Source organism: Xanthomonas sp. DAR 80977 (assembly GCF_041240605.1).
Classification (GTDB): domain Bacteria; phylum Pseudomonadota; class Gammaproteobacteria; order Xanthomonadales; family Xanthomonadaceae; genus Xanthomonas_A; species Xanthomonas_A bundabergensis.
This window is the reverse complement of the sequence record NZ_CP162487.1, coordinates 281,593-392,277: the sequence shown is the minus strand read 5'-3', so window position 1 is coordinate 392,277 and position 110,685 is coordinate 281,593. Positions and strand designations below refer to the sequence as shown.

At 69.7% G+C, this 110,685-nt stretch carries 106 protein-coding genes, 1 tRNA gene and 4 pseudogenes (2 of these 111 cut by a window edge); 57 read left to right on the top strand and 54 right to left on the bottom strand.

Annotation, left to right across the window (positions count from 1 at the left end; translation table 11 throughout):
* Both AB3X10_RS01795 and AB3X10_RS01790 read left to right on the top strand, forming a co-directional pair.
* Positions 1-222, top strand: partial view of a TIGR00645 family protein gene (locus tag AB3X10_RS01795; protein WP_369978537.1) — the final stretch only. It extends 393 nt beyond the left edge of the window; 222 of the gene's 615 nt are visible here — the last part of the coding sequence; its start codon lies beyond the left edge, outside the window; its stop codon occupies positions 220-222.
* 165 nt (positions 223-387) lie between these two features.
* Positions 388-1,404 (top strand): energy transducer TonB, encoded by a 1,017-nt coding sequence (locus AB3X10_RS01790; protein WP_369978535.1) that lies wholly within the window; start codon positions 388-390, stop codon positions 1,402-1,404.
* A 103-nt stretch (positions 1,405-1,507) separates the two neighbouring features.
* Here the strand turns inward: AB3X10_RS01790 and AB3X10_RS01785 are convergent, their stop codons facing one another.
* From AB3X10_RS01785 to AB3X10_RS01755, 7 genes are all read right to left on the bottom strand, one after another.
* Positions 1,508-2,440, bottom strand: a complete 933-nt coding sequence (locus AB3X10_RS01785; RefSeq protein WP_369978533.1) for a CPBP family intramembrane glutamic endopeptidase — start codon at positions 2,438-2,440, stop codon at positions 1,508-1,510.
* 98 nt (positions 2,441-2,538) lie between these two features.
* Positions 2,539-3,720 (bottom strand): ABC transporter permease, encoded by a 1,182-nt coding sequence (locus AB3X10_RS01780; RefSeq protein ID WP_369978531.1) that lies wholly within the window; start codon positions 3,718-3,720, stop codon positions 2,539-2,541.
* Positions 3,717-4,463, bottom strand: coding sequence for an ATP-binding cassette domain-containing protein (locus AB3X10_RS01775; protein ID WP_369978528.1), 747 nt, complete (start codon positions 4,461-4,463; stop codon positions 3,717-3,719). Before AB3X10_RS01775 ends, AB3X10_RS01780 begins: the two co-directional genes overlap by 4 nt.
* A gap of 31 nt (positions 4,464-4,494) precedes the next feature.
* Entirely contained in the window at positions 4,495-6,012 is a 1,518-nt protein-coding gene (locus AB3X10_RS01770; RefSeq protein WP_369978526.1) for an alpha/beta fold hydrolase, read from the bottom strand.
* An 82-nt stretch (positions 6,013-6,094) separates the two neighbouring features.
* Positions 6,095-6,295 (bottom strand): helix-turn-helix transcriptional regulator, encoded by a 201-nt coding sequence (locus AB3X10_RS01765; protein ID WP_145706917.1) that lies wholly within the window; start codon positions 6,293-6,295, stop codon positions 6,095-6,097.
* The gene (locus AB3X10_RS01760; protein WP_369978524.1) at positions 6,292-6,870 is read right to left on the bottom strand and encodes a hypothetical protein; all 579 of its coding nucleotides are present in this window, start codon (positions 6,868-6,870) and stop codon (positions 6,292-6,294) included. Before AB3X10_RS01760 ends, AB3X10_RS01765 begins: the two co-directional genes overlap by 4 nt.
* A gap of 299 nt (positions 6,871-7,169) precedes the next feature.
* Positions 7,170-7,880 (bottom strand): FAD-binding oxidoreductase, encoded by a 711-nt coding sequence (locus tag AB3X10_RS01755; RefSeq protein WP_369981600.1) that lies wholly within the window; start codon positions 7,878-7,880, stop codon positions 7,170-7,172.
* A 138-nt stretch (positions 7,881-8,018) separates the two neighbouring features.
* Between AB3X10_RS01755 and AB3X10_RS01750 the strand changes: the two genes are divergently transcribed.
* From AB3X10_RS01750 to AB3X10_RS01655, 20 genes are all read left to right on the top strand, one after another.
* A complete protein-coding gene (locus AB3X10_RS01750; protein ID WP_369978522.1) occupies positions 8,019-9,047 on the top strand; it encodes an ABC transporter ATP-binding protein in 1,029 nt (342 codons plus the stop codon).
* Positions 9,048-9,068: 21 nt separating this feature from the next.
* The gene (locus tag AB3X10_RS01745; RefSeq protein WP_369978520.1) at positions 9,069-9,884 is read left to right on the top strand and encodes an ABC transporter permease; all 816 of its coding nucleotides are present in this window, start codon (positions 9,069-9,071) and stop codon (positions 9,882-9,884) included.
* 366 nt (positions 9,885-10,250) lie between these two features.
* A complete protein-coding gene (locus AB3X10_RS01740) occupies positions 10,251-10,586 on the top strand; it encodes a hypothetical protein (RefSeq protein ID WP_369978518.1) in 336 nt (111 codons plus the stop codon).
* Between the two features lie 31 nt (positions 10,587-10,617).
* Positions 10,618-11,655 (top strand): OmpA family protein, encoded by a 1,038-nt coding sequence (locus AB3X10_RS01735; protein WP_369978516.1) that lies wholly within the window; start codon positions 10,618-10,620, stop codon positions 11,653-11,655.
* A gap of 742 nt (positions 11,656-12,397) precedes the next feature.
* On the top strand, positions 12,398-12,670 hold the full coding sequence (locus AB3X10_RS01730; RefSeq protein ID WP_145706949.1) for a pilus assembly protein: 273 nt from the start codon (positions 12,398-12,400) through the stop codon (positions 12,668-12,670).
* A 157-nt stretch (positions 12,671-12,827) separates the two neighbouring features.
* The gene (locus AB3X10_RS01725; RefSeq protein WP_369978514.1) at positions 12,828-14,330 is read left to right on the top strand and encodes a pilus assembly protein TadG-related protein; all 1,503 of its coding nucleotides are present in this window, start codon (positions 12,828-12,830) and stop codon (positions 14,328-14,330) included.
* Positions 14,327-15,121: a hypothetical protein gene (locus tag AB3X10_RS01720; protein WP_369978512.1), complete on the top strand. Its 795-nt coding sequence runs from the start codon at positions 14,327-14,329 to the stop codon at positions 15,119-15,121. Before AB3X10_RS01725 ends, AB3X10_RS01720 begins: the two co-directional genes overlap by 4 nt.
* Positions 15,122-15,134: 13 nt before the next feature.
* The gene (locus AB3X10_RS01715; protein WP_369978510.1) at positions 15,135-15,956 is read left to right on the top strand and encodes a hypothetical protein; all 822 of its coding nucleotides are present in this window, start codon (positions 15,135-15,137) and stop codon (positions 15,954-15,956) included.
* Complete coding sequence (locus AB3X10_RS01710; protein WP_369978508.1) at positions 15,940-16,611, top strand: hypothetical protein; 672 nt, start codon at positions 15,940-15,942, stop codon at positions 16,609-16,611. The genes AB3X10_RS01715 and AB3X10_RS01710 overlap by 17 nt, the downstream gene beginning before the upstream one ends.
* An 11-nt stretch (positions 16,612-16,622) precedes the next feature.
* Entirely contained in the window at positions 16,623-16,808 is a 186-nt protein-coding gene (locus tag AB3X10_RS01705) for a hypothetical protein (protein ID WP_369978506.1), read from the top strand.
* Entirely contained in the window at positions 16,805-17,587 is a 783-nt protein-coding gene (gene cpaB / locus AB3X10_RS01700; RefSeq protein ID WP_369978504.1) for a Flp pilus assembly protein CpaB, read from the top strand. Before AB3X10_RS01705 ends, cpaB begins: the two co-directional genes overlap by 4 nt.
* 39 nt (positions 17,588-17,626) lie before the next feature.
* Positions 17,627-19,084 (top strand): type II and III secretion system protein family protein, encoded by a 1,458-nt coding sequence (locus AB3X10_RS01695; RefSeq protein ID WP_369978502.1) that lies wholly within the window; start codon positions 17,627-17,629, stop codon positions 19,082-19,084.
* Between the two features lie 33 nt (positions 19,085-19,117).
* Positions 19,118-20,854, top strand: a complete 1,737-nt coding sequence (locus AB3X10_RS01690; RefSeq protein ID WP_369978500.1) for an ATPase, T2SS/T4P/T4SS family — start codon at positions 19,118-19,120, stop codon at positions 20,852-20,854.
* Positions 20,847-21,698, top strand: coding sequence for a type II secretion system F family protein (locus AB3X10_RS01685; protein ID WP_369978498.1), 852 nt, complete (start codon positions 20,847-20,849; stop codon positions 21,696-21,698). Before AB3X10_RS01690 ends, AB3X10_RS01685 begins: the two co-directional genes overlap by 8 nt.
* A complete protein-coding gene (locus tag AB3X10_RS01680; RefSeq protein WP_179571058.1) occupies positions 21,695-22,585 on the top strand; it encodes a type II secretion system F family protein in 891 nt (296 codons plus the stop codon). Before AB3X10_RS01685 ends, AB3X10_RS01680 begins: the two co-directional genes overlap by 4 nt.
* A complete protein-coding gene (locus tag AB3X10_RS01675) occupies positions 22,582-22,977 on the top strand; it encodes a DUF192 domain-containing protein (protein ID WP_369978496.1) in 396 nt (131 codons plus the stop codon). Before AB3X10_RS01680 ends, AB3X10_RS01675 begins: the two co-directional genes overlap by 4 nt.
* Positions 22,974-23,654, top strand: a complete 681-nt coding sequence (locus AB3X10_RS01670) for a TadE/TadG family type IV pilus assembly protein (RefSeq protein ID WP_228322437.1) — start codon at positions 22,974-22,976, stop codon at positions 23,652-23,654. The genes AB3X10_RS01675 and AB3X10_RS01670 overlap by 4 nt, the downstream gene beginning before the upstream one ends.
* On the top strand, positions 23,644-24,297 hold the full coding sequence (locus AB3X10_RS01665; protein WP_369978494.1) for a hypothetical protein: 654 nt from the start codon (positions 23,644-23,646) through the stop codon (positions 24,295-24,297). Before AB3X10_RS01670 ends, AB3X10_RS01665 begins: the two co-directional genes overlap by 11 nt.
* Before the next feature lie 31 nt (positions 24,298-24,328).
* Positions 24,329-25,273, top strand: coding sequence for a 2-dehydropantoate 2-reductase (gene panE, locus AB3X10_RS01660; RefSeq protein WP_369978492.1), 945 nt, complete (start codon positions 24,329-24,331; stop codon positions 25,271-25,273).
* 495 nt (positions 25,274-25,768) lie between these two features.
* The gene (locus AB3X10_RS01655) at positions 25,769-26,281 is read left to right on the top strand and encodes a hypothetical protein (RefSeq protein WP_145706987.1); all 513 of its coding nucleotides are present in this window, start codon (positions 25,769-25,771) and stop codon (positions 26,279-26,281) included.
* A gap of 217 nt (positions 26,282-26,498) precedes the next feature.
* Here AB3X10_RS01655 and AB3X10_RS01650 read toward each other — a convergent pair whose 3' ends face one another.
* Positions 26,499-27,296, bottom strand: a complete 798-nt coding sequence (locus AB3X10_RS01650; protein WP_369978490.1) for a TatD family hydrolase — start codon at positions 27,294-27,296, stop codon at positions 26,499-26,501.
* Between the two features lie 110 nt (positions 27,297-27,406).
* On the opposite strand from AB3X10_RS01650, the gene hrpB reads away from it, so the two are divergent.
* Both hrpB and AB3X10_RS01640 read left to right on the top strand, forming a co-directional pair.
* Entirely contained in the window at positions 27,407-30,016 is a 2,610-nt protein-coding gene (gene hrpB / locus AB3X10_RS01645) for an ATP-dependent helicase HrpB (RefSeq protein ID WP_369978488.1), read from the top strand.
* Between the two features lie 116 nt (positions 30,017-30,132).
* Entirely contained in the window at positions 30,133-30,534 is a 402-nt protein-coding gene (locus tag AB3X10_RS01640) for a hypothetical protein (protein WP_369978486.1), read from the top strand.
* 204 nt (positions 30,535-30,738) lie between these two features.
* Here AB3X10_RS01640 and AB3X10_RS01635 read toward each other — a convergent pair whose 3' ends face one another.
* Together AB3X10_RS01635 and AB3X10_RS01630 are read right to left on the bottom strand one after the other, a co-directional pair.
* Entirely contained in the window at positions 30,739-31,275 is a 537-nt protein-coding gene (locus tag AB3X10_RS01635; RefSeq protein ID WP_369978484.1) for a pseudouridine synthase, read from the bottom strand.
* Between the two features lie 104 nt (positions 31,276-31,379).
* On the bottom strand, positions 31,380-32,237 hold the full coding sequence (locus AB3X10_RS01630; RefSeq protein WP_369978483.1) for a class I SAM-dependent methyltransferase: 858 nt from the start codon (positions 32,235-32,237) through the stop codon (positions 31,380-31,382).
* A gap of 186 nt (positions 32,238-32,423) precedes the next feature.
* Between AB3X10_RS01630 and AB3X10_RS01625 the strand changes: the two genes are divergently transcribed.
* Both AB3X10_RS01625 and AB3X10_RS01620 read left to right on the top strand, forming a co-directional pair.
* The gene (locus AB3X10_RS01625; protein WP_369978481.1) at positions 32,424-33,383 is read left to right on the top strand and encodes an aldo/keto reductase; all 960 of its coding nucleotides are present in this window, start codon (positions 32,424-32,426) and stop codon (positions 33,381-33,383) included.
* Complete coding sequence (locus AB3X10_RS01620) at positions 33,380-34,426, top strand: NADP-dependent oxidoreductase (RefSeq protein WP_369978479.1); 1,047 nt, start codon at positions 33,380-33,382, stop codon at positions 34,424-34,426. The genes AB3X10_RS01625 and AB3X10_RS01620 overlap by 4 nt, the downstream gene beginning before the upstream one ends.
* Positions 34,427-34,473: 47 nt before the next feature.
* Here AB3X10_RS01620 and pcaD read toward each other — a convergent pair whose 3' ends face one another.
* Positions 34,474-35,253 (bottom strand): 3-oxoadipate enol-lactonase, encoded by a 780-nt coding sequence (pcaD, locus tag AB3X10_RS01615; RefSeq protein ID WP_369978478.1) that lies wholly within the window; start codon positions 35,251-35,253, stop codon positions 34,474-34,476.
* 228 nt (positions 35,254-35,481) lie between these two features.
* Positions 35,482-35,970: a nuclear transport factor 2 family protein gene (locus tag AB3X10_RS01610; protein WP_369978477.1), complete on the bottom strand. Its 489-nt coding sequence runs from the start codon at positions 35,968-35,970 to the stop codon at positions 35,482-35,484.
* Positions 35,971-36,910: 940 nt separating this feature from the next.
* On the opposite strand from AB3X10_RS01610, the gene AB3X10_RS01605 reads away from it, so the two are divergent.
* The 3 genes from AB3X10_RS01605 to AB3X10_RS01595 all read left to right on the top strand — a co-directional run bounded on the left by AB3X10_RS01605 (position 36,911) and on the right by AB3X10_RS01595 (position 39,757).
* Positions 36,911-36,986, top strand: a tRNA-Lys gene (locus tag AB3X10_RS01605).
* A gap of 372 nt (positions 36,987-37,358) precedes the next feature.
* The gene (locus tag AB3X10_RS01600) at positions 37,359-38,480 is read left to right on the top strand and encodes a slipin family protein (protein WP_369978475.1); all 1,122 of its coding nucleotides are present in this window, start codon (positions 37,359-37,361) and stop codon (positions 38,478-38,480) included.
* 56 nt (positions 38,481-38,536) lie between these two features.
* Positions 38,537-39,757, top strand: a complete 1,221-nt coding sequence (locus tag AB3X10_RS01595) for an RtcB family protein (protein ID WP_369978473.1) — start codon at positions 38,537-38,539, stop codon at positions 39,755-39,757.
* A 177-nt stretch (positions 39,758-39,934) separates the two neighbouring features.
* On the opposite strand, the gene AB3X10_RS01590 is transcribed toward AB3X10_RS01595, so the two are convergent.
* Together AB3X10_RS01590 and AB3X10_RS01585 are read right to left on the bottom strand one after the other, a co-directional pair.
* The gene (locus AB3X10_RS01590; protein ID WP_369978471.1) at positions 39,935-40,900 is read right to left on the bottom strand and encodes a helix-turn-helix domain-containing GNAT family N-acetyltransferase; all 966 of its coding nucleotides are present in this window, start codon (positions 40,898-40,900) and stop codon (positions 39,935-39,937) included.
* Positions 40,901-41,081: 181 nt separating this feature from the next.
* Positions 41,082-41,984 carry a LysR substrate-binding domain-containing protein gene (locus AB3X10_RS01585; RefSeq protein WP_369978469.1) on the bottom strand — a complete coding sequence of 301 codons (903 nt, stop codon included), beginning with the start codon at positions 41,982-41,984 and terminating at the stop codon, positions 41,082-41,084.
* Positions 41,985-42,112: 128 nt separating this feature from the next.
* Between AB3X10_RS01585 and AB3X10_RS01580 the strand changes: the two are divergent.
* The 3 genes and pseudogenes from AB3X10_RS01580 to AB3X10_RS01570 form a co-directional block, all read left to right on the top strand.
* Positions 42,113-42,274, top strand: a pseudogene (locus tag AB3X10_RS01580) (MFS sugar transporter); the annotation flags it as partial.
* A gap of 105 nt (positions 42,275-42,379) precedes the next feature.
* Positions 42,380-43,183 (top strand): 2,5-didehydrogluconate reductase DkgB, encoded by an 804-nt coding sequence (gene dkgB / locus AB3X10_RS01575; protein ID WP_369978467.1) that lies wholly within the window; start codon positions 42,380-42,382, stop codon positions 43,181-43,183.
* A 394-nt stretch (positions 43,184-43,577) separates the two neighbouring features.
* Positions 43,578-43,895, top strand: coding sequence for a hypothetical protein (locus tag AB3X10_RS01570; protein ID WP_369978465.1), 318 nt, complete (start codon positions 43,578-43,580; stop codon positions 43,893-43,895).
* A gap of 96 nt (positions 43,896-43,991) precedes the next feature.
* On the opposite strand, the gene AB3X10_RS01565 is transcribed toward AB3X10_RS01570, so the two are convergent.
* The 3 genes from AB3X10_RS01565 to AB3X10_RS01555 form a co-directional block, all read right to left on the bottom strand.
* Positions 43,992-44,879, bottom strand: a complete 888-nt coding sequence (locus tag AB3X10_RS01565) for an alpha/beta hydrolase family protein (RefSeq protein WP_369978463.1) — start codon at positions 44,877-44,879, stop codon at positions 43,992-43,994.
* A gap of 2 nt (positions 44,880-44,881) precedes the next feature.
* The gene (locus AB3X10_RS01560) at positions 44,882-45,973 is read right to left on the bottom strand and encodes a DUF3182 family protein (RefSeq protein WP_369978461.1); all 1,092 of its coding nucleotides are present in this window, start codon (positions 45,971-45,973) and stop codon (positions 44,882-44,884) included.
* A 655-nt stretch (positions 45,974-46,628) separates the two neighbouring features.
* Positions 46,629-47,048, bottom strand: a complete 420-nt coding sequence (locus AB3X10_RS01555; RefSeq protein WP_369978459.1) for a hypothetical protein — start codon at positions 47,046-47,048, stop codon at positions 46,629-46,631.
* Positions 47,049-47,437: 389 nt separating this feature from the next.
* Between AB3X10_RS01555 and AB3X10_RS01550 the strand changes: the two genes are divergently transcribed.
* The 4 genes and pseudogenes from AB3X10_RS01550 to AB3X10_RS01535 form a co-directional block, all read left to right on the top strand.
* Positions 47,438-48,034, top strand: a complete 597-nt coding sequence (locus AB3X10_RS01550; RefSeq protein ID WP_369978457.1) for a cupin domain-containing protein — start codon at positions 47,438-47,440, stop codon at positions 48,032-48,034.
* Between the two features lie 105 nt (positions 48,035-48,139).
* Positions 48,140-48,955: a DUF2884 family protein gene (locus tag AB3X10_RS01545; protein ID WP_369978455.1), complete on the top strand. Its 816-nt coding sequence runs from the start codon at positions 48,140-48,142 to the stop codon at positions 48,953-48,955.
* A 267-nt stretch (positions 48,956-49,222) separates the two neighbouring features.
* On the top strand, positions 49,223-50,437 hold the full coding sequence (locus AB3X10_RS01540; protein ID WP_369978453.1) for a putative peptide maturation dehydrogenase: 1,215 nt from the start codon (positions 49,223-49,225) through the stop codon (positions 50,435-50,437).
* A 21-nt stretch (positions 50,438-50,458) separates the two neighbouring features.
* Positions 50,459-50,626 (top strand): annotated as a pseudogene (locus AB3X10_RS01535) (NHLP-related RiPP peptide); the annotation flags it as partial.
* On the opposite strand, the gene AB3X10_RS01530 reads toward AB3X10_RS01535, so the two are convergent.
* From AB3X10_RS01530 to aceB, 4 genes are all read right to left on the bottom strand, one after another.
* On the bottom strand, positions 50,568-53,165 hold the full coding sequence (locus AB3X10_RS01530) for a putative peptide modification system cyclase (protein WP_369978451.1): 2,598 nt from the start codon (positions 53,163-53,165) through the stop codon (positions 50,568-50,570). The pseudogene AB3X10_RS01535 and the gene AB3X10_RS01530 overlap by 59 nt on opposite strands.
* Before the next feature lie 24 nt (positions 53,166-53,189).
* Entirely contained in the window at positions 53,190-54,236 is a 1,047-nt protein-coding gene (locus AB3X10_RS01525) for a sensor domain-containing diguanylate cyclase (protein ID WP_369978449.1), read from the bottom strand.
* Positions 54,237-54,529: 293 nt separating this feature from the next.
* The gene (gene aceA / locus AB3X10_RS01520; RefSeq protein ID WP_369978447.1) at positions 54,530-55,825 is read right to left on the bottom strand and encodes an isocitrate lyase; all 1,296 of its coding nucleotides are present in this window, start codon (positions 55,823-55,825) and stop codon (positions 54,530-54,532) included.
* 143 nt (positions 55,826-55,968) lie between these two features.
* Entirely contained in the window at positions 55,969-57,612 is a 1,644-nt protein-coding gene (aceB, locus tag AB3X10_RS01515; RefSeq protein ID WP_369978445.1) for a malate synthase A, read from the bottom strand.
* 108 nt (positions 57,613-57,720) lie between these two features.
* On the opposite strand from aceB, the gene AB3X10_RS01510 reads away from it, so the two are divergent.
* From AB3X10_RS01510 to AB3X10_RS01495, 4 genes are all read left to right on the top strand, one after another.
* On the top strand, positions 57,721-58,689 hold the full coding sequence (locus AB3X10_RS01510) for a LysR family transcriptional regulator (protein ID WP_369978443.1): 969 nt from the start codon (positions 57,721-57,723) through the stop codon (positions 58,687-58,689).
* Positions 58,690-58,973: 284 nt separating this feature from the next.
* Entirely contained in the window at positions 58,974-60,236 is a 1,263-nt protein-coding gene (locus AB3X10_RS01505; protein WP_369978441.1) for a cation:proton antiporter, read from the top strand.
* Positions 60,237-60,392: 156 nt separating this feature from the next.
* Positions 60,393-61,124 carry a helix-turn-helix domain-containing protein gene (locus AB3X10_RS01500; protein ID WP_369981598.1) on the top strand — a complete coding sequence of 244 codons (732 nt, stop codon included), beginning with the start codon at positions 60,393-60,395 and terminating at the stop codon, positions 61,122-61,124.
* Positions 61,125-61,194: 70 nt separating this feature from the next.
* Positions 61,195-61,545 carry a VOC family protein gene (locus tag AB3X10_RS01495; RefSeq protein WP_369978439.1) on the top strand — a complete coding sequence of 117 codons (351 nt, stop codon included), beginning with the start codon at positions 61,195-61,197 and terminating at the stop codon, positions 61,543-61,545.
* Positions 61,546-61,753: 208 nt separating this feature from the next.
* Here AB3X10_RS01495 and AB3X10_RS01490 read toward each other — a convergent pair whose 3' ends face one another.
* Both AB3X10_RS01490 and AB3X10_RS01485 read right to left on the bottom strand, forming a co-directional pair.
* Positions 61,754-62,563 carry a DUF4365 domain-containing protein gene (locus AB3X10_RS01490; RefSeq protein WP_369978437.1) on the bottom strand — a complete coding sequence of 270 codons (810 nt, stop codon included), beginning with the start codon at positions 62,561-62,563 and terminating at the stop codon, positions 61,754-61,756.
* 110 nt (positions 62,564-62,673) lie between these two features.
* A complete protein-coding gene (locus AB3X10_RS01485) occupies positions 62,674-63,312 on the bottom strand; it encodes a TetR/AcrR family transcriptional regulator (RefSeq protein ID WP_369978435.1) in 639 nt (212 codons plus the stop codon).
* A 114-nt stretch (positions 63,313-63,426) separates the two neighbouring features.
* Here AB3X10_RS01485 and AB3X10_RS01480 point away from each other — a divergent pair, with 114 nt between their 5' ends.
* Positions 63,427-64,482, top strand: coding sequence for an MBL fold metallo-hydrolase (locus AB3X10_RS01480; protein ID WP_369978433.1), 1,056 nt, complete (start codon positions 63,427-63,429; stop codon positions 64,480-64,482).
* A 130-nt stretch (positions 64,483-64,612) separates the two neighbouring features.
* Here the strand turns inward: AB3X10_RS01480 and lepB are convergent, their stop codons facing one another.
* The 4 genes and pseudogenes from lepB to AB3X10_RS01460 all read right to left on the bottom strand — a co-directional run.
* Positions 64,613-65,242, bottom strand: a complete 630-nt coding sequence (gene lepB, locus AB3X10_RS01475) for a signal peptidase I (protein WP_369978431.1) — start codon at positions 65,240-65,242, stop codon at positions 64,613-64,615.
* Between the two features lie 422 nt (positions 65,243-65,664).
* Entirely contained in the window at positions 65,665-67,821 is a 2,157-nt protein-coding gene (gene dcp / locus AB3X10_RS01470; protein WP_369978429.1) for a peptidyl-dipeptidase Dcp, read from the bottom strand.
* A gap of 295 nt (positions 67,822-68,116) precedes the next feature.
* Complete coding sequence (locus AB3X10_RS01465; RefSeq protein WP_369981596.1) at positions 68,117-69,082, bottom strand: isoaspartyl peptidase/L-asparaginase family protein; 966 nt, start codon at positions 69,080-69,082, stop codon at positions 68,117-68,119.
* Positions 69,083-69,346: 264 nt separating this feature from the next.
* Positions 69,347-69,868, bottom strand: a pseudogene (locus tag AB3X10_RS01460) (cyanophycinase); the annotation flags it as partial.
* 350 nt (positions 69,869-70,218) lie between these two features.
* Here AB3X10_RS01460 and AB3X10_RS01455 point away from each other — a divergent pair.
* The 3 genes from AB3X10_RS01455 to AB3X10_RS01445 all read left to right on the top strand — a co-directional run bounded on the left by AB3X10_RS01455 (position 70,219) and on the right by AB3X10_RS01445 (position 74,995).
* Positions 70,219-70,791 (top strand): RNA polymerase sigma factor, encoded by a 573-nt coding sequence (locus AB3X10_RS01455; RefSeq protein WP_369981595.1) that lies wholly within the window; start codon positions 70,219-70,221, stop codon positions 70,789-70,791.
* Positions 70,772-71,839 (top strand): FecR family protein, encoded by a 1,068-nt coding sequence (locus AB3X10_RS01450; RefSeq protein ID WP_369978427.1) that lies wholly within the window; start codon positions 70,772-70,774, stop codon positions 71,837-71,839. The genes AB3X10_RS01455 and AB3X10_RS01450 overlap by 20 nt, the downstream gene beginning before the upstream one ends.
* Positions 71,840-71,956: 117 nt before the next feature.
* Positions 71,957-74,995 carry a TonB-dependent receptor gene (locus AB3X10_RS01445; RefSeq protein ID WP_369978425.1) on the top strand — a complete coding sequence of 1,013 codons (3,039 nt, stop codon included), beginning with the start codon at positions 71,957-71,959 and terminating at the stop codon, positions 74,993-74,995.
* A 251-nt stretch (positions 74,996-75,246) separates the two neighbouring features.
* Here AB3X10_RS01445 and AB3X10_RS01440 read toward each other — a convergent pair whose 3' ends face one another.
* Together AB3X10_RS01440 and arfB are read right to left on the bottom strand one after the other, a co-directional pair.
* The gene (locus AB3X10_RS01440) at positions 75,247-75,849 is read right to left on the bottom strand and encodes a lysophospholipid acyltransferase family protein (RefSeq protein ID WP_369978423.1); all 603 of its coding nucleotides are present in this window, start codon (positions 75,847-75,849) and stop codon (positions 75,247-75,249) included.
* 3 nt (positions 75,850-75,852) lie between these two features.
* Entirely contained in the window at positions 75,853-76,284 is a 432-nt protein-coding gene (arfB, locus tag AB3X10_RS01435; RefSeq protein WP_369978421.1) for an alternative ribosome rescue aminoacyl-tRNA hydrolase ArfB, read from the bottom strand.
* Positions 76,285-76,694: 410 nt separating this feature from the next.
* Here arfB and AB3X10_RS01430 point away from each other — a divergent pair, with 410 nt between their 5' ends.
* A complete protein-coding gene (locus AB3X10_RS01430) occupies positions 76,695-77,225 on the top strand; it encodes a DUF2059 domain-containing protein (protein ID WP_369978419.1) in 531 nt (176 codons plus the stop codon).
* Positions 77,226-77,518: 293 nt separating this feature from the next.
* Here the strand turns inward: AB3X10_RS01430 and AB3X10_RS01425 are convergent, their stop codons facing one another.
* The 5 genes from AB3X10_RS01425 to efeU are packed head-to-tail and all read right to left on the bottom strand — an operon-like array spanning position 77,519 to position 81,914.
* Positions 77,519-77,689, bottom strand: a complete 171-nt coding sequence (locus AB3X10_RS01425) for a hypothetical protein (protein ID WP_369978417.1) — start codon at positions 77,687-77,689, stop codon at positions 77,519-77,521.
* Positions 77,690-77,719: 30 nt separating this feature from the next.
* A complete protein-coding gene (gene efeO / locus AB3X10_RS01420) occupies positions 77,720-78,550 on the bottom strand; it encodes an iron uptake system protein EfeO (protein WP_104558804.1) in 831 nt (276 codons plus the stop codon).
* Positions 78,551-78,590: 40 nt separating this feature from the next.
* On the bottom strand, positions 78,591-79,868 hold the full coding sequence (gene efeB, locus AB3X10_RS01415) for an iron uptake transporter deferrochelatase/peroxidase subunit (protein ID WP_369978415.1): 1,278 nt from the start codon (positions 79,866-79,868) through the stop codon (positions 78,591-78,593).
* Between the two features lie 26 nt (positions 79,869-79,894).
* Positions 79,895-81,073, bottom strand: coding sequence for an iron uptake system protein EfeO (efeO, locus tag AB3X10_RS01410; protein WP_369978413.1), 1,179 nt, complete (start codon positions 81,071-81,073; stop codon positions 79,895-79,897).
* A 10-nt stretch (positions 81,074-81,083) separates the two neighbouring features.
* The gene (gene efeU / locus AB3X10_RS01405; RefSeq protein WP_369978411.1) at positions 81,084-81,914 is read right to left on the bottom strand and encodes an iron uptake transporter permease EfeU; all 831 of its coding nucleotides are present in this window, start codon (positions 81,912-81,914) and stop codon (positions 81,084-81,086) included.
* Positions 81,915-82,182: 268 nt separating this feature from the next.
* On the opposite strand from efeU, the pseudogene AB3X10_RS01400 reads away from it, so the two are divergent.
* Positions 82,183-82,323: pseudogene (locus tag AB3X10_RS01400) on the top strand (IS3 family transposase); the annotation flags it as partial.
* Here the strand turns inward: AB3X10_RS01400 and AB3X10_RS01395 are convergent.
* Positions 82,271-83,113: a pseudouridine synthase gene (locus AB3X10_RS01395; RefSeq protein ID WP_369978409.1), complete on the bottom strand. Its 843-nt coding sequence runs from the start codon at positions 83,111-83,113 to the stop codon at positions 82,271-82,273. The pseudogene AB3X10_RS01400 and the gene AB3X10_RS01395 overlap by 53 nt on opposite strands.
* Between AB3X10_RS01395 and AB3X10_RS01390 the strand changes: the two genes are divergently transcribed.
* On the top strand, positions 83,112-83,573 hold the full coding sequence (locus AB3X10_RS01390; RefSeq protein ID WP_369978407.1) for a thioredoxin family protein: 462 nt from the start codon (positions 83,112-83,114) through the stop codon (positions 83,571-83,573). The genes AB3X10_RS01395 and AB3X10_RS01390 overlap by 2 nt on opposite strands.
* 47 nt (positions 83,574-83,620) lie before the next feature.
* Here AB3X10_RS01390 and AB3X10_RS01385 read toward each other — a convergent pair whose 3' ends face one another.
* The 3 genes from AB3X10_RS01385 to AB3X10_RS01375 all read right to left on the bottom strand — a co-directional run bounded on the left by AB3X10_RS01385 (position 83,621) and on the right by AB3X10_RS01375 (position 86,356).
* On the bottom strand, positions 83,621-83,971 hold the full coding sequence (locus AB3X10_RS01385; protein WP_369978405.1) for a DUF3147 family protein: 351 nt from the start codon (positions 83,969-83,971) through the stop codon (positions 83,621-83,623).
* 88 nt (positions 83,972-84,059) lie between these two features.
* Positions 84,060-85,718: a ubiquinone biosynthesis regulatory protein kinase UbiB gene (gene ubiB / locus AB3X10_RS01380; protein WP_369978403.1), complete on the bottom strand. Its 1,659-nt coding sequence runs from the start codon at positions 85,716-85,718 to the stop codon at positions 84,060-84,062.
* Entirely contained in the window at positions 85,715-86,356 is a 642-nt protein-coding gene (locus AB3X10_RS01375; protein WP_369978401.1) for a ubiquinone biosynthesis accessory factor UbiJ, read from the bottom strand. The genes ubiB and AB3X10_RS01375 overlap by 4 nt, the downstream gene beginning before the upstream one ends.
* 117 nt (positions 86,357-86,473) lie before the next feature.
* Here AB3X10_RS01375 and ddlA point away from each other — a divergent pair, with 117 nt between their 5' ends.
* Positions 86,474-87,607: a D-alanine--D-alanine ligase gene (gene ddlA, locus AB3X10_RS01370; RefSeq protein WP_369978399.1), complete on the top strand. Its 1,134-nt coding sequence runs from the start codon at positions 86,474-86,476 to the stop codon at positions 87,605-87,607.
* A gap of 93 nt (positions 87,608-87,700) precedes the next feature.
* Here the strand turns inward: ddlA and AB3X10_RS01365 are convergent, their stop codons facing one another.
* Positions 87,701-87,859: a DUF1328 domain-containing protein gene (locus tag AB3X10_RS01365; RefSeq protein ID WP_003468167.1), complete on the bottom strand. Its 159-nt coding sequence runs from the start codon at positions 87,857-87,859 to the stop codon at positions 87,701-87,703.
* A 62-nt stretch (positions 87,860-87,921) separates the two neighbouring features.
* Positions 87,922-88,932, bottom strand: coding sequence for a 2-alkyl-3-oxoalkanoate reductase (oleD, locus tag AB3X10_RS01360; RefSeq protein WP_369978397.1), 1,011 nt, complete (start codon positions 88,930-88,932; stop codon positions 87,922-87,924).
* A gap of 197 nt (positions 88,933-89,129) precedes the next feature.
* Here oleD and AB3X10_RS01355 point away from each other — a divergent pair, with 197 nt between their 5' ends.
* Positions 89,130-90,272 (top strand): serine hydrolase domain-containing protein, encoded by a 1,143-nt coding sequence (locus tag AB3X10_RS01355; protein ID WP_369978396.1) that lies wholly within the window; start codon positions 89,130-89,132, stop codon positions 90,270-90,272.
* Here the strand turns inward: AB3X10_RS01355 and AB3X10_RS01350 are convergent.
* The 3 genes from AB3X10_RS01350 to AB3X10_RS01340 all read right to left on the bottom strand — a co-directional run bounded on the left by AB3X10_RS01350 (position 90,256) and on the right by AB3X10_RS01340 (position 94,310).
* Complete coding sequence (locus AB3X10_RS01350) at positions 90,256-91,827, bottom strand: winged helix-turn-helix domain-containing protein (RefSeq protein ID WP_369978394.1); 1,572 nt, start codon at positions 91,825-91,827, stop codon at positions 90,256-90,258. The two genes, AB3X10_RS01355 and AB3X10_RS01350, sit on opposite strands and share 17 nt — an antisense overlap.
* A 10-nt stretch (positions 91,828-91,837) precedes the next feature.
* Positions 91,838-93,490, bottom strand: a complete 1,653-nt coding sequence (gene oleC / locus AB3X10_RS01345) for an olefin beta-lactone synthetase (protein ID WP_369978393.1) — start codon at positions 93,488-93,490, stop codon at positions 91,838-91,840.
* A 220-nt stretch (positions 93,491-93,710) separates the two neighbouring features.
* Entirely contained in the window at positions 93,711-94,310 is a 600-nt protein-coding gene (locus AB3X10_RS01340) for a short chain dehydrogenase (protein WP_369978391.1), read from the bottom strand.
* A gap of 100 nt (positions 94,311-94,410) precedes the next feature.
* On the opposite strand from AB3X10_RS01340, the gene AB3X10_RS01335 reads away from it, so the two are divergent.
* Together AB3X10_RS01335 and AB3X10_RS01330 are read left to right on the top strand one after the other, a co-directional pair.
* Positions 94,411-95,307: a LysR family transcriptional regulator gene (locus AB3X10_RS01335; RefSeq protein ID WP_369978389.1), complete on the top strand. Its 897-nt coding sequence runs from the start codon at positions 94,411-94,413 to the stop codon at positions 95,305-95,307.
* Positions 95,308-95,417: 110 nt separating this feature from the next.
* Positions 95,418-95,804, top strand: a complete 387-nt coding sequence (locus AB3X10_RS01330; RefSeq protein ID WP_369978387.1) for a YkgJ family cysteine cluster protein — start codon at positions 95,418-95,420, stop codon at positions 95,802-95,804.
* Positions 95,805-95,844: 40 nt separating this feature from the next.
* Here AB3X10_RS01330 and AB3X10_RS01325 read toward each other — a convergent pair whose 3' ends face one another.
* The 6 genes from AB3X10_RS01325 to AB3X10_RS01300 form a co-directional block, all read right to left on the bottom strand.
* Complete coding sequence (locus AB3X10_RS01325) at positions 95,845-96,747, bottom strand: alpha/beta fold hydrolase (protein ID WP_369978385.1); 903 nt, start codon at positions 96,745-96,747, stop codon at positions 95,845-95,847.
* Positions 96,744-96,899 (bottom strand): hypothetical protein, encoded by a 156-nt coding sequence (locus tag AB3X10_RS01320; RefSeq protein WP_369981996.1) that lies wholly within the window; start codon positions 96,897-96,899, stop codon positions 96,744-96,746. Before AB3X10_RS01320 ends, AB3X10_RS01325 begins: the two co-directional genes overlap by 4 nt.
* Entirely contained in the window at positions 96,896-98,059 is a 1,164-nt protein-coding gene (fic, locus tag AB3X10_RS01315) for a protein adenylyltransferase Fic (RefSeq protein WP_369978384.1), read from the bottom strand. The genes AB3X10_RS01320 and fic overlap by 4 nt, the downstream gene beginning before the upstream one ends.
* Before the next feature lie 89 nt (positions 98,060-98,148).
* Complete coding sequence (locus tag AB3X10_RS01310) at positions 98,149-99,165, bottom strand: 3-oxoacyl-ACP synthase III (protein ID WP_369978381.1); 1,017 nt, start codon at positions 99,163-99,165, stop codon at positions 98,149-98,151.
* A 102-nt stretch (positions 99,166-99,267) separates the two neighbouring features.
* Positions 99,268-99,585 (bottom strand): DUF4156 domain-containing protein, encoded by a 318-nt coding sequence (locus AB3X10_RS01305; protein WP_369978379.1) that lies wholly within the window; start codon positions 99,583-99,585, stop codon positions 99,268-99,270.
* A 307-nt stretch (positions 99,586-99,892) separates the two neighbouring features.
* Entirely contained in the window at positions 99,893-102,769 is a 2,877-nt protein-coding gene (locus AB3X10_RS01300) for a M16 family metallopeptidase (RefSeq protein WP_369978377.1), read from the bottom strand.
* A 411-nt stretch (positions 102,770-103,180) separates the two neighbouring features.
* Between AB3X10_RS01300 and AB3X10_RS01295 the strand changes: the two genes are divergently transcribed.
* From AB3X10_RS01295 to AB3X10_RS01285, 3 genes are all read left to right on the top strand, one after another.
* Positions 103,181-103,657, top strand: coding sequence for a hypothetical protein (locus tag AB3X10_RS01295; protein WP_369978375.1), 477 nt, complete (start codon positions 103,181-103,183; stop codon positions 103,655-103,657).
* 52 nt (positions 103,658-103,709) lie between these two features.
* Entirely contained in the window at positions 103,710-104,189 is a 480-nt protein-coding gene (locus AB3X10_RS01290; RefSeq protein WP_369978374.1) for a tRNA (cytidine(34)-2'-O)-methyltransferase, read from the top strand.
* 355 nt (positions 104,190-104,544) lie between these two features.
* Positions 104,545-105,117, top strand: coding sequence for an Ax21 family protein (locus AB3X10_RS01285; protein WP_369978372.1), 573 nt, complete (start codon positions 104,545-104,547; stop codon positions 105,115-105,117).
* A gap of 172 nt (positions 105,118-105,289) precedes the next feature.
* Here AB3X10_RS01285 and AB3X10_RS01280 read toward each other — a convergent pair whose 3' ends face one another.
* The 5 genes from AB3X10_RS01280 to AB3X10_RS01260 form a co-directional block, all read right to left on the bottom strand.
* On the bottom strand, positions 105,290-106,315 hold the full coding sequence (locus tag AB3X10_RS01280; protein ID WP_369978370.1) for an NAD(P)H-dependent glycerol-3-phosphate dehydrogenase: 1,026 nt from the start codon (positions 106,313-106,315) through the stop codon (positions 105,290-105,292).
* A gap of 18 nt (positions 106,316-106,333) precedes the next feature.
* On the bottom strand, positions 106,334-106,852 hold the full coding sequence (secB, locus tag AB3X10_RS01275) for a protein-export chaperone SecB (protein ID WP_369978368.1): 519 nt from the start codon (positions 106,850-106,852) through the stop codon (positions 106,334-106,336).
* 88 nt (positions 106,853-106,940) lie between these two features.
* Positions 106,941-107,375 (bottom strand): rhodanese-like domain-containing protein, encoded by a 435-nt coding sequence (locus AB3X10_RS01270; RefSeq protein ID WP_145707171.1) that lies wholly within the window; start codon positions 107,373-107,375, stop codon positions 106,941-106,943.
* 53 nt (positions 107,376-107,428) lie between these two features.
* Positions 107,429-107,848 (bottom strand): hypothetical protein, encoded by a 420-nt coding sequence (locus AB3X10_RS01265; RefSeq protein WP_369978367.1) that lies wholly within the window; start codon positions 107,846-107,848, stop codon positions 107,429-107,431.
* Between the two features lie 37 nt (positions 107,849-107,885).
* Positions 107,886-108,356: a YiiD C-terminal domain-containing protein gene (locus AB3X10_RS01260; RefSeq protein WP_369978366.1), complete on the bottom strand. Its 471-nt coding sequence runs from the start codon at positions 108,354-108,356 to the stop codon at positions 107,886-107,888.
* Positions 108,357-108,398: 42 nt separating this feature from the next.
* Here AB3X10_RS01260 and AB3X10_RS01255 point away from each other — a divergent pair, with 42 nt between their 5' ends.
* The 3 genes from AB3X10_RS01255 to AB3X10_RS01245 all read left to right on the top strand — a co-directional run.
* On the top strand, positions 108,399-109,175 hold the full coding sequence (locus AB3X10_RS01255) for a uroporphyrinogen-III synthase (protein WP_369978364.1): 777 nt from the start codon (positions 108,399-108,401) through the stop codon (positions 109,173-109,175).
* Between the two features lie 116 nt (positions 109,176-109,291).
* Entirely contained in the window at positions 109,292-110,269 is a 978-nt protein-coding gene (locus AB3X10_RS01250) for a hypothetical protein (protein ID WP_369978362.1), read from the top strand.
* Positions 110,266-110,685: the 5' portion of a heme biosynthesis HemY N-terminal domain-containing protein gene (locus AB3X10_RS01245; protein WP_369978360.1), read on the top strand. 852 nt of this gene lie beyond the right edge of the window; the window shows 420 of its 1,272 coding nt (coding positions 1-420); its start codon is at positions 110,266-110,268; its stop codon lies beyond the right edge, outside the window. The genes AB3X10_RS01250 and AB3X10_RS01245 overlap by 4 nt, the downstream gene beginning before the upstream one ends.

The window sequence follows — 110,685 nt, the reverse complement described above, 5'->3', positions numbered from 1 at the left end:
AAGACCTTCATCGCGGTCGGCGCGCTCGAGGGCATGCCGATGTGTTCGCCGGAGCAGCTGGCCAGCGCCGCCACCGCCACCGTGGGCCTGAAGACCTGCGCGACGCTGACCGCCACCGGCGTGCTGTGGCAGACCATCATCCACGGCATCTTCATCCTGTCGGCGATCGGCATCGCCTGGACCGACCGGCTGATGGCCGCGCCGGCGAAACCGGCGCACTGACGTCACGTTTTTGCGGCCGCTGGCGCCGCGCCGTCAAGCATGCGGCGGGCGTGGATGCTAGATTGGAGGGTGGGTGCACGGGCAGGGCCGGGGGGAGCCGGGCCTGCCGCGCGGAGGCACCACCGCTGCGTATTTCATCGCAATCACCGGGGACTAGGGGGAAGCATGTTGCAGGTAACGACATTCGCCAAGGCGCGCCGCGTGGCGCCGGTGCTGCTGCTCGCCGCGCTGGCGGCCTGTTCCAAGCAGGAGGACGCCACCCCGGCCGCCGCGCCGGCAGCGGCACCGGCGGCGAGCGCGCCGGCCGCGCCGGCGGTCTCGGCCAAGGTGCAGTCGATGGGCACCGAGCAGTTGCACGAATCGGCCAGCCAGGCGCTGCGCGAGAACCGCATGTACGCCCCGGCCGGCAACAACGCGGTCGAGTACTACCTGGCGCTGCGCGACAAGCAGCCCGACGACGCCGGGGTGAAGAGCGCGCTGACCGACCTGATGCCGTACACGCTGATCGCCGCCGAGCAGAGCATCAACCGCGAGGACTTCCCGGAAGCGCAGCGCTTGGTCGCGCTGATCGAGAAGATCGACAGCCAGGCGCCGGCATTGCCGCGGCTGAAGCTGGGCGTGAGCAACGGCATCCAGTCCGTGGCGCAGCGCAGCCAGGAAGAGACCGACAAGGTCAAGAAGGAGGCCGAGCAGAAGGCCAAGCTGTTGGCCGAGCAGCAGAAGCAGGCGCAGCAGCAGGCCAGCGAGGCGCAGGCCGCGCAGCAGATCGCCGCACAGCAGGAAGCCGCGCGCCGCGAGAGCGCACGCCAGGAAGCCGAGCGCCAGGCCGCCGCCGCGCGCAGCGCGCCGGCAGCGGCTCCGGCCGCGCAGCCTGCCGCCACGCCCCCGCCGACCGCGGCGCCCGCGGCAACGGCCACCGCCGGCACGCAGACGCTGCGCGCGATCAGCACGCCGGCGCCGCGCTACCCGCCCGAAGCGCTGCGCTCGGGCACCGCCGGCGAAGTGCTGGTGGAGATCACCGTCGGCACCGACGGCTCGGTCACCAATGCGCGCGTGCTGCGCGCCACTCCGGCGCGGGTGTTCGACCGCGAAGCGTTGAACGCGACCAAGCGCTGGCGCTTCGAGCCGGTCAGCGCACCGGTGACCACGCGGCGCACGCTGGCGTTCAATCCCGGCGGCTGAGCCGCGCGCCATCGACGGCGAGCGCCCGGAACGATCCGCGCGCTTGTCGCCGCACTTGCGGCGGCGCGGCGTCGGCGGCGCGCCCGCAACGGCGCTGGCTTGGTCAGCGCTCGCCGGAGAAACGGCCCGCGCGCCAGGCGCGCCACGTCGCCGCCAGGCCGACCACCATGCACACCACCAACCCGGGCAACGAGGCTTCCGGACCGAACGCGCCACCGGTCAGCCATTCCGGGGCGCCGGCGCGTGCGGTGCTGTGCGCGATCGCGGGGCCCATCGCGGTGCCGGAGACGGCCGCGCCGAACAGATAGCCCTGGGTGAAGTTCCAGGCGACATGCACGCCGATCGACATCCAGAGGCGCCCGGTGAGGACATAGAAGGCGGCAAGCATGATGCCGGCCTCCAACGCGATGCAGACCGCGGCGAACACGGTCGCGTTCGGGTTGCCGATGTGGCCCAAACCGAACAGCGCGGCCGACGCGGCGAACGCCACCCACGGGCCGAAGGCTCTCCACAGCAGACGCAGCAGGATGGCGCGCAGCATCAGCTCCTCGACCACGCCCGCCTGCAAGGCCTTGCCGACCGCGCCCCAGGCCGGCGCCGGACCCGCGAACCGGATCTCGTAGAGGCCGCATGCGGCCATGATGCCCATGACCGCGGCGAACATCGCCGCACCCAGCAGCAGGCCGACCACCAGGTGCGGCAGCAACGGCCGCATCGCGATCTCGGAAGGCCAGCGGTCTTCGCACAGGCGAACGGCCAGCGCATAGATCGCCAAGGCGGTCGCGACCGACGCCAGGTACGGCGCGAGCTGCGCCAGGCCGGACGCTTCCGGCCACCAGGCGCCGACCCGCGCCGCCACCCACATGGACGAGGCGACGACCAGCAGGAACAGCGGGAAAACCCAGGCGACCGCCCTCAGCCAGCGCAGCCGCCCGGCGTGCAGAAAGCGACGTTCGCCGAGTTCGACCCGGCGTGCGCCGAACGCGACGGTCGCGCCGGATGAGATGGCCTGGCGGGGATGCGGATCGGAGTGCATGGAGTTCCGTGGACGTGCGTGGCGCATGGAATGGAACGGCGAGCGCGAGCCTGGCCGTCGCCGCGATCAGCGGCGACGGCCGGCGCCCCGCGCCTGCATCACCCCGAGATCGCCAGGCGCTCCTGCCGGTAGCGTCGCACCGCGGCCAGCCACAGCACCGCGGCCAGGCCGAAGCCGGCGACCAGGTACACCGCCCAGATCTGCAGGTCGATCGGCTCGCGGCGGATGATCTTCAGCAGCATCTGGTTCTGCGCCAGGAACGGCACCGCGAATTGCCACAGCGTGGTCTTCAGCGGATACACCATCAGCGCGTAGCCGGGCAGCATCGGCAGCAGCATCAGCCAGGTCATGTGGCTCTGCGCCTCCTTCATGCTCTTGGCCGACGCGGCCAGCACGGTCAGCAGCGAGGTGCCGATGAGCAGCATCGGCAGCAGCACGAACAGCATCTGCAGCATCGCCACGAAACCGACGTTGAGCTGGCGGCCGATGCCGCTGGCGACCTGCGCGCTGAGCTTGAACGCGAGCAGGGTCAGCAGCAGCGAGGCCAGGCCGACCACGCAGGCGGCGGCGATCTTGCCGCTGACGATGGCGCCGCGCGAGGCCGGCGTGGCCAGCAACGGCTCCAGCGATTGCCGCTCGCGTTCGCCGGCGGTGGCGTCGAGGATCAGATAGGCGCCGCCGATGAACGAGGTGATGCACAGCAAGACCGGCAGCAGCATCGCCAGCAACGCGCCGCGCTTGGCCTCGGGCGTGGCCAGGTCCTGGATGGCCATGTCCAGCGGCCGCGAGACCTGCGCATCGACGCCGCGCGCCAGCAGCCGCAACGCGCCGACCTGCTGGCTGTACATGCTCAGCGCCGCCTGCACCCGCGTGGTCGGAATGTCGGCATCGCGGCGGGTGCTGTCCTTGATCATCTCCACCAGCGCCGGCCGCCCTTCGCGCCAGGCGTTGGCGTAGTCCTCGTCGATCTTCAGCGCCAGGTCCACCTCCTGGCTGCGGATCGCCGCGGTCAGGTCCTTGGGCGGCGCGACCGCGTTCAGGCCTTGCGCGGCGAGGAACGCCACCAGGTTGGGCGCGCGCTCGCGGCCGATCACCGGGATGTTCAGCGGTTTGTCGATCTGGGTCCTGACCCGGCTCTCGGCCAGCGCGCCCATGCCCAGGATCAGCGCCGGATACAGCAGCGGGCCGAGCAGCAAGGCCAGCGCCAGGGTGCGGCGGTCGCGCGAGAGATCGCGCAATTCCTTGCGCATCACGGTGAAAACGGTGCGTAACAGGCTCATGCGTGCAGTCCCTCGTCGCTGCCGATCGCCTTGACGAAGGCGTCTTCCAGATTGTCTTCGCCGGTGAGGGCGCGCAGTTCGTCGGCCGTGCCGGCGGCCACCACCGTGCCCTTGGCGACGATGACGATGCGGTCGCACAGCGCCGCCACCTCCTGCATGATGTGGCTGGAGAAGATCACGCAGCGGCCTTCGGCGCGCAGCCCGCGCAGGAAGCCGCGCATCGCGCGCGTGGTCATCACGTCCAGGCCGTTGGTGGGTTCGTCGAGGATCACGTTGCGCGGATCGTGGACCAGCGCGCGCGCGATCGCGGTCTTGGTGCGCTGGCCCTGGCTGAAGCCCTCGGTCTGGCGGTCGAGGATGTCGTCCATGTCCAGCGCCGCCGACAGCAGCCGGGTGCGCTCGGCGATGCGCGCCGCCGACAGCCCGTGCAGCTCGCCGAAGTAGGCGATGTTCTCGCGCGCGGTCAGGCGCTTGTACACGCCGCGCGCGTCGGGCAGCACGCCCAGCGCGCGGCGCACCGCCAGCGGGTCCTGGCCGACGTCGATGCCGTCCACGCGCACCTGGCCCTGGTCGGGCGTCATCAGCGTGTACAGCATGCGCAAGGTGGTGGTCTTGCCGGCGCCGTTGGGGCCGAGCAGGCCGGTGATCTGGCCATCCGCCGCCTCGAAGCTGACGCCCTGCACCGCTTGCACGGTGCCGGCCTTGGTCTTGAACGCCTTGTGCAGATTGTCGGCGACGATCATGCGCGGTCCTCCCTGCGAAACGCTGCGCGGCTCATGGTTCCCATCCGTTGAATGAAGTGAAGGCCGGCACGCCGCTCATCGCGTCCAGGCAGGTGGCATCGAGCTGCTTGGCATCGGCGTTCTCGAAGAACTGGCTCAGCAGCTTGGGCATGCAGCCCAGGGTCATGGTGCCGTGGCCCTGGCCGCGCACCACCAGGTGGCGGCCGTTGGGCAGGCCCTGCAGCACGCGCGCGGCATAGCGCGGCGGGGTCACCGGATCCAGTTCGCCGGAGGTCAGCAGCACCGGCAGCGTGGAGGTGAACGGCGCGGTGAAATCGGCCGGGCGGGTGCCGGTCGGCCACGCCGGGCAGGCCGCGAAGAACATCTGCGCCACCTCCGGGCCGAGCAGCGTGTCGCCGCCGGCGGCAGGCGGGTGGTAGCGGTCGGCGTCCTCGGCGCAGATCACCGACCACTGCATGCCGCGGTTCATCTGCCCCTCCAGCTGCTTGCCCATCATCCGCGCCAGCGACATCAGCGGCGCATAGCGTTCGTGCGCGGCCTCGTCCAGCACCAGCGGCAGCAGCGATGCGGTCTGCGGCGCATACGAGAACGAGAACGCCAGACTGGTGACGGTGTCGGCGGTGACCCGGTCGTGCTTGCTCTCGCCGCTGGCCGGATCGCGGTAGTCCACCTCCACCGGCGCCTGCCGCAGCCGCTCCACCACCGTGCGCAACTGCGCGCGGGTGTCGGTGGGAAAGCGCTTGGCGCAGGCCGGCGTGGCCTTGCACTGCTCCGATTGCAGCTTGATCGCGTCCTCGAAGGTGGTGGCGAATTCGCCGCCGACCACCAGGTCGTTGGGCGCCACGCCGTCGATCACCACGCTGCGCGTATGCGCCGCATAGCGCGCCGCATAGTGCTGGGCGACGCGGGTGCCGTAGGAGCCGCCGATCAGGTTGAGCTTGTCCACGCCCAGCGCGGCGCGCACCGCGTCCAGGTCGGCGATGGCCTGGGTGGTGGTGTAGTAGCGCGGATCGGCGCGGCCCTGCAGCGACTGCGCGCAGCGCTTGGCGTAGTCGGCGATTTCGGCCGCGGTGGGCGCGCGCGCCGGATCGGCCAGCTGCATTTCCTTGCCGTCCGCGCCCAGGCAGGTCAGCGGATTGGACTGGCCGGTGCCGCGCTGGTCGATCAGGAACACGTCGCGGCGCTTGCGGGTTTCGCGCAGGGCGAAGTCGACGATGCTGGCCACCTCGGTCGCCGCCTGGCCGGGGCCGCCGGCGAGGAAGAACACCGGATCCGGATCGCTGCCGCCCTGCCCGGTGACCGGCAACCAGGCGATGTTGAGTTCGATCTTGCGTCCGCCGGGCGCTGCCGGGTTCTCCGGCACCGGCATGCGCGTGCACTGCGCCTCGACGTTGTTGGCGGCGACCGGGCTGGTCAGCGTGCAGGGGTGGAAGCGCAGCGTGCCGTAGCTGCGGCCCTCGTTCTGCGGCGCTGGCGCGTGCCCGGCCTGGCAGGCGGCGAGCAGCAAGGTCGCCGCCACGACGGCGAGCGGTCTGCATGGGTGTCGCATGGTTCGCATCCTTGAGTTCATGGCTTGCAGGATGCCATGCCGGGGCATGGCGTCGTAGGTGACCGATGGCAGGTCGGAGGGGTTACTCGGGATCGTCGAACAGGAACACCTGCTCGATGCTGTGCGCGAACAGCCGCGCGATGCGGAACGCCAGCGGCAGGCTCGGATCGTACTTGCCGGTTTCCAGCGCATTGATGGTCTGCCGCGACACGCCCAGCCGCTCGCCCAGTTCGCCCTGCGACCAGCCGCGCGCCTCGCGCAGTTCGCGGATGCGGCTGTTCATTGGTAGCGACGCGCATTCACGCCCTTGGTGATGCCGTAGGTCGCGCAAAGAAGCGGAAACACCCACAGCATCGCCGCCGACGCCGGCAACGCGATCATGCCCGCCGCCTGCAGGAAACCGGCGGTCATGTAGCCGCCGCTGACCAGCCCGGCGGCGATGGCGATGGACTCCAGCTCGATGCGCCGCTGCATCTCGTCCGAGTCGCGCACGAAGCGCGCCACCGCACGGATCACCAGCGCCACCAGCAGCGCCGGCAGCAGCGCGATCAGTACCCGCGCCCAGTCCGCCTCCACGCTGCCGAGCAGGCGCCTCCAGCACAGCATCACGCCGACGTAGAGCAGCATCGGCAGTCCGAACTCGCGGTAGTAGCGGCGCGCCAGCGCCGGCGGCGCGCTGTCGCGCAGGCTGCCCGGCGACCACCACAGCATCAGCGACAGGCACAGGCCGCCGACGCCGAGACCCATCACCAGCCCGCGCAGATAAGCGTCGCCGTGGAACGGCAGCCAGGGGATGGCCGCAAGCAGGACCACACTCAGGAACAGCACCGCGACCGCGTTGCGCTTGCAGCGGCTCACGGCCGGCCTCCGGCCGCAGCGCCGTCCGAGCCAGGACGGTACCGATCGAATCCCACCACCACGTTGCGCATACTGCCCCCTGTCAAGCACGCTTTACAGGAGGATGCGCGCGAATGCATCGACTGTCAAGCGTCCTTTACAGGGGGCAAAAAGCGACATCGGCGATCGACGCGGCCTGCACGCGATGCCGCCCACTCCCACGTCCGGGACAATCGCGGCCGCCTGCGCCGAGGCCGTCGAACCCGGCCAACCGCGCGTGCCGCGCGATCGGCGCGCGATCGGCGCGCGGCGCACAGGCGCTACTTGCTGCTGACGTACTTCTCGCGGCGGATGTGCTGCACCGGCAGGCCGGCGTCCTTCAGCGCATCGAAGCAGGCGTCGACCATGTTCGGGTTGCCGCACAGGTAGGCGACGTCGCCCTCGGCCTGCGGCGCGAACTCGGCCAGGAACTGCTGCACGTAGCCGTGGCGCACGTCCGCATGCGGCGCGTCGGGCAACTCGCGCGAGAAGCACGGCACGAAGCGGAAACCCGGATGCGCGTCGGCGAAGGCGCGGAACTCGTCGCCGTACAGCAGCTCGGCCGGCGTGCGCGCGCCCAGCAGCAGCACCACTTCCACGCCGCGCTCGGCCATCGCCGCCTCCAGCAGCGGCAGCATCGAGCGGTACGGGGTGACGCCGGTACCGGTGGCGATCAGCAGGTAGCGGCGGTTGCTGTCGCCCTGGCCGAGGCAGAAACGGCCGTACGGGCCGCTGGCCGAGACCTGCCCGCCGATCTCCAGGCCTTCGAACAGCGCCGTGGCCGCGCCGCCGGCGACGAAGCTGACCGCGATCTCGACCGTCGCATCGGCTGGCTGTGCCGGGTCGTGGCGGGTCGCCAGCGAGTAGCTGCGCTTGGTCGCGGTGCCGTCGGCGTAGTGGAAATGCACCTGCACGAACTGGCCAGGCACGAACGGCAGCGGCTGGCCGTCGTCGCGGACGAAGCGGTAGTGGCCGACGGCCGGGGCCAGCATGTGGCGGTCGACCAGTTTCAACGGGAATTGGGCAGGCACGCGGATGCAACAGTCTATGGCCGGGGCCGAGCCCACGAGGTCTTCTATAATAGCGGCTGCATTTCTTCAGCGCCGTCAACAGGGCGCGAAAGGTCCGCCTTGAATCCCGCCTCCCCGCTTTCCTCCTCCGCGCCGGTGCCCGCGCTGCGCGTGCGCGACCTGCGCAAGACCTACGACAACGGCGTGCAGGCGCTGCACGGCGTGTCGCTGGACGTGCTGCCCGGCGACTTCTTCGCCCTGCTCGGCCCCAACGGCGCCGGCAAGTCCACCCTGATCGGCATCATCAGCTCGCTGGTGAACCTCAGCGCCGGCCAGGTCGAGGTGTTCGGCACCGACCTGACCGCCCAGCGCAGCGCGGCGATGCGCCTGCTCGGCCTGGTCCCGCAGGAAATCAACTTCAACCTGTTCGAGAAGCCCTTCGACATCCTGGTCAACTACGCCGGCTTCTACGGCATGCCGCGCGCGCAGGCCGAGCGCCAGGCCGAAGTGGAACTCAAGCGCGCGCACCTGTGGGAGAAGGCGCAGGTGATGAGCCGCACCCTGTCCGGCGGCATGAAGCGGCGGCTGATGATCGCCCGCGCGATGATGACCCAGCCGCGCCTGCTGATCCTGGACGAACCCACCGCCGGCGTGGACATCGAGATCCGCCGCGACATGTGGCGCGTGCTGCGCGAGATCAACGCCGCCGGCACCACCATCATCCTGACCACGCACTACCTGGAGGAAGCGGAGAGCCTGTGCCGCAATCTGGCGATCATCGACCGCGGTCGCATCGTCGAGCAGGGCCCGATGCGCGAACTGCTGGCCAAGCTCGACGTGGAAGGCTTCCTGCTGGACATCGATGGCGAGCTGCCGGCGCAGTTGCCGGCGATCGAGGGCACCACCTTGCTGGCGCAGGACGCGCATACGCTGGACCTGGACATGCCGCGGGCGATGGACCTCAACCGGGTGTTCGCCGCGCTCGGCGACGCCGGCATCCGCGTGCGCTCGATGCGCACCAAGAGCAACCGCCTGGAGGAGCTGTTCGTGCGCCTCACCGGCGACCACAGCAGCGGCCAGCCCGCAGCCGTCGCCAGCGCCGCGGGCGCGGCGAACACGGATGCGCCGCAGCCCCCCGCCGCCACCTGATCCCTCTTTCGCCGGACGCCGATGAACAGCCCAATCCAACCGCACTCCCTCCTCCCCGAGACCACGCCGGCCCAGCGCAACTGGGTCGCGCTGGGCACCGTGGTGCGCCGCGAGGTCAAGCGCATCCTGCGCATCTGGGGCCAGACCCTGGTGCCGCCGGCGATCACCATGACCCTGTACTTCCTGATCTTCGGCGGGCTGATCGGCTCGCGCGTGGGCGACATGGGCGGCTACAGCTACATGCAGTTCATCGTCCCCGGCCTGGTGATGATGAGCGTGATCCAGAACAGCTACGGCAACATCAGCTCCTCGTTCTTCGGCGCCAAGTTCGGCCGCCACGTCGAGGAACTGCTGGTCAGCCCGATGCCGAACTGGGTGATCCTGTGGGGCTACGTCGCCGGCGCGGTGCTGCGCGGGCTGATGGTCGGCATCCTGGTGCTGATCATCGCCATGTTCTTCACCCCGGTGCGCATCCCGCACCCGCTGGTGACGCTGACCACGGTCCTGCTCGGCGCCACGATCTTCTCGCTGGCCGGTTTCATCAACGCCGTGTACGCGAAGAAGTTCGACGACGTGGCGATCGTGCCGACCTTCATCCTGACCCCGCTGACCTACCTGGGCGGCGTGTTCTATTCGGTGAAGCTGCTGCCCGGCTGGGCCGAGGCCGCCACTCACGCCAACCCGATCTTCTACATGGTCAACGCCTTCCGCTACGGCCTGCTCGGCAGCAGCGACGTGCCGGTGTGGGTAGCCTACGCGCTGATGCTGGGCTTCGTCGCGGTGCTGTCGGCGCTGGCGCTGTGGCTGCTGCGGCGCGGCGTAGGCCTGCGCAGCTAGTCGAATGCCGCCCTGACGCGCGCTGGCGTCAGCGCGTGTCACCGATACCCGAACAGGTCGCGTTGGGTCGGTCAGGTCGCAGCCGGCACTGCGTGGCACAGCGCCTGACGGGCGCCGCACCCGCCGGCTGGCGGCCGCCAACCCACGCGTAGGGCCGCTCTTGCGCGTGCACGGCACCGCGTCATCGCGCCCGCATGAACACGTTGTTCATTTGCCTGCGCTTGCCTCACGCACGCGCAAGCGTGGCGCGATCCGTTAGGGGATGGATGACACGCCCTGGGGTTGGGGCTTGCGCACGGCATTGCTATCCTCGGCCCACAGGGGTTTTACCGGCCCGCTCGCCGCGGGCCGTACGAGGAGCAAGGAATGAACCGATACATGGCAGTCATCGCGGCGGCACTGCTGGCGGTTACCAGCGGCGGGGTTCACGCTCAGGACGATGGCATCGTCAACTTCGGCAAGATCGTCGGCGGCAATGCCGCCAACGGCAAGGCCTGCGGCGCCACGCAGGCGCAGGTCGACGCCTACAAGGCCAAGCAGCAGAAAGCGATGCAGGGCCTCTATGCGCAGGCGCCTAACTTCTCCGGCGACTTCGACAAAGGCTACAAGCAAGGGCTGCAGAGCATGCAGAAGGTGCATGCCGACGGCACCTACAAGCCCGATGCCGAACTGTGCAAGAAACTGCTGAGCGACATGCGCTGAGCGCATCCCGACCCTGCCCCAGAGAATTCCGATGACCGCGATTATCCCCACGGCGCGCCGCGCCGTTCTCAGCGCCTGCCTGGTCCTGATCGCCGCCGCTGGCGGTTGCAAACGTTCCGAACCGCAGCCGGCGGCGCACGCCGATGCCGAGGCGCAGCCCGCATCGGGCGCAGCGGCGACGCCCGCGCCGGCGGCGGCAGAACCGGCCAAGCGCTTCGACGCCGCCAGCTTGCCGGTGTCCGACGCCCCGCTGGGAAGCTTCCCGTATCTCGGCCTTCCCGACGGCTACGTCACCAAGGACGCGCCGGTCCGCAACGACTTCGACCGCGCGCCGTTCTGGACCGGCGACCGGGTCGAGTGGGTGGAAGGCAAGATCTACGCGGCCGCGATCGGCACCGCCGAGGGCAAGCCCTATTCGCCGCTGGAACTGTCGCGCAACATCCAGAGCATGGTGGAATCGCTGGGCGGCCAGCGCATCGCCAGCGGCCAGCTGCCGGCGGACGCGAGCAAGGCGATCGGCGACAGCAACGCGGCGGTGACCTACGTCGGCGGCATCGGCGACATCTACAACGCGCCGGCCGAGACCTATGTCATCCACCGCGCGGATCGGGACATCTGGATCCATGTGTGCAGCGGTGGCGGCGGCGGTGGGCTGCTGATCGCCGAGACCAAGCCGTTCCAGGCCACCGCCAAGGTGCTGCCGGCCGATGCGCTGCAGCAGCAGCTGGCGTCTGCGGGAAAGGTCGCCATCCAGGTCAATTTCGCCTCCGATGCGGCGCAGATCCTGCCCGACTCCAAACCGCAGCTGGACCAGGTGCTGCAGTTGCTCGAGGCCGACCCGGCGCTGCGCCTGGCCGTCAACGGCCATACCGACGACAGCGGCGACGCCGCGCACAACAAATCGCTGTCCGAGTCCCGCGCCAGCGCGGTCGTGGCCTACCTGACCGGCGCCGGGATCGCCGCCGATCGCCTGCGCGCGGCCGGTTTCGGCCAGGAGCAGCCGATCGCGCCGAACACCACGGAAGAAGGCAAGGCGCGCAATCGCCGGGTGGAACTGGTACGCGTGTAACGCGACGGGCATGGGCGGTGGGCATCCACCGCTTGCTCGAGTGCACCGATGGAATCCGGGACCGATGGAATCCGGAATGGCCGTGCAAGGAAGACGCGGCCTGAATAGGCATCCATATGGCATTCGCCGCAGTTGCAGCCGCCCGGTGCGCGCAGCTCCCGGCAGGCCGGCAAAAACAATCGGAGTGGACCTTTCGCTCCATTGCCGCCTGCCGCCAGGCGCGCCTACAGGGCCGCCTTTCACCAACGCGCGCGATGACCCGCACCGCCCACGCCCAGGACCCTCTGGCGCGATCGCGTGATCGGAGGCCTCGCCCATCTGATCGGCATCGCCCGATCCTCGTCGAGGGCGCGCGAACCCCGTACCCGCCAAGTGCATCACCCGATTCGTCAGCGATTTGACGCGCGTCGCTCGCGCCAAACACGTATCGAACGAATACTCCCGAATTCAGAATAGAGTGAACCGTTTAATGAAACGCTGCGCCTGAAGTTTGACTCAATTATGGGATATGCATTCCTTTTCCCGCCAAAACCTTAACGCAAGCTTTCTTGTAACGGCAATATCTTGACGATAAAGTGGCTACGTCCGCGATACATTTGCCAATGCATGTCAAGCGTGGGCCAAGGATCAGTTTCATATCTGTGAGTGTTTTCACTTATGCAACCCACACGCCTACACGCAACCGCGCGGACGTAAGTGTGCTGCCGGTGCAGTGGGCGCCAGAGCCAAGGAGAGGAATCAAATGAAGAACCAGCGCAGGCATATCCGTTTCGGCCGCAAGCAGCTCGGCCAGGGCATGACCGAATACATCATCATCACCGCCCTGATCGCGATCGCGGCCATCGCCGCCGTCACCTTCTTCGGCGGCACCGTGCGCAGCCAGGTCGCGGGCATGTCCAAGGAACTGTCGGGACAGAGCGCCACGCAGTCGATCAACCGGGCCAAGAACCAGTCCAACAGCGCCCAGACCGAGGCCGACAAGACCAAGGGTATGGACGCGTACAACAACAAGTAATCGCACTTGTTGGCGTAAAGGTCATGGGTGCCCGGGCGGCAGACGCTGCCCGGGTACGTTCCAATTAACTTCCGACGTGCCGATGACGACGCTGTAGGGAGTGCATTCGGCAAAGGAATTGCAGATGCGTGCAGCGTTCGCAATCGCGAAATCGCGCGTGCCGCCCCGTTTCGACGGCAAGCGCGGCATGGCCGGGCAAGCCATGGTGCTTGGCCTGGTGCTGATCCTGGTGCTGTGCGTCGGCGCGATCGTGCTGTTCGACAGCGGCCAGGCGGTCAACAAGAAAGTCGAACTCACCAACGCCGCCGATGCCGCCGCCTATAGCGTCGCGGTGCAACAAGCGCGCGCGCTCAATTTCGCCGCATACATGAATCGCGGCCGCGTCGCCAACGAAGTGGCGATCGCGCAGGCGATCAGCCTGTATTCGTGGATGAACCAGTTGCACGGGACCACGATCATCATTCGCACCACGATGGATGTGCTGTCGGCCATTCCCTATGTCGGGCCGATCTTCAAGGCCATCGGTGTCGCATTCAAGGCGGCGGAAAAGATATTGAAAGCCGCACGCAAGGCATACAACCCGGTCGCGCAAGCCATGGTGACCGCCCTCGACGAACTCAACGGCATCTTCGCGACCGCGGCCACTGCCGTGATCGAAGGGGTGTCGCGCGTGGACGGGATGCTGGTCGCGAAGGAGGTCGTGGAACGAAACTCGAAGAACGCCAGGATAGGCGCTGTCGGGCTGGGCGTGCTCGGCGAGCAGTTGCTGACCTCGGAAAACAAGTTTCTCGATACCCACCGCATCCCGCGCACCACCGGTGGCGGCAGCGCGGCGCAGCGCGCCGGCGCGGACCGCTTCCGCAACGTGGTGATGCAGTCGCGCGACGGCTTCGGCAAGGATCGCGGCGACCGCTTCGGGCTCGGGCTGATCCGCTTCGAGAGCACCGGCGGCACCGACATGGTCGACTACAACCGCTGGGCGGCGCTGGATACGATGGCGCTGGACATCAACCTGCCGTGGCCGCTGCCGGACATCGACATCCCGCTCGGCTGGGGCGGCGCGCAGGCAGTGGACCGGTACAAGAACCAGCGCTTCCTGCGCGGCTTCGGCAACGGTCAGGGCTGGTATTCGGACTGGGACCGGCGCCGCTACCGTCCCTATGGCGACAGCCTGCGCAAGAACGGCTTCGTGACGCGCCTGGTCGACGGCGACGCCAACGTGGCGATGGACGGCGGCCAGCACAAGAAGGCGTTCTTCACCGGCTACAACGGCCTGCGCGACTACCACGACGTCAAGAAGAACAAGGCGATGCGGCCGTACGCCAGCAGCGGCAGCGAGATCTTCGACGACAACGCCGGGCCGGTGTTCACCGTCTATGCCGAGACCGACATGCGCAATGCGCGCACCAGCTCCGCGATCGACGGCATCGGCGGACCGGCCGGCTCGTCGATGGCGACCGAAGACAAGGCGCAGAACAACAAGCTGTCGGCGCTGTCCTCGGCGCAGGTCTATTTCAACCGGCCGCCGAACTATGCGCTGTTCCGCCGCGGCGACAACAAGGTGGAATCCGGCAACCTGTTCAGCCCGTACTGGCAGGCGCGCCTGGTGGATACGCCCAACAGCATCAAGGTGCTGGTCGCGGGAGTGGGCGGAATATGAGCCGTGCCGCGACACGTTTCCGCCGTGCGTCGCTGCCCGCGGCGCTGGTGCTGCTGTGCGGCTGCAGCGCGACCGCGGAAGGCACCGGCGACGCGGAAGACACCCGCGGCTCGATGCCGCCGATCCACGTCAGGCAGACCGTGGAGCTGACCCGCAACGGCGTCAACGAGGCGCGCCAGAACTACCTCGATGCGATCCGCGACTGCCAGGCCGGCGGCCTGCAGAGCCGTCCGCTGCGCGACGAGGACATCGCCCTGCTCGGCACCACCCGCTACGAGCTGTGGTTCGACCGCGACACCGAAGTGGTGCGCCAGACCAGCTGGGAAGTGGCCAACGACGGCCCGGGCGGCACCTGCCTGTTCCGGCTGCAGACCACCGGCAACCAGGAAACCACCACGTCCTCGCGCTACCAGCAGGTCGACCTGGCCACCGGCGAGCAGACCGACGACGCGGCGCCGGACGATGCGCTGGCGCGCATGCCCGCGGAGAAGAGCGACACGGTCGCGCTGTCCGGCTTCAGCGGGCCGACCCAGCGCAGCGTCGCCGGCCAGCCCTGCAACGAGTGGGTCAAGCCGTCGGGCCTGCGCCAGTGCGTGTGGTCGGCCGGCGCCAAGTGGGGGTTCACCCCGGAACCCTTGAACGAATATCGCCCGAACCGCGGCTTCATCGTGCTCGCGCAGACGCCCGGCCGCGACCCCGATTACACGGTCACCACCCAGGTCATCAGCGTCGGCAAACCGTTCGATCGGGCCGCGCTCGAAGCCCCGCGCGCGCGCGGGAAACTCAACTAGGAGGAACGCGAGCATGCGCCAGCGTCGACAACCGCGGCTGCGCGGACGCCAGGACGGCCAGAGCCTCACCGAGGCGGCGGTGCTGTGCGCCGTGCTGGTGCCGCTGTTCCTGCTGATTCCGATCATGGGCAAGTACATCCACCTGCGCCAGGCCACGCAGCAGGCGGCGCGCGCCGCAGCGTGGGAAGCGACCGTGGCGAAGGACTACACGCTGCCGGCCAGCGCCCGCATGCGCGACCTGACCGTGGATCGCCATTTCGGCAAGGCCGACGCGCAGATCGTCAGCCGCGCCAGCACCGGCAACGCGCGCGACCAGGTCGACAACCCGCTGCTCAACACGTTCTCCAACCAGGCCCTGGTCGAGCGCGGCGACATCCGCGTCGATGCCTACAAGAACGAGCGTTCCTCCGGCATTCTCGACCGCATCGGCAATCTGATCAGCAAGATTCCGGGCAATTTCCCGCCCAACGACAAGGGCCTGGTCACCGCCAGCCTCAGCGTCAGCGTGCAGGACCTGAAACTGGCCAACGGCGGCTCGGCGGCGTTCCTGGAACCCTTCGACCAACTCGGCCTGCGCATGCAGGGCAGCAATACCCTGCTGACCGATCCGTGGAACGCGGCCGGCCCGGGCACTGCCAAGAATCCGACCAGGCGCTCGGTCATCGGCCAGGTGCGGACCCTGGTCCCCACCTCGCACCTGAGTGAGGCCGGCAAGATGTTCGACGGCCTGAGCATCATTCCCATCGTCGGCACCATCAGCCGGTTCGATCCGGGCTACGTCGCCCCGGATGTGGTGCCCGTGGACAAGCTGGAACCGTATGCCAGGCCGCGCTGACCGTCTGCTGTGCCTGGCGCTGGCCGTGCTGGCGCCGGCGCTCGCGCATGCCGCCGACTGGCCCGAGGTGCCCGAACCCGAGGGCGCCAAAGGCGAGTGGGTGTCCAAGCACATGATCTACAACGGCCTGCACATGCGCTCCTCGCGCTACACCGCGAACCAGACGCCGCAGCAGCTGGTGGCGTTCTACTGGAAGCAGTGGCCGGGCCAGGTGGTGGTCAACGAGGTCGGCAACAAGACCATCGTCGGCCATGCCGAGGGCGAGCACTACGTCACCATCGAGATCACCGGCGCCGGCGCCGGCAGCGAGGCCCAGGTCGGCATCGTGCGCCTGCTCAAGGAGAAACCGCGCAAGGCGCCCGGCGCGGATTTCCTGAAGCCGTCGGGCACCACGGTCGTCAACGATATCGAGTACCTGGACAACCCCGGGCGCACGCTGGCGCTGGAAAGCCCGCTGTCGCCCTATCAGGGCGAGGCGTTCTACCGCAATCGGCTGCCGGCCGAAGGCTGGAGCCAGCAGTCCTCGGCCACCGCCTGCTCGATGATCTCCAACAGCTGCGTGAGCAGCTACAGCAAGGGCAAGCAGCAGATGACCCTCACTTTCAACCGCCGCGAGAAGGGAACTTCCATCGTGGTCAACCAGCTCCAGCAATGAGGATCAACGCCTTGAGCCCTGTTTCCCTGTCGTCCGTCCGGCACCAACGCGGCGCCGCGCTGATCGAGTACAGCATCGTCACGCTGCTGGCGGTGACCGTGCTGGTGGCCCAGCCCAATATCGTCCTGGAACTGGTCGATGCGTTGCGCAAGGCCTATTCCAGCTTCACCTATGCGCTGTCGCTGGGGTGGCTATGAAAGGGGCCGGATTCAAGCCGAACCGCAACCTGCTGTTCATCGTGGTCGCGCTGGGGCTGGGCGCGCTGGCCGCCTTCGTCGCGGTGCGCTACGTGCAGGGCGCCGTCGCCGCGCGCACCGCCAAGGTCGGCGAGACGGTGGCGGTGGCGGTGCCGAAGTCGGACATGGAGCCGGGCACGGTCGTCACCACCTCGGACCTGGCGGTGCGCGAAGTGCCCGCCGATCTGCAGCCGGCCGATGCGGTGACGCCGGAGAACGTGGACGAGTACAGCGGGCGCATCCTGCGCGCGCCGGTGCGCCAGGGCGCGCCGCTGGGGGCCAGCGCCCTGGTCCCGCTGTACGACCAGTTCTCGCGGGTGATCAAGCCGGGCAACGTCGGCTACACGCTGCCGGTGGACGAAACCAACTCGATCTCGGGGATGATCGCGCCCGGCGACCATGTCGACATCCTGTTGACCGTGGAGCAGGAAAACGCGGGGTCGCGGGTCATCCCGCTGCTGGAGAACATCAACGTGCTGGCCACCGGCAACCGCGTCGGCGACACGCCGGTGCAGGAAGACCAGCAAGGCTTCTCCAACATCACCCTGGAACTGAACCCGCAGCAGGCCGAACGCCTGACCGTGGCCGCCAAGGCCGGGGCGATGCGGGTCATGTTGCGCCAGGTCGAAGACCGCAATCCGTTCGGCCTCAACGGCCTGACCCAAAAGGAACTGCTCGGCACCGCCAAGGCGGGCGGCGGCGGCAGTGGCGTCGAATTCATCATCGGAGGCAAAGGCTGACGCATGCGCAGGACTACATGGAGTGTTTCCTTCCTTCCCATGCTCGCAGCCGCGACCATGACCATCGGCGGCAACGCACAGGCGCAGACCCAGCAGCAGACCGGATTGGTGCCTGTGCCGGTCACCGTCGCGCCCGAATCCAGGCCCGCGGCGCCGCCCACCAGCGGCAACCAGGCACCGGTGCCGATGGGCGGCAGCGGCTTTCCCGCGCCGGTGCCGGATCCGGCCTATCGCCGCGCCGCGGGCTCGGCCGTGGTCACGCCGTTGCCCGAGCGCGCGCGCATCTATGCCGGCCAGGCCGCCGTGCACAGCCTGCCGCAGGCGCTCAAGCGCGTGGCGGTCGGTAACGGCGAACTGGTCCAGGTGACCAACATCGGCAAGCGCGAACTGGTCATCATCGGCCAGAAGCCGGGTGCCACCAGCGTGCACCTGTGGCTGCAGGACGGACGCCAGATCGACGTGCCGGTGGAGGTGATGGAAGGCAACGCGCCGGCGACGGTGGAGACGGTGCGCACGCTGCTCGCCGACGTCCCCAACCTGGGCGTGCATGCGGTGGCCGACCGCGTGGTGATCACCGGCCAGGACATCAATCCCGGCGTGGCCAAGCGCATCGAGGCGCTGCAGAAGCTGTATCCGACCCTGCTCGACTTCACCTCCGCCGACCCGGTCGGCATGCGCCCGATGGTGCTGATGGACGTGAAGATCATGGAGTTCGACAGCAACGCGCTGGAAGAGCTGGGCATCCAGTGGGACAACGTGATCCAGGGGCCGGTCGGCGGGCTGCTGAAGGACTTCACCACCAACGACTACTACCGGATCAATCCGCAAGGCAGCCCGGCCGCCGGCGTCGTCCTGCCCAATCGCGTGCCCGGCACCCAGGCCTTCTTCGGCATCGCCACCCAGATCGGCTCGGCGATCAACCTGCTGATGAACAAGGGCAAGGCGTTCCTGCTGGCGTCGCCGCAACTGAGCGCGCGCAGCGGCGGCCAGGCCAAGTTCCTGGTCGGCGGCGAAGTGCCGATCCCGATCCCGCAGGGCTTCGGCCAGGTCACCGTGGACTTCAAGGAATACGGCATCAAGCTCGACATCGAGCCGCTGGTCAACGGCAACCAGGAAATCTCCACGCGCCTGCTGGCCGAGGTGAGCCGCATCGACCCGACCGTCAGCGTGCAGGGCGTGCCCGGCTTCACCACGCGCCGCACCGAGTCCGAATTGAACGTGCGCGCCGGCGAGACCATCGTGATCTCCGGGCTGATAGATTCCAGCGCGCAGCAGGACGCGAAGAAATTCCCGTTGCTGGGCGAGATCCCGATCCTGGGCAAGCTGTTCCGCTCCGACGGCTTCCGCGGCAACCGCACCGAACTGGTGATGTTCGTGACCCCGCGCATCATCACCCCCGATTCGCAGGAAAACCTCGATGGCCTGGAGCACGGGCGGCGCATCCAGGAACGCGGCCAGGAAGCGATGCCCAAGCGCAGCAAGGAATACGTGCAGTAGTTCTTCCCCCCCTCGCTCTCCGTAGACAGAACCATGTTCAACATCCTCATCGATACGCCGAACCGCGACCAACGCCATGTCCGCTGCCTGCACCGCGAATGCGGCATCGGCCGCGGCGACGGCAATCTGGTGGTGCTGCAGGGCTGGAGCATCGCCCAGCAGCATGCGGCGCTGAAGCGCGAGGACGACGGCATCTTCATCGAGGCCTTCGGCGGGCGCGCGTCGGTGCTGGTCAACGGCGAAAAGGTGTCCGGCAGCCGCGGGCCGCTGAGCAGCCGCGATCTGGTGCAGATCGGCGACTACCGCCTGCAGGTGGTCGGCGACGAGCCGGAGACCACGGCGCCGCGCCACGACCCGGCCACGTTCAATGCGCCGGCCGCCGCGCCTGCGGCGGCGCTCGCCGACCCGGCGACGGCCGCGGCCAACCAGCCGATGGCCGAGGTGCAGGAGCAGCGGCAACTGGCGCGTCCGCAGGACCTGCCGCCGGACATCGCGGTCTATCGCGCCAAGGTGCACGCCTCGCTGGTCAAGCAGATGGACCTGCGCCGCCTGGACGTGCGCAGCATGGGCGACGATGCGTTGCGCGCCGCCACCATCGCGCTGATCGACGACGTGCTCGAACGCGAGTTCGCCGACCTGCCCAAGACCATCAACCGCCGCCGCCTGGCCAAGGAAGTGCTGGACGAGGCGATCGGCCTGGGGCCGCTGGAGGACCTGATCGAGGACAACACGGTGACCGAGATCATGGTCAACGCCTACGACCAGATCTTCATCGAGCGCGCCGGCCGCATCGAGCAGTCGCCGGTGTGCTTCACCAGCGACCGCGCGGTGCTGTCGGCGATCGAACGCATCGTCACCCCGCTCGGGCGGCGCATCGACGAGAGTTCGCCGATGGTCGATGCGCGCCTGAAGGACGGCTCGCGCGTCAACGCGATCATTCCGCCGATCGCGCTGCGCGGCCCCAGCATCAGCATCCGCAAGTTCTCCAAGCGCAAGCTGGAGGGCAAGGACCTGATCGACTTCGGCTCGCTCAATGCGCCGATGCTGGAATTCCTGATCATGGCGGTGCGCGAGCGGCGCAACATCGTGGTCACCGGCGGCACCGGCTCGGGCAAGACCACGCTGCTCAACATCCTGTCCAACTTCATCCCCGACACCGACCGCATCGTCACCATCGAGGACGCGGCCGAACTGAAGCTGGTGCAGCCGAACCTGGTCGCGCTGGAGGCGCGCCCGCCGAACATGGAAGGCAAGGGCCACATCTCGATCCGCGACCTGGTCCGCAACGCGTTGCGCATGCGCCCGGACCGCATCGTGGTCGGCGAGTGCCGCGGCGGCGAAGCGCTGGACATGCTGCAGGCGATGAATACCGGCCACGAGGGTTCGCTGACCACCGCGCACGCCAACAATCCGCGCGAGGCGCTGTCGCGCCTGGAAGTGATGGTGATGATGGCCGGCATGGAACTGCCGATGACCGTGGTGCGCGAACAGATCTCCTCGGCGGTGGACTTGATCGTGCACCAGAAGCGCTTCCCCTGCGGCTCGCGCAAGGTCAGCCACATCACCGAGATCACCGGCGTGGAAAGCGGCACCATCCAGCTGCAGGACGTGTTCCTGTTCAAGGCCAGGTCCAGCGCCGGCCGCGACGGCAAGGTCACCGGCGACTTCATCGCCACCGGCGCGGTGCCCGAGTTCTACGAGGAACTGGCCGAACGCGGCGTGCCGGTGGACCTGTCGATCTTCCGCAACGGCGGCCAGGGCAATGGATAACATCTGGCTGGTCGCCCTGCTCGCGTTCAGCTGCGTCACCGTCTCCGGACTGTTGCTGGTGCGGGCCAGCGCGAATTTCATGCAGCGCTACCACGAGCGCTTCGTGGATACGGCGCGGCTGAACCTGGCCGACATGTTCCTGTTCGTCGACCCGCAGATGCTGTTCGTGGCCAACGGCGTGGTGCTGGCGCTGATCCCGCTGCTGCTGTGGCTGATCAGCGGCAACCTGCTGCTGCCGGTGGTCGCGGTGATCGTGCTGGCGGTGGCGCCGCGCAAGATCTACCTGTGGCTGAAGCAGCGGCGGCTGGACCAGATCCAGCAACAGCTGCCCGACAGCCTGCTGATGATGTCCGGCAGCCTGCGCGCCGGCGTCGGCTTCAATCCGGCGCTGGAAGCGCTGGCCCATGACGGGCAACCGCCGCTGGCGCAGGAACTGGCGCTGATCCTGCGCGAGCAGCACATGGGCGTGCGCACCGACGAGGCGCTGGACAACTTCGCCAAGCGCGTTCCGATCGCCGACGTCAAGTTGTTCGTCGCCGCGGTCGGCATCTCGCGCGAGGTCGGCGGCAACCTGGCGGAGAGCCTGTCGACCCTGGCCGAGACCCTGCGCCGCAAGCTGATCATGGAAGGCAAGGTCAAGGCGCTGACCGCGCAGGGCAAGCTGCAGGGCATCGTGATGGCGATGCTGCCGGCCGGCCTGGTCGGCTTCCTGGTGCTGTTCTACCCGGAAACGATGAACCCGATGTTCCATACCCTGCTCGGCTGGTGCGTCATCGCGCTGATGTGCGTGCTCGAGTACCTGGGCTACCGCATGTGCCGCAAGATCATGACGATCGACATATGAACTGGATGCTCGCCCTGGTCGCGCTGCTGGCGCTGGCCGCCGTTGGCCTGGTGATGTTCGCGCTGCGCGGGCTGCTGCAGGCGGTGCCGCAGGACGATCGCAACTACCAGGATCCGCTGCCCTCGGCATTGCGCCTGCTGTGGCCGCTGGTCACCGCGGCCACGCACCTGGTCGGCCCGCGGCTCAAGTCCGCGCAACTGGAACGCGCGCATCGCAGCCTGCAGTCGGCCGGGCAGGACTTCGTGCTGACGCCGGAGGAGCTGTACGGCACGCGCATCGTCGCCGCCTGCGCGGTCAGCGTGGTGTTCGCCGTCATCGTGATGCTGCTGGGCAAGTTCAGCATGGGCGCGCTGTCGATGTGCCTGCTGTTCGGCATCCCGCTGGGCTGGATGTATCCGACGCTGTGGCTGGGCGAACGGCGCAAGCAGCGCAGCAAGCACGTCGTGCGCGACCTGCCGACGTTCCTGGACTTCATCACCATGGCGGTGGAGGCCGGCCTGAACATCACCGGGGCCATCGAACAATCGGTGCAGAAAGGCCCGCCCGGACCGCTGTCGCAGGAGTTCTCGCGGATGCTGCGCGACCTGCGCGCCGGCCTGCCGCGCGCCGAGGCGCTGCGGCGCATGGCCGACCGCATGGACATCTCGCAGATCTCCAACTTCACCAGCGCGCTGATCCAGGCCGACCGGGTCGGCGCCAGCCTCAGCGAAACGCTGCGCTCGCAGGCCATGCAGCGCCGCGAGGAACGCTTCCTGCGCGCCGAGAAACTGGCCCTGGAAGCCCCGGTGAAGATGATGCTGCCGCTGGTGCTGTTCTTCTTCCCGCTGATCTTCGTGGTGCTGGCCTATTTCATCTATCTGCAGATGAAGCAGCAGGGGATCCTGTGAGGTGCGGCACGCTGCGCCGCGATGGCGAGGTGCTGCTGCACAGCGTGTGGCGCGCCGACACCTGGTGGCTGCGCCTGCGCGGCCTGCTCGGGCGCGCGCCGCTGCAGTCCGGCCAGGGCCTGTTGATCGAGCCCTGCAACAGCGTGCACACCTTCGCCATGGGCTACCCGCTGGACCTGCTGTTCTTCGACCGCGACGGCCATGTGCTGGAGTGGCGCGAGCGCATCAGGCCCTGGCGCGGCGCCGCCTGCCTGCGCGCGCACGCCACGCTGGAACTGGCGGCAGGCAGCCTGCAGGCGCTGCAACCGACGCGCGGCGAGCGCCTGGCCTGGTGGCCGGCCGAAGCTTCCGCCGCATCCCGACCGACCGCGCTTGCAGGAGAACGTCCATGAACGCATTGCGTCACGTGCCGCGCCGGCAACGCGGCCAGTCCCTGGTCGAGTTCTGCGTGGTGGTGCCCACCTTCCTGTTCCTGGTGCTGGTGATCTTCCAGTTCATCCTGATCTATCGCGCCAAGACCGTGCTGGACTACGCCACGTTCCAGGCGGCGCGCGCCGGCGCGGTGAGCGGGGTGAAGCGGGGCGACATGCAGGACGCGCTCGCCGGCGGCCTGACGCCGCTGTTCGTGCAGTCGCCGGACACCGCCAACGCACTGCTCACCAAGCAGAAGATCAAGCTGACCGAGGTGCTGATCTTCTCCAAGATCGAAGTGATCTCGCCGACGCGCGCGGCCTTCAACGAATTCCGCGAACGCCAGTACGATGGCCGTTACGCGCTGCCCAACGACAGCCTGGCGTTCCGCAACGCCAACATCGGCGGCAGCCAGGTCAACGTGCAGGACGCCAACATCCTGAAGATCAAGGTCACCTACCAGATGCCGCTGATCGTGCCGTTCGTCGACCGCGTCATCGTCGGCCTGTCGGATCTGGTCAGCGGCGGCGAAAGCTATCGGCCGGTCTCGATGTTGATCGAGGAGCCGATCAGCGGCCATCGCCGCATGCCGATCGAGTCCTACGCGGTGGTGCGCATGCAGTCGCCCATCTACGACAGCGGCAACCTTGCGCGCTGAACGGCTGGCCGCGGCGTTGCTGGCCGGCACGCTGTGCCTCGTCAGTGCCCCGTCGCGGTCCCAAGCGACGGACGCGGCGGCAGAAGGGCCACCGCCGCCGCAGGCCAGGCTGCAGGGACGCGCGTACGGCTTCGGTCCGCTGGGTCCGAAGCAGGCCGGCGACTCGGTCCAGGTGGAGGTGCGCCTGCGTGGCGAAGCGATCCGCATCGACTTCGTCGGCGCGCACGCGCCCGACGCCTACCTGGTCGCCCCCGGCACCCGCGGCCGCGCCTGGCTGATCAGCCGCTCCGGCGACTACCGGCTTCCGGTCGCCGACGCCAGCGGGCCTTACTGGTACGACCCCAAGGACCCCTGCGCACGGATCGGCGGGCGTTGCGCGCCGGCGCCCGGGGAGTTCATCGCCGGCCGCCTCGCCGCGGGCTGGCGCTACCAATCCGCCACGCAAGGACCCGACGGGACCACCACCGGCACGCTGTGGCTGGACGGCAACGGCCTGTTGCTCGGCTACCGCGGCCGCATCGGGAACCGACGCGACGAACGCAGCCTGCGCGTGGACACGGTCAGCTACGAACCCGTGCCTGCAGACGCCTTCGAGCCGCCGGAAGGCTTGCGCACGCCGGGCACGCCCGCGCCGCGGCGCTGAACCCAGCCGGCGCCGCTGCTACCATCGGCGCATGCGCATCCTGATCCTCGGCGCCGGCGCGACCGGCGGCTACTTCGGCGGACGCCTGGCCCAGGCCGGCGCCGACGTCACCTTCCTGGTCCGCCCGGCGCGGGCCGAACGCTTGCAGCGCGACGGGCTGCGCATCCGCAGCCCGCGCGGCGATGCCGACATCGCGGTGGCCACCCTGACCGCCGACACGCTGCCCGCCGCGGCCGCGGCGCGCCCGTTCGACCTGGCGATCCTCAGCTGCAAGGCCTACGACCTGGACAGCGCGCTGGACGCGCTGGCGCCGGCGATGGGCCCCGGCACCACGCTGCTGCCGATCCTCAACGGCCTGCGCCACTATCCGGTGCTGGACGCGCGCTTCGGCGCCGACCGCGTGCTCGGCGGCCTGTGCTTCATCAGCGCCACGCTGGGCGCGGACGGCGCCATCGAGCACCTGGCCAAGCCGGCCTCGCTGACCTTCGGCGAGCGCGACGGGCGCGGCGCCGACAGCGCGCGCGTGCGCGATCTGGCCGCGGCCTGCGCGCAGGCCGGCATCGACCACCTGGCCGCGCCGCGGATCGCGCAGGAGCAGTGGATCAAGTACACCTTCCTGACCGCGCTGGCCGCGGCCACCTGCCTGATGCGCGCGCCGACCGGCCGCATAGTCGCCAGCGACGACGGCGTGGCGCTGCTGCGCGGGCTGTATGCCGAATGCACGGCGGTCGCCGCCGCCGCGGGCGAACCGGTGCCGGAAGCGGCGCAGGCCAACGCGCTGCAGTTGCTGACCCAGCCCGGCTCGCCGATGAAGGCGTCGATGCTGCGCGACCTGGAAGCCGGGCAGCAGGTGGAAGCGCAGCACATCGTCGGCGACATGCTGGCCCGCGCCCGCGCCGCCGGCCATGCCGCACCGTGGCTGCTGGCCGCGTACTGCCACCTGCAGGCTTACCAGGCCGGGTTGGCGCCAGGCTGAAGGCATGGCGGCGGGCGACGCCGCCACAGCGACGCGCCTCGCAGCGGGGCGGCTTACGCTCTGCAGGCCCTCCGGCGCACCGCCATGCGCCGGCATGCGTGTGGTGCGGGCGGGCCCGGCCGCGACACGCGTCGCCATGGCGCTGTCCGGCCGACACGCGTCGGGACTGAAGTCCCTCCCACAACGCACCCCGCCCGGCCTGCCATCGCGCGTGCAGGAGTGGTTGCAACCGCGACAGGCACTTACTCCGGTCACCGGGGCCGCGAGGACGCGCCGAAGCCGATGCCCGAGGCCATCCGCCGCCGCTGCAATCCCCTGATCAGCCTGACCGGGCAGCGCAATCCGCCAGGCGGCAGCCGCCTCCGGGCACCGCGGAACGCATTGCGTGCCTGGGAGTCCTCGGCTGCGGCAGGTGTGCCCCGTCCATCGCGCCTCTTCGCGCGCCGCTGACGCCCGCCCCGCCTATGCTCGCCGACCTGACCACGGCGAGCGGCGATGAAGTTCATGGAAAAACTATTCCGCGGCGGCCATTTCCTGATCATCCTGCTGTTCCTGCTGTGCGCCGCCGGCCTGGTGGCGATGGCGGTGCTGGAGCTGTGGCACGGCCTCACCCCCGGCGGCGACCTGGTGATCCGCGACCGCTTCAACGTGGTGCTGGAGGCGATCGGCCTGCTCACCGTGGCGCTGGTGACGCTGGAACTGGGCCAGACCATCTTCGAGGAAGAAGTGCAGCGCGACGTCAAGATCAGCGGCCCCACGCGCGTGCGCCGCTACCTGTCGCGGTTCTTCGTGGTCATCGTCATCGCGCTGGCGATCGAGACGCTGGTCTCGGTGTTCGAACTGATGCACGACGACCCGGCCAAGCTGCCCTACGCCACCGCGGTCGGCCTGTGCGCGGCGCTACTGCTGATCGCCTGGGGCGTGTTCGTCAAGCTCAACCGCAGCGCCGAGGAACTGGAACCGGAAGCGATGGCCGAGGCCAAGCGCGAGGACGCGCAGATCGAATAGCGCCGATCCGCGTCACGGAAAGCCGGCGCTACGCAGGCCATGCCCCTGTAGGAGCGGCTTCAGCCGCGACGGGCGTTACCGGTAACGCCCGTCGCGGCTGAAGCCGCTCCTACAAGACATCGCCAGCGCAACCGACCGCGATCAATTCGGTCCTCGCAGGACAGAGGCGCATCGCCACGCACAACGGCGATAGCCGCAGCCGGGCGGCGGACTGCGCTCACGCGGCGTCGGGCAAGCGGAAGAACCCGCGCGCGGTGGCGGTGGTCGCCGCCGCGGTCGCCGCCATGTCCTCGCCGCGGTCGCGCGCCAGCTCCTCGACGATATGCGCCAGGAATGCCGGCTCGTTGCGCCGGTCCTTCGGCAGCGGCTTGAGCGTGCGCGGCAGCAGGTACGGCGCATCGGTCTCGATCATCAACCGCGCGGCGGGGATGTTCCTGACCAGCTCGCGCAGATGCGCGCCGCGGCGTTCGTCGCACAGCCAGCCGGTGATGCCGATGTGCCAGTCGCGGTCCAGGTAGTCGAACAGTTCCTCGCGCGTGCCGGTGAAGCAATGCACCACCGCCGGGCCGAGCTTGCCGTCGAACTGGCGCATCAACGCCAGGAAGTCCGCATGCGCGTCGCGCTGGTGCAGGAACAGCGGCTTGCCGGTGTCGGCCGCCAGCTGCAGCTGCCGCTCGAACGCGCGGTGCTGCGCCGGGCGCGGCGCCAGATCGCGGAAGTAGTCCAGCCCGCACTCGCCCACCGCCACCACCTCGGCATGCGCGTGCAGCGCGCGCAGTTCGGCGTCGCATTCGGCGGTGTACTCGAGCGCGTGGTGCGGATGCACGCCGGCGGTGGCGTAGAGGAAGCCGGGATGCCGTTGCGCCAGCTGCAACGCCAGCGGCGAGTGCTCGCGGCTGGCGCCGGTGACCACCAGTTGCGCCACGCCGGCATCGCGCGCGCGCTGCAGCACCGCGTCGCGGTCGCGATCGAAGGAGTCGTGGGTGAGGTTGGCGCCGATATCGATCAGAGTCATGCGGAGATGCCGAGGAAGCCGGGCAGGAAAGCGGGAGATTGTACGGGGCCGGCGCTACCCGCGAGATGCGCGCGCTCTACAGCGGCGCGGCCGATCCGTATCCTTGGCCGATGGCCTCTCCCGTTTTTCCGATCGACCCGCTGCTGCCGCAGATCCGCGACAGCCTCGCCGCGCATCCGCGGCTGGTGCTGGAAGCCCCGCCCGGCGCCGGCAAGACCACCCAGGTGCCGCCGGCGCTGCTGGACGCGCCGTGGCTGCACGGCCGCCGCATCGTGATGCTGGAGCCGCGCCGGGTCGCCGCGCGCAGCGCCGCCACCTTCATGGCCCGCCAGCGCGGCGAGGCGCCGGGCGAGACCGTGGGCTACCGCATCCGCTTCGAGAACAAGGTCTCCGCGCGCACCCGCATCGAGGTGGTCACCGAGGGCATCCTGACCCGAATGCTGCAGGACGACCCGATGCTCGACGGCGTCGGCGCGCTGCTGTTCGACGAATTCCACGAACGCCACCTGGCCGCCGACCTGGGCCTGGCGCTGGCGCTGGACGTGCAGGCGCAGGTGCGCGAGGACCTGCGCATCGTGGTGATGTCGGCGACGCTGGACGGCGAGCGCCTGGCCCAGTTCCTGGACGCGCCACGGCTGTCCAGTGCTGGCCGCAGCTATCCGGTGGACATCGCGCACTTCCCCGCGCGGCGCGAGGAGGCGCTGGAAGCGCAGGCCCGCCGCGCGGTCGAGCACGCGCTGCAGCAGCATCCCGGCGACGTGCTGGTGTTCCTGCCCGGGCAGCGCGAGATCGCGCGGGTGCAGGCGGCGTTGGAGCAGTCCACGGTCGTGTCGGACCGCTCGCCCGATGCGGCGTCTGGCGCCGTTTCATCGGGCACCGCCTCGGCCGGCCCCTCATCCGGCGCTGCGCGCCAGCTTCTCCCGGGGGAAGAAGGGAGCGGGGTCGATGTGTTGCCGTTGCATGGCGAGCTGCCGGTCGAGCAGCAGGCCAGGGTGTTGCAGCCCGATCCGCACGGCCGCCGGCGCGTGGTGCTGGCGACCAACGTGGCCGAATCCTCGGTGACCCTGCCCGGCGTGCGCGTGGTGATCGATGCCGGGCTGGCGCGCGAGCCGCACTACGATCCCAACAGCGGCTTCTCGCGGCTGGACGTGACCGCCATCGCCCAGGCCTCGGCCGACCAGCGCGCCGGCCGCGCCGGCCGCGTCGCCTCGGGCTGGGCCTACCGGCTGTGGCCGCAATCGCAGCGGCTGGAGGCGCAGCGCCGCGCGGAAATCCTGCAGGTGGAACTGGCCGGGCTGGCGCTGGAGCTGGCGGCCTGGGGCAGCGACGCGCTGCGCTTCGTCGATCCGCCGCCGGCCGGGGCGCTGGCCGCCGCGCGCGAACTGCTGCAGCGGCTGGGCGCCTTGAGCGAGAACCATGCGATCACCGCCAGCGGCCGGCGCATGCTGGCGCTGGGCACCCATCCGCGGCTGGCGGCGATGCTGCTGGCCGCGCCGGACGCGCGCGCGCAGGCGCTGGCCTGCGACCTGGCCGCGCTGGTCGAGGCGCGCGACCCGCTGCGCCAGGGCGGCGATGCGCTGGCGGCGCGCTGGCGCGCGCTGGCCGCGTTCCGCCGCGGACGCGCCCCGCACGACGCCAACCGCGGCGGCCTGGCCGCGATCGACGCGGCGGCGAAACAGTGGCGGCGGCGCCTGCGCAGCGACGCCGCGGCGCCGGACAGCGTGGAGGCGCACGAACTCGGCGACCTGCTCGCCCACGCCTTCCCCGACCGCATCGCCACCCGGCATCCCGCCGACCCGCTGCGCTACCTGCTGGCCAACGGCCGCAGCGCGCGCCTGTTCGACCACAGCGACCTGCGCGGCGAGCCGTGGCTGGTCGCCACCGAATTGCGCTACGAGGCCAAGGATGCGCTGCTGCTGCGCGCCGCGCCGGTGGACGAGGCGCGGCTGCGCGCCGATTTCCCGCAGCGCTTCGTGCAGCAGGACGTGGTGCGCTGGGACCCCGAACGGCGCGCGCTGAGCGCACTGCGCGAAACCCGCTTCGACCGCATCGTGCTCGACAGCCGCCCGGCCGGCCGCGTCGATCCGGCGCACGCGGCGGCGGCGCTGACCGAAGCGGTGCGCGAACTCGGCCTGGCGGCGCTGCCCTGGAGCGAGACGCTGACGCAATGGCGCGCCCGCGCGGCCGGGCTGCGCGCATGGATGCCCGAACTGGGCCTGCCCGATCTCGGCGATGCGGCATTGCTGGACGGCCTGGAACACTGGCTGCGCCCCGCCTTCGCCGGCAAGACCCGGCTCGATGCGCTGGGCGAGGACGAACTCGGCGAGGCGCTGAAGTCGCTGCTGCCGTGGGACCGGCGGCAGGCGCTCGATCGCCATGCGCCGACGCGGATCACGGTGCCGTCGGGCATGGAGCGGCGCATCGACTACGCGCTCGACCACGACGGCCAGCCGCTGCCGCCGGTGCTGGCGGTGAAACTGCAGGAACTGTTCGGCCTGGCCGACACCCCGCGCATCGCCGACGGCCGCGTGGCGCTGGTGCTGCACCTGCTCTCGCCCGGCGGGCGTCCGCTGCAGGTGACCCAGGACCTGCGCAACTTCTGGTCCAGCACCTATCCGGAAGTGAAGAAGGAGATGAAGGGCCGCTATCCCCGGCACCCGTGGCCGGACGACCCGTGGACCGCCACCGCCAGCCATCGCGCGAAACCGCGCGGCACCTGAGCGGTGCGGCCGCTGCGCATTCAGCCGCCAGACGACTCCGCGCCGGCGCGCTAACGCGGTCTATACGGTGTCCAGGGGACACTGCGGTCCTTATTCCTGCCAGTAGGGACGCCCTCATGAGCAAGCTGACCATCATCACCGACCGCGCACTGGATCTCGCCAGCCATGCCGGCGACAGCCTCCGTCACATCGGGCCGCAGGCCAACAAGTGGCTGCATTCCGGTGCCGCGATGGGCGCGCTCAAGACCGGCGCGGCGCTAGGTGCGGTGAAGTCCGGGACCAAGGTCGCGCGCACGGTGGTGCGGCGCAATCCGGTCCTCGCCATCGCCGCCGCCGCGGTGGGTGCGGGCCTGCTCGGCTATGCGATCTACCGCAAGCGCCAGCGCGACAAGAACGCGCCGATCGAAGGCGATTCGCAGCGCATCGAAGCCAGCAAGCGCGGCAATGCCGGCGCCCGCCGCTCGGCCGCACGCAGCTCGCGCCGCGCCGCGGCCGCGCAGGAAGCCACCGAGGAATAAGGCTGGCTCGATCGTCGCCGGCGACAGCGGCGATCGCGGCGAAACCGAAAGCAGCGATCGGATGACGCATCATCCGGTCGCTTTTTTTTGCGTCCGTCTTCGATGCACGCGTTCTGCTCATGTAGGAGCGGCTTCAGCCGCGACAGATCGCTCGGAAAAAGCGTCGCGGCTGAAGCCGCTCCTGCGGAAGCGCTGCGGCCGGCGCTACAGCGCCCGCCACGCGCCCGGCGCCAGCCCCTCCAGCCGGTGCGCGCCGATCGCCGCGCGCACCAAACGCAAGGTCGGCAGGCCGACCGCCGCGGTCATGCGCCGCACCTGGCGGTTGCGCCCTTCGCGCAACACGATCTGCAGCCACGCATCGGGCACCGTCTTGCGGAAGCGCACCGGCGGATCGCGCGGCCACAGGTCCGGCGCCGTCTCCAGCACGCTGGCCTGGGCCGGCGCGGTCGGGCCGTCGTTCAACACCACGCCATCGCGCAGGCGCTGCAACTGCTCCGGCTGCGGCACGCCCTCCACCTGCACCCAATACGTCTTCGGTTGCTTGTGCCGCGGATCGGTGTAGCGGTGCGCCAGCGCGCCGTCGTCGGTGAGCAGCAGCAGGCCTTCGCTGTCGTAGTCCAGCCTGCCTGCCGCATACACGCCGGCGGGCAGGCCGAACTCCGCCAGCGTGCGCCGCGGCGGTTCGCTGCGGTCGGTGAACTGGCACAGCACATTGAACGGCTTGTTGAACGCGATCAGCATGGAAACGGGGATGGCGGAGAAGGGATTCGGATCGGCCGCGCATCGACGGCGCGCGCCATTCTCCCACGCCCGATTCCCGTTCCCGCTGCCCGCGGCGGCCGCTCTCAGCGCTTGACGAACTTCAGCGTCATCCGGTCGCTCTCGCCGATCGCCTTGTACTTGGCGTCGTCGGCTGCAGCGTGGTCGTTGCTCGGCGGCAGCGTCCACACGCCGCCCGGGTAGTCCTTGGTGTCGCGCGGGTTGGCGTTGACCTCGCTCTTGCCGGCCAGCGTGAAGCCGGCCGCCTCGGCCATCGCGATCACCTGCGCCTGGCCGACGTAACCGCTCTTGTCGTCGGCCGGCACGTCGGCCTTGGCGCGGTGTTCGACCACGCCGAGCACGCCACCGGGCTTGAGCACCTGGTAGAAGCCCTTGAACATGCCCTCGGCCTGGCCGGACACGCGCCAGTTGTGCACGTTGCGGAAGGTCAGCACCAGGTCGGCCGAGCCGGCCGGACCGAACACCGGCGCGGTCGGCGAATACGCCACCAGCTTGGCGTGGTCGTACTGCGCCGGCGCGGCGGCGAACTTCTGTTCCAGCGTCGTGCGCGCCTTCTGCTGATACTCGCGGCCGCGCCCTTCCGGCACCGCCGCCGGATCGACCACCGCGGCGATGTACTGGCCGCGCTCGCGCAGGTACGGCGCCAGGATTTCCGAATACCAGCCGCCGCCGGGGGTGATCTCGATCACCGTCTGGGTCGGCGCGATGCCGAAGAACGCCAGGGTCTGCCCCGGGTGCCGATAGGCATCGCGCGCGACGTAGACGCGGTCGCGCCAGCTGCCGTCGATGGCCGCCTGCAGCGCCGCATCCGGTGCCGGCAACGTCGCGCTGTCGGCGGGCTTGATCGCCTGCGCGGTCGGGATCGCCAGCGTCGCGGCGATGGCCAGGGTACAGGCGCAGGCAAGCGTGGTTCGAAGGGTCATGGCGTACGTCCGCTGTCGTCGATGTGACGCGAGCCTAGCACGCATGCGCGCATGCCCGCGCGCCCGAATGTTGTGCTTGCGTTAGCGCGAATCACGCAAACGGAACGCTGTTTTCGCGACCATCGCCCCGATACCGAAACCTCGGGCGACTATCCTGTCGCCCTTCCCTACCGCGGAGCGTTCCCCATGCTGCACACGCGCGAACTCGGCCGTTCCGGCCTGCACGCCGCGCCGCTCGCATTCGGCGGCAATGTGTTCGGCTGGAGTGCCGACGCCAAGACCTCCTTCGCCTTGCTCGACGCCTTCGTCGACGCGGGCTTCAACCTGATCGACACCGCCGATGCGTATGCGGCCTGGGTGCCCGGCAACCGCGGCGGCGAGTCGGAAACCATCATCGGCCAGTGGCTCAAGCGCAGCGGCAAGCGCGACAAGGTGCTGCTGGCGACCAAGGTCGGCAAGTGGGCCGAACGCCCCGGCCTGTCCGCCGACAACATCGCCGCGGCGGTGGAGGAATCGCTGCAGCGCCTGCAGACCGACGTGATCGATCTGTACCAGGCGCACGAGGACGACGAGTCGGTGCCGCTGGAGGCCTCGCTGGCCGCGTTCGGGCGGCTGATCGAACAAGGCAAGGTGCGCGCGATCGGCGCCTCCAACTACAGCGCCGAACGCCTGGCCGAGGCGCTGAAGGTGTCGGCGCAATACGGCTTGCCGCGCTACGAGACCCTGCAGCCCGAGTACAACCTGTACGACCGCGCCGGCTACGAAGCCGGGCTGGAACCGCTGGTGCGCGAACAGGGCCTGGGCACGATCTGCTACTACGCGCTGGCGCGCGGCTTCCTCAGCGGCAAGTACCGCAGCGCCGCCGATGCCGCCAAGAGCCAGGCGCGCGGCGACAGCGTGGTCGCACGCTACCTCAACGCGCGCGGCCTGCGCATCCTGGCCGCGCTCGACGACATCGCCGGCAAGCATGCAGCCACGCCGACACAAGTGGCCCTGGCGTGGCTGATCGCGCGTCCCGGCATCGCCGCGCCGATCGCCAGCGCGACCAGCATCGAGCAGTTGCAGCAGCTGTTGGCCGCCGCGCGCCTGGCGCTGTCGGCCGACGACATCGCGCAACTGGATACCGCCAGCAAGGAAACCCCATGAGCACCGCGTCCCATACCACCCGCGTGGTCCTGGCCTCGCGCCCGCAGGGCGCGCCGACCGCGCAGAACTTCCGCATCGAACAGGCGCCACTGGCTCCGCCCGGCCCCGGCCAGGTGCTGCTGCGCAACCGCTGGCTGTCGCTGGATCCGTACATGCGCGGGCGCATGAGCGATGCGCCGTCCTACGCGCCGCCGGTGCAGCTGGGCGAGGTGATGGTCGGCAGCACCGTCGCCGAAGTGCTGGAATCGCATCATCCCGATCTCAAGCCCGGCGACCTGGTGCTGGTGCAGAGCGGCGGCTGGCAGACGCACCTGGTCGCCGATGGCGCCGGCCTGCGGCGCAAGCTCGATCCGCAGTCGCCGCTGCCGCCGAGCACCGCGCTCGGCGTCTACGGCATGCCCGGCTTCACCGCCTACGCCGGCCTGCACGAGATCGGCAAGCCGCAGAGCGGCGAGACCGTGGCGGTCGCCGCCGCCACCGGCCCGGTCGGCGCCAGCGTGGCGCAGATCGCCCGGTTGCGCGGCGCCAAGGTCATCGCCATCGCCGGCGGCGCCGACAAATGCCGCTACCTGCGCGAGGAACTGGGCGTGGACGTGGCGCTGGACCACCGCGCTGCGGATTTCGCCGAGCAACTGCGCGCCGCGGCGAAGGACGGCATCGACGTCTACTTCGAGAACGTCGGCGGGCACGTGTTCGACGCGGTGCTGCCGCTGCTCAACGATTTCGCGCGGGTACCGGTGTGCGGCACCATCGCCACCTACAACAAGCGTGATGAATTGCCGCCGGGACCGGACCGCGTGCCGGCGTTGATGAACCAGGTGCTGCGCCAGCGGCTGACCTTGCGCGGCTTCATCGTCGGCGATTTCGTCAAACTCTATCCGGAGTTTCTGCGCGAGATGGGCGCATGGCTGGCCGACGGCCGGGTGCGCTATCGCGAGCATGTCGTGCACGGGCTGGAGAACGCGCCGCAGGCCTTCATCGACATGCTCGGCGGCGGCAACTTCGGCAAGCTGGTGGTGAAGCTGGATGAGAGCCGGGATTAGGGATTGGGGATTGGGCGCGCCGGCGCTTCGCGCGGCATTCCCCTCGGCTATTGCAGCAGGAAGCGCAGCAGCGCGTCGTTGAAGGCGTGCGGCGATTCCACGTTGCACAGGTGCCGGCCATGCACCTGGGCGAAGCTGCCGCGCGCCGCCTGCGTGGCGATCGCCTGCAGATCGTCCGGCGGGCACACCGGGTCGTCGTGTCCGGCCAGCGCCAGCAGCGGCGTGTCGATCTCGCCCAGGGCGCCGCGGAAGTCGGCGCCGGCCAATGCCTCGCAGCAGGCCGCATAGGCCTGCGCATCGGTGCTCAGGAAGCTCGCCATGAGCGCCTCGACCGTCGCCGGCTGCATCTCGGCGAAGGCCGGGGTGAACCAGCGTTCGCGGGTGCCGGCGAGCAGCGGCGCCAGGCCGTCGGCACGCACCTGCGCGATGCGCGCCTGCCAGCCGTCCGCGGTGCCGATCCTGGCCGCGGTCGCGCACACGGTCAGCGTGTGCAGGCGCGCGCCGGCGTGGATGCCCAGCCACTGCCCGGTCAGCCCGCCGATCGACAGTCCGCAGAAATGGGTGCGCTCGACCGACAACGCGTCGAGCAGCGCCAGCACATCGCCAGCCAGGTCCTCGATCCGATACGGCCCCGGCGCCGCGCTCGAGGCGCCGTGGCCGCGGCGGTCGTAGCGCAACACCCGGTAGTACGGCGCCAGCGCGTCGATCTGCGCGTCCCACATGTGCAGGTCGGCGCCCAGCGAATTGCAGAAGGTCAGCCAGGGTCGGCCTTCGCCGCCGTCGATGCGGTAGTGCAGGCGATGCGTCGGAAGTTCGAGGAAGGGCATGGCGGCGATGTCGGCAAGGAAGGGAGACGTGCGACCGGTGGCTGCTACCGGAGTCTAGCCTTCCCGTGCCCTGCCGGCATGCGTCGCGCGCGCCGGTGCCGAACCACGACGCCAACACAAACCCGGCCGACGGCGGCGCGCGGGCCGCGCTGCGCGTCGTCGTCGCCGCAGCAACGCGACTGCTGTGTGCCGCAGCGACGATGCTGCGACGACCCGCGCGCCACCATGTCACTTGGTCGCCGGATCCCAATGCTCCTGGATCTTGCCGTTCTGGATGCGGAACATGTCGAACCAGGTCGTCGTATAGGTCTTGGTCGCATCCTTCGGATCGGGCAGCGTGCGCACGGACACCAAGGTCACGTAGTCGCCCTCGGCGAGGATCGCCACCAGCGGCAGCTGCACGCGCGGCTGGATCGGCTGCGGTTTGACGAACGCGGTCAGGAACTGCAGGAACGCATCGCGGCCGTTGGCGACGGTCGGATTGTGCTGGATGTAGTCCTTGGCCATGTACATCGGCGCGTACTCGGTATGCCCGGCTTCGAACACGATGCGCCAGAAATCGTAGACCAGGCGCTTGTTCGCCGTGGTCCGCCAATCCGATCCCTGCAGCAGCTGCTGGTGGTTTGGATTGGCGGTGACCGCGGTTTGCGCGAACGCCGACGCGGCGGGGAACGCGAGCAGCAAGGCGAGCAGATACGCATGCAGGCGGATTTTCATTTCGATGACTCCAGTCGGGGGAAAGTGGATTCGTCGCAGGCGCCATCCGCTTACCGGAAGGTAAGTCCTTCGATGCCGGAAGGCGCGCGGCCAGCCTAGCAGTGCCTATTGCGCCGAATCGCTGTTCGGCACAGGGAAATCCGCCGATTTCCCGATGAATTTTTCCACTCTGCGGAGGCGGCCACAGTAACCAAAACACCAGAATTGGAAACGTTGCCTGCCGACTCCGAACTGCATCGCGGCTGCACTCCTGCGCCGATGCGACACGCAGCCATCGGAACGTTGGCGAGAGAAACAAGAAAAAATAATTCGAAAACCCCCTTGCGCAATCAAAACAACGCAGGTAATGTGCGCGCCCATCAGCCGACGTGTTCGGCCACAGCGCATCCGACGACCATGAAATCCCGCCCCTTCACCGCCTATCTGCCCAGCCTGCAGCGCGAAACGCGCGCAGCGGCGATGTGTGCGCTGCGCGGCGATGCGCTGCGGCTGGACCACGCCACCTGATCGACCGATGTCCCCTGCGGAGATCGGTTGCATCGATCTCCGAGGAACGCGAACGCCCTCGGACACCGCGCCGGGGGCGTTTTGCTTTGCGCGTTCGCAAACAGTGTTTTTGTCGGTCCCGATCCCAGGCACCCGGGCATGGAATGCCCGGAAACAGGGAAGTTTCGCTCGCGAGGCGCGCAAGCGCTGCGTCCAGATGCCGGACGCGGGCGGCGGGAATGGGATCGACGCAGGAATTGCCGCTTCCAACGAGGCGGCAATGGGAAGCCGCGCTTAGTGGTCGCTAGCGGTACGGGATGCCATTCCCGTCCGGTGCGCACGGCACTGCCGTCGCGTATGCCTGCGGCCGGGATGCGCGGTTTCCGCCAGACGTTAGCTCAGAGGTAGAGCGGTGGCTTGTCCACTGGTCGCCGGTTCGACTCCGGCACGTCGCTTTTGGATAGCTCAGTTGGTAGAGCATCGGAACCTTAATCCGAGTGTCGCGGGTTCGATTCCCGTTCCAAGAACCATGACCTGTCACGTCATGTGCAATACCGGGCGCAAGCCCAGCAAGTCGCGCCGCGCGGAACACGCTGCACGCATCGCCACGGCGTTGCGTGACGCATGCACCGCAGCGTCGCTGCCGCCGCCGCGCCGCCCTGGACGTGCGCGCCTGCGCCGACGATCGCCTCGCAATGCACCGCGCTGCCGATCCCACGCACAGGCCTCCGCACCGACAGCGCCCGCCGGCCGCCGCAGCGATGTCGTGCGCGTACTTGCATCTCTTCCTGCAGCGCTGCGGTGCCGACGGCATCCGCAACGCGGCGTCCTCGCGCTCATCGGTCCGGCGCGGCGACCATCTCAACAGGACCGGACCACCAGAGCCACAAGGAGAACGTGCCATGTTCTGGACCAAGCGGGTCGTGATCGGCGATAGCGAGCGCGGCCTGATGTATCGCAACCGGCGTTTCGAGCGCGTGCTTGCGCCCGGCGTCTACCGTCTGTTCGACCCGGCGCAGCGCATCGAGGTGAAGACCTTCAATATCGCCGTGCCGGAATACGCCGGCAGCGATGTCGAAGCGCTGATCGCGCGCCTGGGCGCGCAGTTGCACGAGGTGTTCGTGCTGGCCGACCTGGGCAGCGACGAGGTCGGCCTGGTGTTCAAGCAGGGCAAGCTCGAAGACGTGCTGGCGCCCGGAACGCGCCGGTTGTACTGGCGCGGGCTGATCGCGGTGGAGGTAGCGCGCCTGCCGTTGGGCGAGAGCCTGGAGCTGCCGGCGGACGTGGCCCAGCGGCTGCGCCAGCTCGGCGTGCTGTCGCGCGTTGCGGTGGCGCTGGAGGTTCCGGCCGAGTCGGCGGGACTGGTGTTCGTCGACGGGCGCCTGCAGCAGACCCTGGCGCCGGGCCACTACGCGTTCTGGAACTTCCGCAAGAACATCGTCGCGGAGGTGATCGAACTGCGGATCCAGTCGGTGGAGGTGTCCGGGCAGGAGCTGTTGACCCGCGACAAGGTCAGCCTGCGCGTCAACCTGGCCGCCAGCATGCGCGTCGCCGACCCGGTCGCCGCGCGCACGCGGGTGGCCAAGTACGGCGACCAGCTGTACCGCGAGCTGCAGTACGGCTTGCGCCGTGCGGTCTCGGCGAAGACGCTGGACGAGTTGCTCGGCGACAAGGCCTCGCTGGATGCGGACATCTTCGGCTACGTGCGCGAGCAGGTCGCCGGTTTCGGCATCGAGGTGCTGGGCGTCGGGGTCAAGGACGTGATCCTGCCCGGCGAGATGAAGGAGATCCTCAACGCGGTGGTGCAGGCGGAGAAGTCGGCGCAGGCCAACGTGATCCGCCGGCGCGAGGAGGCCAACGCCACGCGTTCGCTGCTCAACACCGCCAAGCTGATCGAGGACAACCCGGTGCTGATGCGGCTGAAGGAGCTGGAGGCGCTGGAGAAGGTCACCGAGAAGATCGACAAGCTCACCGTGTTCGGCGGCCTGGATGGCGTGCTGAAGCAGTTGGTGACGATGAAGTAGGACCGCCGTGCGCGACGGAAGGAACCGCCGCGCACGGCCTCGAAGGAATGAAGACGATGAGTATCCAGAACTACGAATTGCTGCACGCCGAAGGCAGCGCCACGCCGATCAAGGGCTGGGTGCGCGGCGTGCCGCTGGAAGCGCAGGCCCACGAGCAGCTGCGCAACATCGCCGCGATCCCGTTCGTGGGGCCGTGGGTGGCGGTGATGCCCGACGTGCACCTGGGCAAGGGCGCGACCGTGGGCTCGGTGATCCCGACCCGCGGCGCGATCATCCCGGCGGCGGTCGGCGTGGACATCGGCTGCGGCATGGCCGCGGTGCGCACCACGCTGCGCGCATCCGACTTGCCCGACAACCTGGCGCAGTTGCGCTCCAGCATCGAGCGCAGCGTGCCGGTGGGCAACGGCCGCGGCGGCGAACACCGCAAGCTGCCCGACAGCATCGCCACGCGCATCGCGCAGTCCGGGCTGGTGGAGCGCCTGGACACGATCAAGGCCAGGCACCGCCGGATCCGCACCGACAAGCTGGACTGCCAGATCGGCACGCTCGGCGGCGGCAACCACTTCATCGAAGTGTGCCTGGACGAGAGCGATGCGGTGTGGGTGATGCTGCACAGCGGCTCGCGCGGCACCGGCAACCTGATCGGCAGCTACTTCATCGAGCAGGCGCGCGAGCAGCTGGCGCACCGCGTGCTCGGCTTCCACCTGCCGGACAAGGACCTGGCGTTCTTCATGGAAGGCGAGCCCTTGTTCGACGACTACGTGGAGGCGGTGTCCTGGGCGCAGGACTACGCACGCGAGAACCGCGAGGCGATGATGGCGCGGGTGCTGGCGGAGATGCGCCACCGCCTGCCGAAGTTCCAGCTGGAGAAGCTGGCGGTGAACTGCCACCACAACTACGTGCAGAAGGAAACGCACGCCGGCGAGGAACTGCTGGTGACCCGCAAGGGCGCGGTCAGCGCGCGTGCCGGCGAGCTGGGCATCATTCCCGGCAGCATGGGCGCGAAGAGTTTCATCGTGCGCGGGCTCGGCAATGGCGACAGCTTCCACAGCTGCAGCCACGGCGCCGGCCGGGTGATGAGCCGTACCGCCGCGCGCCAGCAGATCACCCTGGCCCAGCACCGCGAGGCCACCGCGCACGTGGAATGCCGCAAGGATGCGGCGGTGATCGACGAATCGCCGGCGGCGTACAAGTCGATCGACGCGGTGATGGCCGCGCAGCGCGATCTGGTGGAAGTGGTGCACACGCTGCGCCAGGTGTTGTGCGTGAAGGGCTGAGGCCGTTTGGCCTTGGCCGTTGCCGGCCTCGTCCCGGTACCAGGCCGTCCGTTCGCGGACGGCCTTTTTTGTTCCGGTCGCGACATTCGGCCGGCGCTGTCTGCGCTGCTCGGCGCGGCGCCGGGGAGCTGTGGCTGGATATCGCCCGCCTCCACTGCGAATGGTCGCGCCACGCCCTCAGCAAACAGGTCGCGGCCGCACGAACACCTGTTCGATCACCGTCGCACCCCACTGGTCGCCGGCGCACTGCTGCGCCAGCGCGAAACCATGCGCCTCGTACAGCCGCCGCGCCGCGTCCAGCCCGGCGAAGGTCCACAGCCGCGTGGCGCCGAAACCCTGCGCGTCGCAGAAGTGCAGCGCCTGCTGCAGCAACTGCCGGCCGATGCCGCTGCCGCGCAGGCCGTCGTCCACCACGAACCAGCGCAGATGCGCCTCGCCGTTGCCCAGGTCCTCGCCGTCGATGGCGATCGCGCCGACGATGCGCTGCGCCTGCAACGCCAGCCACAGGCCGTTCCCGGGCCGCTCCAGGCGCGCGGTGAATTCGGCGACGCCCGCCGCGACCCTGGCTTCGAAGAACTGCCCGAAACCGGCATGCCGCGCGTAGAAGGTGGCGTGCATTTCGGCGATGCGCCCGATCGCACCGGGCCGGTAGCCGCCGACGATGCGCGTCGCTTCCGGCTCCGGCGCTGGCGGCGCGGCGCCGTCGCGCTGGGCCTGCAGCGCGGCCGCATAACGGGCCAGCCCGCGGCCGATGTCGGCCTGCGCCTGCGCCGGCAGCGGCGCCAATGCGGCCTCCACCTGCGCGCGCGCGAAGGCATGGATGCCCTGCACCGTGCGCCGGCCGCGGGCGGAGAGCCGCAACTGCTTGGCGCGGCCGTCCTCGGCGCTGGCGCGCTCGCGCAGTTCGCCCGCCGCGATCAGCTTGCGCAGCATGCGGCTGACGCTGGATTTTTCCAGTTGCAGGCAGTCGGCCAGTTGCGATGCGCCGACCGCGTCGCGCGCGTCGATCTCCAGCAGCGCATGCACCGCCGATGGCGGATAGTCGGTCGCGGCGAGCGTGTCCTGCAGGAAGCCGAGTTCGCGCACCAGTTGCCGCGAGGCGGCGCGGATCTGCTCGACGACGACGGGATCCACCGCTGGCATGGCCGGCTCCGGCAATTTCGTTGCTTCATACAACTACTTTTGGCGGCACCGGTCAATGGCCTCGTCAGCAGCGGACGGCCGCTGCCGCATGCCGCGCCGCTGGCGACCCGGACCCAGCGCGGTCGGCCGCACGCGGCGAGCGCTGCGCCTGCACGCATCTGTCCGGGCCGCGCCCGCACCGTTACGCCGCGAACGGCGCCGGCCCCAAGGCCTCCGCCAGGTGATCGAGGAACGAGGCGATGCGCGCCGAGACCGCGGTGTTGCGGTAGTACACGCCATGGATCGGCTGGCGCACGTCCAGCGTGTGCTTCGGCAAGACCTGGACCAGGCGGCCGTCGCGGCGGTCGGCCACGGTCATGAAGTCGGACAGGCAGGCGATGCCGTCGCCGGCCAGCGCCAGCTGGCGCAGGGTTTCGCCGCTGGAGCAGGCCAGCGCCGGGCGGATGTGCAGCGCGTCGCCGTCGCGGCCGCGCAGCGGCCAGTCGTTGAGCGACTCGGGCTGGGTGAAACCGAGCAGGTCGTGCCGCGCCAGGTCGTCCACGCGGCGCGGCACGCCGCGCCTGGCCAGGTAGTCAGGGCTGGCCAGCACGCGCAGGCGGCTGCTGCCGAGCGCGCGCGCATGCAGGCTGGAATCGCGCAGCGCGCCGATGCGGATCGCCAGGTCGGTGCGGCGTTCGAGCAGGTCGATGATGCCGTCGTTGCTGGTCAGCTCCATCTCCACCTGCGGGTAGCGCGCGCGGTAGCCGGCCACGTGCGGCACGATCGCATGCAGCATGAACGGCGCGGCCGCGTCCACGCGCAAGCGCCCGGCGGGATGTTGCCGGCGCGCCACCATCTGCTCTTCGGCCTGCTCGACCGCGGCCACGATCTCGCGTGCGCGCAGCAGGAACGCCCGGCCTTCCTCGGTCAGCGCCAGGCGCCGGGTGGTCCGCCGCAGCAGCGTGGTCTGCAGCTTCTCTTCCAGCCGCGCCAGCGCGCGGCTGACCCCGGACACGGTCTGCCCCAGCGCGTCGGCGGCGGCGGTGATCGAGTGCGTATCGACCACGGCGATGAAGGCCTGCAGTTCGTCGAGGGTCGTCTTCATGGCGGACCGGATGTGGGAATCGGAAGCCGATTATTGACCAGAACGCAAAAGTGATTGGCCGCCGGACGGGTGTTTCCGCAGGCGTCGCGCGACCAGACTGCGCCCCTGCCCCGCTTCCGGATGGCGTCATGCCTCGCTCCCTGCCCCCCGCCCTGCTGGCGCTGACCCTCGGCGCCTTCGCCATCGGCACTACCGAGTTCGTCATCGCCGGCCTGGTGCCGGCCATCGCCGCCGGCCTCGGCGTGAGCCTGCCCTCGGCCGGCCTGCTGGTCAGCCTGTACGCGCTGGGCGGCTGGCTGGACCGGCGCGATACGCGCTGCGCCGACGCTGCCGCAACCGCACCGCTCGCATACTGAAATCCGCACGTCTTCCCTTTTTTCGCAAGGAGTCACCGCATGAGCATTCCCGCCTTCGGCCTGGGCACGTTCCGGCTCAAGGACCAGGTCGTCGTCGACTCGGTCCGCAACGCGCTCGAACTGGGCTACCGCGCCATCGACACCGCGCAGATCTACGGCAACGAGGCCGAGGTCGGCCAGGCCATCGCCGATTCCGGCGTGCCGCGCGCGGACCTGTTCGTCACCACCAAGGTGTGGACCGACAACCTGGCCGCCGACACGTTGCTGCCGAGCCTGCGCCAGAGCCTGGACAAGCTGCGCAGCGACCATGTGGACCTGACCCTGGTGCATTGGCCGTCGCCGCGCGATGCGGTGCCGATGGCCGAGTACCTGCAGGCGCTGGCGGCCGCCCGCGAACAGGGGCTGACCCGGCAGATCGGCCTGTCCAACTTCACCATCGCGCTGACCAGGCAGGCGATCGCGATCCTCGGCGCCGAGGCCATCGCCACCCAGCAGATCGAAGTGCATCCCTACCTGCAGAACCGCACGCTGATCGGTTTCCTGCGCGAACAGGGCATCCATGTCACCTCGTACATGACCCTGGCCTACGGCAAGGTGCTGCAGGATCCGGTGATCGCCGCGATCGCCGCGCGCCACGCCGCCACGCCGGCGCAGGTGGCATTGGCCTGGGCGCTGCAGCAGGGCTATGCGGTGATCCCGTCCTCGACCAAGCGCGAGAACCTGGCCAGCAATCTGCTCGCGCAGTCGCTGCGCCTGGACGAGGAGGACATGGCGCAGATCGCCACGCTGGACCGCGGCGAGCGGCTGGCCAATCCGGCCGGCATCGCGCCGGATTGGGACTGAGCCGAACCGCAACGCCGGCCGCATCCGCGCAACGGTGTCGAGGCAGGCGAGGCAAGCGCCGCAGTGCAGCGCTGCAGATCATCGCAGCGCTGCACTGCCGGATCGGCATCGTGCCGCCATTGCGACAGCCGGCGTGCAAGCGCATGCCGAGGCGTTGGGCGCGCACCAGCGAACCCGCGGCGCGGTGCCCCGACCTGGACGACGGTGGCATCCGGCACCACAGCGCAGCGCCGGTACGCGGCGCTGCGTTGCAAACGCTTTCAAGACGCTTGCCCGCTCATCTCGCTGATCGGTTCAGCGATTCGCGTGCGATGTCGTGCCGTGGGCGCACATGGCGGGAAATATCCGCTAGGATCGGAGCGACAGGGGGGTGGCCTCGAGAGGAGTCCTACCCATGCAGACCGCTTCCGCTCTCGCTCGTCCTGCCCACGCGCGTCCCGTCGTCGATCTGGATGCCGAAATGGCCTATTGGCGGCATGCCCATGCCAATGGTCGGCTCGGCCAGCATGGCTTCTCCGACTACGCGTCGCTGCTGAAGATGGGCTACGACGTCTATCTGGCCTATCCGCGCGCCACCGAGGCGCAGTTGTACCACGTGCTGCAGGAGTCCTATCACCACCTGGCGCCGTCGCTGTCGGTGCCATGGGACGAAGCGCGCTGGCTGGTGCGCCATGCCTGGCACCACCTGGAGCAATCCAGCCGCAGTCACTGACGCGGGGCGCGACAGGCCTGGACCATGCCTCGCGCTGCAGAGCGCAGCGCGAGGTCACGCGCTCGCGCGCATCCGCCGCCGCGCCGCAACAACGGTTCACCGCGACGGCGTGGCCTCGGACGTGCGTTCCTTGGCCTCGATCTGGCCCTGGAACTCCTTCGAGCCCTGGCCGGGCGACGTCGCCGCATCGCCCTGCGTGTGCTTGAGACTCTGCTTGCGCCGCTCGACCACGTTCTTGGCCAGCGCCACGCGGCGCCCGACCACCATCTCGGTGAGCCAGTCGATCAGGTAGCGGGTGTATTCGAGCTGGTGTTCCTTGCGGGTCAGCGCATGGTCGGCGCCCTTGATCACCCGCGAGGTCAGCGAACGCGTGTTGGAGAACGCTGCCGCGTAGTTCTTGAGCACCTGGCCCGGCACGATCACGTCCTGTTCGGCCTCCACCAGCAGCACATCGCCGCGGAAGCGCTGGCACGCGGCCAGGGCGACGTTGTCGGCCGGCGCCACCGCGCTGTGCCGGTACCGCATCAGGTCGGGATCCTGGTTCAGCGCCACCTTCGGGCCATCCCAGTGCGCGTCCTTGTACAGCGCCGGCGAACGCAGCGCCAGCCATTCCACCGGCCGCTCCAGGGTCAGCAGCGAGGCGAGGTAGCCGCCATAGCTCAGGCCCACCACCGCGATCGATTCCGGATCCACTTGCGGCGACTCCACCAGCCTGTCGTAGGCGGCCTTGATGTCGTCCAGGTTCTGCGCGCGCGTCACCGTCTCGCGCATCGAGGCCAGGCCTTCGTGACCGCGCAGGTCGAAGGTCAGGCACACGCAGCCCAGGCCGACCGCTTCGCGCGCACGCACCAGGTTGTGATGCTGGTTGCCGCCCCAGCCATGCACGAACAGCACGCCGGGCATGCCGTTGGTCGGGGTCAGCAGAGTGCCGCTCAAGGCGTCGCGGTCCACCGCGATCTCGATGCTGGAGAGTTTGGTTTCCATCGTCAGTCGGTGGCGCTCACGTAGCGGTACTTGATCAGGCGGCCCACGCGTGGATCCTCGCCCATGTAGTAGACCTCGGCATCGGCCGGCAGCGCCGGCACACCGTAGCGTTCGACGGTGGCCGCGACCACCGCATGCAGCGCCGGCTCGCGCTGGAAGGCGTCCACCGCGGCCAGTTCCGCCGGCGTGGCGCCGCCGATGCGCCAGGACTGCTCGAGCACCCCGCACCTGCGCGTGCCGTCCTGGGCGATGCCGTCGATCACGTCGTAGTTGCGGCGCGATGCGTAGAAGCCGGGATAGGCCTGTGCGACGCAACGGTCGTAGTGGCGCGCCTTCAGCACCGCCTCGCGCTGCGGCGGCGGCAATTCGTGCTCGAGCAGCGTCTCCAGCGTGCCGCGAACCACGAACAGCTGCGAGCCGCCGTAGGCTTCGCGGCCAGTACCGTCGTCGGTGGTCGATTGCGTGCCGTAGTAGGCGATGGTCATGCCCGCGCATTCCACTTCGCCGACGCTGAAGGTGGTGGAGCGGTCCAGTTGCCGCTCCAGCACCACGCCCTGCTGCGCCAGGTCCGCCGCCGCTACGGCGGCCAAGGCCGCATCGAGCGCCTGCACATCGTGCAGCAGCAGCTGGCCCTGCCCGCCGATGCCGCTGGGCAGCTTCAAGCGCACCTGGCCGCCGCCGCACAGGCGCGCGTACGCCATGCGCGCATCGGCCGCCGCGAACGCGGTGTAGCCGGGCACCGTCGCCTCGGCCAAGGCCGCACCGAGCGCGTGCTGCCAGCCCTGCGGCGCCGATGCGCCGGGGGCGACCAGCGGATGGCTGATCGCCTTGGTGGCGACGAACGCATGCGGGACCACGCCACCGAGCAGGTCGGCGGCGCCACGCACGCCCAATTGCTGCGCCTGTGCGGCAGTGAGGGTGTCGTCGGGGACGTAGAAACCGCTCCCCGTCGCGACCGCCTCCTGCAACGGCAGGCGCATCAGCCGCGCCACTTCGGCGGCGACCCAGGCATGCGTCGCGGCCTCGTGTCCGCCGGGCGGATGCGTGCGTACGCTGCAACGGCGGACGTGGTCGTATGCGGCAGATGGCGCCATGCGCGGTACTCCGCTCGAGGAGGACAGGACGTCAAGCATGGACATACCAGTACGTGAGCAAGCCCAGGCCAAGGCCGAGCAATGCCAGCGCGGCAAGCAGCCCGCGCGGCATGCAGGCACGCACTTGCCGCCACCATGCGCGCGCCTCGGACGTGCCGACCGGTGCGGCAAGAGGCGGGCGTGGCGGCGAACCGGACGGCGGCGCGGAATGGCGGGAGGGGGCAGCCATGCGTCCAGGCTGTCCGCCATGGCGTTGCGGATGAGTGAACGCGGCGTGGCGGGCGCGTCAGCAGCGCTGCTCGGCAGTGCGTGGGACGCCATGCTGGCGCCGCATTGCGGCGGCGCCGGAATGTGGCGCTCCGTTGTCGCCGGGCGTATTGGCGATCTGCGGATCGTAGGCCACCCGCCTGTGTCCACGCCACAAGGCGCTGAAGTGCAGCGACAGCGAGATGCAGTTAGGCACACGCTTTCAATGAACTGCCCGCATCGAAATTTCGAGACACGGTTTACGCAGAGAATCTTTCAACCACGGCCACGTACGCAGGAACGACGCCATCTTGCGCGCTGCACACAGCAAGCGGTGCCAAGTGTCAGCGCGCAACTCCGACGAGCCTCAACATGCTCGTTGTTCGATGGCAGTCTTTCGCACGTCGGCTCATGCCGGCAACCAGCGCGCAGCGACCTGTGCGTCGATGCGGTGCTTGCCGGCCAGCGCCTGCATGCCCTGCAGCGTGGCCTGCACCGCGCTGGCATAACCGCTGCGCCACAGGTCGGCGCGCGACTGGCGCGAGGAGGCTTCGGCCAGCGCCAGGGCGAAGGCCTGCACGCGCGGGTCGGCCAGCGTGGCACGGTCCAGGAACGATTGCTCCAGTGCGATCACATCCACCGGCGCCAGCCAGGCATCGGCGACCAGTTCGGCCACGCCGACCCGGTGCGACAGCTGATGCATCGCGCTCAGGGTCTCGTGCAGCATCTCCAGATACGCCCACTGCCACAACGCCGCCTTGCGTTGCGGATCGGCCTGGCCCAGCGCGGACAGGGCAGCGTCGACACGGTCGATGCGTAAATCATTCATTCGCCGGCGCTCCACGTCGCGCAATCTGATTGCCACATTCTGCGCGCAAATAGTGAGGAGATTGTGAGCCGTATCCGCTCCGGCAATGGGATGGCGCGTTCCGCTTGGCGGGCCATCGGTCGGACGGCTCGGGCGTTCCCAACTACGCTGCCGAACGCATCGCGCAATGACGCCGCGACCACGCGGCCTGGCTAGCATGATCCGCAGCGTTCGCCGGCGCTCCACGTCGCGCAATCTGATTGCCACATTCTGCGCGCAAATAGTGAGGAGATTGTGAGCCGTATCCGCTCCGGCAATGGGATGGCGCGTTCCGCTTGGCGGGCCATCGGACGGCTCGGGCGTTCCCGACTCCGCTACACAACGCATCGCACCGTCGCGCGCATCGCGCAATGACGCCACGACCACGCGGCCTGGCTAGCATGATCCGCAGCGGCGGCGGCCCGCTGCCCGCCACTCCACGCCACACCGAGGATTCGCCGATGCGCCTGGAACACTGGCTGCTGCCGCCGCACGACTGGGTGCCCAACCACCCGTTCCTGCCGGTCCTGCTGTACCGCCAGGCCGACCGCGATGGCGATGCCGCCGGCTTCGAACGCCGCTTCGCCGCGCACGGCTGGCCGCCGCAATGGCGCGACGGCGTGTACGACTACCACCACTACCATTCCACCGCGCATGAGGTCCTGGGCGTCGCCCGCGGCAGCGCGCGGCTGGTCATCGGCGGACCGGGCGGCGCCGACGTCACGCTGGCCGCCGGCGACGCCTTGCTGCTGCCGGCCGGCAGCGGCCATTGCTGCATCGCCTCCAGCAGCGACTTCCTGGTGGTCGGCGCCTATCCCGCCGGGCAGGACTGGGACATCTGCCGGCAGGCGCCCAGCACCGACATGGTGCGGCGCATCGCACAGCTGCCGTTCCCGCCCAGCGACCCCGTCGCCGGTCCGCAAGGCCCGCTTCTCCAGCACTGGAAGATGCCCGAACCCCCGGGCTAGATCCGCGCCGCGGTGCGGGCATGACTTCCCGCACCCTGACTTCCCGCAGGAGACAGCGCACGGCCCAGCACCGATGCTGCTGCCACGCTCAAAGGAACCGCCGCCATGCGCCTGCTGCTCTCCGTGTGCACGCTCTCCCTGCTCGGCGCCGCCGCGAGCGCCACCGCCGGCCCGCAGTTCTCCTCGCAGCAATGCGGCTTCTCCACGCCCTACGACGTCATCGTCGACCGCACCGGCGTCGCCCTGACCCGCAGCGCCGGCACCCCGAAGACGGTGTTCCTGCACGATGGCCGCCTGCAGGTGGACGGCGTCGCGCAACCGCTCGGCAGCGCCGATGCCCAGCGCCTGCGGCAGATGGAACAGGGCGCGCAGGCGCTGATGCCCGAGGTCGCCGGCATCGCCCGCGACACGGTCGGCATCACCTTCGACGCCCTCGGCGGCGTGGTCGAAGCGATCACCGGCAATGCCAGCAAGGCGCGCCGGATCGAGAAGCACCGCGACGCCGCCCTCGCCCACCTGGACCGCACCCTCGGCAAGGGCCAATGGCAGAAGGAACCGTTCGACAAGGCGTTCGAGGCCAATGTCAGCGCCGCCGCCGAGGAAATGGCCAGCGCACTCACCCGCGGGGTGATGTTCGCGGTGTTCACCGGCCGCGCCGATGCCATCGAGAAGCGCGCCGACGCGATGGGGAAAGACATGGAACGGCGCATGGAAGCGCGCGGCAAGGCGCTGGAAGCCAGGGCCGACGCGCTGTGCGTGCAGGTCAAGGCGCTGGACGAGCTGGAGCAGCAGCTGGACTACCGGCTGCCCGGCGGCAAGCGGCTGGACCTGCTGGAACTCAGCGAGAAGCCTGCGAAGCCGGCCACGCCCGGCGAGACGACCGTGGCCGCAAGCGGATCGCCGGACAGCCAGGCGCGCTGAAGACAGGCAGCGGCCAGCGACGGGCAGGACCGCGGCGGCGCAGCGCCAGTGCGAACCCGTGCTGGCCGGCCACTGCGGTCCGTGCCAGCGCGCGCCATGGCCCCGGCCCCCTCCTTCGGCATGGCCGAAGTTAGGCATACTGATCGTGCGGCAGTGCACAGACCCGGACGCTGGACGCGATGCGGCATCGGCCCGCCATCGCGCGCGGCACGGCGCGGGGTCTGCCGAGCTCTCCCCTTACCGCCAGCGATCCAGCATCCATTCCAGATGAAATTACGCCGAAGGCTTCACTGCATCATCGAAATCGGGGACGTGCTCTTCCCCAATCTCAGCGCGCTGCTCACTGGCTCGGTCGTCTTCGACAGCACCATCGCCACCAACCTGCTGTGCCCCCTCAGCGGCAAGCGCATTCCGCTTTCGCCCGAGGCGCTGGCCATCGTCGCCTCGCTTCCGGGAAATGCCTGGATCGATGCCGGCGAGGTCATGCGAACGCACGCCTGCGATGCATCCTTCATCGACAGGATGATCCAGGACGAGATCGTGCTTTGCGACGTTGCAGACAGCAGGAGCGCCGACATCCTGGCCGGCGAGGCGACCCTGGAAACCGTGGGATGGCACCCGCTGGCGAGCGTCTATCACCGCATGACCGCGTGGTCGGGCGTGGTCGGCGACGAGGGCAGCCGGGAACACGGGAACGCGGCCGAGCGCGCGCGACTGGACAAGCACATCGCCACGCATGGCCCGCTCCCGGCGCATTTCCCGAAGCGCCAGGATGGGATCGGTTCGGTAGCGCTTCCGGCCGAACCATTGCAAGGCGGCGTGGCCGATGTCCTGCGCGCCAGGCGCACCACCCGGCATTTCGATCGCACCCGTCCTCTCGCCCTGGCCGAACTGTCGCGGATGCTGTTCGGCACCTTCGGCGCGATCGCGGCCGAGGAAATCGCGCCCGGGCATGTCGCCGTGCGCCGCACCAGCCCTTCCGGCGGATCGCTGCATCCGATCGAGGCGTATCCCCTGATAATCGATGTGGAAGGGCTGACGCCAGGGTTCTATCACTATGAATCCGATACCCACAGACTCATCAAGATAATCGACCTGACCCAGGCCGACGCCAGAACGCTGGCCGCCGAACTTACGATCGGCCAAACCTACTTCGCCGATTGCAGCGCCCTCGTCTTCCATGTCGCGCGGCTGGATCGACACCATTGGAAATACCGGCGCCACCCCAAGGCCTACAAGGCGGTCCTGCTGGACTCCGGCCACCTGAGCCAGACGTTCTACCTGCTCGCGGCGGAACGCGATCTCGGCGCGTTCTACACGGCGGCGGTCAACGATGTCGACGCGGGCCGTCTGCTGACACTGGATCCCCTTGCGACGATGGTGATCGGCGCCAATGGCGTCGGCAACATTGATGCCACGCAAAACACGCTACACTTGAATCCCAAGCCGTTGATCGCAACGCATCAGTCGCCTGGGCAATAAACCATCCACGAGCGCAAACCAATGACCACACTAGATAATGCACGGTCCATACTGCAACGCCTCGCCAGCGACGACGACTTTCGCGCTGCCACGGAAAAGGATCCTGTCGCGGCGTTCGCCGAGTATGGATTCACCCTCGATCCGAGCATTTTGCCTGGGAGCGTGAGTCTCCCGAGCAAGGAAGAGATCGAAGCGAATCTGGAACTCCTGGCGAAGCAGTTTGAAGCGAGCCTCGGCTGGGTGGTTTTTTGTCGTTGAGTTGCTGCGACCACGACAGCGATTCGATCACGGGCGGCCGTTCGGCCGCCCATTCGGCGTAGACGCGACCGCGCCAGGCCAACGTCTTCATCGAGGCGAGTCCCTCGCCCACATCCCGGCCCAGTGCGGCCTCGGCGGATAGCCGCTCGACCTTGGTCAAGGTCAACGCCCAGGGCTGATCGAAGGGTTTCAGGAGCTCCAGCGCCGCCTCGGGCTTTCCCGACTGCATCGCGATCCGGGCCTCGACGATGGCCGACGAATTCTTGAGCAGCGGGTAGGGGGCGATGTCGGCAATCGGCCTGGCCACTTTCAACGCCTGCCGGGCGGTGGCGACATCGCCGTTGCTGGCCGCGACATAGCCCGCGTAGAGCGCCGCATTCGCCACCGCTTCCTGCGCCCGGCCCGCGCTGTCGTGCAGGCCGTTTTCCGCCAGCGCCACCAGTTTCTGCGCTTCCTGCAGCACCGCCCTTCTGTCGGACGTGCGGCGCATGATCGCCAGCGCGGAGGTCCGCGCGCCCCATTCGAACGGCGTATGCGGATCGGCCACCGCGGCCCTGAGCGCATCGGCCTGCTGCGCGGCCTTTTCCCATTCGCCTTGATCCGCCATCACATTGAGGTTCGCGGCGGCACGCTCGTTCGTCGCGAATGGCGGCTCTCCCGGAACCGGACGCAACATCGCATCGGCTTCCTTGAATTTCGATTCGGCGGCCTTGATCAGCGAAAACTCGACGGAATTCTTCCGGTACCCCAACGCTTCGGCCTGGAGGTAATCGCGCTCGGCTTCGGCCACATCGCCAAGCGCCGAGCGGGCGATCGCCCGGAAGCTCAGCGCCACCGGACGGGTGACCGCCTGCGTCGCCGCGGCGCGGTCGCTGTATTCGAACATCTCCTTGAAGCGCGCACCGTCGCGCATGCTGGACGCCACATTGAAGGCGGCCACGTGATAATCGGGATACAGCGACGACAGGGCCACCCACTTGCCGGGATAATCCTTTTCCCAGCGGAACAGCGCCATCTGCGCCATGGCATAGAGGCGCTCGCGGTCGGTCAGCCTGCCCACCTCCTCGATCGCCATGCCCATTTGCTGCTGGGCGCTGAGCACGTCGGTCTTGTTGTAGGCCACGCGCGCCAGGCCGATCTTGGCCATGGCGAAATTCGGGTCGATGTTCAGCGCCTGCCTGAACTGCATTTCCGCCGCTTGCAGATTCTGCTCGGCGTAGGACTTCTGACCCAGCGAAAATGCTCGCAAGGCATCGAGCTTGTCGGTCGTCACCCGCTCCAGCGGGGCCGAACTCTTCTTGATGGACGCCACGCTCTCGCCGAACGCCTTGCGCAACGAGTCGCCGGCCTCGCCCAACGCCGCCACCGCCGATCCCGGGCCACGCGCCGTCGCCGATTCGGTGATGACCGTGGCTTCCGTCGCCGGGTCGACCACCTCGATGCTGATCCGCACCTTCCCGTCCGCGTCGGACACCGTGGGCAGCAGCAACGCGCGCGCGCCGGTGCGCTGGGCGATTTCCGCGCCGAGCTTGCGATCCACGGCAACGCCGGCGTCGCGCCGCATCATTTTCAGCGCCTCGCGCACGCGCGCATCGGCCAGCACATTGACGTAGCGCGATTGTTCCAGGCTGACCCGCAGCCCGGTCTCGATCGTGTCGTCGTAGAGCGTGTCGCCGGTCAGATTGCGCAGATCCCCCACCACCACCCAGTCGCGCTCGGCGAAGGCGATGGCCGGCTGCGGGCGAGTGACGAACCAGACGCCGACCGCGACCGACGCGATCAGGCCGGCCTCCGCCAGCAGCGCCGCCGGGCGGCGCCACAGCGGGATGTCGCGCCATGCCTTCGGCGTCGGTTTCGGCGCGCGCAGCGGGGTGTTGCCGATCTCGCCGACTTCGTAGATCTCCTGCGCGGTCGGCACGCCCTTGAAGCGCCAGCGGCCATGCGATTTCCACAGCAGGCGCTCGCCGCGCTCGCCCAGCTCGCGCGCGGCGCGGTGGGTCAGCGACTCGGCCACCGCCGACAGCAGGATCTGCCCGGGCCGGGCCAGGGTCATCAGCCGTGCCGCGGTCGGCTTGGCCAGGCCCTCCACTTCCAGCGGCTTGGCGCCGACCTGCACCGCCGCGTCGCTGTTGCGCCAGGTCAGCACCTCGCCCACGTGCAGGCCGGCGCGCACCTTCAGTTCCACCTTGCGCTGCGCGCCCAGCTCGCGCAGGCCGCGGGCATAGTCCAGGGCGAAGCCGAGGCCGTCGATCGGCCGCTCGAACAGCAGCAGCAGGCCGTCGGAGCGGTCGATCAGGCGCCCGCGCCAGCGCTGCTGCAGCTCCAGCACCAGCGAGTCGTGCAGCTTGAACAGTTCGGCGGCATTGGCGTCGCCCAGCCGCTCCACCAGCGCCATCGAATCGCACAGGTCGGTCAGCAGCAGGGTGCGGAGCTGCGGGACCTCGGGCTGGGGTTGGTGGGCGTCGTTCATGGGCAGCTCGAGGACGCGCGCGCGTCAGTAGGGTGCGGAGGCGAGGTCGTGCCAGTACAGGCGATTGCCTCCCAGACGCTTGGCTTCGTACAGCGCGGCGTCGGCATTGGCGTACCAGTCGTTCCAGTCGGACTGCGGATCGACCCGGCTGATGCCGATGCTGACCGGGCAGATATGCGGCGAGGGATGCGGCACGCCGAGCAGGTTCTGCACGGTGGCGATCACGAACTCGCCGATGCGGCGCAGGTCTTCCACGTTGCCGGCCGAGACCAGCAGGCAGAATTCGTCGCCGCCGAGGCGGCAGGCGATGTCGTCGCGGCCGGCGACCGAACGCAGGATGTTGGCCACGTTCTGCAGCACGCGGTCGCCGACCAGGTGGCCGTGCTCGTCGTTGATGTGCTTGAAGCGGTCGCAGTCGATCAGCAGCAGGCCCGGCCCCGGCGAACGGCCGTCGCGGCGGCATTCCTGCAGGCGCAGGATCAGGCCGCGGCGGTTGTGCAGGCCGGTCAGTTCGTCGGTGCGCACCAGCTCTTCGGTCTGGCTGAGCTGGTGGGTGGTGGCGTAGAGGTTGTCCAGCGCCGCTTCCAGGTCGTGGTTGCGGCGGCGCAGCTGGCGGATCAGGGTCTGCTCGTTCATCACCACGCGCATGATGGTACGGCGCAGGAAATAGGCGACCAGGCCCGGGTCGCGCTCCACCAGGCGCTGGAAATCGTCGTGGTCCAGTTCGACCAGCACGCCGTCGCTGGCGGCGATCGCGTCGGCGCTGCGCATGTGGCTGCCGATCAACAGGCCGAGTTCGCCGAAGAATTCGCCGTGTCCGAGATGCTTGACGACCAGGTCCTCGCCGAAATCCAGGTCGATCACGCCGCTGCTGATCACGAACATGGCGCTGCCGCCGTCGCCGCGCCGGAACAGCACGTCGCCGGCACGCACCGGGCGCGAACGGCCGAACTCGGAGAACAGGCGCAGCTCCGCCGCAGTCAGCACCGCCAGCTCATTGGGCTTGGGGGCGACCACACCAACCGTCGAAATTGTCTCGCGTGCGTTGGACGCGGTGCTGTCGCAGCTCATCCAGCCCCCTACTGCTCTTGGCGTCGCCCGCCATCTTGCGCAAAGCATAGCATCTGAATGGAGCGCTCACGGTGGGCTCACAGCCAATCTCGCGCAGGCGGAGACCGCCAAAGCGCCTGAAATCCAGGGTTGCCGGCCGAGCGGTACGGCGACGCCGTCGCCAGGCCTGGCGCAAACCGTAGACACCGCGGCGGCGCCCTCGCCTGCGCCGCCGCGCGGACAAAAAAAGCCCGGGCGAACCCGGGCTGTCCCCTCCCTTGGGGATCGGCAAGCAACGGACGCCCGGCTGCAGGTCAGGCGGCCTTTTCGCCGTGGAACTGCTCTTCCTCCGTCGAGCCCTTCAGTGCGGTGGTGGAGGACTGGCCCTGCTGGATCGCCTGGGTCACCGCGTCGAAGTAGCCGGTGCCGACCTCGCGCTGGTGCTTGACCGCGGTGAAGCCGCGCTCGGCGGCGGCGAACTCGGCTTCCTGCAACTCGACGAAGGCGCTCATCTGCCGGCGCGCGTAGCCGTGCGCCAGGTTGAACATCGAGTAGTTCAGCGCATGGAAACCGGCCAGGGTGATGAACTGGAACTTGTAGCCGTAGCGCGCGATCTCCTTCTGGAACCTGGCGATGGTCGCGTCGTCCAGGTTCTTCTTCCAGTTGAAGCTCGGCGAGCAGTTGTAGGCCAGCAGCTTGCCCGGGAACTTGGCGTGGATCGCTTCGGCGAACTGGCGCGCGAACTCCAGGTCCGGCTTGCCGGTCTCGCACCACACCAGGTCGGCATACGGGGCGTAGGCCAGGCCGCGGCTGATTGCCTGGTCCAGGCCCTTGTTGGTCTTGAAGAAGCCCTCGACGGTGCGCTCGCCGGTGGTGAACGGGCGGTCGTTGGCGTCGATGTCGCTGGTCACCAGGTCGGCGGCCTCGGCGTCGGTGCGCGCGACCAGCAGCGTCGGCACGCCCAGCACGTCGGCGGCCAGGCGCGCGGCGTTGAGCTTCTCGACCGCCTCGCGGGTCGGCACCAGCACCTTGCCGCCCATGTGCCCGCACTTCTTCACCGAGGCCAGCTGGTCCTCGAAGTGCACGCCGGCCGCGCCGGCCTCGATCATCGCCTTCATCAGTTCGAACGCATTGAGCACGCCGCCGAACCCGGCCTCGGCATCGGCCACGATCGGCTGCAGGAAGTCGATCTCGTCCTTGCCCTCGGCGTGGTGCAGCTGGTCGGCGCGCAGCAGCGTGTTGTTGATGCGCTTGACCACCGCCGGCACCGAGTCGGCCGGGTACAGCGACTGGTCCGGGTACATCTGCCCGGCCAGGTTGGCGTCGGCGGCGACCTGCCAGCCGGACAGGTAGATCGCATTGAGCCCGGCCTTGACCTGCTGCATCGCCTGGTTGCCGGTCAGCGCGCCCAGCGCGTTGACGAAGTCCTTTTCGTGCAGGTACTTCCACAGCTTCTCGGCACCGAGCCGGGCCAGCGAATGCTCCACGTGCACGGTGCCGCGCAGGCGCACCACGTCGGCGGCGGTGTAGTTGCGGGCGATCCCGGCCCAGCGCGGATTGGTGTCCCAGTCGTGCTGGATCTGTTCGGCGGTCTGCAGCGTGGTGCTCATCTTGCGTTCTCCTCGGAGTGGATACGGCGATGAAACGGTGGGGCGGTGTGTCGGATGAAACGGCGTGAAGGCATGGCAGAGGTCGGACGCAGGGATGTCGCTTTCGCGATTCCCCATTCCCGAATCCCCACTCCCGGCTGCAATCACTCGATCATCTGGTAGGCCGGCAGGGTCAGGAACTCGGCCAGCTCGTCGCTGCGGGTCAGCGTGTCCAGCAGCGCGATGGCGTCGTCCAGGCGGTTGCCGCCGGGCAGCAGCGCGCGCTCGCCCAGGCGCGCCGGCAACTGGCGCATGCAGGCGTCGAACAGCGCGAAGTCGATCGCGGTGCCGTCGTCCAGGTGCAGGCCGCCCACGTGCAGCCACTGCCACAGCTGGCTGCGGCTGATCTCGGCGGTGGCCGCGTCTTCCATCAGGTGGTGGATCGGCACGCAGCCGTTGCCGTCCAGCCACGCCGCCAGGTAGCGCACGCACACTTCGATGTTGCCCTCGAAGCCGGCGCGGGTGATGCTGCCGGCGGACGGCGCGATCAGCGTGTCGCGGTCGGCCTGCACGTCCTCGCGCAGCACCGTGTGCTGGTTCGGCGCGCGCATGTGCTCGTCGAAGATGGCGCGGGCGATCGGGATCAGCGCCGGGTGCGCGACCCAGGTGCCGTCGTGCCCGGCGCTGACCTCGCGCAGCTTGTCCGCGCGCACCCGCGCCATCGCCTGCTCGTTGGCCGCCTCGTCGTGGCCGATCGGGATCTGCGCGGCCATGCCGCCCATCGCATGCGCGCCGCGGCGGTGGCAGGTGCGGATCAGCAGTTCCGAATACGCCTTCAGGAACGACTGGGTCATGGTCACCTGGCCGCGCTCGGGCAGCACCCGGTCGGGGTGGCGGCGGAAGGTCTTCAGGTAGGAAAAGATGTAGTCCCAGCGGCCGCAGTTCAGGCCGACGATGCGCTCGCGCAGCGCATGCAGGATCTCGTCCATCTCGAACACCGCCGGCAGCGTCTCGATCAGCACGGTGACCTTGATCTGGCCCTGCGGCAGGCCCAGCATCGCCTCGATGTGCGACAGCGCGGCCTCCCACAGCGCGGCCTCCTCCATCGACTGCAGCTTGGGCAGGTACAGGTACGGGCCGCGGTCCTTGGCCAGCAGCGCGCGGCCGTTGTGGAAGGCGAACAGCGCCGCGTCGAACAGGCCGCCGGCCAGCGGCTGGCCATCGACCAGCACGTGCTTCTCGTCCAGGTGCCAGCCGCGCGGGCGCACGATCAGCACCGCCTGCTCGTCGTAGGGCTTGAGCGCGTAGCGCTTGCCCGGGCTGCCGTCGCGCGCCGCCGGCGCGGTGAAGCTCAGGGTGCCGGCCACCGCCTCGGCCAGCGCGCGCTGGCCGGCGACCAGGTTGCGCCAGGTCGGCGCGGTCGAGTCCTCGAAGTCGGCCATGTACACCTTGGCGCCGGAGTTCAGCGCGTTGATGACCATCTTCGGATCGGTCGGGCCGGTGATCTCGACGCGGCGGTCCTGCAGCGCGGCCGGCAGCGGCGCCACGCGCCAGTCGCCGGCGCGGATCGCCTGGGTGTCGGGGCGGAAGTCCGGCAGGCCGCCGCCGTCGAACCAGGCCTGGCGTTCGCGCCGCGCCGCCAGCCGCGCCTGCCGCTCGGGTTCGATCGCCCGATGCAGCGACACCAGCAGGGCCAGCGCCGCCGGCGGCAGCAGGGCGTCCTGGCCGGCCAGCGAGGCGGTCAGGGTGATGCCGGGGGTGGAGCGTTCGGCGGGCGGGGATGAAGCGGCGAAGGCGGCGGCGGACATGGTGGGGTTCCTCGATGTTTCCGGGAGGCCACCGTGCTGCCGACGCAAGTATTTGACAATACAGTTTTATCAATGCATTAAATAAGCACACCTTATAGTTGTCACGCCATGGCCACGCGCGGCTCCGCAACCCCGCGTTTTCCCTACAAATCCGACCGGCTGAAGCCGCTGCGCGCGTTCTGCCAGACGGTGCGCCTGGGCTCGGTCTCACGGGCCGCCGAGGCGCTGTTCGTCAGCCAGCCGGCGGTGACCCTGCAGTTGCAGGCGCTGGAGCGCGAATTGGGCGTGGTGCTGCTGGAGCGCAGCGGGCGCCGCCTGATCCCCAGCCGCGAGGGCCAGCTGCTGTACGAGATGGCGCAGCCGCTGGTGGAAAGCCTGGACCGGCTGGAAGCCGATTTCCGCGAGAAGGCGCGCGGACTGGATGCGGGCGAACTGAACATCGCCGCCAACAGCTCCACCATCCTGTACCTGCTGCCGAAGATCGTGGAGAACTTCCGCGCCCGCCATCCGGAGGTGCGCCTGACCCTGCACAACGCCATCAGCGCCGACGGCACCGAGCTGCTGCGCGAGGACGCGGTGGACCTGGCGGTGGGTTCGATGCTCGACGTGCCGGCCGACCTCAGCTATGCGCCGGTGTACCGCTTCGAGCAACTGCTGATCGCCCCGCGCGACCACCCGCTGGCGAACAAGCCCAAGCTCACCCTGGACGACCTGTCGCCGTACCCGCTGATCCTGCCGCCCAAGCGCCAGGTGACCTACCGCCTGGTCGACCTGGTGTTCCAGCAGGCGCGGGTGCCGTACACGGTGGCGCTGGAAGTGGGCGGCTGGGAGGTGATCAAGCAATACGTGGCGATGGGCATGGGCATCTCCATCGTCAGCTCGATCTGCGTCACCGAGGCCGACCGCGGCAAGCTGGCCACGCGCGCGCTGAGCGACTACTTCCCATCGCGCAGCTACGGCGTGGTGGTGCGCAAGGGCAAGTACCTGTCGCCGCAGGCGCGCGCCTTCATCGAACTGATCCAGCCGGACCTGTTCACCCCGCGCGGCTACGACGAGAGCGGACCGTCGGAGCGTTGATCCGGGTTCGGCGTCGCACCACCTGCGGGCGTGAACAGACGCGACGCGCGGTTGCGCGCGATGCCGAACGCTGCGGGCAAGGCCTCTGGATGGGCGGGCCGGCGGTCGCCGCTGGCCCTGCTGACGCACTCGCCCGGCCGGCATAGACTAGCCGCACGCCACGGCCAGCGACGCCCGTCGATGGGCTCGGCGGGCCGGCAGTCGGGGGACGGGACTGGCGACCGCGCACACGCAGGCCGGCTCGCCGGACCATGCCGATTCGATCCAACGGAAGGGCTGAGGCAATGAATCCAACCACGCTGTTGCTGGTGCAGTTGGCGGTGATCCTGGTCGCGGCGCGCCTGTGCGGCATGCTGCTGCAACGCGTCGGCCAGTCGCCGGTGATCGGCGAGATGGCCGCCGGGCTGTTGCTGGGGCCGATCGCGTTCGGCGCGTGGCTGCCGGAGCTGCATGGCGCCCTGTTCGCCCGCGCGAGCCTGCCGCCGCTGTCCGGGCTGGCCAATATCGGCGTGGTGCTCTTCATGTTCATCGTGGGCGTGGAGCTGCGTGCGCCGGAAGGCACCAAGGCGCAGGTGCGTTCGTCGACGACGGTCGGCCTGTCCGGCATCGCGCTGCCCTTGCTGCTCGGCCTGGCGGCGTCGTACTGGCTGTTCCCGCGCTTCGCGCCGCACGGCATCGGCTTCTGGCCGTTCGCCCTGTTCATCGCCGCGGCGATGTCGGTCACCGCGTTCCCGGTGCTGGCGCGCATCCTCAAGGACCGCAACATGACCCGCACCCCCGCCGGGCGGCTGGCGCTTGGCGCGGCGGTGATCGACGATGCGACGGTGTGGATCTTCCTGGCGGTCGTGCTGACCCTGACCGGCGGCAACGCGCATGGCGGCGTCGGCTTCACCGCGGTCGGCGCGCTGGTCCTGATCGCCGTGGTGTTCGGCGTGCTGCGCCCCGCGTTCGCGCGCCTGCTGAAGCCACGCGCGAGCGATGGCCGCTATGCCCCGACCGCCCTGGTCTGGGTGCTGATCGGCTTGCTGGCCTGCGCGGCCGCGGCCGAATGGATCGGCCTGCACGCCATCTTCGGCGCGTTCCTGTTCGGCATCTGCCTGCCGCGCGAGGACCGCCTGCTGGAACATCTGGCCGGACGCATCGAGCCGCTGGCGATCACCCTGCTGATGCCGGTGCTGTTCGCGGTCGCCGGCCAGGCCACCAGCCCCAGCGCATTCGCCGGCGCGGGCATCGCCGGCTTCGTGCTGGTGATCGGCGTGGCGGTGGTCGGCAAGCTGGTCGGCTGCACGCTGGGCGCGCGCCTGAGCGGCCACGACTGGCGCGACAGCCTGACCGTGGGCTCGCTGATGAACGCACGCGGCCTGATGGAACTGGTGGTGATCAAGATCGGCCTGGACAGCGGCGTGATCGGCCCGGACCTGTTCACCCTGCTGTTCGGCATGACCCTGGTGACCACCTTCATGGCCTCGCCGATGGTGGCCTGGTTCCATCGCGAACGGCATGCCGCCGGCAGCGCCGGGCTGGGCGCGGGCCGGTCCAGTCGCTGAGCGCGGAGCCGTGCCGGGCGAACGGCTGGACCGCGCCGGTGGCGTCGCCCGCTATGCATTCGCGGCGCGCAACACACTTCCCTCGAGCAGTTGGCGAACGCACGCCGGACCGGCCGGTCGCGCACGCCGCTGCCGGCCATGCACGCACACCTGCCGATGAGCGCCTTGCCCACATCCTCCCGCTACGCCGAACTCGACGCACCGCCGGCCTTGCGCGATCGCCTGCGCTGCAGCTGGCGCTTCCGCCAGGGCGATGCCGATCCGCAGCCGACGCAGGTGCTGCCCGATGGCTGCGTGGACCTGATCTGGGACGGACGCAGGTTGTTCGTGGCCGGGCCGGACCGCCGCGCCAGCAGCGCGGCACTGGCCCCGGGCAGCGTGCTGAGCGGCGTGCGCCTGGCCGCCGGTGCCGGCGAGCGCCTGCTCGGCGTGCCGCTGCATGCCATCGCCGACCAGCGCGTCGCACTGGACGCCTTGTGGGGCGGCCGCGGCCGCGACTGGCAGACCCGGCTCGAGGACGGCGCCGCACCGCTGCCGCTGCTGCAGGCGCTGTGCGCCAGCCGCCCGCTCGAGGCGGACCTGCCGATGGCGTGGGTGTTCGCACAGCTGGCCGAGGACGGCGCACCGCGCATGGCCGAACTGACCCGCAACCTGGGCATCAGCGAACGCTCGCTGCGGCGCCGCTGCCAGGACGCGTTCGGCTACGGCGCCAAGACCCTGGAGCGCATCCTGCGCCTGCAGCGCTTCCTGCGCATCGTCTCCGGCCACGCCACGCTGACCGCGGCGGCGCTGGAGGCCGGCTACGGCGACGCCCCGCATCTGGTTCGCGACAGCCGCCAGCTGACCGGCCTCAGCCCGCGCGAGCTGGTGCGCCGGCACGCGCGCTGAGCTGGCCGTTTTCGCCAAGCCGGCAACGCCGCGGCGATGGATACTGGCCGCCCTTTTCACGGAGCCCGCCATGAGCCGCGCCGACCAGCAGCACCGCATCGACTACCTGGAATTCGCCGTCGCCTCGATCGCCGCGGCCAAGGACTTCTACGGCCGGGCCTTCGACTGGACCTTCCAGGACTACGGCCCGGACTACTGCGAATTCCGCGACGGCCGCCTGACCGGCGGCTTCTTCCACGGCACCGCCCAGCCCGGCGGCGCGCTGGTGGTGCTGTACTCCAACGACCTGGCCGACACCCAGGCGCGCATCGAGGCCGCCGGCGGCCGCATCGTCCGCCCGGTCTTCGCATTCCCCGGCGGCCGCCGCTTCCATTTCGCCGACCTCGACGGTTATGAGCTGGCGGTGTGGTCGGAGGGGTGAGGCCGGCGGCCGGCTTCCGCTGCCGAAGGGCAGTCAGCGCCGGCTGCTCGACACCAAGGCGACAAGGCCACGAATCCAACCCTGCATGCGCACGCACGTACTGACCAGCTGCGCTGTTACATCGCTGGTCCGCTCGGGAATGGATGCCCATGGCAGTGGCGACGCGCGGGAGGGCGTCACCGGGACGGTTTTGTCTGGCAAGCAAAGCTCAGTAGAACCGTTCCTTGTTCTCTCTGTCCATCTCCAAATCAATCGCGTTCCAAGATCGCTCCAGGTGTTGCAACCGCGCTTCGGCCGCCCCGTGAGGACGGTTCGGAGTTAGACGCACAAGCTGATACGCGACATCCAGGATCCTGCGATTCAGTTCGTGCTGCTCGACTTGCGCGCTGTTCTCTATCGATACCGAAGGGCTTCCCGCATTGCCGAGCATCGGACCGATCGAACGCTCGACCATTCCCAGTATCTGCATGACCAGATCGGATCCTTCGACTGCAATCCTCTCGATCGCATTGCGAGAATTTGGCGACAGCGCATCTTTGACCCGATCGAACTCGACCTTGGCGCCCTTCCCCGTGGAGTAGTCCCCATCCGACTCGATCACCCTCCAGAGAATCTCATCCGTCGCCAAACTCACCGCGCATAGCAGAACGGGCACGGAGAAGCTCTTCCAATAGTCTATATGCAGACTTTCAAGATTAATGACATTTATCCCATCCTCAAAAGGTTTCATCGTGGCCTTGACCTGAACCTTGACCACCTTGCCGGTAGAATTGAGTTCGCCGTCGGTGATCTCGATTTCGGCATCGATTCCGAGATCGACGGATTGACGCCGGCACGGCCATCGGAAGTACTTGATGAATGCCCTGGAGACGGCTATCTCGCCGAGATCTCCGATGATTTGCGACTCCGTGTATTTCATGGCACTGGCGCTGTTGAAAGTTTGATTGTGCGCGAAGGAGACGATCCGCCTCGCTTTTTTGGCTGCATCTTCTCTACTGGGCCGCAACGGCGCCGGCAAGCAAGGACACTTGCAACCCATTCGCTCAGCGGCCGCAAGCGCAGGACGCTTCGCCGATTATGCGACCAACGCGCATGTCCATTCCGTGGGGCATTTCAAGGTCGGCAGAGCTAGGTCCGATCGCGCGCGTAATGCCGCAAGAACATCTCCACCGCCGATTCCGCCACCTGCGCCTGCTGCGCGGCGCTCAGCGCCGGCTGGCCCATGGCGATCTGCGGCCAGAACGCGAAGCCCTTGACCAGCGCTTCCAGTTGCTGCGCGGCGAACGCCGGATCCAGCGGCTGCAGGCGGCCGTCGTCCACGGCCGCGCGGATCCAGACGATGGTGCCCTCTTCCTTGCTGCCCAGTTGCGCGATCAGTTCGCGGGCGCGCGCGGGCGAGTGGATGCCTTCGGCGATGGCCACGCGCGACAGGTCGATGAAGGCCGGGTCGTCGAGCAGCCGCAGCTTCTGCTGCAGCAGCTGCAACAGCTGCTCGCGCAGCGGCCGGTCGGGGCGGTACGGCACGCCGAGCAGCTCCGCGCTGCGCTGCCACAGCCGGCGCAGGATCTCGGCGAACAGCGCGTCCTTGCTCGGGAAGTGGTTGTAGACGGTGCGCTTGGACACGCCGGCGCTGGCGGCGACGCGGTCCATGCTGGTGGCCTCGAAGCCCTGGCTGCGGAACTCGGCGATCGCCGCCTCCAGGATCGCCTGGCGCTTGCGCTCGGTCAGGCGCACCGGGGCCGGCGCGGGGGCGGATGAACTGGACATGTGGACATTTTACACCGGGCGGTTTACTTTTCCCGCAAGGAAACTACACTGTGTAGTGTAATTTCTTGCCGGCGCCCGCCGGTGCTGCCCTTCCCCTCCCGCTGGACTGCCTCCATGGTCGCTTCCGCCTGCCAGATCCCCCGCTCGCCATCGCACACGGCCTCGCCGCAATACCACCAGGGACGCTTCCGCAACACGACGCCCACCGCGACCAGCGCCCTTGGCTTTTTCGCCAGCCTGCGCCTGCTGTGGCAGTTCGCGTTCGACAAGCCGGCGCACACGGTGCCCTCGCTGCCGCTGCCGGTGCTGCCGCTGACCCGCGCGCAGGTGCTGGCCGCGCCGGAGCACAGCCTGTTCCGGCTCGGCCACTCCACGGTGCTGATGAAGCTGCGCAGCGGCTTGTGGCTGACCGACCCGGTGTTCTCCGAGCGCGCCTCGCCGTTCCCGTTCGCCGGCCCCAGGCGCTTCCATGCGCCGCCGATCGCGCTGGACGCGCTGCCGCCGATCGCCGGGGTGATCCTGTCGCACAACCACTACGACCACCTGGACCGCGCCACCATCCGCCGCCTGGCCGACCGTGTCGGCGTGTTCGTGACGCCGCTGGGCGTGGGCGACCTGCTGCTGCGCTGGGGCGTGGACCCGGCCAAGGTGCGGCAGCTGGACTGGTGGCAATCGACCACGGTGGACGGGGTGACGCTGACCGCGACGCCGTCGCAGCACTTCTCCGGCCGCGGGCTGTTCGACAGCGGCCGCTCGCTGTGGTGCTCGTGGGCGATCCAGGATCAGGCGCTGAAGATCTTCTTCAGCGGCGACAGCGGCTACTTCGACGGCTTCAAGGCGATCGGCCAGCGGCTGGGTCCGTTCGACCTGACCCTGATGGAGACCGGCGCCTACGACGCGCAATGGCCGCATGTGCACATGCAGCCGGAGCAGAGCCTGCAGGCGCACCTGGACGTGGGCGGGCGCACGCTGCTGCCGATCCACAACGGCACCTTCGACCTGGCCCTGCACGCCTGGCACGAGCCGTTCGAGCGCATCGTCGCGCTGGCCGCGGCGGCCGGGGTGACCTTGGCGACGCCGCGCATGGGCGAACGGGTGGACATGGCCGCGCCCGCTGCCGGCGAGCGCTGGTGGCGCGCGCTGGGCGAGGTGCCTGCGGCGGCGCGCTGACGCGCCGACGCAGAAACGCCGCGACCGACGCCGACGCCGGCCCACGGCCGGCACAGGCACAGGCACCGGCACAAGGTGCCGGCCTAGCGCGTATCGACCGCAGGACGCGGCCGACACGCACGCCTGCACATTACAGCCGCGACCACTCCAGGCCTTCGCCACGGCGGTAGTACACCGCCAGCGCCTTGCCGTAGACGCTGTCGGCGTCGACGAAGCCGAAGTAGCGGCCGTCCAGGCTGTCGCCGCGATGGTCGCCGACCACCAGCAGCTTGCCGGGCGGCACGCGCACGTCGTACAGGTCCGGGCCGCCGCCGGCGTCCAGGTCCAGCTGCGCGACGCGCTCGCCGAAGCGTTCCTTGTCGCCCTCGCCGCCGAGCTGCAGCGGCTGGCCGTTGATCGACAGGTGGCCGTCGCGCAGGTCCACCCGGTCGCCGGCCACCGCCACCACGCGCTTGATCAGGCGGGTGCCGTCGCGCGGCGAATCGAACACCGCCACCTCGCCGCGCTGCGGCCGGCCGCGCTCGAGCACGCGCCACAGGGTGAACGGCACGCGCAGGCCGTAGGCGCTCATGTCCACCGCGACGCGGTCGCCGGGTTGCAGGGTCGGCTGCATCGAGCCGGTGGGCACCACGTAGTGGTTGGCGAACGAGGAGCGCGCGGCGGTCAGCAACAGCAGCATCACCGCGATCGGCAGCAGTTCCTTGCGCGTCCAGCGCGCGGCGCGGTGCAGGCGGGAGTCTTGCGGGTCGGTCGAGGTCATGCGGCACCTGTGGGATTCGGGCAGGAGTGCATCGTGGCGATGCCAGGGCGACAGTGCGCGCGTGGCCGCGTGGGATACCAGTGACGGAAGGCATGGGTGGCGGTTCCGGCGCCGCGAGTCGGGCGCGGAGCGGTTCTGTCGGGGCTGAAGCCCCTCCTACAGTGCACCCAGCAGGCAATCGCACGCTCTCCCTGTGAGAGCGGCTCCGGGGGCCTCGGACCATCGGTCGCGGCACGGCGCCGGTGGGCGGCCGGCTTGGGACACCATGACGTTCGAAACGCGCTTGCTCGCGGCTGCGGATGACATAGGGGCCCAAGCCCTTCCTACAGGGTCGCCGCCACCGTTTCGCATCCGCCGCAACGGAAAACGGGATGGCCGTTGGGCCATCCCGTTCTCGATCACCGCGTGCGGCGAAGTGCGACTCAGTCCTTCAGGCCGCGGTTCTCCAGCAGCGGCTCGACGCTGGGGTCCTTGCCGCGGAAATCGCGGTACAGGGTGGCCAGGTCGACGGTGTTGCCGCGCGAGAGGATCTTGGCGCGGAAGATGTCGCCGTTCTTGCGCGACAGGCCGCCGTTCTCCTTGAACCATTCGAACGCGTCGTCGTCGAGCACTTCCGCCCAGAAGTAGGCGTAGTAGCCGGCCGAGTAGCCGCCGCCCCAGATGTGGTCGAAGTAGGTGGTGCGGTAGCGCGGCGGCACTTCGGCCACGTCCACCTTGAACTTCTTCAGCGCCTCGGCTTCGAACTTGTCCACGTCCTGCAGCGGCGCGTCGGCCGGCTGGGTGTGCCAGGCCAGGTCGAGCAGCGCCGCCGACAGGTACTCGGTGGTGGCGTAGCCCTGGTTGAAGGTGCGCGCCTTCTTGATCTTCTCCACCAGCTCGGCCGGCATCGCTGCGCCGGTCTGGTAGTGCTTGGCGTAGTGCGCGAACACCTTCGGATCCGAGGCCCAGTGCTCGTTGAACTGCGACGGGAACTCGACGAAGTCGCGCGAGGTGGCGGTACCGGCGATCGACGGGTACTTCACCTTGGAGAACATGCCGTGCAGCGCGTGGCCGAACTCGTGGAACATGGTGGTGACGTCGTCGAAGCTGAGCAGCGCCGGCTGGCCGGGCGCGGGCTTGGTGAAGTTGCAGACGTTGTAGACCACCGGCTTGGCGCCGGTCAGGCCGTCCTGCTCGACGAACACGTCCATCCACGCGCCGCCGGACTTGCTGTCGCGCTTGTAGTAGTCGGTGTAGAACAGCGCCATCGAGGTGCCGTCCTGGTCGAACACTTCGTACACCTTCATGTCCGGGTTGTAGGTCGGAATGTCGGTGCGTTCCTTGAAGGTGATGCCGTACAGCTCGGTGGCGGCGTAGAACACGCCGTTCTTGAGCACGTTGTCCAGTTCGAAGTAGGGCTTGATCTGCGACTCGTCCAGGTCGTACTTGGCCTTGCGCACCTGCTCGGCGTAGAAGTCCCAGTCGGAGGCGGCGAGCTTGAAGCCACCCTTCTGCGCATCGATCACCTTCTGCATCTCGGCGACTTCGCTGCGCGCCTTGGCGGTGGCGGCCGGCACGGTGTCGGTGAGCAGCTTCAGCGCCGCGGCCGGGGTCTTGGCCATCTGGTCGCCCAGACTGTAGGCGGCGTAGCTGTCGAAGCCGAGCAGCTTGGCCTTCTGCGCGCGCAGCTGGGCCAGGCGCTGGATGGTCTGGCGGGTGTCGTTGGCGTCGCCCTTCTCGGCGCGCGACTGCGAGGCCGCCATCACCTGGGTGCGCAGCTCGCGGTCCTTCAGCGAGGCCAGCACCGGCTGCTGGGTGGTGTTCTGCAGGGCGAGCAGGTACTTGCCGTCGAGCTTGCGCGCGGCGGCGTCCTGCGCGGCCGAGGCGATGTCGCCCTCGGACAGGCCGTCGAGCTTGGCCTTGTCGTCCACCACCACCGCGCCGGCGGCGGTGGCCGCGACCAGCTTGGTGTGGAACTGGGTGGCCAGCGTGGTTTCCTCGACGTTGAGCTTGCGCAGCGTCGCCTTGTCGGCATCGGACAGCTGCGCGCCGGCGCGCACGAATTCCTCGTAGTCGCGCTCGACCAGGCGCTTCTGCTCCGGCTCCAGGTTCAGCGTGTCGCGCTGGTCGTAGATGGTCTTGATCCGCGCGAACAGCTTCGGGTCCAGGCTGATCTCGTCCTGGTGCTCGGCCAGCTTCGGCGCGACCGTTTCCTGGATCTTCTGGCGCTCGTCGTTGGTGTCGGCCTGGACCAGGCCGAAGAAGATCCGCTGGACCCGGTTCAGGGTCTCGCCGCTGCGCTCCATCGCCTCGATGGTATTGGCGAAGCTGGCCGGCTCGGCGTTGTCGGCGATCTTGCGGATCTCGGCCAGGTGCTGCTTCATGCCCTCTTCGAACGCGGGCAGGTAGTCGGCGTCCTTGATCTTGTCGAACGGCGGCGCCTGGAACGGCAGCGTGCTGGCGCTCAACAGCGGGTTGGCGGGCGCGGGGGCGGGACTCTGCGAGGCGGCGGGGGCAGCGGGCACGGGGGTGGACTCCTTACCGGAACAGGCGGCCAGCGCCAGGCTGATGGCGGCGGCCAGAACGACGGTACGCGACATGGGGTGGAACTCCTGACAGGGACATGGTGGCGGGGCAGCCGCGCACGCTACCCGGTTTGCGCGGGGCGGGCATGTGCCATTGGATCTGGGGGTGGGCCGGCGGGTCAGGTTGGCGATGGCGGCAGGAGCTGCCTGGGTTGAAGGCTCGGCGCGTCGCGACTGAAGTCGCTCCCACAAGGAGCCTCGCCGTTGCTGCCATGTCGACCACGCCCACTGTGGGAGCGACTTCAGTCGCGACGGGCCTTGCCCGGAAGACATGGTCCGGCTGGCGATCGCCAGCCGGCCGGTACATGAATTACGGCGCCCCAGGCAGCGGCAGCGCCTCGTCCTTGAAGATCGCCACATGCGGCACGCCGTCGGCGCCGATCCAGCCGCGGTACATGCCCTCGGTGTTGAACGGGAAGGCGACGCTGCCGTCGGCGCCCAGCGCGATCGCGCCGCCGTCGCCGCCGGCCCTGGGGATCTGCCGGTCGATCACCGCCTCGGCCGCCTGCGCCAGGCTCTGCCCGGCGTACTTGACCCGCGCGCAGATGTCGTAGGCCGCCACCGCGCGGATGTAGTACTCGCCCCAGCCGGTGCCGGACACCGCGCAGCGGCTGTCGGCATAGGTGCCGGCGCCGATGATCGGCGAGTCGCCGACGCGGCCGTAGCGCTTGTTGGTCATGCCGCCGGTGGAGGTGCCCGCGGCCAGCCGGCCCTGCGTGTCCAGCGCCAGCGCGCCGACGGTGCCGAAGTGCCTGGCGGTCTCCAGATCGGCGTGCACCTGCTTGTTGGCCTCTTCCTTCAGCGCCTGCTGCAGCTGCTTCCAGCGCTTGTCGGTGCGGAAGTAGGACGGATCGACCAGGGTCACCCCGTGCTGGCGGGCGAACACCTCGGCGCCGTCGCCGACCAGCATCACGTGCTCGGACTGGTCCATCACCGCGCGCGCCAGCTGGATCGGGTTCTTCACCCGGTGCACGCCGGCCACCGCGCCGGCCTTGCCGCTGGCGCCGTCCATGATCGCCGCGTCCAGCTCGTTGCGGCCGTCGTGGGTGAACACCGCACCCTTGCCGGCATTGAACTGCGGCGAGTCCTCCAGCACCGCGATCGCCGCGGCGACCGCGTCCACCGCCGGCTTGCCCTGCGCCAGCAGCGCCTGCCCGGTACGCAGCGCCGTTTCCATCGCCGCGCGCGCCTCGGCCAGGTCGGCGGCGCTGCTGCTGGCGCGCTCGACCCCGGCACCGCCGTGGATCACCAGGGTGGTGGCGGGAATCTCGCGCATGCGGCCGTCCAGCACCGCGTAGTAGCGATGGAACACCGGCGCGTCGACCCGGCCGTCGGGCAGGTGCAGGGTCGAGCCGGGGCCGACGCCGACGGTCTCGATGCGCGCCGCCTGCAGCGGCTGCCCGGGCGGCGTGGGCGGCTGCAGCGGGCCGGCGACCACGGTGGCGCCGGCCTGCGGATCGGTGGCGTAGACCCGCGCGCTGCCGTCGCCTTCCACCGCCACGGCGGCGCTCTCGTCCACGCCCAGGCCGATCAGCGGCTGCCCGGCCGGGGCCAGCGTGGCCGCCTTGGCGCGGAACGCGAACAGCCGGCCGAGCCGGTCGCGTTCCTTGAAATGGGTGTCGGTGATGACCCGCTTGAGCAGGTCCAGGTGCAGGAAGTCGGTCTCGATGGTGGTGGCCGGACCGAGCGGGTCGGCCAGCGCCGGCGCGCTGGTCAGGCTGCCGCCGTCCATCGCGCCGTACAGGTACTCGCCGAGCATGGCCAGGCCGGCGCTGGTGCCGCCGAGCGGCTTGCCGGCGCGCACGTGCGCGTCCAGCGCCGCCGCCACCGGCGTGCCCTTCCAGTAGCGCACGTAGCGCGACTGGTCGCCGCCGGCGATGAAGATGCCGTCGGCGCGGGCCAGGCTGCGCAGCAGCGCCGGATCGCTGGAGGCGCCGCGGCCGCTGAACACGAAGGTCTCCACCGAGGCCACGCCGCCGACGTCGCGGTAGAACTCCTCGGCCACCTCGTTGGCCTGCGAGGCGCGCAGCACCACCACGTGGCCGTGCCCGGCCTTGGCCATGAACCAGCGCAGCGCGTCGTAGTTGCGGTCGCCGCCGCCCATCAGCAGCAGCCCCGGCGCGACCGGGCCGGGCGTGGGCAGCGCGGGGTCGCCGATCATGTACTGGCGGTAGTCGCGCGCGGCGGCGGGCGCGGCCAGGCACAGGCCCAGCAACGCCACCATCCAGGGCCGGAACGTGCCGACGAAACGGGTCATGCGGATCTCCTCGAAGGGCGGACGGGACGCGGGCCTGGCGGCCCGTTGCAGACAGGGGACGAACGGCGGCGCGGTTTCCCTCCATGCCGTTGTACCGCCTCGCGCCGGCGCGCGGGCGCTGCCACGCGGGCGGGCGATCGGCTAATGTGGACTGCATGCCCGCCTCCCTCGACGATTGGTTCGTCCACGAGATCCTCGTCCACGAGCAGGCGCTGAGCGGCTACCTGCGGCGTTGCTGGCCGCACCGCGAGGAATGGCACGACCTGCGCCAGGAAATCTACGTGCGCGTCTACGAGGCCGCCGGCAAGGCGCGGCCGAGCCTGCCCAAGTCGTTCCTGTTCGCCACCGCGCGGCACCTGATGACCGACCGGCTGCGCCGCAGCCGGGTGGTGTCGATCGAGGCAGTGGGTGATTTGGAGTCGATGCACGTCTTGGTAGACGAGCTGTCGCCGGAACGCTGGTGCGGCGGGCGGCAGGTCCTGGGACGGCTGGCGGCCGCCTTCGACCGCCTGCCCGACCGCTGCCGCAGCGTGATCTGGCTGCGGCGGGTCGAGGAACTGTCGCAAAAGGAGGTGGCCGTGCGTCTGGGCATCAGCGAGAAGACCGTGGAAAAGCACGTGGCCAAGGGCATGCGCCTGCTGGCCGATCATTTTCATGGCGACGACGGCGCGCATGCGCCCGCGGCGCCGCGGCAGGCACGGGCACAGGATGGACAGCAGGCGGATTGAGTTGCGCGCGGCGGCCTGGCTGGCGCGCCGCGACCGCGGCGACTGGTCGCCGCAGCAGCAGGCGCGGCTGGAAGCGTGGCTGGCGGCGGCCACCGCGCACCGGGTGGCGTTCGTGCGCCTGCAGGCGGCGTGGCAGGAGAGCGGGCGGCTGCAGGCGCTGGGAGCCGGCCAGCGCGACGGCCGCATTCCGCCGCGCGGCGGCTGGCACGGGTTGGCAGGGAGCGACAGCGAAGCGAGCGGCAACGCGGCGGCGGCCGCTCCCGGCGCACCGACCGACCTGGGCCAGCTGCGCTTCGCGCCGCGCCCGCCAGCGCGCGCGCGGCGGCGCTGGCCGCTGGCGCTGGCGGCGACGCTGCTGCTCGGCGCCATCCTCGGCCTGGGCTGGCGCCAATCGGCAGCGGTGACACCGCTCGCCTACGCCAGCGCCACCGGCAGCCTGCGCCCGCTGGCGCTGGCCGACGGCTCGCGCGCGACGCTGAGCAGCGACAGCCGCATCGACGTGGCGCTGTCGCGCGCGCAGCGGCATATCGACCTGCAGCGCGGCGAGGCGTTCTTCGAGGTCAGCAAGGATCCGGCGCGGCCGTTCGTGGTCGCCAGCGGCGCGCGCCGGGTGGTGGCGGTGGGCACGCGCTTCGCGGTGCGCCGCGATGCCGAGGCGCTGCGCGTGGTGGTCACCGAGGGCACGGTGCGGCTGGAATCGGCGGCGAACCCGCAGGCGCCGCCGACCCTGCTGCCGGCCGGCAGCATCGCCCTGGCCGGCCCGCACGGAGTGCTGGTGCGCCGGGTCGCGCTGGCCGAGGCCGAACGCGCGCTGGACTGGCGCAACGGCTACCTGACCTTCGACGACACCCCGCTGCAGGCGGCGGTGGCCGAATTCAACCGCTACAACACGGTCAAGCTGCAGGTGGCCGATGCCGACGCCGGCGCGCTGCGCGTCGGCGGCAACTTCCGTTGGTCCAATACCGAGGCGTTCGTGCGCCTGCTCGAGCAGGGCTTCCCGATCCGCGCCGAGCGCCGCGGCGACCAGGTGCTGTTGCACAGCCGCTGAGCGCGGCCGCGCGCGGCGGTGCGGCGCGACGGGGGGATTTGCGTAACTCGTTCGTCATGACTAGCGGGGGCGTGGCCCTGCGCCTGTGTTAGGGGAGAAAACTCGATGCGATATCCGATGCGTGTCCTGCTGCTGAGCATGGCCTGTGCGACCGCCTGCGCGGCGCAGGCGCAAGCGCCTGCCGACGGCCAAGCCGCGGCCAGCCAGGTGAACATTCCCGCCGGCCCGCTGCGCGCGGCGCTGGAGGCGCTGGCGCGGCAATCCGGCGCGCAGCTGATCTACCGCGCCGACCAGCTCGGCGGCGCGCGCAGCGCCGGCGCGCAGGGCCGGCTGGACACCGCGCAGGCGCTGCAGCGGGTGCTGCAAGGCAGCGGCTTCGTCGCCCAGCGCGATGCCTCCGGCGCCTGGCTGGTACGGCGCCAGGACCCCGCGCCGGCGCCGCGCGCGCAGCCGGTGCGCGCCACGCTGCCCGCCGCCGCGCCCGCCGAACCGGTCGCCGAGCTGCAGACGCTGCAGGTCACCGGCTCGCGCATTCCGCGCGCGCAACTGGAAGGGCCGGCGCCGATCAGCGTGATCAGCGCCGAACAGATCAAGGCCAACGGTTTCACCTCGGTGCCGGACGTGCTGCGCGCGATGACCCAGAACGGCGGCGAGACGCAGAGCCCGCAGTCGGCCAGCGGCGCGGACTTCTCGCCCGGCGCGCAGCAGGTGGACCTGCGCGGACTCGGCCCCAACCACACCCTGGTGCTGGTCAACGGCCGCCGCATCGCCGACTTCCCGATGCCGTTCAAGGGCCGCAGCAACTTCACCGACATCTCCAACATCCCGCTGGGCATGATCGACCGCATCGAGATCCTGACCGGCAGCGCCTCGGCGATCTACGGCTCGGACGCGATCTCCGGCGTGGTCAACTTCATCCTCAAGAAGCAGGCCGACGGCACCACCCTGGACTACCGCTTCGGCGACACCAGCGGCGGCGGCGGCGACAGCTTCAATCTCAGCATCAGCAGCGGCTTCTCGCGCGGCGCGTTCGATGCGGTGTTCGGCGCCGAAGCGGTGACCCAGAATCCGCTGTGGGCCTACCAGCGCAGCCGCCAGGACAGCACCCTGGACGGCCCCACCGTGCGTTCGCAGGTGCCGCGCCGCACCTTCCTGCGCACCGACTACGACGACAACTATCTGGATCCGGGCGCGGCCACCTGCGATGCGGTGTCCGGGCTCAACGGCGGCAGCACCGGCTACGCCTCGCGCCCGGGCTACGGCGAGTTCTGCGGCAGCAGCGCCTCGATCGGCTACGGCACCATCAGCAACAAGCGCCGCGGCATCAACGCCTACGCCTCGCTGAGCTACGCCTTCGACGGCGGCACCGAGTGGTTCGCCGACCTGCAGCTGGGCTACCACGAGCTGTCGCTGTTCCGCGACGTGACCCAGTGGGGCTACATGGCTCCGGACGGCAACGAGGAAGGCTATTTCTACAACCAGGCCACCGACCAGATCGAAGCCTGGGGCCGCCAGTTCAGCCCCGAGGAAATGGGCGGGCTCAACGCCGGCACCATCCGCACCCGGCAGAAGACCTTCAGCCTGACCACCGGCTTCAAGGGCAAGCTGGCCAGCGACTGGGACTACGAGGCCAGCCTCAGCCATTCGCAGTACCAGGCCACGATCAGCTGGCCGCAGATCGTCGCCGAGCGCGCCAATGCGCTGTTTCTCGGCCCGCAGCTGGGCGTGGACGACGACTCCGGCCTGCCGATCTTCAACGCCGACCCGCAGCGCCTGTACACGCCGCTGACCCGCGCCGAGTACGACAGCATCGCCCAGCGCACCGTCTACCAGCCGCGCTCGCGCACCGACACCGCGGCGTTCACCGTGACCAACACCAGCCTGTTCGCGCTGCCCGGCGGCGACGCCGGACTGTCGGCCACCGCCGAGTTCGGCAACCAGGGCTACGACCTGCGCCCGGATCCGCTGGCCACCCAGTACTACTACTACAGCTGGAAGGACTCCGACGGCCACGGCAGCCGCAACCGCTGGGCGCTGGCCAGCGAGCTGCGCCTGCCGGTGCTGTCGACGGTGGCGCTGAGCCTGGCCGGGCGCTACGACCAGTATCGTTTCTCCGGCCGCACCCTGGGCAAGTTCACCTACAGCGGCGGGCTGGAATGGCGGCCGCTGGACACGCTGCTGCTGCGCGGTTCCTACGGCACCGCGTTCCGCGCGCCGGACCTGCACTACGTCTACGCCGGCGCCGGCAACGACGAGACCTCCGGGGTGGACTACTACCGCTGCGCCAGCGAAGAACCGGGAGTGGCGATCGAGGACTGCAGCTACAACGACGAGGCGATCATCCGCGGCCGCAGCGGCAACCGCAAACTGGACCCGGAGACCAGCACCTCGTGGACCGCCGGCTTCGTCTGGTCGCCGCGCCCGGAACTGGACGTGTCGGTGGACTACTTCGACATCGACATGCGCAACCAGGTGCAGGACCTGCGCGTGGACCAGGTGCTGCGCGACGAAGCCGAGTGCCGGCTGGGCAATCTGGATGCGGCCTCGACCACCTGCCAGCAGGCGCTGGCGCGGGTCACCCGCAGCGCCGACGGCGACCTGTACGGGGTCTACGTCAACCCGATCAACATCGCCCGCGAAAGCACCAGCGGCATCGACCTCAGCACCCACTACCGGCTGGACACCGCGATCGGCACCTTCCGCTTCGGCGGCAGCTACACCTGGGTGCGCCGCCACGACATCCAGGTCTACGCCGGCGAAGCGATGGTGGACGAGTTCGCGGTCAACAGCGGCTACGACATCCCGCGCACCAAGGCCAGCGCCAGCGTGTCGTGGGAACGCAAGGCCTGGTCGGCGACGCTGCACGGCGAGCGCCTGGGGCGCCTGCCCAGCTCCGATTCCTACGACCAGGTCTACGATCCGGACAGCGGCGACAGCCCGTGGATCGGCGCCACCTACCGCTACAACGCCTCGGTGCAATACCGCATCGGCGACCATGCGCAGCTGTCGCTGGCGGTGACCAACCTGTTCGACAAGATGCCGCCGCACGACCGCACCTACACGGCGTATCCGTACTACGACGTGTCCTGGTTCGACACGGTCGGCCGCAGCCTGTACCTGCAGTACACGCACAAGTTCGGCGGCAGCGCGCTGTAGCGGCGCGGTCGCCGGCACCGCGCGTGGCGCTTTTTCGACACTTTGCAGGTCGCGGCGACCTTGTGGGAGCGACTGAAGTCGCTCCCACAGCACTGCGCGAGCTGTGAGTTGCAGGTCGGTCGGCGCAATCTCGTAGGAGCGGCTCCGGGTGGCCTCGGGCCATCAGCCGCGACAGGGCATTACCGGTAAGGCCGGTCGCGACTGAAGCCGCTCCTGCAGGAACCGCATCCGCATCGACGTGCCGGCCGGCCTTACAACGTATCGCGGTGCTTCCCGCGCCACGGCCGGTACCAGGTGCGGATCGCGGCGACGTCGGCGTGCATGTCGGCGCCGGTGTGGAACAGCGGGCCGAGGCCGACGGTGCGGCTGGGGTAGTCGAAGTACACCGGGAAGATCGGGATCTCGGCGCCGTGGGCGATCTTCCAGAAGCCGACCTTCCACTTCTCCACCCGCTTGCGCGTGCCTTCGGGGGTGATCACGTACCACATGCGCGGCGCTTCGCGGATCAGCGCCACCGCCTGCTCGACCACGCCGCGCGGCGACTTGCGGTCCAGCGGGATGCCGCCGAGCTTGCGCAGCAACGGCCCCAGCGGCCACCAGAACAGCTGGGTCTTGCCGAGCACGCGCACCTCGAAGCCGACCGCGAACTTGACCGCGAAGCCCAGGAACCCGTCCCAGTTGGACGAGTGCGGGGCGACGATCATCACCAGCTTCGGCACGTCCGGGAACTCGCCCACCACCCGCCAGCCGGTCAGGCGCAGCGCGGTGCGGCCGAGCCAGCGGCCGAGGCGGCTGGGCTTGACCATCGGCATGTTCGGGGTCGCGGGGGGCAACGAAAAATCGCGTTCGCTCAAAAGTCACTCCCAGCGGCCGGGCGAACGGCCGCGTTTGATCTGGCTGCGCTCGCGCTTGGCGTCCAGGCGCCGCAGCTTGGCGCCGTGCGAGGGTTTGGTGGCGATGCGCCGCTTCGGCACCGACAGCCCGGCGGCAATGAACTCGGCCAGGCGCTGGCGCGCATCGTCGCGGTTGCGGTCCTGGGTGCGGAAGCGCTGCGCGTCGATCACCAGCACGCCCTCGGCGGTGATGCGGCGGTCGCGCCGCGCCAGCAGCCGCGCACGCAGCGGCTCCGGCAGCGACGGCGAGCCGGCCAGGTCGAAACGCAGCTCCACCGCGGTGGAGACCTTGTTGACGTTCTGCCCGCCGGCGCCGCTGGCGCGCACGAAGCGCTCGACGATTTCCGCTTCCGGAATCGCCAGGTTGCTCGAGATGTGGATGGCCCCGTTACCCATCCGCGAATTGTAGGGCATCCGCCAGACGGCTTGATTTCCCATGGCCCGCGGCCTGAACGGCCGGGTGCAGGCAGTGCCGTCGATTGTGGCTGGGTCCACCCGCCTCCATGAACCCAGCGCGTTGGCCAGGTCGAACGCGGGGTGGTTGGAGGCCGCGACCTCTGTCCTGGCGCGAGGGACCCCGTCCCGGACCCGCCTCCTGCAGCGCCTGGCGCACGCCGTCGAACCTCTGCCGCGGCTCGGCCGCGCGGGCGCCGACGCGCCGTCCGCGGCGACACAGCGCACGCCTGCGTCGCGCACCGCCTCCCGCGTCGGCCGACACGCCGGGAAACCGGGTCGCCGCAAGCGCACGGCGAGGCCGCGGCGATTCCCGTATCCTGGCCGCCGGTCATAGCCTTGCAGGACGCTCGATGAACCCGACCCCGCCGCTGTTCCGTTCCTGGCCGCAGCGCCTGCTGCTGGCCGCGCTGCTGGCCCTGGCCGCGGCCCCCGCGCTGGCCGAGCCGCCCAGCGACGGCGACGTCAACCGCCTGCTGTCCGCCTCGCGCGCGCAGAACATGCTCGACAGCATGCTGCCGCAGATCGAGGCGATGCAGCGCCAGCAGTTCGCGCAGCTGACCGCGCAGCGCCCGCTCGACGCGGCGCAGCAGCAGAAGGTGCAGCAGATCCAGGAGCGCACCCAGGCCACCGTGCGCAAGGCGCTGTCGTGGCAGGAAATGCGCCCGCTGTACGTGAACCTGTACAAGCAGTCGTTCTCCAAGCAGGACGTGCTGGCGATGGCCGAGTTCTACGAGAGCCCGGCCGGCCAGAGCATGCTCGACAAGACCCCGCAGCTGATGCAGAACCTGATGGGCGCGATCCAGCAGAAGATCACCCCGCTGTTCGCCGACCTGCAGAAGGACCTGGAGCAGACCGTCAACACGCCGCCGGCCAAGCCCTGACCCGGCCGCCGGAAAATGGATCGGGGAACATCCTTTCGCCTCGATGGGTGCACCGACCCAGCGCGTGAACCAAGCTATTGTCGAAGCGCTTCGCCGGCATCAGGCCCGCCCCTCTGTTAACGCTAGCGGAACACTGGAGCTGATGATCGTCCAGCCTCTCGCGACCAATCTACCCATAGGCAGGCGCTTTATGCTGCGGTTCGGGTTTATCGATTCGGAAACCCTGATCACCGGCTTCCCATGGTGACCTCCTCGCGACAGTCATTTCGACAGTCATCGGAAGATCGTGCGCCTCAACCTGTGCCTGATGAAGCAGGGGAAAAGATCCCCACGCTTTGAAAACGCAGGATGTCCCCCGCAATCAATTGTTTTTCGCCCCGCGTCTGAGCCAGCAATGCGAAGGCCTGCGCCCAGGCGTTCTTCCGGAAGAACGCCACATCGACCCATATCTCAACGTCATGCACAGCGCAGCATCCTTCAGCTGGATCAATCACTCAGTTCAGACCTAGCATCCCGCGAAGACGCGAGAGGTCTTCTGCCAGCGTGTTGACACGCCCTGCCAGCAGCTTGCGGTCGCGCTCGCTCAGCTTGGCGTAGGTCTCGAAGCCGCCGTCGGCGGTGCGGTACTTCTTCAGCGTGTCGAACACTGTCTTGAAGTTGGCGTCGGTCTTGTCCGAGAACGCCTTGTCCTGCTGCTGGACCAGCGGGCGCAGCAATTCGACGATCTTGTAGGCGCCTTCGAAGTTGGCCTGGAAATCCCACAGGTCGGTGTGGCTGTAGCGGTTCTCCTCGCCGGAGATCTTGGTCGCGGCCACTTCCTCCATCAGCACCGCCGCGCCGCCCACCACCTTTTCCGGCGGGAAGGTCAGCCTGGCGAGACGGGTCTGCAGCTCCTGCACGTCGGCCATCAGCTTGTCGGCGACCGGCTCAAGCCCCTTGGTCGTGTTCTGTGTCCACAGCACGTATTCGATCCGGTGGAAGCCGCCGAAGCCCGGGTCCTTCTCCGCCTTTTCATGGTCGTCGGCACGCGAATCGATGGCGCTGTCCAGGTCGCTGAAGAGTTCGGCGATCGGCTCGATCCTCTCGTAGCTGGTTCGGGTGGACGCATACAGCTGCTTGGCCCTTTCCACGTCGCCGGCCTTGATGGCGGCGGTGAAGGCGCGCGTTTCGGTGTTCAGGGTGCGCACGTTGCCGGCCACGTAGATCTTGTAGTTCGACAGCGGCCCCACCAGCTCCAGCGGAGACACGGGCACGGCATGGGCGCTGTGCGCCTGCAGGCCGGCGGCGATCAACAGGGCCAGCAGGAAACGACGGGAATCAGCCATGGTGGTTGTCCATAACGGGAAGGAAAAAGAACGCCCGGCCTCAGCCGGTCGCGGCCTGCAGCAGGCCGCTGCCCAGCCAGTCGTGCGCATCGACCACGCCCGGCAGGGTGAAGAAGAAACCGCCGCCGATGGGCTTGATGTATTCCTCCAGCGGCTCGCCATCCAGCCGGCGCTGCACGGTCAGGAAGCCCTGCTCCAGGTCGGCCTGGTAGCAGATGAACAACAGGCCCATTTCCAGCTGACCCGACTTGGTCACGCCATTGGAGTAGTTGAACGGGCGGCGCAGGATCAGGTTGGCATCGCTGGCCGGCGTGCGCGGATTGGCGAGGCGGATATGCGCATCCATCGGTGTGCGCTTGCCTTCCGCGTCGCGCGTGTAATCGGGCACGTCGTGCTCGCTGCGGCCGCCGTCCAGCGGCGCGCCGCTGTCCTTGTGGCGGCCCATGATCGCTTCCTGCTCCTGCAGTGGCGTGCGGTCCCAGCGTTCGACGAAGTTGCGGATGATGCGCACGGCCTGGTAGCTGCCGTTGCGCGCCCACGCTGGTTCGTCATGGTTTTCGCCCACCCAGACGATGTGCTGCATCAGCTTGGCGTTGGCCGAATCCGGATTGGCCGAGCCGTCGCGGAAACCCAGGAAATTGCGCGCGCTTTCCGGCGGCTTGCCCGGCGCGGCGGCAATCGGCGGCACCGTGCCTTCCTGCTTCCACTGCAGCACCAGCAGGTCCGGCGTGTTCTTGATGATGTCGCGCAGCGCGTGGATGTTGGTGTCCGGCGTGTTGGCGCAGAACTGGATGGACAGGTCGCCATGGCACAGCGCCTCGTCCAGGGCATCGTTGGGATGCGACTTCATCTGCTGCAGGCGGCGCGGCTTGAGCGCGGCCAGGCCATAGCGTTCGTCGAACAGCGAATCGCCGACCGACACGGTCACGGTCAGCGCATCGGGCTGCACGACCGGGCCGACGATGCCTGAACCCGGCGGCGGCAGTTTCGGGTCCAGCAGCGGCTGCACGCCGCCCTGGGTCAAAAAGGCGATGCGCCCGGTGAGCGTGCGGAACAGGCGTTCCAGGTCCTGGCGCGTTTCGGCCAGCACGAAGAACGAGGCCAGCATGCCGGCGGTCGGACGCGGCGTGGTGACGCCGGCCTGGTGCACGCCCAGGAACGGCACATGCTGGCCGGTGCTGTCGCTGCGCGGCGCATCGGCCACCTGCGCATCGGCGGGCGCGGCCTTGGTGGAAGCGGCAGCAGGCAGCGCCGCCAGCGCGGCACCCGCCGCGCCCAGGCCCTGCAGCAGGCGGCGACGACGCCCCGACTGCGGCACTTCAGCATCATCGGAAGGACCGCGGCTCATTCCAGGCCCAACGCCGCGTTGACCTTGCCCAGCTCGTCTGCCAGCGCACGGATCGGCGCAGCCAGCGCGGTGCGGTGCGCGGCATCCAGCGGAGCCTCGCGGAAGCCATCGCCTTCGCGGTACGGCGCCAATGCGGCATCGAACGCGGCGAAGCGTTCGGCCAGGGTCTTGTCCAGCGCCGGATTGCTCTTGGCCAGCAGCGGCTGCAGCAGTTCCTGGATCCTGCGCGTGCCTTCCAGCGTGCCCTGCAGGTTGGCCAGCTCGGCGCGGCCGTCCCGGTCTTCGCCAGCGGCCGGCAGGTTATCGGCCACACGGCGCAGTAGCCGGCTGGCCGATGCCGCCAGGCGCTCCGGCGGCACGTTGAGTGCATCCAGGCGCTGGGCCAGCGCACCGACATCGGCGACCAGCCGGGTGCTGGCGTCCCTGGCGGCGGCGACGTCCTGCTGCGCGTAGAGCGCATGTTCGATGCGATGGAAGCCGCTGAACGCCGGATCGGCCTCGCGTTTTTCGTAGTAATCGGCGCGTGCGTTCAGGCGCGTGTCCAGATCGGCGAACAGCTCGGCCATCGGCTCGATGCGCTTGTACGACTGGTGCGCCTGCACGTACCTGGCCCTGGCCTGGGCAAGGTCGCCGGCCTGGATCGCCGCATCCAGGTTGGCGGCCGCGTCCTGCAGCGTGCCCGACTCCATCACCAGGAACACGCGGTATTCGGCCAGTGCGCCCACGTAGTTGACCAGCGACGGGCGTGCGTCTTCGGCATCGGATGCGGCCGACGGGGTGACGCGCAGCTTGCCGCGCGGATTGCTCAACAGGCCGCAGGTGATGTCGAACTCGCCCGGCGACAGCTTGGCCGTCATGATCTGCGAGAAGCCCGGCGCGATGTTCTCGCGCTCTTCGACCACCATCACGCCATCCAGGATTTCCCACTCCAGCGCGCGTTGGGAATTGTTGACGATGGTGAAGGTGGTGCGCCCGGCCGGCACGTTGATGTCGTTGGGCTGGCAGGTGTTGCCCTCGATGGTGACGGTGACCGCGTTGCCGGCCGCCCTGGGCGTCTTGTGGGCCACGCCGGAGGCGTACCAGAACGCCGCCACGCCGGCGATGACCAGCAAGGCCGAGGCGGCCACCGCCAACAGCATGAGGCGGGAGGATCCGGACTGGGCGTGCGTCTTCATGGCGTGGTCTTCAACGGGAAGTGGAAAGCGCGGACACGGGTGCGGCGGGCCGCAGGAACAGGATCACGGTGATGACCAGGAACAGCAGGTAGACGATGACTTCGCCCAGCACCGGCGCGGCCTGGTAACCGAGCAGGCCCGACAGCACCGCACCGACCGGACTGTCCATCGGCAACGCGTGGCTCGTGTCGAACACCACCTGCTGCAGGTGATTCCAGATGCCGCCTTCATGGAACTTGCGCAGTACGCCTGCCAGCAGCCCGGCGGCCACCAGCAGGATGAACAGCCCGGTCAGGCGGAAGAACCGGCGCAGGTCCAGGCGCACGCCACCGGAGTACAGGCCGTAACCCACCAGCACCGACACCAGGATGCCGGCCAGCGCGCCGACCGGCGCTTCCCAGCCGCGGCTCTGCTGGAAGATCGCCAGCAGGAAGAACACCGACTCCAGGCCTTCGCGCGCCACCGCCAGGAACACCATGGCGATCAGCGCCCAGCTCTGTCCGTCGCCGCTGCTGAGTGCCTTGTCAATCGAGGCATGCAGGCTGCCCTTGATGCTGCGCGCGGTCTTGCGCATCCAGAACACCATGGACGTCAGCATCAGCACGGCAATCAGACCGACCACGCCTTCGAACAGCTCCTGCTGTTTCTGCGGAAACTCGGCAGCCGTCAGCTGCAACCCCGCACCAGCGAACAGCGACAGCGCCGTGGCCAGCAGTACACCGACCCACACCGCCGGCATCAGCGTTCCGCGACCGCTCTGTTTGAGATAGCTGGCCACGATGCCGACGATCAGCGCGGCCTCGATACCCTCGCGAAGCATGATCAGGAAAGGTACAAGCATCCGGCGACTTCACACCTGTAGCGACGAGCTGAATCGTCAATTGATAACAATTATCATTTTCGATACAGAAAAGATCAACTGCTGCACCGCTTGCGGGCCTATACATAGCCTCCGCAGCGCTTACGCGCCCATCCCTTCAGATAGTCACGCTGACCGGGCGAGCGATAGATCTTGCGTCCGCTGCTGGAGATGTCGCCCTTGCGACGTCCCCCACCTTCGAGCAGCAGTCAGGTTTGGAGTCCAATTCCCTAACCCAAGGGGATTGGACGTGAAGAAGCGTTTTTCCGAAGAACAGATCATTGGCTTCCTGCACGAGGCCGAAGCCGGCGTGGCGATGATCGTCCGCATCCGCAGCCTCAGTCCAAGACGGCCGCCCAGCCCAGCAGTGCGAACGCTTTGGCGAACTCGGCATCCAGCGGCGCCGTCACTTCGATCCGGCGCCCGTCCGGATGCGGGAACGCCAGCCGCTCGGCGTGCAGCAGCATGCGGTGCACGCCGTGCATGCGGAAGATGCGGTTGTGGCGGCCGTCGCCGTGGCTGGTGTCGCCGATCAGGTGGTGCGACAGGTGCTTGAGATGGCGGCGGATCTGGCGGAAGCGCCCGGTCACCGGGCTGCAGCGCAGCAGCGCGTAGCGCGAGGTGTCGAATTCGCCGGACGGCACCGCCAGTTCGCCGCAGGCCAGGCGCTGGAAGCGGGTCTGCGCCGGTTTCTTCAGCGGCTTGCCGGGGCCGCCGTCGAGATCGTGGTCGACGTCGAAGCGCTCCTCGGCCGGCCAGCCGCGGCAGATCGCCAGGTAGTCCTTGTCCACCTCCCCGCCCATCAACGCCTTGCCCAGCGCGCTGGCGGTGTCGCGGTCGAAGGCCAGCAGCAGGCAGCCGCTGGTGGCGCGGTCGAGCCGGTGCACCAGGAAGATCGGGCGCCCCAGCTGCGCGCGCAGGCGATCGGCGAGGAAGTCGTCCTCGCCACGGGCCAGCTTGCTGTCGTGGACCATCAGCCCGGCGGGCTTGTCGACCACGGCCAGGAATGGGTCCAGATGGAGGATCTGCAACGAATCGGGGGAAGTGCTCACCGCCGGATTATCCGCGCCGCGTCCCCCGGCCACAATGCGCGCGCCACGCTGTATCCCATGCCAGGCCGTTGACGCCGCCGGGTCGCGGCTCGACGATGGCCCTCCCCCCACGCTGCGGAGAGTCCCCATGAAACGCTGGCTGCTGTTGTCGCTGCTGACCGTGGTGCCGCTGGCCCACGCGCTGGACCTGCCCTACGACGCCGCGGCCGACGCCAACGCGCAGGTGAAGCAGGCGCTGGCCGCCGGCAAGAAGGCGCACAAGCCGACCCTGCTGATCTTCGGCGCCAACTGGTGCGGCGACTGCCGCGCGCTCGACGCCTCGCTGCACACGGCGAAGAACGCCGCGCTGGTGAACGCGCATTTCGAAGTGGTCAAGATCGACGTCGGCAACTTCGACCACAACCTGGCGCTGAGCCAGGCCTACGGCGACCCGATCCAGAAGGGCATCCCGGCAGCGGTGGTGGTCGGCGCCGACGGCAAGCCGGTCTACACCACCAAGGCCGGCGAACTGGCCAACGCGCGCAAGATGAGCGACGAAGGCATCTACGACTTCTTCGCCAAGGTGGCCGGAGTGCCGGCAGGGCGCTGAGCCGCGGCCGCCGCGCCGAGGGCTGCCGACCGACGGCAGTCCCGGCGCTACAGCAACTGGATGCCGAAGCGGCGCAGGCCCAGCGCCAACGCGGCGAAGCAGGCCATGCTCAGCAGCGCGCACGCGGCCAGCGTCCACCAGAAGCCGAGCCGCGGCAACAGCAGCGGAAACGCCAGGAACATCGGCAGCGTCGGCAGCACGTACCAGAACGTGTACCAGGCATGGTTGGCGATCTTGGCCTGCGGCTGCCGCTCCAGCTGCAGCCAGATCAGGGTCAGCACGGTCACCAGCGGCAAGGCCGCGATCAGCCCGCCGAGGCGGTCGCTGCGCCGCGCCACTTCGGAAATCGCCACCACCAGCGCGGCGGTGATCAGGTACTTGCCGACGATCCAGGGCATGCGCAGCTCCGAAGCTGGAGAAAACCGTGGTGCCGCTCGGCGACGCGCGCGCCGCGCGCCCAGGCCGCGGCGTCCGGCGGCGACGCGTCTAGCGCCGCCACCACGCCGACAGCAGGCTGGCCACGCCGATGCCGCCGGCGATCCATGTCCACAGCGACACCCCGCCCAGCTGCGGCCCGCCGGCGTCGAGCGCGTACAGCAGCGCGGCGACCGTGAGCAGGCCCACGCCGGTGATCGCGGTGACCACGCGGCGCTGCATGCGCAGCAGGATCGCGTTGAGCTCGAACAGGTCGCGCGAACGCATCGACAGTTCGTGCCGGCCCTCGACCTGCTGGCGCAGCCAGCCGTGCACCAGGCGCGGCATGTCCGGTGCGTGGGTCATGATTTCCGGCAGCCGCTTGCGCAGTTCGTGCAGCGCGCGCTGCGGGCTGTAGCGCTCGATCAGGATGCGCTCGAGCACCGGCCGCGCCACCGCCCAGATGTCCAGCTCCGGATCCAGCTGGCGGCCCACGCCCTCGATGTTGAGCAGGGTCTTCTGCAGCAGGATCAGCTGCGGCTGCAGGGTCAGCTGGTAGCGCTGCGCCACGCGGAACAGCTTGATCAGCACCTCGGCGAGCGAGATCTGCGACAGCGGCCGGGTGAAGTACGGCTCGCACACCGAGCGCGCCGCCGCTTCCAGTTCGTCGATGCGCACGTTGGCCGGCATCCAGCCCGCCTCCACGTGCAGCTCGGCCATCCGCCGGTAGTCCTTGTTGAAGATGGCCATGAAGTTCTCGGCCAGGTAGTACTGATCTTCCTGCGACAGCTGGCCCATGATGCCGAAGTCCAGCGCGATGAAGCGCGGGTTGATGCGCCGCGCCGGATCGCTGTCGACCCAGATGTTGCCGGCGTGCGCATCGGCATGGAAGAAATTGTCGCGGAACACCTGCGTGTAGAACACGCGCACGCCCTTGGCCGCCAGCGCCTTGCGGTCGATGCCGGCGGCGTCGAGCGAGGCGATGTCGTCGGAGGGGATGCCGCGCACCCGCTCCAGGGTCAGCGCGCGCTCGGCGGTGTGGCTCCAGATCACCTCCGGCACGTACAGGTCGTCCGAATGCAGCCAGAAACGGCGCAGCACGCTGGCGTTGGCGCCTTCGCGCTGCAGGTCCAGTTCCGCGGCCAGGGTGGTCTCGATCTCGGCGACCACCTCGCGCGGACGGATCTTGTCGGCGCGCGGATGGGCGCGATCGACCAGCGCGGCGGCGGACGTCAGCAACGCGATGTCGGCATCGATCTGCCGCTCGATGTCCGGGCGCAGCACCTTGACCACCACCTCGCGGCCGTCGTGCAGGGTCGCCGCATGCACCTGCGCGATCGAGGCCGAGGCCAGCGGGGTGGTGTCGAAACTGGCGAAGGCCACCCCGATCGGCTGCCCCAGCGCCTGCTCGACGATGCGCCGCGCGGCCTCGCCGTCGAACGGGCGCACCCGGTCCTGCAGCAGGGTCAGCTCCTCGGCCACGTCCGGCGGCATCAGGTCGCGGCGGGTGGACAGGATCTGCCCGAACTTGACGAAGATCGGGCCCAGGTCCTGCAGCGCCAGGCGCAGCCGCGCGCCGCGCGACTGTGCGGCGATGTCCGGGCTGGCGCGCGGCACGAACGGCTTGGCCAGGCGCAGCCAGCGCTCGGCCGGGGTGCCGTCGAGCAGGTCGTCCAGGCGGTAGCGCAGCACCACCCGGCCGATGCGGCTGGCGCGGAACATCGCCTTCATGCGCCGCGCCCCGGCTGCAGCCGCGCCACGCGCGCGGCCAGGCGCTCGACGTCGTCGCGCACCGCATCGACGTCGTCGTAGAACGCGTCCAGCTCGGCGCGCGGGACCACGTCGCGCGACTCCTCGGTGACGTACTCGGCCGCGCTCTGCGCCAGGTCCTGCGCGCTGCGCTGGGCCTGCTGCAACGCCGAACGCGCGGCATTGGCGAACTGCACGCCGAGCACGTCGCCGAATACCTGGGTGAACGGCCGCTGCCAATCCGGATCGAAGCGCGCCGCCAGCTGCTGCAGGCGCCGCGCCAGCTCGGCGTCGCCGGACACCCGCACCCGCCCGCCGGGACTGGCGCCGCGCCGCGCCCGGGCCAGGAACGGCAGCTGCGCGAACAGCCCGCCCAGGGTGCTGCGCACCGCCAGGTCCGGCTCCTGCGCCGCGTCCACCGGCCCGACCTGCAGGCGCGTGCCGTCCACGCGGACCTGCAGCGCCAGCGCCGGCGCGTCCAGGGTCAGCGCCACGCGCTGGCCGTCGAGGCCGCGCAACGCCTCGCGGGTATCCGGGTCCAGCGCCAGCGCGCGGTTGAGCGCCGCTTCCAGCGCGCGGCCGGCCAGGGGCTTGAGGGCATCGAGGGGAGTAGGCGACATGCGCGCATTCTACAAGGCCGCGGCGCAACGCCATGCGACAGTGCATCGGCCTGGGCCGCCGCGTGCAAAACCTTCATGCTATGCACCCCACAGCGGCGCCCTGCGGCGAGGACATGCATGCGCAAGATCCGGGTCGGCATCATCTTCGGCGGCAAGTCGGCCGAGCACGAGGTTTCGCTGCAGTCGGCGCGCAACATCGTCGATGCGCTGGACCCGCAGCGCTTCGACGCCACCCTGATCGGCATCGACAAGCAGGGCCGCTGGCATGCCAGCGAGCGCGATACATTCCTGCTGCATGCCGACGATCCGGCGCGGATCGCGCTGCAGCGCAGCGGCCGCGGCGTGGCGGTGATCCCCGGCGACGACGCCCAGCCCTTGCGCGCGCTGCAACCGGCGCAGGCGCTGGAGCAGATCGACGTGGCGTTCCCGATCGTGCACGGCACGCTCGGCGAGGACGGCTCGCTGCAAGGCCTGCTGCGCATGGCCGGGCTGCCGTTCGTCGGCTCCGGCGTGCTCGGCTCGGCGCTGGCGATGGACAAGGACGTGGCCAAGCGCCTGCTGCGCGACGCCGGGCTGGAGGTCGCGGCGTTCGCCTGCATCCGCCGCGCCGATGCGGCGCAGGCGGATTTCGCCGCGCTGTCCGCGCAATTCGGATTGCCCTTGTTCGTCAAGCCGGCCAACCAGGGCTCGTCGGTGGGCGTGAGCAAGGTGCACGATGCGACCGGCTTCGCCGCGGCGCTGGCGCTGGCCCTGGCCTACGACCACAAGGTGCTGGTGGAAGCGGCCATCGACGGGCGCGAGATCGAATGCGCGGTGCTCGGCAACGACGCGCCGCTGGCCAGCGTGTGCGGCGAAGTGGTGGTGCACGACGCGTTCTATTCCTACGAAACCAAATACATCAGCGAGACCGGCGCCGACGTGGTGGTGCCGGCGGCGATCGACGACGCCACCCAGGAACGCATCCACGCCGTCGCGCTGCGCGCCTACCAGGCGCTGGAGTGCGCCGGCCTGGCGCGGGTGGACGTGTTCCTGACCGGCGACGGCCGCATCGTGGTCAACGAACTCAACACGCTGCCGGGTTTCACCCGCATCAGCATGTATCCGAAGCTGTGGCAGGCCAGCGGACTGAGCTACCGCGCGCTGATCACGCGCCTGATCGAGCTGGCGCTGGAACGCCATGCGCAGGACGCGGCGCTGCGCAGCGCGGTGGCCTTGCCGGGATCAGGCGAACAGGCAGCGGCCACGCAATGACGTGAATCGCGCCAGCGGCGCGCACAAAAACGAACGGCCCGCCGCGCCGGATGTCTCCGGTGCGGCGGGCCGTTCGGGATGCAGCGCGGGCGACTAGACCTTGCCGCGACGGAACATCGAGATCACGGCCAGGATCAGGAACACCACGAACAGGATCCAGGCGATGTTGGTCGCCGCACCGGCGATGCCGCTGAAGCCAAGCACGGCGGCGATGATGGCGATAACGAAGAAGATGATGGCGTAATGCAGCATGGCAAGGTCCAGAAGTTGTCGTGCCGAATCGGCGCGCAGACATCTTCGGAAACCGACGGTCGTCAGGAAGTGACGGAAGTGTCGCGGCGCCATGATGACGCCAGGCGCTGCAGGCCTTGCGCGATCGACACCTGCGGCACATAGCCGAAATCGCGGCGCGCCGGTTCCATGCTGTACCAGTGCGGCGTGCACAGCTGTTCGGCCAGGAAGCGGGTCAGCGGCGGCTCGCCGCGCAAGCGCAGCAGCGGCCACAGCGTTTCGCAGGCCGCGCCGATCCGGTAGGCGGCCTTGAACGACAGGGTCCTGGTCACCGGCGGCGTGCCGGTCGCGGCCAGCAGCTTGTTCAGCAACTCGCGCATCGGCAGCGGCTCGCCGTTGGAAATGAAGTACGCCTTGCCGGCGCAGGCCGCGCCCACCGCCAGGTGCTCGAACGCGTCGAAATGCGCCTGCGCGGCATTGTCGATGAACGTGGAATCGACCCGGTTGTCGCCACCGCCGACCAGGCGCACGCGCCCGGCCTGCGCGCGCGCGACCAGCTTTGGCAGGATCTGGTTGTCGCCCGGCCCCCAGATCAGCCGCGGCCGCAGCGCCACCACCGCCAGCTGCGCGTCGTTGGCGGCGAGCACCGCGCGCTCGGCGATCGCCTTGGTCGCCGCGTACGGCGCCTGGAAGTTCTCGCCGTACGGCACCTGGTCCGCACCCAGGCCTTCCACCGGATGGGTGGCGCGATGGGTCACGCTCGGCGTGGAGGTATAGACCAGCCGCCCCACGCCGTGCGCGCGGCAGGCGGCCAGTACGTTCTCGGTGCCGACCACGTTGGGCTGGTAATAGCTGTCGTAGCTGCCCCAGGCACCGGCCTTGGCCGCGTTGTGGAACACCGCATCGGCACCCGCGACGGCGTGGTGCAGCGCCTGCGCATCGGTCAGGTCGCCGCGCACCTGGGCCACGCCCAGCGCCTGCAGTTCCGGATAGTGGCCGCGATTGTAGCTGATCACCTCGTGCCCGCGCGCGACCAGGCCACGGCACAGCGCCTGGCCCAGGAATCCACCACCGCCCGTCACCACAATCTTCATCGCGCCGCACCGATCGAACCAGGGCGCACACGATAGCCGGGGTCGCCGGGGAAGGCGATCCGCGCGCCGGCGGGCGCTGCCGCGACACTCTGCAAGCCACTGATATTGCACGACTTCATAATTCTTCACTCTGGCATCAGGCACTTCAGCCACGGTGCTGGCGCAGTGCGCGGACCGCATCCTTCCGGAGTTCCACCATGCCGCGCCTTCCGTTCCTGCTGTGCACCGCGCTCGCCTTCGCCCTGCCACTCGCCCACGCCGCTCCCGTCGCCTCTGCCTCTGCCTCTACCTCCGCCACCGCGCCGCCGGCGCTGGACGACGGCTGGCAGGTCGCCGACGCCAAGGCCACCGGCTGGAACCTGGCCACGCTGGCGGCGCTGGAACAGGCCGTCGCCGACGGCAAGGCGCCGGGCACCAGCAGCGTGCTGATCGTGCGCGACGGCGCGCTGGTCTACGAGCGCTACTTCGGCGATGCCGACCGGCAGACCCTGCACGACACCCGCTCGGCGACCAAGAGCATCACCGCGATGCTGGTCGGCGCGGCGATCGACCGCGGCCGCCTGTCCGGTGCGCAGGCCAAGGTCTACGACGCGTTCGGCGACCGCCAGTGGCAACACCCGGATCCGCGCAAGCGCGCGATCACCGTGGAGGACCTGCTGACGATGAGCTCGCAACTGGAATGCGACGACGACAACGCGTTCTCCAGCGGCAACGAGGAACGCATGTACGTCAGCGCCGACTGGACCCAGTTCGCGCTGGACCTGCCGATCAAGGGCTACGCGCCGTGGATGCGCCGCCCCGAGGACAGCCCGCACGGCCGCGCCTTTTCCTACTGCACCGCAGGCAGCTTCCTGCTCGGCGCGCTGCTGGAGAAGGCCACCGGCCAGCGCCTGGAGGACTTCGCCGCGCAGGCGCTGGAACGGCCGCTGGGGATCGCCGCCGTCCGCTGGGGCCGTTCCGCCGAGGGCGTGGGCATGGGCGGCGGCGGCACCCGCTACCGCAGCCGCGACCTGGCCAGGTTCGGCCAGCTGCTGCTCGACCAGGGCCGCTGGCACGGCCGCCAGGTGCTGCCGGCGGACTGGGTGCGGGCGATGACCACGGTGCACGCGCAGGCGCGCGAGGACGCCGACTACGGCTATCTGCTGTGGCGCTTCCGCTTCCCGGTGCGCGGCGTGGAACGCGGGGTGTGGGCGATGTCCGGCAACGGCGGCAACTACGTGTTCGTGCTGCCCGAGGAACGCCTGGTGGTGGTGATCACCCGCCGCGCCTACAACACGCCGAAGATGCACCCGCAGTCGCAGGCGCTGCTCGCCGACTACGTGCTCAAGGCGCTGCCGTAGCCGCGCCGGTCTCCTGCGGCAGCAGGCCGGCGCGGCGCACCTGCACGCGCTGCGCGGCGATGTCGGCCTGGTTGCGCGCCAGCAGCGCGGCGAAGCCTGCCTGCGCGCGCAGCGGCGCCAGCAGCGGCGAGGCCTGCAGGTAGGCGCCATCGCGATAGCCGGCGGCCTGCGCGCGGCGCAGCGCCTCCAGCGCCGCGGCCGGGTCGCCGGCCAGTTGCAGCAGCAGCGCCGCGTCCAGCGCATCCAGCGGATCGGCACCGTGCGCGATGCCCTGCAGCAGGTCCTGCGCCCGCGCGCGCAGCAGCGCTGGCGCAGGCCGCGGCTGCGCGTCCAGCGTCCACGCCACGGTCTGCGCCAGGCTGCCGTGCGGACGCAGCCGCAGCGCGTGCAGGCTGGCCTGGCGCGCACGCGCCGCATCGCCCTGCGCCAGCGCCAGTTCCGCCTGCAGCAGGTACAGCCCGGCGTAGTCGGTGCCGCGTCCCAGCGCCTCGTCCAGCGCCGCCTGCGCCTCGGCGTTGCGGCCATGCGCGAACAGGAAGCTCGGCCAGGCCAGGTTGGAGAACGCGCTGTCCGGATACAGCTGGAAGCTGTCGCGATAGCGCGCTTCGGCGGCGCTGACGTAGCCGAGCAGGTTGAGGTTGCTGGCGATCTGGATCGGCAGGAAGCGCACCCGTGCCGGATCGCGCACCTGCAGGTTGGCGGCCAGCGCCTGCGCCAGCCGGCCCTTGCGTTCGTACAGATAGGCGGCCGAGCCGCGCACCGCATCGGCGCCCGGATCCAGCTGCAGCGCGCGCTCGTAGGCGGCCAGCGCCGCCGCATACTCGCCGCGGCAATCGTGCGCATAGCCGAGCGCGGCATGCGCGGCGGCCAGCCGCGGCTGCGCCGCGATCACCTGCGCCGCCAGGCGCCGCGCGAGCGCGGCGAATTGCGCATCGCCGCCGTACTGGCACACGCGCGCGCTGTAGGCGCGGCTGAGCCCGAGCAGCGCGCGCGCCTCGTCCGGCGCCTGCTGCAGGCGCTGCCGGTACAGCGCGATCGCGCGTTCGTTGTCGTCGCGCTGGCCGATGCCGGCGTAGTAGTCGGCGCGTTGCAGCAGCGGCGAGGTCTGCGCTTTCTGCGGCGGCGCATGCCACGACCACGCCAGCGCCGCCAGCATCCCGGTACCGAGCACGACGACCGCCGCGACCGCCGCGCCATGCCAACGCCGCCGTGGCTGCGTCGGTGCGTGGTCGCCGTCGTCGTCGCTGCGCACCGGTACGCACAGCTGGTAGCCCTGGCCGCGCACCGAACGCAGGTAGCGCGGCTGCCGCGAGGCGTCGCCCAGCGCCTGCCGCAACAGGCGCACGCGCTGGGTCACGGTCTCTTCGTTGACCAGCGCCGGCGCCCACACCTGCGCGATCAGCTCGTCGAAGCCGACCACGCGCTGGCCCTGCCGCAGCAGGTAGTGCAGCAGGCGGAAACTCAGCCCGCCCAGCTCCAGCGCCACGCCGTCGCGCTCGACCCGCTGCCGCTGCACGTCGATGCGCAGATCGTCCAGCCGGTAGCGCTCGCCCATCGCCGCGGCCTCAGCGCACGCGGTCCTTGGCCCACAGCGCCAGCTTCTCGCGGCCGATCTTGGCGTTGTGGCGGATATCCACCGGGAAGCCCGGATGGCACAGGAAATCGGCGATGCCGGCGGTGTGCGGATGCGCCTGCGCCAGTGCGCGCAACTCGGCCTGCGCCTGCGCCGGCGGCGGCGTGCCCGGCTGCAGTTCGTAGCACAGCACCGGCCGCTGCGCGCCCGCCGCGCCGATCCCGACCAGCGCGCTGCGGCGCAGCCACGGCAAGGTGTTGAAGATCGGCTCGACCTGCTCGGTGTACAGCGGCCCGTGCGCGGTTTCCACGCGCTGGGTCTTGCGCCCGCAGAACCACAGCCGGCCCTGCGCGTCGAAATAGCCGACATCGCCCATGCGATGCACGATGCGCTCGCTGCCGTCGTCCAGGCGCTCGCGGATCTTGGCGATGCGGGTGGCCGCGTCGCGGTTGAAATAGGTGTCGGTGGTGGTCGGCCCGACCACGGTGATCTCGCCGACCGTGCCCGCCGGCAGCTCGCGCACGCCCGACCAGTCCGGAATCGCCGCGTCGTCGATGGCGATGATGCGCACCACGTTCGGCGCCACCACCGCGCCGACGCAGGTGCCGGCGCCGGTTTCGGTGGCCGCGCGCGTGCCCTGCAGTTCGCGGCCCTCGATCGCCGCCACCGGCAGGCACTCGGTGGCGCCGTACGGCGTCCACAGCTTGCCGTCCTCCGGCAGCAGGCTGCAGATCCTGGCCACGATCTCCGGCGGCACCGGCGCGCCGGCCGAGGTCGCGCAGCGCACGTTCGGCAACGGCCGGCCGTAGTCGGCCAGCACCCGCATCAGCGCCGGCGAGCCGAACAGCTGGGTCACCCCGAAGCGGTCGATGGCATCGTGCAGCTTGCGCGGATCGGCGCTGGCCGGACGGGTCGGATCCATGTCCGGGATCACCGAGGTCAGCCCCAGGGCCGGATCGAACAAGGCGAACGGCGGGAAGGTCGGCAGGTCGATGCCGCCGGGCTGCATGTCGAACGCGTTGCGCATCAGTTCGATCTGGCCGACGAAATGGCGATGCCGGTAGACCACGCCCTTGGGCACGCCAGTGGAGCCGCTGGTGAACAGGATCGCGGCCACGTCGTCGGCCGCGGTGGCGGCCAGCTGGCTGCCGGCGCCGCGGCCGGCACGCTCGATCCGCGCCAGCGTGGTGCCACCCCAGGCCCAGCGCCGGCCCACGGTAACGATGCGCCGCGCCGAGCGCGACCAGCCCAGCAGGCGCCGCGCCAGCTGCGCCAGCGGGATGCCGATGAACGCCTCCGGCTGCGCCTCGTCCAGGCATTGCTTGAGCGCGCGCTTGTCGATGCCCGGGTCCACCAGCACCGGCACCGCGCCGGCCTTGAACAGCGCGAACATCAGCAGGAAGAATTCCGGCGAGGGCCGCACCATCACCACCGTGCGGGTGCCGCGGCCGATGCCGTAGCCGCCCAGCCCGGCGGCGATCGCATCGCTGCGCGCATCCAGCTGCGCGTAGCTCAAGGTCACGTCGTAGGCGGCCAGGCCGTCGGCGCCACGGCGGCCCGCGCAGCGGATGGCGATCTGGTCGGGGCGCTCGCGCGCCAGCAGCGGCAGCGTCGCGGCGATGTTGCAGGTGGTGGTCGTGGTCATCGCCCGATTATCGCCGATGACGCCGGCCATGCCGCCTGGGCGGGTCATCCATCCCCGAGCGGGCCGCGTTGGGTCCGTCAGGCGCAACCCGCAGGGCCGCTCTTGCGCGTGCGCGGGGCGCACCATGGTTCGGGCCTGCACACGCGTCCGCGTCCTCTGTCCAGCTGGCGCGCTTGGCGCGCACGAGCGGCGCGGCCTGTTCGGGAATGGACGACACGCCCTAGGTGACCCGGAACACGCGCCCGCTCTGGATCCCGGCCACGCTGCGCCGGTAGGCCAGCGCCGCGCGCGCCGCGCTCACGCTCTCGAAGCCCGGGAAGAACGCCGCGTAGCGTTCGGCCGATTCGCTCAGCACGGTCGGGCTGACCACGTTGATGCGGCGGCCGCCGCGCAGTTCGCACGCCGCCGCACGCACGAAGCCCTCCAGCGCGGTATTGACCGTGGTGGCGTTGCTGCCGCCGCGGATCGGCTCGTCGGCGACGATGCCGCCGGTCAGCGTGATCGAGCCGCCGTCGCGGAGATGGTGCTGGCCGATCAGCGCCAGCCGCACCTGGCCCAGCAACTTGTGCTGCAGGCCCTGCGCGAACTGCGCCGGCTGCAGCGTGGCGAGCTCGCCGAAGTGCAGCTCGCCGCTGGTCGAGACGATCGCGTCCACCGGCCCCAGCGCGGCGAACAGCGCCTGCACGCTGGCGTCGTCGGTGATGTCCACGGTATGCGCGCCACGCGTGTGGCCGACCGCGATCACCTCATGGTCGCGCGCCAGTTCCTGCACCACGGCCCGGCCCAGGGTGCCGGTCCCGCCGATGACGATCGCCTTCATGCCACTGCTCCTGCGGTTGTGAGGCAGGCAGTCTGGCCATGTACCGGGCGGCGAAAAATGGCGCAGAATTTCCGGCACTGCAAACCCAGGGTTCGCAATCGTGGACAAGCTGCGCAGCATCGAGGTCTTCGTCGCCGCCGTGGAGGCCGGCAGCTTCAGCGCCGCCGCGCGCCGGCTGGACATCAGCGCGGTGATGGTCGGCAAGCTGGTGCGGCAGCTCGAGACCCACCTGGGCGCACGCCTGCTGGAGCGCAGCACCCGCCGCCAGGGCCTGACCGAAGCCGGCCGCCGCTTCCACGAGGAGGGCAAGCGCGTGCTCGAACAGCTGCGCTGGGCCGAGGGTTCGGTCGAGCGCCTGGCCGCTTCGCCCAGCGGGCTGCTGCGGATCAGTGCCGCCACCACGCTGGGCGAATGCGTGATCGCCGCGGCGGTGGCCGAGTACCAGCAACGCTTCCCGCAGGTGCGCATCGGGCTGGAGTTGAGCAACAGCGTGGTCGACCTGATCGGGGACGGGATCGACCTGGCGATCCGGGTCGGCGCGCTCGATCCCGCGCTGGACCTGGTGGCGCGGCCGCTGGGCCACTACCGCATGGCGATCTGCGCCGCGCCGGCCTACCTGGCGCGCCACGGCGTGCCGGCCACGCCCGCCGACCTGGCCGCGCACCGCTGCCTCGGCCATGCCGCCTGGAACCCGCGTTCGGCGTGGCGGCTGGAGGCGTCCGGCGAGACCGTGGGCTGGCCCGCCGAGACCGCCCTGCGCTGCAACAGCAGCGCCGCGCTGCGCCAGGCCGCGCTGCAGGGCGCCGGGCTGCTGTTGCAGCCGCAGGTGCTGGTGGCCGAGGACCTGGCCGCCGGACGCCTGGTCGCGCTGCTCGACGCCTACCTGCCGGCCAGCCGCCCGGTGCACGCGCTGTACCGGCAGGACCGGCAACCGCTGCCCAAGCTCGCCAGCTTCGTGGCCTTCCTGCAGCAGCACGCCGCGCCGCGATTGGCCTGAGCCGGCGCTGCGCCAGCGCCTGCTGAACGCCGCCGCGCTTGCGGCGCGCGCCGGTTAGGTCAGAATGCCGCGCCCCCCAACGCTGTTTGCCGCGCAAGGCCCGGCCTCCCATGGCACATCCCTGCCTCACCTGCGGCGCCTGTTGCGCCTATTTCCGCGTCAGCTTCCACTGGAGCGAAGCCGATCCCGCGCTGGGCGGCAGGGTCCCGTTCGAACTCACCGAGCCGTTGCGCACCCACGAGCGGGTCATGCGCGGCACCTCGCAGGCGCGGCCGCGCTGCGTGGCGCTGGATGCCGAGATCGGCCGCTACAGCCGCTGCACCATCCACGACCGGCGCCCGTCGGTGTGCGCCGCGGTGCCGGCCTCGCTGGAGTTCGGCGAACGCAGCGCGCAGTGCGACAAGTCGCGGCTGGCGCATGGCCTGCACCTGCTGAGCGCGAGCGACTGGACCGGCGTCGGCGACGCCGAGCGCAATCCGCTGCCGGACGACGCCTGAGCCGCCGCCACGCTGCCACGCAGCGGCACCGCGCAGCCGCCTAGAACGGATGCGTGTCCAGGAACCTGCGGATCGCCGGCACCAGCACCTCGTGCTTGTCTTCGAGCACGTAGTGGTTGGCATCCTCGAACGCCATCACCTCGGCCTGCGGCAGCGCCTGGCGGAAGCCGGCCAGGAAGTGATGGTCGAAGCAGATGTCGCGCAGGCCCCAGCCGATGAAGGCCGGGCGGTCGGCGAACGACGGCAGCGCCTGCGCCGAGCGTTCCAGCAGCGACCAGGCCTTGTCGGCCGGCGACAGCGGGATGTCCTGCATGAAGCGGATCGTGGAAATGCGGTTGGCCCAGCTGTCGTAGGGCGCCACGTAGGCGCGGCGCACGTCCGCCGGCATGCGCCGCGACACGCCCAGCCACGAGGCGCCGGAGGAGAACGCATTGAAGGTGCGGATGAACCACTCGCCGGGGCGCCAGTGCCGGCCCATCGCGATCTGCCACGGCATCGGCTTGGCCGCCGGCAGCGGGAACGCGGCGGTGTTGGTGATCACCAGCCGCTTGACCTGCGCGTGGTGCGACAGCGCCCAGCCGAAGCCGATCATGCCGCCCCAGTCGTGCACCGCCAGCGTCACCGGCCCGTCGATGCCCAGGTGCCGCAGCAGCGCATCGAGATCGTCCACCCGCGACTGCAGCGTGTAGTCGTAGCCCGGCTGCGCGCCCGGCGCATCGTCCGGCTTGTCCGACAGGCCCATGCCGATGTGGTCGGGCACGATGCAGCGGTAGCGGTCCGACAGGCCGGTCACCAGATGCCGCCACAGGTAGCTCCACGACGGATTGCCGTGCAGCATCAGCACCACCTCGCCGTCGCGCGGGCCTTCGTCGAGGTAGGACATCGCCAGCCCCGGACGGACCTGGAAGCGCTGCGGGGTGAAGGGGTAGCCGGGGTAGTTCATGCAAATCGCATCCGATCCAGATCGAAGGAACCCGCGCTTCGTAGGCGTCCGCCCAACTCGCGCAGGTAGAAGAAATCACGCTCGCCGCGCTCACGTCCCACCATGACCACTGCGCCATCGTCTCGATGGACCGCACCGTGCTTGCCGATCACGCCACGGATTCCTCGTCAGGCGCAGCCACGCGGTAGGCAGGCAGATGATGGTCGTCATTGGAGAGCAGGCGCAGAAACGCAGGGTGCAGGAACAGCTTTTCCTTGCCCAGGCGCTGCTCCTGCAACACGCCAATCTCCACCAACTCCTTCAGCTGACGCGCAGCGGTCTGCCGGGTCACGCCCACCACGTCCACGACGTTCTGGATGCGACAGTAGGGCTGGTTGAAGATCACCTCCACCAGCTCTCGGCTATAGGCCTTGGGCGCATGGCTGCGGATGTAGTCGCGGGCCTGCGCCTCCAACCCGCGGATCGCCTGGATCTTGGCCGTGGTCCATGCAGCCGTCTCGGCCACGGCGCTGAGCATGTACTGGATCCAGTCGGCCCAGCGACCATGCCGGGTCACGTCCAGCAGCAGGCGGTAATAGTCGCTGCGGTGGCGGATGATGTAGCGCGACAGATACAGCACCGGCAGGTCGAGCAACCCCTGCTCGATCAGCATCAGCAGGTTCAGCACACGCCCGGTGCGTCCGTTGCCGTCGGTGAAGGGGTGGATGGCTTCGAACTGGTAGTGCGCGACCGCCATGCGAATCAGCGGGTCGATGTCGGTGTGCTCGTGGATGAAGCGCTCCCAGTTGGCCAGCTTGTCGCGCAGCAGCGTTTCGCCCACTGGCGGGGTATAGATGACCTGCTGGGTCTGGTCGTTGGCCAGGGCCGTACCGGGGACGCGGCGGATCTGCATCTGCACCGCCTTGATGCGGCTGCAGACGACGACCGCGGTATCCGTGCAGAGGGGGCGCTGCTGCAACGACTGGAAACCTTCATAGAGAGCACTGCGGTAGCGCAATGCCTCCTTGGTGGCGGGCTTCTGTGCCTTGTCCTGATCGTCGGCGTAGCGGAACAGGTCGTCCGTCGTGGTGACGATGTTCTCGATCTCCGAACTGGCCTGAGCCTCGAGGATTGGAATCGTGTTGATCAACACGGTGGGATTAGGCAACAGCGCAGTGGCCTGTTTCAGCTCGGCCAACGCGGTGCGGGCATTGATGCAGGCCTTGAGCAGGCTCCGTGTCTCGATGTCTCCCGTGGGCGGAAGCAACGGGAGATCGTTGTACGGGAACTCGGCCTTGAACGTCGACACATCTTCCATGGCTGCGTCAGTCATGTTCGGGGAACGAACATGATGCAATGACGTGTACTAAAAATCCATTTTTTTTAACACGTCTTGCACTGCTGCGAGCCAATCCGGACTCGTTACCAGACCACCTCGGCCATCGAGCAGTTCAGGCCCGAGCCGATGCCCATCAGCGCAATCCGGTCGCCCTTCTTCAGGCGCCCCAGCTCGCGCAGCTTGCTCAGCACGATCGGCACGCTGGCCGGGCCGATGTTGCCGTGCTCGCCGAAGATGGTCATCACCTTCTTCGGGTCGATGCCGAAGTTCTTGATGAAGGCCTGGGTGTGCGGCAGGCTGACCTGGTGGATCACGAACTGGTCCAGCTCGTCCACCGCCCAGCCCAGCGCCTGCCTGGCGGCGATGAAGGTCTTCTGCGCCAGCTTGATGCCCTCGATCAGCAACAGCCGGGTATCGGTGACCATGCGGTCCAGGTTGCCCCGGCACAGCTTGTTCCACTCGGTGGCCGAGCGGGTCACGCCGCCGCGGTAGCGCGGCGCGTCCGGGACCAGCTCGGCGCGCGCCATCACCATCGCCGCGGCGCCGCAGCCCAGGGTCAGCGCGGCCAGCTCGTCGCGGAATTCCTGCGCGGTCACGTCCGGCGAGGTCATCCGCTCCAGGGTCTTCTCGTACACCAGGTTGGCGGTTTCGCCGTCCACCACCAGCGCATAGTCGATCTCGCCGCGCTCGATCATCCGCGCCGCGATGTCCATGCCGTTGATGAAGGCCAGGCAGGCATTGGCGACGTCGAAGGTCATGCACTGCTCGCCCACGCCCAGGTTGCCGGAGACGATGCTGGCGGTGGACGGCTCCAGGTAGTCGCGGCTGACCGAGGTATTGACCAGCAGCCCGACCTGGCCGGCGTCGATGCCCGCGTCCGTCATCGCCTTGCGCGCCGCCAGGGTGGCCGCATCGGACGCCTGCATGTCCGCGTCCCACATGCGCCGCGCGTGGATGCCGGCGATGTCGCCGAGCACGTCGGTGCGGATGCCGAGACGGTCGTAGGTCGGTTGCAGGCGTTCGTTGATCTGCTTGGAGGTCAGCGTGTGCGGCGCATCGATATGCGCCAGTCCCGCGATGGAGACATTGTTGAAGAGCATCGAGATGTACGCCGGGATAAGGCGAAGGGGCGCCAATTCTAGCGGCTGCCCGGTTTTACCGCATCTTTAACAAATTGGAACGCAGCGTATGGCTTAACCTGTTCAGCGAGCGCCGCATTGATAGGCGGCATAGCGCTGGTCGCCATCGGCCGGCTCGCCCATCGCCTGCACCGTGTTGGCGCCGACGCCCGGGGCCTCGTTGCGCGCCAGGGTCTCCAGTTCCTCGCGCACCCGCAGCGGGTTGCGCTGGTAGAAGCCCACGCTGCTCTTCACCGATACCACCACCTCGCCGCGCTTCTCGCAGCCCGCCGGCGCCTGCCCTGGCGGCAGCACGCGCACGGTCTTGCCTTCCGGCGCCATCGGCACCCAGGTGCAGGCGGCGAGACTGGCGAGCAGGCACAAGGCGATCGGTAGGCGCATGGACGGGGACCGCAGGCTGGAGGAACCCGGATTGTGCCGCAGATCGCTGAATTGGCAATGACGCCGCCGGACCCGGGGCCGCCAAGCGCACCGGAGCCGGCCACGGACGGCACCGCGCGGGGCTTCGCCCCTACCCTCATCCGGCCCTGCGGGCCACCTTCCCCCGGCGGGGGAAGGAACATGCCCAATCCCTCTCACACCGGAAGCTTGAGCCCCTCTCCCACCGGGAGAGGGGTTGGGGTGAGGGTACGGCGCAAAGCGTCTCGCGCATCCGGGCGCGCCAGGCGTCGCCCGTCCCCTCCCGGCCTCAGCGCTTGGGCGCGACCGGCGCAGGCGCGCCCTGCGGCTTGCCGTCGGCGTCGATCACCGTCACCTCGCCCAGCTTCAGCGCGCGTACCGGGCGCTCGATCTGCTTCAGGTCGCCCACCACCACCCAGGTCAGCGCGTTCGCATCCAGGGTCGCCGCCGCCTCGCGCACCTGCGCCGGGGTCAGCGCCTCGATCTCGGCCTTGCGCTTGAACACGTAGTCGTCGGGCCGCCCGTAGCGGACGATGCCGCCGATGGCGCCGAGCACCGCGTTGGCGGTCTCGTAGGCGCCGGGCAGGCTCAGGGTCTGGATGTTGCGGATGCGCTCCACCTCGGCCGCGGTCGGCGGCGCCTTGCCGCTGGCGAAGGCGCTGATCTCCTTCTGCATCTCCTGCAGCGCCGGCGCGGTCTTGTCGATCTGCACCGGCGCGGCGGCCGACCACGGACGCTGGCCCAGGGCGTTGGAGGCGGAACTGCGCGCGCCGTAGGACCAGTGCTTGTTCTCGCGCAGGTTCATGTTCAGCCGCGAGGTGAAGTCGCCGCCGAGCACGCCATTGGCGGTGTCGAAGCGGATCGAGGACGCATCGGTGGTCGGCGGCACCAGCTCGGCGGCGAACAGGTTGGCCTGCACCGCGCCCGGCTGGTCGATCAGGTACACCCGCGGCTTGGCCGGGCGCGCGACCGCCGCCGGCGCCTGCAGCGACGGCGCCGTGCCCTCGCCCTTCCAGTCGCCGAACTGCGCGTCCAGCAGCGGCACCACCTCGGCCAGGGTGGTGTCGCCGACCACGATCAGGGTGGCCTGCTCGGGGCGGATCCAGTCGCGCTGGAAGCCGACCAGGTCCTCGCGCTGCAGCGCCGCGATCGCCGGCTCGGTGCCGCTGCCGCTGAACGGGATCGCGTACGGATGGCCGTCGCCGTACAGCAGCGGCGGCAACACCCGCATCGCCACCGCGTTGGGCTGCGCCTTCTCCTGGCGGATGCCGGCGATCCAGGTCGCCTTGATCCGGTCGATCTCCTTCTGCTCGAAGCGCGGGCGCCGCAGCATGTCGGCGTACAGCGCCAGCGACGGCGCCAGGTTCTCCTTCAAGGCCGACAGGTAGGCGTTGCTGCCGTCCAGCGAGGCGCCGGCGCCGAGCGTGGCGCCCAGCGTGTCCGCGGCATCGGCGAAGCCGAGCGAGTCGCGCTCGCCGGCGCCCTCGTCGAGCATGCCCATGGTGAAGTTGGCGGTGCCCGACTTGCGTCCCTGGTCGGCGCTGAAGCCGCCCGGGAATTCGTAGCTGAACTGCACCACCGGCACGTCGTGGCGCTCGGCCAGGATCAGCCGGGTGCCGTTCTTCAGCGTGGCGCGCTGCAGCGCCGGGAACTTCAGTTGCGGGAACTGGCTGGTCCTGGGCGGACCGGCGCTGCGGTCGACCACGCTGGGCAGCGTGCGGTACTTCGGATCGACCGGCGGCGGGTTCAGCGGCGCCGGCTGCACCGCCGGCTCCTCGGCCAGCGCCACGCGCTCGCCCGGCTCCACCACCAGGGTGTGGTCGCCCTTGCCCAGCCACTTGCGGCCCACCGCCTTCAGGTCGCGCGCGCGGGTCGACTCGATCGTGGCCAGCGAGGTGCGGAAGCACCCGGGGTCGCCGGTGAACACCGCGCACTCGGCCAGCGCATCGGCCTTGCCGCCGAAACCGCCGATGCGCTCGATGCCGCGCACGAAGCCGGCGCGGAACGCGGTCTTGGCGCGCAGCAGTTCGTCCTTGTCCGGCCCCTTGTCGAGCAGCTTGCGCAGTTCCTCGTCGATCACCGCCTCGACCTTGGCCGGATCCACGCCCTGCTTCACCGTGGCGATGATGCCGAAGCTGGACCCCAGCTGCGACGGCCAGGCGCCGGCGCTGACCTGGTCGACCAGCTTGTCCTCGTGCACCAGCCGCCGGTCCAGCCGCGACGACTTGGCCCCGCCCAGCACCTGCGCCAGCAGCTGCAGGCGGTCGATGTCCTCGGTGCCGGTCTGGGCCACGTTCCAGATCCGGTAGATGCGCGCCTGCGGCACCTTGTCGGTCATCGTCTCGCGGGTGGACTCGGCGCGCGGGGCCACGTCGACCGGCGGCTGCGCCATGCTCGGCCCGGCCGGGATGTCGCCGAAGTAGCGCGCCACCTTCTCTTTCGCGGTGGCCACGTCGATGTCGCCGGCCAGCACCAGCACCGCGTTGTTCGGCCCGTACCAGGTGCGGAACCACTGCTTCACGTCGGCCAGCGAGGCGGCGTTGAGGTCGTTCATCGAGCCGATCACGCTGTGGTGGTACGGGTGGCCCTTCGGATACAGCGCGCGGCTCAGCTTGTCCCAGGCCTGGCCGTAGGGCTGGTTCTCGCCCTGCCGCTTCTCGTTCTGGACCACGCCACGCTGTTCGTCGAGCGCGGCCTGGTCGATGGCGCCGAGCAGGTGGCCCATGCGGTCGGATTCCATCCAGAGCGCCATGTCCAGCGCGGTGGTCGGCACGTTCTCGAAATAGTTGGTGCGGTCGCTGTTGGTGGTGCCGTTCTGGTCGGTGGCGCCGACCTGCTTGAACGGTTCGAAGAATTCGCCGTGGTGGTTCTCGCTGCCCTGGAACATCAGGTGCTCGAACAGGTGCGCGAAGCCGGTGCGCCCGGCCGGCTCGTCCTTGGCGCCGACGTGGTACCAGAGGTTGACCGCCACGATCGGCGCCTTGCGGTCGGTATGCACCACCACGCGCAGGCCGTTGGGCAGGGTGAACTGCTCGAATGCGATGTCCACCTTCGCGGCGGCCGGCTGCCTTGCCGCATTCGAGGGCGGGGCGTAGCTCAGCGCGCCGAGCGCGGTGGACAGGGCGATGGCCAGCAGCGCCCCACGCGGGCGGATCGACACGGTCATGCAAGTTCCTTTTGGGTAATGAGTGGAAACACGGCGAGGCCTCAATCGTAACGGCCCGCACCCGCGCCTGCGTATGCCGTTCGGCCCGCTCGCGGCCATTGCCGGCAGGCCCGATGCCGAACGCGCTGCGCCGATGGCGGCGCCGGCGACGCGGCCGACCGACCGCAGACGGACGTACGCGAGCGACCGGGTGTCCGCCCGCGGACACGTTGCCCGCAAAAAAACCCATCCATATCAATGCTTTGAAGTTGGCACGGGATCTGCTCTGCACAGATGCAGCACGAACTGCTCGACCAAATAATGAACAAAAGCTTAATCAAAAGAAAAAACAGAAGAAAGTTCTTGCATGCCCTGATTAGGTGTACTACATTACTACCACACCACTGCTCAACAACACCAACGAGGCCCGCCATGAAAACCGCTTCCTTCGCCCTGACCTTCGCCATCGCCGCCCTGCTCGCCGCGCCGGCAATCGCCGCGCCGACCATCACCACCCTGGATACCGTGCAGGTCCGCCCGTCGGCCGAGCAGATCGCCCAGCGCACGTTCGAGCGCAACAGCGGCATCGCCACCCTGGCCACGGTGCAGGTGCGCCCCTCCGCCGAGCAGCTGGCGCAGCGCGATGCCGAACTGTCCAGCCGCATCGCCACGCTGGCCTCGGTGCAGGTGCGTCCGTCCGCCGACCAGCTCGCCCAGCGCGATGCCGAACAGGCGAGCAGCCAGCGCGTGGTCACCCTGGCAGCGGTGCAGGTGCGCCCGAGCGCCGACACCCAGAGCGTGTTCGCGATCGGCAACGTGGTCAGCGGCGCCCTGGACAACGCGATGCTGCAACTGCAGCCGAGCCTGCAGAACCTGAGCCAGGACCTGACCACCAGCCTGGCGCGCTGAGCCGGCGCACGCTTCGCCGGCGCAGGCCGGAGCCGGCGCGTAAACTGCGCCGATGACCGCCACGCCCACGCTGCATGTCCTGCTGTTCCAACCCGAAATACCGCCCAACACGGGCAATGCCATCCGCCTTTGCGCGAACACCGGCGCGCAGTTGCACCTGATCGAGCCGCTCGGCTTCGACCTCGGCGACAAGCAGCTCAAACGCGCCGGCCTGGATTACCACGAGTACGCACGCCTGCAGGTCCACGCTTCGCTGGACGCCGCGTTGCAGCGCATCGCCCCGCGCCGCCTGTTCGCGCTGAGCACCCGCAGCACGACCCGCTACGATGCGCCCGCCTTCGCCGACGGCGATGCGTTCCTGTTCGGCCCCGAGACCCGCGGCCTGCCCGCCGAGGTGCTGGAGCAGGTTCCGCCCGCGCAGCGCCTGCGCCTGCCGATGCGCCCGCACAACCGCAGCCTCAACCTGTCCAACGCGGTGGCGGTGGTGGTGTTCGAGGCCTGGCGGCAGTTGGGTTTCCCCGGCGCGGACTGAAGCGCGCGGCGGGCGCCGGACGGCCTCGCCGGCATCCGGCGCGCGAATGCATGTCCGCCGCGACGACGGACCTGACGCGCGACCGCGCCATTGGCGCGCGCATGGCGTCTCCATCCATGTATCGACAGATCGAACCAGCGGGGCCGCTCTTCGGCTGCACACCGGAACCGATTTCAGTCGCCCGGGGGCCGTCAAGCAACTGCACCCCAAAAGTTCCTGAACACGGCGTCTAATTTATGTACTGGTCAGTTTGAAATTCAGGGCAAGTTCGGGTCGCTAACGGATAATTTACATATCGGCAGCGAACGGCCCACGCCTCAGCGCCGACCAAACCAATAACAAGGGTATCCCGATCATGAAGACTTCTCTGCTCGCTCTCGGCCTCCTGGTCGCTCTGCCGTTCGCTGCCTCCGCGGCCGAAGGCCTTTCCTACAATTACGTCGAAGGCGGCTACATCAAGACCGACGCCGACGGCGGCGACGCGGACGGCTGGGCCGTCAAGGGCTCCTACGCGATCAACCCGAACTTCAGCGTGTTCGGCGACTTCAACCGCCAGAAGACCGACTTCGGCGACGTCGACGTCGACCAGTGGCGCATCGGCGCCGGCTACAACCACGAGATCTCGACCAGCACCGACCTGGTGACCCGCGTGGCCTACAACCGCTTCGATCCGGAATACGGCACCAAGTTCAACGGCTACAGCGCCGAAGTGGGCATCCGTACCGCGTTCAACCCGTACCTCGAGGTGTATGCGCTGGGCGGCTACGAGGACTACACCAAGAAGGACGGCATCAACCCGGACGGCGAGTTCTACGGCCGCCTCGGCGCCCAGGCCAAGCTCAACCAGAACTGGGGCCTGAGCGCGGACCTGAAGATGAACCGCGACGGCGACAAGGAATGGTTCGTCGGCCCGCGCTTCAGCTGGTAAGCGGCACCGCGTAGCACTGCGCGCAGCGTCTCTCTCTCCCGCTGCGTGCGGTTCGAAGCCCGGTCCAAGGACCGGGCTTCTTTTTTTGCGCGACCGGCAGCGCGAACGACTGCGGACATAAAAAAAGCCCGGCCGGAGCCGGGCTTTTTCGTGTCCGCGCAACCGCAAGCGGTCAACTGAACAGCGTGGTCGGGTACTCGGGCTTGCGCTCGCGCGCCAGCAACTGCTGCAGGCCCGCCGCCGGGGTCAGCTCGCCGTGCAGTACCGCGCGCACCGCGTTGGAGATCGGCAGGTCGATGCCATGGCGTTCGGCCTGGCGCATCACCTCGTCGGCGGTCTGCACCGACTCGACCACCTGGCCGATCGCGCGGACCGCGTCGGGCAGGGTCTGCCCGCGGCCCAGGGCCAGGCCCAGGCGCCGGTTGCGCGACAGGTCGCCGGTGCAGGTCAGCACCAGGTCGCCGAGGCCGGCCAGGCCCATCAGCGTTTCCGGCTTGGCGCCGATCGCCGCGGCCAGCCGCAGCATCTCGTTGAGGCCGCGGGTGATCAGGCCGGCGCGGGCGTTCAAGCCCAGCTCCATGCCATCGGCCACGCCGGTGGCCACCGCGAGCACGTTCTTCATCGCCCCGCCCAGCTCGGCGCCGACCATGTCGTCGCCGGTGTAGGCGCGGAAGGTGGGGCCGTGCATCGCGTCGGCGACCTGCTGCGCGAACGCGGCATCGCCGTGCACGGTCACCGCGGTCGGCAGGTCCAGCGCCACTTCCTTGGCGAACGACGGCCCGGTCACCACCGCCAGCGGCACGTCCTCGCCCAGGATTTCCTGTGCGACTTCGTGCAGGAAGCGCCCGGAGCCCGGTTCGAAGCCCTTGGTCGCCCAGGCCACGCCGGCCTGCGGCGGGCGCAGCGGCGCCAGCTGGCGCAAGGTCTCGGTGAAGGCGTGCGACGGCACCACCACCAGGATCCAGTCGGCGCCGCGCACGGCCTCGGCCAGGTCGGTGGTGGCCTGCAGCGCCGCCGGCAGCGGGATCTGCGGCAGGTAGCGCGGGTTCTCGTGGCGCTGCCCGATCGCCTCGGCGACGGCGGCGTCGCGCCCCCACAGCACGGTCGGGAAACCGTGCCGGGCGACGAGCGCGGCCAGGGCGGTGCCCCAGGAGCCGGCGCCGAGCACGGCGATCTTCTTGGCGGCGTTATCGCCCATGCGCAACGGCGAACGCGCTCAGGCGTTGCCGGCCGGCTCCGAGTCGGCCAGCGACTGGGTCTCGCCCTGCTGCGCGCGCTGGCGCAGGGTCTCGGCATACAGCGCTTCGAAGTTGATCGGCTGCAGGAAGAACGGCGGGAAGCCGCCGGCCTGGATCAGGTCGCTGACCAGCGCGCGCACGTACGGGAACAGGATGTTCGGGCACTGCGTGCCGAGCAGCACGTCCACCGCCTGCGGGTCCAGGCCGACCAGGCCGAACACGCCGGCCTGCTGCACTTCGGCCACGTACGCGGTCTTGCCGGCGGCGGTGCAGGTCAGGGTCACCGCGAGCACCACTTCGAAGGCCTGCTCGTTCAGGCGCTGCACGCGCTGGTTGAGGTTGAGCTGCAGCTCCGGCTGCACGTTGTCGTTGAACACCGCCGGCGCGTTCGGCGACTCGAAGGACACGTCCTTGACGTAGATCTTCTCGATGGTGAAAGCGGGGCCAGCCGCGGCTTCGGCCGGCGCCGTGGCGCCGTTGTTGGTGACGTCGGACATTTCTTGACTCCGGTGGATTCAGGTAACAGAAAGAATCGGGATTATCACATGCCGGCCGCGGCGCTCGGCGCCCGGCCGGGCCGCGCGATCAGCGGCCCTTGACCAGCGGCAGGTCGGCCTGCTGCCAGGCGGCGATGCCGCCGTCGAGCACGTACACCTGCTCGAAGCCGGCCTTCTTCAGCTGCTTGGCGGCGGCATCGGCGGTGTTGCCGGTGCGGCACACCAACACCACAGGCGAGGCCTTGGCGTTGGCCACCAGCTTGTGCTCCGGGCCGAACTGGCTCGGCGTGGCGTTGCGGCTGCCGGCGATGTGGCCCTTCTCGAAATCGGCCGCGGCCGACAGGTCGACCAGCACCGCGTTGCCGGCATTGATCAGCAGGGTCAGTTCGGCCGGGCGCAGGGTCTTGAAGCCGCGGAACAGGCGCGCGATTTCGGTGACGATCAGGGCGATGGTCAGGCCGACCAGGGCCAGGGCCAGCATCGGGTTGCGGCCGGCGAAGGCCAGCAGTTCTTCGAAGTTCACGGGAATAGGGGGCTGGAAGCGGGCGCCGATTGTCGCACAGCTGGCCGGCGGCGCTACTGGCCGTTCCACAAGTCCGGCAGGCCGTCCAGCAGCCACCAGGTCTTGGCCTGCGCATCCCAGCGCCAGCGCTCGCGGTAGCGCACGATGCGCTCGGCCTGGGTGTTGCGGTTGATCACGCCCAGCTCGATGTCGCGCACCACGTCGCCATCCAGCGCGCCGACCCGCCCGACCTTGTAGGAGGACACCTGCACCTGGCGGTAGCGTTCCAGCTCCAGGTCGGTCAGCGGATGCGCCTGCCGGTAGGCCGGGTCCACCGCCTCCCAGGCCGACTCGAACTCGCTCCAGCGGATCGCCGCGCCGTACGCGGTCTGCAGGTCGTCGAGCTTGCTCTGCTGGCTGCGGCTGCCGGCCAGCGCGGTGCCGGCGACACCGAGCACCAGCAGCAGCGCCAGGGCGCGGAACATCGAGTGCATGGCGGATCCCCGGGTAGGCGCGAGCGGTGCGCGCATCCTACCCTTTCGCGATGGCGACGAAGCGCCCGCTCAGCGTCGCCGCCGCGGCGCCGGCGGCCGGCCCGACCTGCGCGCGGATGCCGATCCGGGCACGGCCGCGCTGGCGGAAGGTCTGCACGAACGTGTCCCAGTCGGCCTCCGCATCGGCGCTGGCCTGCGCGTGCAGGTCGGCGTACAGCGGCGCCAGGTAGCGCACCTGGGTATCGGCGACGTAGACGTCGGCCTGCAAGCCGGCGCGGTGCAGTTCGCAATTGACCAGCGCCCAGCCGGCCAGGGTCATCACCGAGCCGAGGCTGCCGCCGAAGGCATTGCCCTTGTCGTTGAGGTTGGCCGCCAGCGGCGCGGCCAGGTGCAGGCGCTGCTCGGCGTAGCCGTGCAGCGCGACCTGCAGCGCCGCCACCGGCGGCATCGCCTCGAACTGCCGCTGCAACTGCTGCAGGAACGCATCGAAAGGAAGATCCGCTGCCATGGTGCGATTGTGCTGCCGGGAGGGGCTCGCATAATGCCTGGCATGAGCGCACATGCAACCGCGGCCGCCGCGGCCTGGACCCTGATCTCGCTGCGCCCGCAAGGCGAGCACGCGCCGCTGCGGCGCGCGGCGGCGCGGGTCGGCGCGCGGCTGCTGGCGGTGTCGCCCTGGCGCCTGCAGGCCTGCGCCGACGACGCCACGCGCGCCGCGCTGGCGCTGGCGCTGGCCGCGCCGCGGGTGGTCTTCAGCAGCCCGGCGGCGGTGCGCGCGGCCGCGGCGCTGCAGCCGCTGGCGGCCGCGCCCGGGCAATGCTGGCTGGCGGTGGGCGCCGGCACCGCGCGCGCGCTGCGCCGCCATGGCATCGCGCAGGTCGCGGTGCCGGCCCGGATGGACAGCGACGGCCTGCTCGCGCTGCCGCAGCTGGCCGCCATCGACGGCGCCGTCGGCCTGGTCACCGCGCCGGGCGGGCGCGGCCTGATCGCCGCGCAGCTGCAGGCGCGCGGCACGCCGCTGCAGCGCGCCGACGTCTACTGCCGGGTGCCGTTGCGCTTGACCGCGGCGCGCATCGCGCAGCTGCGCGGCGCCGCCCCGGGCGTGCTGGCGCTGAGCAGCGGCGAAGCGCTGCGGCTGGTGCTGGCGCAGCTGCCCGACGATCTGGCCGCGGCATGGCGGGCGCGGCCGCTGGTCGCGGCCAGCGCGCGGCTGGCCGCGCAGGCGGCCGAACTCGGCTTCGCCGACATCGCCCGCGCCGCCGGGCCATTGCCGCGGCAACTGGCCACGGCCGCCGCCGCGATCGTGACGCGCTCGCCACCTCGCTGAACGCGGGCCGGCAAGCGGCTTGCGGCCGCGGTGCCGCTCACGCCATGCTCCCGCGTGCCGTGCGTCCGGCCGTCGCCATCGGCGCGACGGGACGCAGCGCCACAAGGATGCCGCCGATGACCGAAATCTCGCCCACGCCCCGCCGCTCCACGCGCTGGATCTGGCTGCTGCTGGTGCTGGCCATGCTGGCGGCGCTCGCGCTGGCCGGCTGGCGCGGCTGGGACTGGTGGCAGGCGCGCAATGCGCGCGCGCTGGCCGAGCAGTCCGAGACGCAACTGCAGTTGCAGGCGCTGCAACAGAATCTGGACACGCTGCGCCGCGACCAGCGCGCCACCGTGCAGCGGGTGCAGGACGCGGCCAGCACCAACCGCGTGCTGCGCGACGAGATGCTCGGCCTGAGCCAGCGCAGCGCGCTGCTCGAGGACAACGTGGCCAAGCTCGCCGACTCCAATCGCCACGGCGCGCAGGCGCTGCGCCTGGACGAGGTGGAACTGCTGCTGAGCCAGGGCCAGCAGCGCCTGGACGTGGCCGGCGATACCCAGGGCGCACGCCGCGCCTATGCGCTGGCCGGCGGCGTGCTGGAAGGCGTGGACGATCCGCGCTACCTCAATCTGCGCCAGGTGCTGCTGCAGGAGCGCACCGCGCTGGACGCGCTCGGCGACGGGCCGCAGGCGCGCCTGTCGGCGCAGCTGGACGCCTTCGCCGCCAGCCTGGACGCATTGCCCACGCAACTGCCCGAACAGGCGCAGGCGCCGCTGTGGCAGCGGCTGCTGTCGCCGCTGGTCAAGATCCGCCCGGCGCAGGGCGGCGTGCTGGCCGCGCGCTCGGAGCGGATCGCCGCGCGCGACGCGCTGCAGCTGGACCTGAGCCTGGCGCGCGCCGCGCTGGAACGCGGCGATGCGCGCGGCTACCGCAGCGCGCTGGCCCGCGCCGGCACCTGGCTGCAGCGCCTGTGGCCGGATTCGGCGCCGCTGCGCGAACGCCGCGCCACGCTGCAGACCCTGCGCAACGCCGCCCTGCGCCCCGCCATTCCCGAGCTGGGCACCACCCTGCAGCAGTTGCGCAGCATGCGCGACGTAAGGAGCCAACCATGAAATCGCTACGTTCCGTGATCGTGTTGCTGGTGGTGATCGCGCTGGGCGTGATCGGCGCGCAATGGCTGGCGCAGGACAGGCTGGGCGACCTGGGCGAGGTGATCGTGCGCGCCGGCGGCAACGACTACATCTCGCCGCTGCCGCAGGCGGCGCTGCTGTTGGTGATCGCCTTCCTGGCGCTGTGGCTGCTGTGGAACCTGCTCAGCTTCCCGTTCCGCGCCTGGGGCCGGCATCGCCGCAAGCAGTCGCGCGCGCGCCTGATCGACGGCCTGACCGCGCTGCACAACGGCCAGTGGACGCGCGCCGACAAGCAATTGAACGCCGCCGCGGAGGATCCCGAGGTCAGCGCCATCGCCCTGGTCGCGGCGGTGCGCGCGGCCGACGCGCGCGCCGACGCGGAGGCCGCCAGCGGCTAC

Bases quoted from the DNA above. Each gene is read 5' to 3' on its own strand.
- AB3X10_RS01790 (WP_369978535.1), top strand. From the start codon at position 388: ATGTTGCAGGTAACGACATTCGCCAAGGCGCGCCGCGTGGCGCCGGTG.
- AB3X10_RS01785 (WP_369978533.1), bottom strand. From the start codon at position 2,440: ATGCACTCCGATCCGCATCCCCGCCAGGCCATCTCATCCGGCGCGACC.
- AB3X10_RS01780 (WP_369978531.1), bottom strand. From the start codon at position 3,720: ATGAGCCTGTTACGCACCGTTTTCACCGTGATGCGCAAGGAATTGCGC.
- AB3X10_RS01775 (WP_369978528.1), bottom strand. From the start codon at position 4,463: ATGATCGTCGCCGACAATCTGCACAAGGCGTTCAAGACCAAGGCCGGC.
- AB3X10_RS01770 (WP_369978526.1), bottom strand. From the start codon at position 6,012: ATGCGACACCCATGCAGACCGCTCGCCGTCGTGGCGGCGACCTTGCTG.
- AB3X10_RS01765 (WP_145706917.1), bottom strand. From the start codon at position 6,295: ATGAACAGCCGCATCCGCGAACTGCGCGAGGCGCGCGGCTGGTCGCAG.
- AB3X10_RS01755 (WP_369981600.1), bottom strand. From the start codon at position 7,880: ATGCTGGCCCCGGCCGTCGGCCACTACCGCTTCGTCCGCGACGACGGC.
- AB3X10_RS01745 (WP_369978520.1), top strand. From the start codon at position 9,069: ATGAACAGCCCAATCCAACCGCACTCCCTCCTCCCCGAGACCACGCCG.
- AB3X10_RS01740 (WP_369978518.1), top strand. From the start codon at position 10,251: ATGAACCGATACATGGCAGTCATCGCGGCGGCACTGCTGGCGGTTACC.
- AB3X10_RS01735 (WP_369978516.1), top strand. From the start codon at position 10,618: ATGACCGCGATTATCCCCACGGCGCGCCGCGCCGTTCTCAGCGCCTGC.
- AB3X10_RS01730 (WP_145706949.1), top strand. From the start codon at position 12,398: ATGAAGAACCAGCGCAGGCATATCCGTTTCGGCCGCAAGCAGCTCGGC.
- AB3X10_RS01720 (WP_369978512.1), top strand. From the start codon at position 14,327: ATGAGCCGTGCCGCGACACGTTTCCGCCGTGCGTCGCTGCCCGCGGCG.
- AB3X10_RS01715 (WP_369978510.1), top strand. From the start codon at position 15,135: ATGCGCCAGCGTCGACAACCGCGGCTGCGCGGACGCCAGGACGGCCAG.
- AB3X10_RS01710 (WP_369978508.1), top strand. From the start codon at position 15,940: ATGCCAGGCCGCGCTGACCGTCTGCTGTGCCTGGCGCTGGCCGTGCTG.
- cpaB (WP_369978504.1), top strand. From the start codon at position 16,805: ATGAAAGGGGCCGGATTCAAGCCGAACCGCAACCTGCTGTTCATCGTG.
- AB3X10_RS01695 (WP_369978502.1), top strand. From the start codon at position 17,627: ATGCTCGCAGCCGCGACCATGACCATCGGCGGCAACGCACAGGCGCAG.
- AB3X10_RS01690 (WP_369978500.1), top strand. From the start codon at position 19,118: ATGTTCAACATCCTCATCGATACGCCGAACCGCGACCAACGCCATGTC.
- AB3X10_RS01685 (WP_369978498.1), top strand. From the start codon at position 20,847: ATGGATAACATCTGGCTGGTCGCCCTGCTCGCGTTCAGCTGCGTCACC.
- AB3X10_RS01680 (WP_179571058.1), top strand. From the start codon at position 21,695: ATGAACTGGATGCTCGCCCTGGTCGCGCTGCTGGCGCTGGCCGCCGTT.
- AB3X10_RS01670 (WP_228322437.1), top strand. From the start codon at position 22,974: ATGAACGCATTGCGTCACGTGCCGCGCCGGCAACGCGGCCAGTCCCTG.
- panE (WP_369978492.1), top strand. From the start codon at position 24,329: ATGCGCATCCTGATCCTCGGCGCCGGCGCGACCGGCGGCTACTTCGGC.
- AB3X10_RS01655 (WP_145706987.1), top strand. From the start codon at position 25,769: ATGAAGTTCATGGAAAAACTATTCCGCGGCGGCCATTTCCTGATCATC.
- AB3X10_RS01650 (WP_369978490.1), bottom strand. From the start codon at position 27,296: ATGACTCTGATCGATATCGGCGCCAACCTCACCCACGACTCCTTCGAT.
- hrpB (WP_369978488.1), top strand. From the start codon at position 27,407: ATGGCCTCTCCCGTTTTTCCGATCGACCCGCTGCTGCCGCAGATCCGC.
- AB3X10_RS01640 (WP_369978486.1), top strand. From the start codon at position 30,133: ATGAGCAAGCTGACCATCATCACCGACCGCGCACTGGATCTCGCCAGC.
- AB3X10_RS01635 (WP_369978484.1), bottom strand. From the start codon at position 31,275: ATGCTGATCGCGTTCAACAAGCCGTTCAATGTGCTGTGCCAGTTCACC.
- AB3X10_RS01630 (WP_369978483.1), bottom strand. From the start codon at position 32,237: ATGACCCTTCGAACCACGCTTGCCTGCGCCTGTACCCTGGCCATCGCC.
- AB3X10_RS01625 (WP_369978481.1), top strand. From the start codon at position 32,424: ATGCTGCACACGCGCGAACTCGGCCGTTCCGGCCTGCACGCCGCGCCG.
- AB3X10_RS01620 (WP_369978479.1), top strand. From the start codon at position 33,380: ATGAGCACCGCGTCCCATACCACCCGCGTGGTCCTGGCCTCGCGCCCG.
- pcaD (WP_369978478.1), bottom strand. From the start codon at position 35,253: ATGCCCTTCCTCGAACTTCCGACGCATCGCCTGCACTACCGCATCGAC.
- AB3X10_RS01610 (WP_369978477.1), bottom strand. From the start codon at position 35,970: ATGAAAATCCGCCTGCATGCGTATCTGCTCGCCTTGCTGCTCGCGTTC.
- AB3X10_RS01600 (WP_369978475.1), top strand. From the start codon at position 37,359: ATGTTCTGGACCAAGCGGGTCGTGATCGGCGATAGCGAGCGCGGCCTG.
- AB3X10_RS01595 (WP_369978473.1), top strand. From the start codon at position 38,537: ATGAGTATCCAGAACTACGAATTGCTGCACGCCGAAGGCAGCGCCACG.
- AB3X10_RS01590 (WP_369978471.1), bottom strand. From the start codon at position 40,900: ATGCCAGCGGTGGATCCCGTCGTCGTCGAGCAGATCCGCGCCGCCTCG.
- AB3X10_RS01585 (WP_369978469.1), bottom strand. From the start codon at position 41,984: ATGAAGACGACCCTCGACGAACTGCAGGCCTTCATCGCCGTGGTCGAT.
- dkgB (WP_369978467.1), top strand. From the start codon at position 42,380: ATGAGCATTCCCGCCTTCGGCCTGGGCACGTTCCGGCTCAAGGACCAG.
- AB3X10_RS01570 (WP_369978465.1), top strand. From the start codon at position 43,578: ATGCAGACCGCTTCCGCTCTCGCTCGTCCTGCCCACGCGCGTCCCGTC.
- AB3X10_RS01565 (WP_369978463.1), bottom strand. From the start codon at position 44,879: ATGGAAACCAAACTCTCCAGCATCGAGATCGCGGTGGACCGCGACGCC.
- AB3X10_RS01560 (WP_369978461.1), bottom strand. From the start codon at position 45,973: ATGGCGCCATCTGCCGCATACGACCACGTCCGCCGTTGCAGCGTACGC.
- AB3X10_RS01555 (WP_369978459.1), bottom strand. From the start codon at position 47,048: ATGAATGATTTACGCATCGACCGTGTCGACGCTGCCCTGTCCGCGCTG.
- AB3X10_RS01550 (WP_369978457.1), top strand. From the start codon at position 47,438: ATGACGCCACGACCACGCGGCCTGGCTAGCATGATCCGCAGCGGCGGC.
- AB3X10_RS01545 (WP_369978455.1), top strand. From the start codon at position 48,140: ATGCGCCTGCTGCTCTCCGTGTGCACGCTCTCCCTGCTCGGCGCCGCC.
- AB3X10_RS01540 (WP_369978453.1), top strand. From the start codon at position 49,223: ATGAAATTACGCCGAAGGCTTCACTGCATCATCGAAATCGGGGACGTG.
- AB3X10_RS01530 (WP_369978451.1), bottom strand. From the start codon at position 53,165: ATGAACGACGCCCACCAACCCCAGCCCGAGGTCCCGCAGCTCCGCACC.
- AB3X10_RS01525 (WP_369978449.1), bottom strand. From the start codon at position 54,236: ATGAGCTGCGACAGCACCGCGTCCAACGCACGCGAGACAATTTCGACG.
- aceA (WP_369978447.1), bottom strand. From the start codon at position 55,825: ATGAGCACCACGCTGCAGACCGCCGAACAGATCCAGCACGACTGGGAC.
- aceB (WP_369978445.1), bottom strand. From the start codon at position 57,612: ATGTCCGCCGCCGCCTTCGCCGCTTCATCCCCGCCCGCCGAACGCTCC.
- AB3X10_RS01510 (WP_369978443.1), top strand. From the start codon at position 57,721: ATGGCCACGCGCGGCTCCGCAACCCCGCGTTTTCCCTACAAATCCGAC.
- AB3X10_RS01505 (WP_369978441.1), top strand. From the start codon at position 58,974: ATGAATCCAACCACGCTGTTGCTGGTGCAGTTGGCGGTGATCCTGGTC.
- AB3X10_RS01500 (WP_369981598.1), top strand. From the start codon at position 60,393: ATGAGCGCCTTGCCCACATCCTCCCGCTACGCCGAACTCGACGCACCG.
- AB3X10_RS01495 (WP_369978439.1), top strand. From the start codon at position 61,195: ATGAGCCGCGCCGACCAGCAGCACCGCATCGACTACCTGGAATTCGCC.
- AB3X10_RS01485 (WP_369978435.1), bottom strand. From the start codon at position 63,312: ATGTCCAGTTCATCCGCCCCCGCGCCGGCCCCGGTGCGCCTGACCGAG.
- AB3X10_RS01480 (WP_369978433.1), top strand. From the start codon at position 63,427: ATGGTCGCTTCCGCCTGCCAGATCCCCCGCTCGCCATCGCACACGGCC.
- lepB (WP_369978431.1), bottom strand. From the start codon at position 65,242: ATGACCTCGACCGACCCGCAAGACTCCCGCCTGCACCGCGCCGCGCGC.
- dcp (WP_369978429.1), bottom strand. From the start codon at position 67,821: ATGTCGCGTACCGTCGTTCTGGCCGCCGCCATCAGCCTGGCGCTGGCC.
- AB3X10_RS01465 (WP_369981596.1), bottom strand. From the start codon at position 69,082: ATGCGCGAGATTCCCGCCACCACCCTGGTGATCCACGGCGGTGCCGGG.
- AB3X10_RS01455 (WP_369981595.1), top strand. From the start codon at position 70,219: ATGCCCGCCTCCCTCGACGATTGGTTCGTCCACGAGATCCTCGTCCAC.
- AB3X10_RS01450 (WP_369978427.1), top strand. From the start codon at position 70,772: ATGGACAGCAGGCGGATTGAGTTGCGCGCGGCGGCCTGGCTGGCGCGC.
- AB3X10_RS01445 (WP_369978425.1), top strand. From the start codon at position 71,957: ATGCGTGTCCTGCTGCTGAGCATGGCCTGTGCGACCGCCTGCGCGGCG.
- arfB (WP_369978421.1), bottom strand. From the start codon at position 76,284: ATGGGTAACGGGGCCATCCACATCTCGAGCAACCTGGCGATTCCGGAA.
- AB3X10_RS01430 (WP_369978419.1), top strand. From the start codon at position 76,695: ATGAACCCGACCCCGCCGCTGTTCCGTTCCTGGCCGCAGCGCCTGCTG.
- efeO (WP_104558804.1), bottom strand. From the start codon at position 78,550: ATGGCTGATTCCCGTCGTTTCCTGCTGGCCCTGTTGATCGCCGCCGGC.
- efeO (WP_369978413.1), bottom strand. From the start codon at position 81,073: ATGAAGACGCACGCCCAGTCCGGATCCTCCCGCCTCATGCTGTTGGCG.
- efeU (WP_369978411.1), bottom strand. From the start codon at position 81,914: ATGCTTGTACCTTTCCTGATCATGCTTCGCGAGGGTATCGAGGCCGCG.
- AB3X10_RS01390 (WP_369978407.1), top strand. From the start codon at position 83,112: ATGAAACGCTGGCTGCTGTTGTCGCTGCTGACCGTGGTGCCGCTGGCC.
- AB3X10_RS01395 (WP_369978409.1), bottom strand. From the start codon at position 83,113: ATGGGGACTCTCCGCAGCGTGGGGGGAGGGCCATCGTCGAGCCGCGAC.
- AB3X10_RS01385 (WP_369978405.1), bottom strand. From the start codon at position 83,971: ATGCCCTGGATCGTCGGCAAGTACCTGATCACCGCCGCGCTGGTGGTG.
- ubiB (WP_369978403.1), bottom strand. From the start codon at position 85,718: ATGAAGGCGATGTTCCGCGCCAGCCGCATCGGCCGGGTGGTGCTGCGC.
- AB3X10_RS01375 (WP_369978401.1), bottom strand. From the start codon at position 86,356: ATGTCGCCTACTCCCCTCGATGCCCTCAAGCCCCTGGCCGGCCGCGCG.
- ddlA (WP_369978399.1), top strand. From the start codon at position 86,474: ATGCGCAAGATCCGGGTCGGCATCATCTTCGGCGGCAAGTCGGCCGAG.
- AB3X10_RS01365 (WP_003468167.1), bottom strand. From the start codon at position 87,859: ATGCTGCATTACGCCATCATCTTCTTCGTTATCGCCATCATCGCCGCC.
- oleD (WP_369978397.1), bottom strand. From the start codon at position 88,932: ATGAAGATTGTGGTGACGGGCGGTGGTGGATTCCTGGGCCAGGCGCTG.
- AB3X10_RS01355 (WP_369978396.1), top strand. From the start codon at position 89,130: ATGCCGCGCCTTCCGTTCCTGCTGTGCACCGCGCTCGCCTTCGCCCTG.
- AB3X10_RS01350 (WP_369978394.1), bottom strand. From the start codon at position 91,827: ATGGGCGAGCGCTACCGGCTGGACGATCTGCGCATCGACGTGCAGCGG.
- oleC (WP_369978393.1), bottom strand. From the start codon at position 93,490: ATGACCACGACCACCACCTGCAACATCGCCGCGACGCTGCCGCTGCTG.
- AB3X10_RS01340 (WP_369978391.1), bottom strand. From the start codon at position 94,310: ATGAAGGCGATCGTCATCGGCGGGACCGGCACCCTGGGCCGGGCCGTG.
- AB3X10_RS01330 (WP_369978387.1), top strand. From the start codon at position 95,418: ATGGCACATCCCTGCCTCACCTGCGGCGCCTGTTGCGCCTATTTCCGC.
- AB3X10_RS01325 (WP_369978385.1), bottom strand. From the start codon at position 96,747: ATGAACTACCCCGGCTACCCCTTCACCCCGCAGCGCTTCCAGGTCCGT.
- fic (WP_369978384.1), bottom strand. From the start codon at position 98,059: ATGACTGACGCAGCCATGGAAGATGTGTCGACGTTCAAGGCCGAGTTC.
- AB3X10_RS01310 (WP_369978381.1), bottom strand. From the start codon at position 99,165: ATGCTCTTCAACAATGTCTCCATCGCGGGACTGGCGCATATCGATGCG.
- AB3X10_RS01305 (WP_369978379.1), bottom strand. From the start codon at position 99,585: ATGCGCCTACCGATCGCCTTGTGCCTGCTCGCCAGTCTCGCCGCCTGC.
- AB3X10_RS01300 (WP_369978377.1), bottom strand. From the start codon at position 102,769: ATGACCGTGTCGATCCGCCCGCGTGGGGCGCTGCTGGCCATCGCCCTG.
- AB3X10_RS01295 (WP_369978375.1), top strand. From the start codon at position 103,181: ATGAAAACCGCTTCCTTCGCCCTGACCTTCGCCATCGCCGCCCTGCTC.
- AB3X10_RS01290 (WP_369978374.1), top strand. From the start codon at position 103,710: ATGACCGCCACGCCCACGCTGCATGTCCTGCTGTTCCAACCCGAAATA.
- AB3X10_RS01285 (WP_369978372.1), top strand. From the start codon at position 104,545: ATGAAGACTTCTCTGCTCGCTCTCGGCCTCCTGGTCGCTCTGCCGTTC.
- AB3X10_RS01280 (WP_369978370.1), bottom strand. From the start codon at position 106,315: ATGGGCGATAACGCCGCCAAGAAGATCGCCGTGCTCGGCGCCGGCTCC.
- secB (WP_369978368.1), bottom strand. From the start codon at position 106,852: ATGTCCGACGTCACCAACAACGGCGCCACGGCGCCGGCCGAAGCCGCG.
- AB3X10_RS01265 (WP_369978367.1), bottom strand. From the start codon at position 107,848: ATGCACTCGATGTTCCGCGCCCTGGCGCTGCTGCTGGTGCTCGGTGTC.
- AB3X10_RS01260 (WP_369978366.1), bottom strand. From the start codon at position 108,356: ATGGCAGCGGATCTTCCTTTCGATGCGTTCCTGCAGCAGTTGCAGCGG.
- AB3X10_RS01255 (WP_369978364.1), top strand. From the start codon at position 108,399: ATGAGCGCACATGCAACCGCGGCCGCCGCGGCCTGGACCCTGATCTCG.
- AB3X10_RS01250 (WP_369978362.1), top strand. From the start codon at position 109,292: ATGACCGAAATCTCGCCCACGCCCCGCCGCTCCACGCGCTGGATCTGG.